Here is a 111,862-nt window from a genome sequence, read left to right as displayed (position 1 = left end):
AGGCGCAGGCCTATCGCGTCGAACATGGCCTCGATAAGCCGCTGCCCATCCAGTACCTCAACTGGATTGGCGGCATCGTCACCCGCGGCGATTTCGGCTACAGCCTCTATTACAACAAGCCGGTGGCCGACGTGGTCGGCGAGAGGTTGCCGCGCACGCTGCTCTTGGCGCTGGTCTGCCACCTGCTTGCCTCGGTGCTGGGCATCACCTTCGGCATATGGGCGGCAACGCGACAGTATTCCTGGATCGACTCCACACTGTCGGCCATCTCTTTCCTGGGCATGACGGTACCGCGCTTCCTGATGGCGCTGATCATCGTCTATCTGCTGGTCTTCCAGTTCAACGTCTCGGAAATCGGCTCGTTCTTCTCGCCGCAATATGGCGGCGCGCCATGGTCGTGGGCGAAGTTCGTCGACCTGGTCAAGCACGTCTGGCCGGTGGTGGCGATCGCGACGTTCGGCGGGCTCGCCTACAACATGCGCGTCATGCGCGGCAACCTGCTCGATACGCTCAACGCGCAGTATGTCGAGACGGCGAAAGCCAAGGGGCTGACCGGCGGCGCCGTGGTCATGCGCCACGCCGTGCCCAACGCGCTGCATCCGCTGGTGATGTATCAGGGCGTGGTGCTGCCCTACATGCTGACCGGCGAGATCGAGACGGCGATCATCTTCGCGCTGCCCACCGTCGGCCCGGCGATCGTCGGTTCCATGGCAGTCGGCGACGTCTATGTCACGGCCACCTTCATGATGGTGCTGTCGGCGACGCTGATCGTGGGCAACATCATCGCCGATATGCTGCTCGTCCTGCTCGACCCGCGCATCCGCCAGTTCGGAGAGCGCTAGATGCTGGCCCGCGATCCGTCCCCGCCCCCTCTGCCGGCCGAAGGCGTAACGATAGCCGAACCCGCGCATGGCAACGAGAGCTATTTGGCGCTGGTCTGGCGCCGGCTGAAGCGTTCCTGGACCGGCATGGCCGGCCTTTGCCTGGTGGTGCTGCTGCTGCTCATGGCGATGTTCGCCGAATTCCTGGCGCCGATGGACCCCAAGGCGACCGACGTCGCCTTCGCCCCGCCGCAGGTGCCTGTCTTTCACGACAAGGACGGCAATTTCGTCGCCCGGCCACGGGTCTACGCGCTGGCCGATTCGGCCGATCTCGACCCGGTCACCTTCCAGCCGATCGTCGGGCCGGACTACGACCATCCCAGACTGCTCGGCTTCTTCGTCGCGGGCGCGCCCTACAAGCTCTTCGGGCTCATCCCTGCGGACCGGCATTTGTTCGCCTCGATGGACGGCCAGCCGGTGCATTTCCTCGGCACCGACAAGTTCGGCCGCGATGTGCTGTCGCGCGCGATCCATGGCTCACGCGTGTCGCTGATGATCGCGCTGACGGTCGTGTTCATCATCACCGTCATCGGCACCAGCGTCGGCATGGTGTCCGGCTATTTCGGCGGCAAATTCGATGTCTGGATGCAGCGCTTCGTCGAGCTTGTGCTCGCCTTTCCGCAACTGCCGCTCTATCTCGCGCTGACGACGCTGATCCCGGTCACCGCGCCGACCAACGTCTTCCTCGCCTTTGTCATCATCGTCATGTCGGCGCTGGGCTGGGCGCAGATGTCGCGCGAGGTACGCGGCAAGACGCTGGCGCTGGCGCGCATCGATTATGTCCGCGCCGCCATGGCCGTCGGCGCCACCGACCGGCGCATCATCCTGCAGCACATCCTCCCCAATGTGATGAGCCACGTGATCGTCGCGGTAACGCTGGCGATCCCCACGGTGGTGCTGCTGGAATCCTTCCTCGGTTTCCTCGGCTTCGCGGTGAAGCCGCCGCTGATTTCCTGGGGCCTGATGCTGCAGGACACCGCGACCTATTCGGTCATCGGCACCTATCCGTGGATCCTGTCGCCGGTCGGCTTCGTGCTGATCACCGTGTTTGCCTTCAACGCGCTGGGCGACGGCCTGCGCGATGCCGTCGATCCTTATTGAGGTGGCTGGATGACGACCGTCGCGCTTGCAGAAACCTTCGCACCCGCCGTCAGGCTCGACCATGATGGCCGCCACGATCAGCCTGTGATCGACGCCCGCAACATCGAGGTCGCCTTCAAGGTCGAACACGGCACCGTCGAGGCGGTGAAGGACATCTCGTTCCAGCTCTATCGCGGCGAGACGATCGCGATCGTCGGCGAGTCCGGCTCAGGCAAGTCGGTGACGGCGCGCACGGTGATGGGGCTGCTGTCGCGGCGTGCCACCGTGTCGCCGCGGTCGAGCGTGGACTATCTCGGCCAGAACATCCTGAAATTCCCCGAAAGCGCCCGGCGCAAGCTGCGCGGCAACCGCATCTCGATGATCTTCCAGGAGCCGATGAGCTCGCTCAACCCGATCTACACGGTCGGCAGCCAGATCGTCGAGGCGATCAGGGTGCACCGCAAGGTCAGCCGGAGGGAAGCCTGGGCGCGCGCGCTCGAGCTTCTGCGGCACGTCCAGATCCCTGAACCGGAAGCGCGGCTCAAGCAGTATCCGCATCAGCTGTCGGGCGGCCAGCGCCAGCGCGTGATGATCGCGATGGCTTTGGCCAACGAGCCAGACGTGCTGATCGCCGACGAGCCGACCACCGCGCTCGACGTCACGGTGCAGGCGCAGATCCTGAACCTGATCCGCAACCTGCAGAAAGAGCTGCGGATGGCGGTGATCCTGATCACCCACGATCTCACCGTGGTGCGCAAATTCTCCGACTATGTCTACGTCATGCAGCACGGCGCGATGTGCGAGCACAACGTCACCGAACGGCTGTTTGCGGACCCACAGCATCCCTACACGCAGCGGCTGCTCGCCGCGGAGCCGCGCGGGCGTCCGCAATCGCTTCCTGAGGGCAGCGGCACCATCCTCGAGGCGAATGATGTGCGCGTCTGCTTCATGCTGCGCCACGGTTCCTTCCTGAGGCCGGACTGGCGCGAGCTGATCGCCGTCGACGATCTCGGCCTCAAGCTTTGCCGCCATGAGACGCTGGGGCTGGTCGGCGAATCCGGTTCCGGCAAGACCACCTTCGGCCAGGCGCTGCTGAGATTGATTGACACCAAGCGCGGCGAGATCCGTTTCGACGGCCAACCGATCCAGGGCCTGTCGCGCAACGAGATGCGGCCGCTGCGCTCGCGCATGCAGATCGTCTTCCAGGATCCGTTCTCCTCGCTCAACCCGCGCATGACGATCGGCCAGATCATCGAGGAAGGGCTGGTCGTCAACAGGCTGGGCGCGACGCGGCGCGAGCGGGTCGAGCGGGTGCGCGAGGCGCTGGTCAGCGCCGGCATGCCGGGCGATATCCTGTCGCGGTTCCCGCATGAATTCTCCGGCGGCCAGCGGCAGCGCATCGCCATCGCGCGGGCCATCGCGCTGGAGCCCGAACTCATCCTGCTCGACGAGCCGACCTCGGCGCTCGACCTTTCGGTGCAGGCGCAGATCATCGACCTGTTGCGCAAGCTGCAGGACGAGCGGGGTCTGAGCTACCTGTTCATCTCGCACGACCTCAAGGTGGTGCGCGCGCTATGTCACCGCGTCATCGTCATGCAGCACGGCAAGATCGTCGAGCAGGGACCCGTTGACGAGGTCCTCACCAATCCCAAGACCGCCTACACCGAACGGCTCGTCAGGGCCGCGTTCGACGTGGCTTAGAAAAGTGCCGGAGGCTTACAGTGGCAAGAAACCCCAAGATCGCTTTCATTGGCGCCGGCTCCACGGTGTTCATGAAGAACATTGTCGGCGACGTGCTGCAGCGGCCGGCGCTGTCGGGCGCGACGATCGCGCTGATGGACATCAATCCGCAGCGGCTGGAAGAAAGCGCCGTCGTCGTCAACAAGCTGATCGCGACGCTTGGCGTGAAGGCGAAGGCCGAGACCTATTCCGAACAGCGCCAGGCGCTCTCCGGCGCCGACTTCGTCGTCGTCGCTTTCCAGATCGGCGGCTATGAGCCCTGCACCGTCACCGATTTCGAGGTGCCCAAGAAATACGGCCTGCGCCAGACGATCGCCGACACACTCGGCGTCGGCGGCATCATGCGCGGCTTGAGGACCGTGCCGCATCTGTGGAAGATCTGCGAGGACATGCTGGCCGTCTGCCCAGAGGCGATCATGCTGCAGTATGTCAACCCGATGGCGATCAACACCTGGGCGATCGCCGAAAAATATCCGCAAATCAAACAGGTCGGACTCTGTCATTCGGTCCAAGGCACGGCGATGGAACTGGCGCACGACCTCGACCTTCCCTATGAGGAAATTCGCTACCGCTCGGCTGGCATCAACCACATGGCCTTCTACCTGAAGTTCGAGCATCGCCAGCCGGACGGCTCCTACCGCAACCTCTATCCCGATCTCGTGCGCGCCTATCGTGAGGGGCGTGCGCCAAAATCCGGCTGGAACCCGCGCTGCCCGAACAAGGTGCGCTACGAGATGCTGACCCGGCTCGGCTATTTCGTCACCGAAAGCTCGGAGCATTTCGCCGAATACACGCCCTATTTCATCAAGGACGGCCGGCCGGACCTGATCGAGAAATACGGCATCCCGCTCGACGAATATCCCAAGCGCTGCATCGAGCAGATCGAACGCTGGAAGGGCCAGGCGGAGGCCTACCGCTCGGCGGATCGGATCGAGGTCGAGCAGTCCAGGGAATACGCCTCCTCGATCATGAATTCGGTGTGGACCGGCGAGCCGTCGGTGATCTACGGCAATGTCCGCAACAATGGCTGCATCACCTCGCTGCCCGTCGATTGCGCGGCGGAAGTGCCGTGCCTTGTCGATGCGTCCGGCATCCAACCCACTTACATCGGTGACCTGCCGCCGCAACTGACGGCGCTGATCCGCACCAACATCAACGTGCAGGAGCTGACGGTGCGGGCGCTGATCAGCGAGAACCGCGAACACATCTATCACGCCGCGATGATGGACCCGCATACGGCGGCCGAACTCGATCTCGACCAGATCTGGTCATTGGTCGACGACCTGCTTGCCGCGCATGGCGATTGGCTGCCGGCCTGGGTGCGAGGCGGGAGAAAGAGCGCGGCTGCGTGACTATCCGCTGCGCAGAGTTCAGATAGCTTAATCTCAGGCTAACTGACGGTGCGATAGAACATCCGGATGAATTGGTGGATCGGATCGTTCTGGATATTTGTCAGCCTGGGTGTTGCGGCGGTCGACTATCGCGTCCAAAAACTGGCCGCGAAACGATGGCTTGCGGACTGGCCCTGGCGCTTTGCAATGTACTTTGCGCTCGGCGGAATCGTCACGGGCATACCGATCTTCCTTTACCGGTTCGGCGAAGCAATCACAGGTCTCTACAGCCGTCCGCCCACGGCGAGGATGCTCGTGGCGCTCCTTCCTTTGGCGGTTGCGGTGATTGTTGCCATTCAAATTCTCAAGATGGCTATGCGAACAATCCGCGGAGCGGATAGTCCGCATCTGGGCCGCCGTTCAATGCCGGCTGCTTATTGGATTACTAGTGGGCTGTTTTTATTCGCAGTGGCGGGAGGTATTTTCGGCCTAGGCTTCTTTGGCAGCTTCTACCTTTTGAGAAACCACTAACCAAACCGCTGTGCGCGCCGCCGATCGCAAACAGCTCGCCGCCAGGGCCGTGCCTTCCCTTGGAATAGTCGCAGGAATTAGTTTCCAGTCTTCTCGCGCTCGACGGCGCGCCAGCCGATGTCGTGGCGATAAAAGCCCTGCGGCCAGTCGATATGCTCGATTGCCGCGTAGGCCTTGGCCTGCGCCTCGCCGACGGTCTTGCCCAGCGCGGTGACGTTGAGGACGCGGCCACCATTGGCGACCAGCGCGCCCCCATTGATGGCGGTGCCGGCATGGAAGACCTGTACGCCCTCGCCTTCCGCCTTGTCGAGGCCGCGGATGACCGAGCCCTTCTCCGGCGTGCCGGGATAGCCCCTTGCCGCCATCACCACGGTCAGCGCCGTCTCGTCGCTCCAGCGGATCGACATATGCGCGAGCTGGCCGTCGACGGCGGCGTTGAGCAGGACGAGCAGATCGTCCTTCAGCCGCATCATCAGCACCTGGCATTCGGGATCGCCGAAACGGGTGTTGTATTCGATGAGCTTCGGCCCTTGGTCGGTGATCATCAGGCCGGCGAAGAGGATGCCGGCGAAGGGCGCGCCGAGACTGGCCATGCCGCGCATGGTCGGCTCGATGATCTCGCGCATGGTGCGCTCGGTCATTTCCGGCGTCATCACCGGCGCCGGCGAATAGGCGCCCATGCCACCGGTGTTCGGCCCGGTATCGCCGTCGCCGACGCGCTTGTGGTCCTGCGCGGTGCCGAAGGGCAGCGCCGTGGCGCCGTCGCAAAGGCAGAAGAAGCTCGCCTCCTCGCCGGTCAGATATTCCTCGACCACCACCTCGGCGCCGGCCGCCCCAAAGGCGCCTTCGAAACAGGCATCCAGCGCGGCGTTCGCCTCGTCCAAGGTCATGGCGATGGTGACGCCCTTGCCGGCAGCGAGCCCGTCGGCCTTGATGACGATCGGCGCGCCGGCCTTCTCGACATAGGCTTTCGCCGAGGCAATGTCGCTGAAGCGACCATAGACGGCGGTCGGGATGTCAAATTTGGTGCAGAGATCCTTGGTGAAGCCCTTCGAGCCCTCGAGCCGGGCCGCCGCCTTGGAGGGACCGAAGACGCGGAAGCCCCAGGCGCGCAGATCATCGGCGATCCCTGCCACTAGCGGCCCCTCCGGACCTACGACGACCAGGTCGATCTTTTTCTCCTGGCAGAAGGCGGCGACAGCGGAGTGATCGGCGACATCGAGCTTGACCAGGTCGGCGACACGGCCGATGCCCGGATTGCCGGGCGAGGCGTAGAGCCTGGTCAGCAGGGGCGAGGCGGACATCTTCCAGGCGAGCGCATGTTCGCGGCCACCCGAGCCGAGAAGAAGAACATTCATGGCCACCTCTTGCTGCCGATCGTCTCCGTCGAGAGAACCCGCTATTGGTCCGCGGGCGGCGGGTCAAGGCGTCTTGGCATTTTGGCGGCAATTGCGCACGGGATCCTGGCCCTGACCAAGCCCGACGAAGGCGGTCAGGCCGACTGGAACAAGCCTCAACTCTGGTAGATGACCGGGAACCAGTCCTCGCGCAGTTTTTGGCCGGGTTTCATGTCGTGGCCGGGATAAGGCGGCGAGGTGCGGCCGGGCCGCTCGACATAATGCGCGTCGTCGCCGACCCAGCGCAGCGACAGCGCCCGGCGCCGCGCAGAGGTCAGGTTGCCGCGCGCGCCATGCGCGGTGCGGAAGTCGAACAGGATGGCGTCGCCCGGCTCCATCTCCCATTCGAGCACCTTCATCGAAGGGTCGTTGTCGGGGTCGGGCACCGGCCGGTAGTCGCCCTCGCCGGCATAGAAACTGGCGTCGTTCAGCCAGCGCACCGGCAGGACCATCTTTTCCCATTTGTGCGAGCCGGCGATCAGCCTCAGCGTCGCCTCCTTCACCGGATCGATCGGGATCCAGAAGCTTACCGTCTGGCTGCCGTCGACGAAGTAATATGGAATATCCTGGTGCCAGGGCGTCGGCTTCTGCGTACCGGGCTCCTGGACCAGAACGTGATCGTGGAAGAACTGCGCGCTGCGCGACTGCATGACCGTGGCCGCCAGTTCGGCGGCCGGCGATTCCCTGACGATCCTGACGAATTCGGGGATGCGCTGCCAGTTGCAGTAGTCGTCGAAGAAGCTGCCATTGCCGCCGGCGATGTCGGACGCCGCGGCGCTGCGGTCCCGCATGTTGCGTTCGATGCCGTCGGCGATGACATCGACCCAGTCCTTGAAGGCGCCACGGATGCAGACAGCGCCGTCCCGCTGGTAATCGGAAATCGTCGAAGCATCAATCTTTGGGCTGGCCATGGCGCACGATCTCTTTCTTTGACGCAATTCCGGACGGAAAACCGCTACACACTTTTCTTGGAATTGCTCGGTTGGCAACCGACTATCGCAAGCGGCAGACATCGCGTAAAATAATAACTTGTCATCTAGTTTATAGTTTTTGCCTATGAGACCGACCCTCGCTCAATTGCGCTATGTCGTTGCCGTCGCCCGCTATGGCAGCGTGACCGCCGCGGCGGCTGCTCTCAACGTTTCGCAGCCGTCGATCTCGGTGGCGATCGACAATGTCGAGGACGCGCTCGGCCAGAAACTGTTCGTGCGCCAGCGCGGCAGCGGCGTTGCGCTGACGTCGTTCGGTCGCAAGGCTGTCGCCAAGGCAAGGCAGGTGCTGGGCGAGGCGGATGAACTGGCGGCGCTCGGATCGCGCGACGCCGACGTCGGCGGCGAACTGGTGCTCGGCTGCTTCGAGGATCTGGCGCCCTATTTCGCGCCGGCGCTGATGCGCTCCTTCGCCGAGCGCTGCCCGGCCGTTACGGTCATCATAGGCGACGAAACGTTCGATACGCTGGGGCGGCGGCTCGCCGACAGCGCCGTCGATCTCGGCCTCACCTACGATCTCGGCCTGCCCGGGCATTTCAAGCGCATCCTTCTGCATGAACTGCGGCCGCATGCGCTTTTGCCCGCCGGCCACGTGCTGGCGGACAAGCATGCCGTCAGCCTGGCGGAGCTCGCAGCCCATCCGCTGATCACCACCGATCAGCCGCACAGCTGGCAGCACATGCTGGATCTCTTCCTCAGCCGCGGCCTGTCGCCGGTTGCCCGGGCGACGACGAGCTCGTTCGAGATGCAGCGCTCCATGGTGGCCAACGGCTTCGGCGTCGCGGTCAGCTACACCAGGCCGCATGGCGACCTGAGCTATGACGGCCTGCCGCTGGTCTACAAGCCGCTCTCCGACCCGCTGCCGATGCAGCGCATCATCCTGACCCATGACACGCGCCAGCGCCTGTCGAAGGCGGCCTTGGCCTTCATCGACGTCGCCAAGGCATGGTTTGCCGGTCGCGATGTTTTCACCGCCTGAGTTTTCACCCCTTGAGCGACAACGCGGCCGCTTGACGGCGCCCCTTGCTGCTGCCACTCCAACGGCATGGAACCCGTCCAGTCGAAAGCTATCCAGGGCCGTGTCGCCGATGCGCCGAGCGGCCATTGGGTCTACCGGGTGCTGCCGCGATGGCTGTGGCCCTACGCGCAGCTTGCGCGCTGGGATCGGCCGATCGGGTGGCAGCTGCTGTTGTGGCCCTGCTGGTGGTCGGCCGCCCTTGCCGCGAGCGCCTATCCGCGCCCGACCGACCCGCTGCTGACGCTTTTGCCGGCGCCCTGGTATCTCTTGCTGTTCTTTATCGGCGCCGTCGCCATGCGCGGCGCCGGCTGCACCTATAACGACCTTACCGACGAGGACATCGACAACCAGGTCGAGCGCACCCGCTCGCGGCCGCTGCCGGCAGGCAAGGTGACACGCCGCCAGGCCTGGATATTCGTCATCATCCAGGCGCTCATCGGGCTCGCCGTGCTGTTGCAGTTCAACAGCTTCGCCATCCCGCTCGGCATCGCCTCGCTGGCCATCGTCGCCGTCTATCCGTTCATGAAGCGCATCACCAACTGGCCGCAATTCGTGCTTGGGCTCGCCTTCTCCTGGGGCGCGCTGATGGGTTGGGCGGTCGAGTTCGGCGACATCGACGACCCGGCCATCATGCTCTATATCGGCTCGATCCTGTGGGTCATCGGCTACGATACGATCTATGCGCATCAGGACAAGGAAGACGACGCCATCGTCGGCGTGCGCTCGACCGCGCGCCTCTTCGGCGACAACACCAAGACCTGGCTGGTCGGGCTCTATGGCGGCGCGCTGATCTGCTTCGCCATCGCCTTCGCCTCGGCGCAGGTCCCGGTGGTGGCGTTGGCCGGGGTGATCGCAGCCGGCGCGCATATGGCGCGCCAGATCATCCGGCTCGACATCAACAATCCGGACCAGTGCCTGAGACTGTTCAAGTCGAACAACCAGGTCGGCTGGCTGATCTTCCTGGGCCTGATCGGCGGGTCGGTGTGGATATGGCTTAAGCCGCTGGTGTAGTCTTCCTTCTCCCCGTCACTATACGGGGGAAGGTGGCGGCAGCCGGATGAGGGGCGGCGCCAACCTTGGAAGCAAGGTGAATTTGCGGCTGTGATATCGCGCATGCGACGCATGAAGTTTGAGGCGGCCAGACACTTATGTTGGCGCCGCCCCTCGTCGCCCTGCCGGGCACTTCTCCCCGTATAGTGACGGGGAGAAGAAACCTATTCCCGCGCAATTATCTCCTGGCCGTCGATGACAAGCCTCAAACCGAGGTTGCCGGTCCTGCGGCGGGCCAGGAAGCGCGGCCGGCGCATATGGGACACGCGGCCCTTGCGGCGCTCCTGGGGCGGCAACGCCTTGATGGCGGCGCCGAGCGATTCCTCCAGCGTGCGGGCGATGCCGTCGGCCTCGATCAGAAGCATCGGCAAGCGATAGGCATCGGCCCAGGCGCGCCAGTCGGCGGCGACGTCCTCGAGGTCGTCGGCGACCAGCAGCGGCACCGACAGCATCGGGTCATTGTGCAGGAGTTCCAACGTCACCGTGACGTTGCCGTCCGGATCTTCCATGGCGCGCGCGGCGACGCCGCGGAACGCCTTGGCGGGCAGCGCGATGATCGCCGGCACGCCGCTCATCTCCAGCATGCGGCGGATGACGGCGCCGCGCTGATCGATGGTGAAGGTGACATCGCCATAGTCGTCGCGGGTGGCATAGCTTACCATCTGCGGCAGGCGAAACGGGTCGAGGCGCATGTTGCGTCCGGCCCAGACTGGCTTCAATCCAGTGTTCATCGAATGCCTTCCCTGTTACTCCTGAGGGCCGTTTTCCGGTTCTCTCAGGGCCGGTTTTTCCGGCCTCGTTATGGGAAGAAACATTAGCGCTCGCTTCTTACCGGCGCGCTTAAGAAAGTCGGTTAAATTTTGCTGATCTGAGCCGATGGTTATCGGAATGCGACCGGCCACCAGATTTAGGAAGGATCAGATAACCTTACCGGGATTCATGATGCCGGCCGGATCGAAGGCCGCTTTCACCCGGCGCATCAGGTCGATCGCCATCGGCGGCGCCGTGGCCAGGAGCTCGTCACGCTTCAACTGACCGATGCCGTGCTCGGCCGAGATCGAACCGTGGAACGACCGCACGACATCGTGCACGGCCTTGTTCATGGGATGATACAGGTCGAGGAACGCCTCGTCTTGCCAATCCACGGGACGCGAGATGTTGTAGTGAAGATTGCCGTCGCCCATATGGCCGAAGCAGACCACGCGCGCGCCGGGACAGACGGTCTCGACCACGCCCGCCGCAGCTTCGATGAATTGCGGGATCGAGGCGATCGGCACGGAGATGTCATGCTTGATCGAGGCGCCTTCGGGCTTCTGGCACTCGGGCAGGGTCTCGCGGAAATTCCAGAAGGCGTCACCCTGGGCAAGGCTTGCCGCGACCACCGCGTCGCCGACGATGCCTTGCTCGAGGCCGGCGGAAAGGATCTCCTCGATCAGCGCCCGGCCGTCTTGTTCGGAGCGGCCGGAAGAGACCTGCATCAAAACATACCATGGCCAGTCGCCGGCCAGCGGCCGTGTGATGCCTTGCCCGTGCCTGAGCGTGAAGTCGTAAGGCCTTTTGCCGATCAGCTCGAAAGCGGTCAGCGATGCGCCGCCCCTGTCCATCGCCAGGCTGAACAGCGACAGCGCCGCTTCAGCCGTCGGCAGGCCGGCGAAGGCGACCTCCCTGCCCTTCGGCTTCGGGAACAGTTTCAACACCGCGGCGGTGATGACGCCGAGCGTGCCTTCGGCGCCGACGAAAAGGTCCTTCAGATCGTAGCCGGTGTTGTCCTTCTTCAGCTTGCGCAGGTCGTCGAATACCTCGCCGGTCGGCAGCACGACCTCGACGCCGAGGCAGAGCTCGCGCGCATTGCCATAGGCAAGCACGCCGGTGCCGCCGGCATTGGAGGAAAGATTGCCGCCGATCTGGCAGGATCCCTGAGCGGCAAGAGAGAGCGGAAACAGCCGGTCGGCCGCGTCGGCCGCATCCTGCAGCGTCTGCAGGATGACGCCGGCCTCGACCGTCGCCGTATTCGACAAGACATCGATCTCGCGGATGCGGTTGAGCCGCGACAGCGACAGCACAATGTCATGCCCGGATTTGTCCGGCACCTGGGCGCCGACCAGCCCGGTGTTGCCGCTTTGCGGCACGATCGGCGTTCCGGTCTCGGTCGCCAATCGCATGATGCGGCTCACCTCCTCGACGCTGCCCGGACGCAGCACCAGCGATGTGCGGCCGTGCCAAAGGCCACGCCGTTCGGTGATGTAAGGCGCGATGTCGGCCTGATCGCGCAGTGCATATTTGTCGCCGACAATGGCCGCGAAGCGGTCGATGACGGCGGGATCGAGGTCGAAGGGCTGGTCGTTCATGAGCCGAACCTAGAGCATGATGCCGAAAAGTGTGAAGCGGTTTCGGACGCCATCATGCTCCTCTTCATTGACTTAGCGGCGCTCAGGCGAGCTGTCACGCGGCGCGGCGGCGCGCGCAAGCCGGTCGTTGATCGCCTCCCCCAAGCCCGCGGACGGGATCGGCTCGACGGCGATGGTCGCGGCGCCGCTGCGGTCAAGCGCCTGCATGAAGGCGAACAGATTGCTGGCTGCCTCGCGCAGGTCGCCCGCCTCGGAGAGATTGCGCAGTGCGACGGCCCGTTCCCAGCCCTTGGCGCGGTTGCGGCCGAAAGCAAGAAGCGCCTCACCTCCGGCGACGCTGCCGACATTCAGCCGCATCGCGGCGCCCGGCGCGTAATGCGAGGCAAGCATGCCCGGCGCCTCGATGCCGGCAGCGCCGCGCGACAGTTTCGCGCCGGCAACCGCCTCGATCTCCTCGGCGCCGATCCCGCCCGGCCGCAGCAGCCGCAGCTTGCCCTGCTCGACCTTGACGATGGTCGATTCCAGCCCGACGGGGGTCGCGCCGCCATCGACGACCAGCCTGATCCTGTCGCCGAGATCGGCGGCGACTGCCTGTGCCGTCGTGCCGCTGATCTTCCCGGAAGAATTGGCGCTGGGGGCGGCCAGCGGACGGCCGAACCTCGCGATCAGTTCGCCGCCGAACCCGCGCGGCATGCGCAACGCGATCGTATCCAGCCCGGCGCTGACCAGCGGATGGATGCCATTGTCCGCGCGTTGCGGCAGCACCAGCGTCAGCGGACCGGGCCAGAAGGCTTCGGCCAGCTTTGACGACAGCGGATCGAAGCCGGCGATGCGGTCCGCCATCGCGCGATCGGCGACATGGGCGATCAGCGGGTTGAAACGCGGCCGGCCCTTGGCCTCGAAAATACGCGCCACCGCGACGCCATTGGTCGCATCGCCAGCCAGGCCGTAAACCGTCTCGGTCGGGATGGCGACGACGTCGCCGCCTTCGAGCAACGCCAATGCCGGCTCCAGCGCCTCGCCGACCGCCAATATCTCAGCCAAATCCGCCACCAGTCTTGAACATGCCGGTCCCGTAATACGGCCGCTTGCGTCGGGCAAGTACGGGCATTGGCGATTTATCAATCCCTAAAATGTTAAGTTTCCGCGCAAGCCGGCTTCAATGTGCCGGCTCTAAGGTGCGGGTTTGATGTGGTTGCGGCCTGGGGAGTTTTTATGATGCGCTTGCTCGGAGCGTTCGGTATCGGCCTTTTGGCGATGAGCGGCGCGGCACATGCTTCGTCGATCGTCGTGCTTGGCGTCTCGACCTCGACGCCTTCGGTCATCAGGCTGAAAGCGATCGAGCCGGCCAAGCTGTCCGCGGCCGCGACGCCATCGGTGATAGCGCTAGGCGATCCAGCGCCCGCCGTCACCGACGAAAAGGTTGCGGCAATTCCCGAAAAGTCCGGGCACCAGCAGGCGCCGATGATCATTCGCGGCGGCATTGTCGGCGGCGCCTTCGCAACGCCCGCGGCGACCGCATCGGCCAAGCCCGAGACATCGACAACCACGCCGGCAACCACGCCGGCGGCGGCGACAAAAGCGAATGGCACCGCGGCGGCGAGCCCCGCCAACGGCACCACCGCGGCTTCGAACGGCAACGGCAAGACCGGTAGCCAGCGGGCCGCGACGGCCAACGCGTCGGCCGGCGCGCAGCCACAAGCGCAAAATGCCCCGTCGCTGCCCCGCGTCGGCAAGGCGATGTAGATCACATTGAACCCCGCCTCGATATGCTAGGCGGCTGTGACCTTAAGCATGTCTTCGTCCCGAAATCGCTGCACACTGTCGCGAGACATGCCGTGGCCCTGTCCGATTTCCGTCATCCGGATCGGGGCAACGTTTTGGCGTTTAGAGAGGGGGGTTCCATGACTGTTTCGAAAACAATCGCCGTTGCCGGACTGCTGGCGGCAACAGCGCTGGGTGCGGGCACGGCGCAGGCCGACGATATGCTGGGTTCTTACGTCGCGCGCATTTCCGATCGCGACCACCGCGCCAGCGACGGCTACGCGCTAGTCAGCGCAGCGCAGATGGTGCGGCAGGACCGCGCCAACTGGCACAAGTTCCACCGGCGCGACAGCGATGACCAGGGCGATCCATGGTTCCGCACCGACGGTTCGCGCGCCGACCTGCAGCGCATGCTGGAACGCGGCGCCGCCATGAGCAACGCCACCCGGCGCGCCATCGTCAATGGCGAGCCGCTGATCGAGGTCGATGTCTATCAGGACGGCGTGCGGGTCAGCGTCGTGGAAGATTGACGCATCAATTTCCCGGAAGTTGAGGCAACAGGACGAAAAAGGGCGACGCCTGTCGCGCCGCCCCTCACCTTTCAGCCGACAGGAAACGGCTCAGGCCGCATTCTCCTTGTCGTCATCGTCGGACTCATCGGCGTCGTCTTCATCATCGTCCTCGGACTCATCGTCGCCCGGGGCTTTGGCATTTTCGCCGGCGTCATCTTCATCGTCTTCGTCGTCGCCATCTTCATCATCTTCCGACTCGTCATCGAATGGATCGGCCGCTTCGATCGCCGCGGCGGCGGCCTGGTCGAGGACGTTGTCGGAAGCGGATTCGACGGCCTCGGCGGCGGCCGGGGTTTCTTCAATCAAGTCGATATCGTCAACGGAATTCATGGCATGCCTCCGTGGTTGGGGAACCTCTTGGTTCTCCCACGTGGAGGTCATCGTCATATGACTGTAAGCCGGCTCCGGCGCATTAAATTTCGGCCGCCAAATTGTTGAAGCATGTCAGCATGCTCGAGCATGCGGGCAGCTTCGGATCGGGCGATTTTCGAGCCCTCAGCCGACGATTTTCGAAAAATCCGCGACCTGGTCGGTGGCGGCGCGGATGCGGGCGAGCAGCGCCAGGCGGTTGGCGCGCACGGCCTGGTCTTCATCATTCACGAGAACGCCTTCGAAAAATGAATCAACGGGTTCGCGCAACACGCTAAGCGCCAGCATGGCGGCGGAAAAATCTTCGTTTTGAATCGCTTGGCCGGCTTCCTTCTCGGCCTGATTCACCGCGGCGGACAGCTTCTTTTCCGCCTCCTCGAGGAACAATGCCGGCTCAACGGTCCCGGCGATGACGGTTTTCTTCTTCTCCTCGGCTGCCAGGATGTTCGCGGCGCGCTTGGTGCCGGCGAGCAGATTCTTACCCTCGTCGGTATCGAGCAAGGAACCCAGCGCCTCGACGCGGCGCACGATCTGCAAGAGGTCGTCGGACTGTGGCGTGATGACGGCATCGATGAGATCGTACCGCGCGCCCTGGTCGCGGAGATAGACTTTCAGACGGTCGTGGAAGAAGGCGAGGAGGTCGGACGACGGATCCGCGGCGCCTTTGAAATTCGCGAAGGCCATGGCGAAAACAGACGTCAGCGCCAGACGTATACGGTTCTCGATGAGGATCCTGACCACGCCCAGCGCCGCGCGCCGCAGTGCAAACGGGTCCTTGCTGCCGGTCGGCTTTTCGTCGATCGCCCAGAAACCGGTGAGCGTGTCGAGCTTGTCGGCAAGTGCCACGGCGACCGACACCGGATCGGTCGGCACACGGTCTGACGGACCCTGCGGCTTGTAATGCTCTTCCGCGGCCGCCGCGACCGATGGATGCTCGCCTTGCAGCAGCGCGTATTTGCGGCCCATCGCGCCCTGCAATTCAGGGAATTCGCCAACCACTTCGGTCTGCAGGTCGGCCTTGGCCAGCACCGCCGCGCGGGCGACGAGCGCGGTAATCTCCCCCCTCGAGGGGGAGATGTCGCTGAAGGCGACAGAGGGGGTCGTCTCGCGTGGAGAGCCGACTTTCTCCAGCTCCGAATGGCCGGATCGGGTCGCGCCAGCCGAAGCGACCCCCTCTAGCCTGCCGGCCATCTCCCCCTCAAGGGGGGAGATCGACTTCGCCACGACCGGCGCCAGCTCTTCCGCCAGGCGCTTGATGCGCGCGACCCTTGCGCCCTGCGTGCCAAGCTTGGCGTGGAAGGTGACGTTGAGATGATCGAGGCGCGCCATGCGCTGGTCGAGCGGCTTGGTCAGATCCAGGTCGAACTTCGCCGCGGACTCCGCCAGCGTGCCGAGATCCGGCAGATCACCCTGGTCGGTCTTCCAGAAATAAAGCGCGTCGGACAGGCGCGCGCGCACCACCTTGCCGTTGCCGCGCGCGATCTCCCTGCCGCCGTCGTTCGCCTCGATGTTGGCGATCAGGATGAAGCGGTTGGAGAGCGGCGATTGGCCAACCTCGCCCGCAAGCGCAGAGACCGGCCGCGACGTTACGAAACACTTCTGGTTGGCGCGGATGGTGAGCCGGATGACCTCGCTAGGAATGGCGAGGAAGTCCCGCTCGAAGTCGCCCATCAGCACGACCGGCCATTCAACCAGGCCGGAGACTTCCTCCAGCAAGCCCTCGTCCTCGACAAGGTCGAGCCCGTTGGCGAAGGCGATGTTGCGGGCGTCGGCGAGGATGATCTCCTTGCGCCGGTCGGCATCGAGCACGACCTTGGCCAGTTCCAGCTTGCTCACGTAATCTTCGAAGCGGCGCACCGTGATCGGACCCGGCGCGTGGAAGCGGTGGCCATAGGTGACGTTGCCGGAGCGGATGCCGTCGATCTCGAAATCGACGACGACCGGCTCCTCGGTTTCCGGGCCGAAGGTGCAGACGATCGATTGCAGCGGCCGCACCCAGCGCAGCGAGCCGGGTTTGGCCGAGGCCGGGCCCCAGCGCATCGATTTCGGCCAGGGAAAGTTTCCGACGATGCCCGGCACCAGCTCGGCAATGATTTCTTGCGCCGCCCGCCCCGGCTTCGAGATGTGGGCGACGTAGAAGTCGCCTTTCTTCGGGTCGGAATGGACGTGCGCCTCGGCGATCGATGCAAGCCCGGCCTTGCGCAGGAAACCCTGCACCGCCTGCTCGGTTGCCGTGGTCGAAGGGCCCTTGATCTCCTCGCGGATGTCCTTCGAACGCGCCGTCAGGCCCCGGATGTCGAGCGTCAGGCGCCGCGGCGTCCAATATTCGCGCGCCGCCTCATAGGTCAGACCCGCGTCGACCAGACCGTCGGTCAGCATCTTCCTGAGGTCGCCGGCTGCCTTGCGCTGCATGCGGGCGGGAATCTCTTCCGAGCGGAGTTCGAGCAATAGATCAGGCATAGTTAAGCTCCCACCCTCCCCTTGATGGGGAGGGTCGGCGCGTAGCGCCGGGGCGGGGTGGCGGCCTCTCAGCCGCCATTACCTTCGGCACCATCGCGCAGATGCAGGTGTGATTTCCGTTCTTCCACCGCCGCATAAATTGTATCGAGCACGGAATCCAGTTCGTTTTTTATCTCATGGTTCCAGAAACGGACGACGCGATAGCCTTGGCTTTCAAACCACCGTGTTCGAACTTCATCATGGTGCCGTTGCGCATCGACACTGTGGTGGGAACCATCCACCTCGATAATCAGCTTCAGCCGATGGGACATGAAGTCGGGACAATAGGCACCGACTGACGCCTGTCGGCGCAAGTGCGTCCCTTCGACCGGGATGCGCCAGAGGTGCCGCCACAGCAGCCGTTCTTCATCCGTCATCGAGGCGCGAAGCCGACGCGCGGATTGCAGCTTGAAACGGTCAAGTTTTGGCATAGGGAAGCGCCAGTCACCCCCACCCGCCGCTTCGCGGCGACCTCCCCCATCAAGGGGGAGGTAGGAGCGCATAGCAACTCGGCCGGCCGCTGTCACCCCGCAAGCAGATTGTCTCTTGGATCGGTTCCGCGGAATTTTTCCAGCCGGCTGTCGGGACCGGGCGAACGCGCTCGTCCTTGGAGCAGAATTTCCCATGAACCGAACGCGGCGCTGAAGCGACACACGCTCAGGCAGAGAACTATTGGCTGAACGACGATGAAGACGGCATCGAGAACCCTGCAGATCCTGGCGCTCAGCGCCTGCTTCGCCGCCCAGGTGCATGGCTCGATCACGATGCCGGGGGTAAGGCAGGCGATGCGCATGATCGACGGGGCAACGGCCCAGATCGCGTTGCCGGCCAGCGCGGCCATCGAGACCGAGAAAGCCGTAGCGGCTTAAGCCGCCGCCAGCCCGCCAGCCCGCGTCTTGAGGAACGCCTCGCCGCACGCCTTGGCCAGATTGCGCACGCGCATGATGTAGCTTTGCCGCTCGGTGACCGAGATCACGCCGCGCGCGTCGAGCAGATTGAAGACATGGCTTGCCTTGATGCACTGGTCGTAGGCGGGAAAGACCATGCGGTGCATGGCCAGATTGTCACCTGGCTTGGGCGTGCCGGCATCGAGCAGCGCCTTGCACTCGGCCTCGGCGTCCTCGAAATGCCGAAGCAGCATCGAGGTGTTGGCGAATTCGAAATTGTGGCGGGAATATTCCTGCTCGGCCTGCAGGAAGACATCGCCGTAAGTAACCTTTTCAGCGCCTTCGCGGCCGTTGAAGTTCAGGTCGTAGACATTGTCGACGCCCTGCACATACATCGCCAGCCGCTCAAGCCCGTAGGTGAGCTCGCCCGCCACCGGCGCGCATTCGATGCCGCAGACCTGCTGGAAATAGGTGAACTGCGAGACTTCCATGCCGTCGCACCAACACTCCCAGCCTAGTCCCCAGGCGCCCAGCGTCGGGCTTTCCCAGTCGTCCTCGACGAAGCGGATGTCATGCAGCAGCGGATCGACGCCGATCGCCTCTAGCGAGCCGAGATAGAGTTCCTGCAGGTTCGGCGGATTGGGCTTCAGGATCACCTGGTACTGGTAATAGTGCTGCAGCCGGTTCGGGTTCTCGCCATAGCGGCCGTCCTTCGGCCGGCGCGAGGGCTGGACGTAAGCCGCGTTCCAGCGCAACGGGCCCAGCGCGCGCAAGGTGGTTGCCGGGTGGAAGGTGCCGGCGCCGACCTCCATGTCGTAGGGCTGCAGGATGAGGCAACCATAATCCGCCCAGTAATTGTGCAAAGTCAGGATCAGCCCCTGGAAAGAGCGGCTGGGATGCATATGGGCGGGAATCTCGATGGTCACTGCGGCCTCGGAAAGCTCGGAACGACGCTTCCCTAGTTGCCGGGCCGGCGAGCGTCAAGGCGGCGCCCCACATCGGGCGAGGTTGAACGCTTTGCGGCCGGCTGGCCCATTGCCGGCGAGCGGCGGTCCCGGTCTGCTCCGCCGAGCTCAACAACGAAGGTTCCGTCATGTCCGGTGAACTCGCCGTCAGACCCGTCATCCGACAGGATTACGAGCAATGGCTGCCGCTGTGGGACGGCTACAACGCGTTCTACCGGCGCTCCGGCCCCACGGCGCTTGCCGGCGAGATCACGCAGAGGACCTGGTCGCGCTTCTTCGACGCCTATGAGCCGGTGCATGCGCTGGTGGCCGAGCGCGAGGGCAATCTTCTCGGCCTCGTGCATTATCTCTATCACCGCTCGACGACGGCGATCGCGCCGAGCTGCTACCTGCAGGATCTCTTCACCGCGCAGGCCGCGCGCGGCCAGGGCGTCGGCCGGGCGCTGATCGAAGGCGTCTATGAACGCGCCGGGCAAGCCGGTGCGAACCGCGTCTACTGGCTGACGCACGAGACGAACCATACCGCAATGCAGCTCTACGACGGGATCGGCGAGCGGTCCGGCTTCGTCGTTTATCGCAGGATGTTCTAGTTCCTCGATACAGGGGTTGAAAGGCCGCTGTTTGTCGAGCGGCAAGACTTTCATCGTTTATTTCCGCGAGATCAGCGCAAACGCTGGGGATTGGCTGAAGCCTTCCAGACCTCGTCATTCCAAGGGCGGAGCAGGAGCGAAGCTCCGTCGCGGAGACCCCTGGAATCCATTCCGTGACCTGAGCCGTGGAATGCAGCGGAGCAGAATTCTGCACCGTTGCAACGCCTTAAGGTCACGGCATGGATTCTATGGTCTGCGCCGCGTCGCTTCGCTCCTTGCTCCGCCATAGAATGATGATCGCGATGGGCGTTTCGGCTAAGAAGCCAAGCCGAAACGAAAACGGGGCTCGACGAGCCCCGCATTCTTGAATGTCGACGAAAGTCGCTCAGCCTTTCGGCGCGGGCGCCGGCACCGGCTTGACCTTCGGGGTTTCCTGGGCGGTGTTGGATTCGATCGGCGGCAGACCCTTGAGCAGCTTCTGCTGCAAGCTTGCAAGCACATCCGGATCCGGCTTCAGGTCGCGCGCCTGGGTCCACTGATAGGTGGCCTCGAGCTTACGGCCGACGCGCCAGTAGGCGTCGCCGAGATGGTCGTTGAGGACCGGGTCCTCCGGCTTCAGCGACACGGCGCGCTCCATCTCGCGCACGGCGTCGTCGAAACGGCCCATGCGAAAATAGGCCCAGCCCAGCGAATCGACGATGTAGCCGTCGTTCGGCCGCAGATCGACGGCCTTCTGGATCATCGCCAGGCCTTCCTTGAGGTTCATGTTCATGTCGACCCAGGAATAGCCGAGATAGTTCATGACCTGCGGCTGGTCGGGCTGCAGTTCCAGCGCCTTGCGGAAATTGGGTTCCGCCTTCGGCCATTCCTTCAGCCGCTCATAGGCGATGCCGCGCTGGTAGAAGATGTTCCAGTTGGCGGCGGTCGGCGTCTTCAGCTGCTCGACGGCCTTGTCGTAGAGATTGGCCGCGGAGCGGAAATCCTCCTTCGAGCCATAGACGCCACCCAGCGCCAGATAGGCACGCATGTCGTCCGGATGCTTGTCGATATAGGCCTTGAGGTGGGCGATCGCCTCGTCGTGCTTGTCGAGATCGGCAAGGTTGAGGCCGAGTTGCAGGTCGGAGAGCTCCTTCAGCGGCGAGGATGCCGGTATGCGGCGGTAAAGCGCGATGGCGCCCTCGCCGTCCTTCAGCTGCTCGGCAACGCCGGCAAGCTGCACAAGTGCTGCGTCGTTGTCCGGCTTCAGCGCCAGGGCGTATTGCAGGTAAAGCCGCACGAAAGGCTCGCCGCCGCCACGGTTGAGCGCGGTGGCAAGGTCGAGCAGGATCTCGGACGCCCCGTCGGCCGGACCGGCGACGAGCGGTCCGATCTTGTCACCCTTGCTGATGCGGTCGCGCAGCGTGGTGATCTCGAGCTTGCCAGGGGCGAAGGCCTCGGCCTGGTTAAGCACCGCGAGCGCCTTCGACTTGTCGCCCTTGCGGGCGAGGAACGAGGCATAGGCCTGGGCGTTGCGCATCCAGGTCTCGGGCGCCGAGCCGCCGGAAGCCGTGTCGGCCATGGTCGCGGCGTAAATCTCGTCGGCCTTGTCGTTGAGGCCAGCGACATCGGCGATCAGCGCGCGGTGGAAGGACTTGAACAGACCGAACCAGTCCGGGCCCTTCAGCTTATCGATGGACTCCATCGCCTCGGAGGCGTTGCCGGCGCCCTCCTTGGCCCAACCGTCCATGACGCCGGAGAGCAACCGGTCGAGATCGGATTCGAGCGAGAGCTTCAGCCAGTACTGCGCCTTGGTGTAATCCTTCTTGTGGAAGGAATCGACCGCCAGCGCCAGGCGCGAGAAGCGCTCGACATCGGGCACTTCCTTGAGCTTGTCGGCATAGACCAGCGATTCCTCGAAACGGCCTTGCGCGACCAGCGCCAGCATCAGGCTCTGCTGCAGTTCCTTGTCGTCCGGCGCAAAGGCCAGAGCCTGCTTGTAATAGGCGATCGCGTCGTCGAGATCGTTGTCGCTTTCGGCGATATGGGCCGCAAGATAAGCGCCCGAGAAAGACGTGATCTGGAGCGGTTGGCCTTCCTTGGCCTGGACCGGCAGTACCCAAAGCGCCACGCCGGTCAAAAATGCCAGCCTCGTCAGCCAGCGCGCACGTCCTTGCGGCATCGTATCCCTTTCAGCCAGACGCGATCCCGCCCTTGGCGGACCGCCCACAGACTCGAACTTTTCCGGTCAAAGCATGGCCTTTTTGCGGTCAGGCTTCAATGCAGAAGCGAATCACAATCCGATCATCCCGCTTAACAAACGATGGCAAGCAGGAAAAATATGCGTTTAACGGCTGAAAAATCGACCTCAGCCGAGCAGCACGGCTAAAGGCGCGTTCCGTGAAATCCGCCCGCCGCGACCGCGCCGCATAACTCAAACCACTCGCAGCCTGGACAAGCTTTGCGCGTCAGGCCCAAAGAAAACGCCTTGCGCATCCGCGCCAGGGTCGAAGCATCCAATTCAATCCGGGCACCGGCCTGAAGCGGCCGGGCCAGAAGATCGGCGACATCTTGCGCCGCAAGCTCGTCCCGTCCGGCGGCGCCTTCGCCCAGGCAGTGCGCGTCGGGCTCGTCCAGCAGCGGGGTGCAGATGTCGTCCGGACCGGAAACGATCTGGATATCCTCGCCCCCGGCCAGGCGCTCCACCACAACGTCATAGTTGGCGGTGAAGGCCGGCGAGTAGCCTTTGCCGACATAGGTCAGCAGGCAAAGCAGGTGATGGGCGCGCAGCCTGACGGTCATCTGTCAACGGGCAACGTTACCGGGGATCGGCGGGCCGATTGCCCGATACCAGCTTCAGCGTCGCCGCGCCCAGCGCCGACTTGAGCAGGCCGCCGACGATGAACGGCAGGAAGCCGAAGGTGATGGCCTGCTCGGCGCCAATCATGACGGCAAGCCAGGCCGTGCCGAGAACCAGGCAAAGCAGGTTGCCGATGAGCATGGCGGCGAAGGCAAGCATGACGCGGCTGCCGTTCCAGCCGCGTTCAGCCAGCCAGCCGACAACCGCGCCGACCACCGGGAAGGCAAAGAGGTAGCCGCCGGTCGGGCCGACGAAATGCTGCAGGCCAGCCGCCCCGCCGGCCAGCACCGGAAACCCTGCCGCGCCCTCAACCAGCCAGGCGGCAATAGTGAGCGCGCCGAAGCGCCAGCCGTAGAGCGCGCCGACCAGCGTGACGGCGAAGGTCTGCATGGTCACCGGGACCGGCACCATGGGGACCTCGATGTAGGAGGACAAGGCGAGGAACAGCGAGCCGAGAACGACCGCGCCTGTGCGCCAGGCGAGGGAGCGGCTGTGCAGCCGGAGCGGGCTGAAGGAGGGGTCGTCGGTCGAAGCGGCTGCGTTGGTCACGGTGTCTTCCCTGGTTGGTAGAAATTATAGATAATCTTTGTATTCGATCTATTATCGAATCCATATTTTCGAGAAGATGGCAAGCCCGCGGGGTCGTCATCCTAGGCGAAGCAGGAGTGGAACTCCGTCGCGGAGACCCTGGAATCATGCCGTGACCTGGCGGCAGCACTCCAGCGGTCGAGAATGGCCGGCGCCGGCGTCGATCAGCGTAACTTCTTGATCCGTTTGTTTTTCGATCGGCGTCACGGCATGGATTCTGGGGTCTGCGCGCGTCGCTTCGCTCCTTGCTCCGCCCTAGATGACGAAGTGGAAAGCCCAGCCCGCTACCCGACGATGGCGAAGGCGTCGCGGGTCCTGCCGGAGGCGGTCTTGACCGGCTTCTGACCAATCCATTGCACGTGCCGGCCGAGCGTGGCGGCAGCCGATTCGGTGTTGCCTTGCCGGAGCGCGCTCAGGATCGCGCGGTGATCCTGGTCGGTGCGGATTTCCCATTCGGAGCGCCAGGCCGCGAACAGGAAGCGGGCACTGGCCGCGTGCAGGTCGTCGATGGTGGAGAGCAGGCGCGGCATGTTGCAGGGCGCAAGGATCAGCCGGTGGAAGGTGCGATTGGCTTCTTCCCAGGAGCGCACGTCGCGGGATTTGTCGCCGGCCTTGGTCGCCTCCTCGGCCTGGTCGAGGATCGACGCCGTCAGATGCGGCGCGGCATGGCGCAACGCAAGCACCTCGAGCGCGGCCCGCATCTCGGCGACTTCCCTGACCTCGCCGAGATCGAAGGAAGCGACGCGCACGCCGCGGCGCGGCTCGCTGATCGCCAACCCTTGAGCTTCCAGGCGGCGGAAGGCCTCGCGCACCGGGACGTGGCTGGTGTTGAATTCCTCGGCGACATGGTCCTGGCGCAGCCGCGAGCCCGGCTCGATGGCGCCCGAAATGATGCGGTCCGCCAGTTCCTTGCTGATGCGGACGGCGATCGTGTCTTCGGTGCTGGCCATATTTTATAGATAATTTGCAGAGCCGCCCTTTGTCGAGACCGCCAAAGCGGGATTCACAGGTGCCCTGTCCCAGTGAATGCCAGACAAGCGCCGGGAAGACCGGCAGGCTCAGTTGACGCGGCTGATGCAGAAATCGATGACGTCGACCAAAGCCGACTTCTGCGGCGTCGCCTCCAGCGGCGCCAGAGCGTCGCGGGCGATCTCGCCGAAATGGCGGGCGCGGCCGATCGTGTCGGCAATCGCGCCGTGGCGGGCCATCAGCCCGATCGCCTTTTCGAGCCCGGCATCGTCGGTGACGTTGTCCTCGATGGCGCGCTTCCAGAAGGTGCGCTCGGCCTTGGTGCCGCGCCGGTAGGCGAGGATCACCGGCAGCGTCACCTTGCCCTCGCGGAAATCGTCGCCGACATTCTTGCCGAGATCCTTGCTCGAGCCGCCATAATCCAACGCGTCGTCGATGAGCTGGAAGGCAAGGCCGAGATTCATGCCGTAGGAGCGAAGTGCGGCGCGATCGGTGCGCGAGGCCTGGGCAATGACCGGCCCGACTTCGGCGGCGGCCGAGAACAGCGCCGCGGTCTTGGCCTTGATCACGGCGAAATGCTCGTCCTCGGTGGTTTCGAGGTTCTTGGCCGCGGCAAGCTGCATGACCTCGCCTTCGGCGATGATGGAGGCCGCAGCCGACAGGATGTCCAACGCTTCCAGTGAACCGACCTCGACCATCATGCGGAAGGCCTGGCCAAGCAGGAAATCGCCGACCAGCACGCTTGCCTGGTTGCCCCAGATCATGCGCGCCGTCTTCTTGCCGCGGCGCAGCGCGCTCTCGTCGACGACGTCGTCATGGAGAAGCGTGGCGGTGTGCATGAACTCGACCGCCGTGGCGAGCTTGACGTGGCCTTCGCCGGAATAGCCGAACATCTGCGCGGCGGCGAGCGTGAGCATGGGCCTCAGCCGCTTGCCTCCGGAAGAGATCAGGTGGTTGGCGATCTCCGGGATCATCTCGACGTCGGAACCGGCCTTGGACAGAATCAGCTCGTTGACGCGGCCCATGTCGGTTGCCGTCAGATCGATGAGATCCTTGATGGAAGCGGGTTCCCGCTTGCCTTCGATGTTGAGAACGACACCCACCACGACAACTCCCGTCTCATTGACGCGCACGACGGCACCCTTAGTCCCGAGCCGACTCTAGGGCGGTACAACCAGGCACGGCAAGAGGCGAATTGGCGCGGCTATAGCGGTGCGGGCTCGCCCCGACGTTTACAGGAACGCCGCAACCTGCGATTTTCTTTCCATGATCGAGCTTGTCCGCACCAACGACGCCGTCGTGATCTCCTTTGTCGAATCGCTGATGCGCGACGCCGGCATCGCCTGTTTCGTCGCCGACCAGAATATGAGCGTGCTCGACGGCTCGCTCGGCATCCTGCCCCGGCGCGTGATGGTCGATGCCGAGAAAGTCGATGCGGCGCGCCGCATCCTCAAGGATGCCGGCATCGGAAACGAGATCCGCAGAAAATAATGACAGCGACGACCGCCCCCGTCCCGGATGCGCCGGCGCACACGGTCGATGCCTTCCACCGCGGACGCTTCTGGCTGGTGCAGCCGAGCCGCAGCGGACATCGCGCCGGCATGGACGCCATGATGCTGGCGGCAGCCGTGCCGTCCGGCTTTGCCGGCCGCCTCGCCGATTTCGGCGCCGGCGCCGGTGCAGCCGGCCTTGCCGTGCTGTCGCGCTGTCCCGCGGCAAAGGCCGTGCTCATCGAGCGCTCCGCCGAAATGGCGGCATTCGCCGTCGCCACGCTTTCGCATCCGGGCAATGCGCATCTCGGCGACCGCGCTTCGGTGCTGACGGCCGACGTCACGCTGACCGGCCGCGCGCGAGCTGGGGCCGGGCTTGCCGACAATTCCTTCGATTTCGTGATCATGAACCCGCCGTTCAACGCCGCCGAAGATCGCTCGACGCCTGACGCCCTGCGCAGGCAAGCACATGTGACGGAGGACGGGCTGTTCGAACGCTGGATCAGGAGCGCTGCCGCCGTCGTCAAGCCGCGCGGCGGGCTGGCCGTCATTGCGCGGCCCGAGCAGCTGGTCGCCATTCTCGATGCGATGGAGGGACGCTTCGGCGATGCCGAGATGCTGTGCGTCCATCCGCGACCCGACGCGGCGGCGATCCGCATCGTGGTCAGGGCGGCGCTCGGTGCGCGCGGAAAATTGTCGATCCGCCCGCCGCTCACCTTGCACGGGCCACACGGCAACGAGCCGGGCGAGCGGACGGAAATGATCAATAACGGCCTGGCGTCGCTGTTCAGCGATTGATCCGGGGCTGGCGATGCGCCATTGCCGTGGGCAGGCGAGTTCCTTACATGCCAAAGCAGGATGATGCCTGGCCCTGGGAACAAAACCGACTAGCCTGAGCTCATCTTGCTCCTTTGCATTTTGTCCGGAGACACTGTTCGTGAAACGCCTCTTCAACCGCCTGCTGCCGAAATCCTGGCGCTCGACAGTCGTCACCATTCCGGTCATCCGGCTGCAAGGCGCCATCATGCCGGGTGGCGGCCAGTTCCGGCCGAGCCTGTCGCTCGCCTCGACGGCGGGCCTGATCGAAAAGGCGTTCGGCTTCGATGCGCCGGCGGTTGCCATCTCGATCAATTCGCCGGGCGGCTCCCCGGTGCAGTCGCGCCTGATCTTCAAGCGCATCCGCGACCTGGCGGTGGAAAAGAACAAGAAGGTGCTCGTCTTCGTCGAGGACGTGGCGGCCTCGGGCGGCTACATGATCGCGGTCGCCGGCGACGAGATCTTCGCCGATCCGTCTTCGATCGTCGGCTCGATCGGCGTGGTCTCCGCCTCCTTCGGCTTTCCGGAACTGATGAAGAAGATCGGCGTCGAGCGGCGCGTCCACACTGCCGGGCAGAACAAGGCCGTGCTCGATCCGTTCAAGCCCGAGAAGAAGGAAGACGTCGAGCGGCTGAAGGCGCTGCAGCTCGACGTGCACGAGACCTTCATCGACCTCGTCAAGGAGCGGCGCGGCAGCAAGCTGAAGGACGACCCGGACCTGTTCACCGGCCTGTTCTGGACCGCCAAGAGAGGCCTCGAGCTCGGCCTCGTCGATGCTCTGGGCGACATGCGCAGCGTCCTCAGGACCCGTTTCGGCGACAAGACGCAGCTCAAGCTGATCACCGCGCCGCGCGGTCTGTTCGGCCGTTTCGGCCTGTTCGGCTCACGCTTTTCGGCGCCCGATATCGCCGCGGCCGCGGCCAGCGGCGTCCTCGATGCGGCGGAAGAGCGCGCGCTGTGGGCGCGCTTCGGGCTTTGAAAAAGCCATGAATGCGGCTAGCATGGAAGTTGACCGACCCATTCGGCCGGCCTTGCCGCGCGAAGAGCGGGAGGAGTTTTTGAGATGCCGCAGATCATTTTCTTCGCCGTTGTCGGCGCCGCCGCTTACTTTGGCTACCGCGCTTTCGTGCGCGAGGCTGAGCGCGTGACGGCCAAGATCCGGCGCACCGAGAAACAGGCTGCGAACGGCACGATGGGCACGCTGGTCAAGGATCCGAAGACCGGCGAATATCGTCTCGCCAAGGACTGATCCCATCTCGCCAACAGCCGACACTCTGGAGCCCGGCATAGAGATCCGGACGTGGCTTGCGCCCGCCAAGATCAATCTGGCGCTGCATGTCACCGGACGGCGCGCCGACGGCTACCATCTCATCGACAGCCTTGCGGTTTTCACCCGCTTCGGCGACCGGCTGGAAATCGCGCCGGCGGCGCACGATGAATTCTCGGTATCGGGCCGCTATGCCGCGAGCCTGCCGCTCGACGAGGGCAACCTGGTGGTCAAGGCGCGCGACGCCTTGCGCCGGGAGGCCGGCGCCCGGCACACGCCGCCGGTTGCCATCAGGCTGGAGAAGAACCTGCCGATCGCCTCCGGCGTCGGCGGCGGCTCGAGCGACGCGGCGGCAGCGCTCAGCGGTCTGACGCGGCTCTGGAAGCTCGATGTCGACGACAAGGCGCTGGCGCGGGTCGGGCTCACGCTGGGCGCCGATCTGCCAATGTGCCTCGAGGCTAGGCCGCTGGTCGCGCGCGGCATTGGCGATGAAGTGTCGCCGCTCTCCGCGTTTCCGGCGCTCGGCCTGGTCCTGGTCAATCCGGGCGTCTCAGTCTCGACGCCGGAGGTGTTCGAGGCGCTGTCCAGGCGCGACAACGAGGCGCTGCCGCCGCTGCCGAAGCGCCTTGACTTCCATGCCGTCCGCAACTGGCTGGGGACGACGCGCAACGATCTCGAGGCTGCGGCCCGTTCGATCGAACCGGCGATCGGCGAGGCGCTCAAGGCGCTCAAGCGCGCCGACGCCGCGTTCGCGCGCATGTCCGGCTCCGGTGCCACATGTTTCGGCCTTTTCGAAACGGGCAACGTCGCCAAGCGCGCGGCAATCGAGATCCGCGCCCGCCATCCCGACTGGTTCGTCGCCGCGACGCGCAGCATGGAAGTGACCGATGCCCGGGATTGACGAGAGCCGGCCCTTCGTCCCGGTGCGCATCGCGGTGCTTACCGTGTCCGATACGCGCAGCCTCGCCGACGACAAATCCGGCCAGACGCTGGCCGACCGCATCACCGAAGCCGGCCATACCCTTGCCGCGCGCGATATCGTGACCGACGACCGCGAAAAGATCCGCGACAAGGTTCTCGGCTGGTCGAAGGACGAAAATATCGACGTGGTGATCACCACCGGAGGCACCGGCTTCACCGGCCGCGACGTGACGCCGGAGGCGCTGGAGCCGATCTTCGAAAAGCGCATGGACGGCTTTTCCGAAGTCTTCCACCGCATTTCCTACGACAAGATCGGCACCTCGACGATCCAGAGCCGGGCGACCGGCGGCGTCGTCAACGCCACCTTCGTCTTCGTGCTGCCGGGCTCGCCCGGCGCCTGCAAGGACGCCTGGGACGGCATCATCAAGGCGCAGCTCGACTACCGGCACCTGCCCTGCAACTTCGTCGAGATCATGCCGCGGCTGGACGAGCATCTCAGGCGCGGCGGCAAGGCCTCCTCGTAAACGAAGGCAACGCGCCCAGGCGGCAGCCCGTTTGCCAGGCAGAACGGCGCTTGTTGCCTTCGAGGCGCCATTCCAGGGCCGACGCCGGCGAAGTAGCTTGCGCGGACAAGCAAGGGAGCGAGCCATGCCGGTCCACAGCGGCGGATGCCATTGCGGCGCCATCCGCCTCCGTTTCGAAACCGAACTCGATCCCGCCCGGATCGAAATCCGCGCCTGCCAGTGCTCGTTCTGCGTTCGTCACGGTTCGCGTGCCGCCGCCGATCCGGGCGGACGCCTGACCATCCTGGTCGAAGACGGAGCAAAGCTTCAGGTCTATCGCTTCGGCCTGCGCACCGCCGATTATATCCTTTGCCGTGAATGCGGGGTCTATGTCGCCGCGATCTGCGGCGACGGCGAGCACGCAAGGGCGATCGTCATCGTCAACGCGCTGGACGAGCGCGAAAGGTTTTCCCGGGAAGCTGTTCCGGTACGCTACGATGCCGAGACGCGCGAGCAACGTCTGGCCAGACGTCGCGGCGCCTGGATGCCGGTTGAAATTCAGGGACGGTGAACCGGCCTGCCTGCTGCACGGACAACGGCCGGTCTGCCCGCATGGCGGTTCATCACTTCGGCGGCGCGACCCAGATCGCGGCATTCAGCCTTCTGGTGGCGAGGCCGCGCGCCAGCGCTTCCGCACTGCGCGCGCTTTTGGTGAGCGCGGCGGCCTGGCGCTTGCTGATGACAAGCCCCTCGGCCAGCGCGCGGTTGCCCGAGAACACGCGCGCCAGGAACGGCGAACGGTTACCCCTGGCGCGTGAGAAACGCGCCGGCATGGTCTGTCTTGCCGTGTGCGCGACGACTTCGTCGATCCAGCCTTCGGCGAGCCGGGCGCCGGGCTCCAGAAGCAGCAGCCAGTCGCCCTTGGCCTGGCCGACACCGGCGCCGATGCCGCCCGTCACATAGTGGCAGCCGGCATGCTCGGCCACCCGATGCGTCTGGTCGGTCGAGCCGGCGTCGCAGACGATGACGTCGCGCACGACGCCTTCGACCGCGCCGCCGACCAGCGAGGCCAGCGTGCGGGCAAGAGCCTCTTCGTCGTTGCGGGTTTCGATGAGGACGCTGAGCATTCCTAGCCGAATAGCGGAAAGCGCGGCGCCGCGCCAGTTGAGCGTCGCAAGCGAAAAAGTTCTTGCTTTGTTCTCGTCGACAAAATAGGAATAGTTTCATGAACAGAGCGATTCGACAGCCTGCCGACAGTCCCTGGGAGAGGGCGAAAATGGAACAGATCGTGCGTGCCGATATTGCCGCTTTCGGAGCAGGCAGAGCCGAAATGGCAAATGCGATGATCGAGCAGAGCGGCATGCGCGTGCGGCCCGACCGCAATCGCGGCCGCTCGGCCGGCATCAATCCGTCCGGCCGGTTCGAGCCGGTCAGCCGGCATGTCTTCGATGACGGCTGGAACTCGCTGGAGGAGCTGCCGCCGTTCAAGACCGAAGTGCAGGTGGAAAAGCCACGCACCATAATCACCCGTAACGAGTCGCCGGACATTTCCTTCGACCGCTCGATCAACCCCTACCGCGGCTGCGAGCATGGCTGCGTCTACTGCTTTGCCAGGCCGACGCATGCCTTTATGGGACTGTCGCCGGGGCTGGATTTCGAATCGAAGCTGTTCGCCAAGCCGGATGCGGCGCGCATGCTGGACAGGGAATTGTCGAAGCCGGGCTATCAGCCGCGCACGATCGCCATCGGCACCAACACCGATCCCTATCAGCCGATCGAGAAGCAGTACCGGATCATGCGCGAGATCCTGGAGGTGCTGGAGGCGCGCGGCCATCCGGTCGGCATCGTCACCAAGTCGGCGCTGGTGACGCGCGACATCGACATCCTGTCGCGCATGGCCGAGCGCGGCCTTGCCAAGGTGGCGCTGTCGGTGACGACGCTGGACCGCATGCTGGCCCGCACCATGGAGCCGCGCGCGTCGACGCCGACGAAACGGCTCGAAGCGATCCGGCAGTTGTCCGATGCCGGCATCCCGGCCTCGGTGATGGTGGCGCCGATCATCCCCGGGCTGACCGATCCGGAGATGGAACGCATCCTCGATTCGGCGCGTGCCGCCGGCGCGCGGGAGGCCGGATACGTCATCCTGCGCCTGCCCCTCGAGGTGGCGCCGATCTTCAAGGACTGGCTCTTGCGCCACTATCCGGATCGCTACCGGCATGTGATGTCGCTGATCCGGTCGATGCGCGACGGCAAGGATTACGATTCCGAATGGGGCAAGCGCATGAAGGGCGCCGGTCCCTATGCCTGGCAGATCGGCCGGCGCTTCGAGATTGCCGCCAAGCGGCTCGGCCTCAACGTCGAGCGGCGGCAGCTTCGCACCGACCAATTCGTCGCAGGCTCCGGTGCCGGCGACCAGTTGATGCTGCTCTGAGACTTGTGCCGGCCATGGCGGGCCGGCGCCAGGCAATTCCAGACAAAGCGATTTTCCGTCTGGAATTGCAGTCATTTCAAGGATCCCGTCCGGCCCCTGTCCCCGGCCGTGAGACGGTACCTTCCCGGTCCGACGCCCCATCCGACCCGGAAGGACTTGCGGAGAATCGGAGCCGATGCGAACCTTGCCGCACCATGGCTCGCGCGCGTTCCGATTCTCCGCTTCTCTTTGAAATGGTCGAGAAGCCCGACTTCTCGATCGAGACGAAGGCGATGGCCGACGGGCTGTGGCCAGTCGCGGGCATGGACGAGGCAGGCCGCGGTCCGCTTGCCGGGCCGGTGGTAGCCGCGGCCGTGGTGCTCGACCCCGCCAATATTCCGGACGGCCTCGACGATTCCAAACGTCTCACCCATTTGCAGCGCGAGGCGCTGTTTCTCAAGATTCTCGGCTCCGCGCTGAGCGTCTCGATGGCCTCGATCAGCGCCGAGGGCATCGACAACAGCAACATCCTGAAGGCCAGCCTCGAAGCAATGCGTCGCGCCGCCGCCGGCCTCTCGCTGCAGCCGAAGCTCGCCTTGGCCGATGGCCGCGACGTCCCGCCCGGCCTCGCCTGCGAAGGCCGGGCGCTCATCAAGGGCGACCAGCGCTCGCAGTCGATCGCCGCCGCCTCGATCGTCGCTAAGGTGATGCGCGACCGCATGATGTGCGGCTGCGGCGGACATCACGAGCGCTACGGTTTCGAGGTGCATATGGGCTATGCGACGGTCCGGCACCGTACCGCGATCGAGATGCATGGCCCCGTGGCAAGGCTGCACCGGGCATCGTTCGCGCCGTTCCGGTTGGGTGGGGCCGAGGTGGAAGAGGAAGAGATTCTCGTCGGACTCGAGTGAGGCGACGCTGGTGACGGCGGATCTCCCTCCTTGTGGGGGAGATTAGCAGCGTCGCCGCCCCGCCTCCCCCAAACAAAAAAGCCGCCGGGTTGCCCAGGCGGCCTTTGATCTCGAAACTTATGAACCCAGCTCAGTTCAGCTTGGCCTTCACGTCATTGAGCGCCGACTTGAACAGATCCGCGCCGGCCTTGGCGTCGACCTTGGCGGCAAGCAGCGCGCGGGCGGCCTCGACGGCGATGTCGACGGCGCTGGCGCGCACTTCGCTGACCGCTTCGCGCTCGGCCTGGCTGATCTTCTGCTCGGCAAGCGCGGTGCGGCGCGCGACATAGTCCTCTGTCTTCTTGGCTGCCTCGGAAGCAAGCAGCTCAGCCTCGCGCTTGGCCGCGGCGACGATGTCGGCAGCCTCCTTCTCGGCTTCCTTGCGCTTCTGCTGATACTGAGCGAGCAGTTGCTGGGCCTCTTCACGAAGCTTGCGCGCCTCCTCGAGCTCGCCGCTGATCTTGGCAGCACGGGCGTCGAGCGACTTGGTGAGCATGCGCGGCACCTTCAGATAGATGATGGCGCCGAGGAAGATGATCAGGGCGATGGTAGCCCAGAGTGTCGCGAGTGATGTGGCGTCCATGATCCCGCTCCTCACCGGCTCGCGGATTTGACCGCGGCCGCGATCTCAGACTTGTCGGTCTTGCCGCCGACAAGCGCCTCAACGATGGCCGAGGTGGTGTCCTCGGCGATTGTGCCGACTTCCTTCATCGCCTTGGCCTTGATCGAGGCGATGCTCGCCTCGGCCTCGCCAAGCTTCTTCTCAAGTTCGGCCTCGAGCTTCTTGCGCGTGCTCTCGGCGTCCGCCTTGGCTGCATCGTTCGCCTGCTGGCCGATCTTGTTGGCGTTAGCCTTGGCCTCCGCCAGTTCCTGCTCATAGGCAGCGACAGCTGCATCGGCCTCGCCCTTCAGCCTTGCGGCATGGTCGAGATCCTGGGTGATGCGATCGATGCGGACATCGATGATGGCGCCAAGACGCGGCATCACAACCCGCTTCAGAAACAGGTAGAAGAGCCCGAAGGTGATGACCAGCCACAGGATCTGCGACGGGAAGGTCTTGGCATCGAACGGCGGGAACGCTTCATGCTCCGCGGCAGGCATGGCAGTGCCGGCATGTGTATCGCCCTCGGCCGCGGCCGGCGCTGTTTCTTGCGCAAAGGCAGATGTCACGAACATCTCATTCCCCTGTCCATACGGCGGGGCCGCACCATGCGGCCCCTTTCGTCAGCGCTGGCTCTTACTTGAAGACCAGGAGCAGCGCGATCAGGAGCGAGAAGATGCCCAGAGCTTCGGTAACGGCGAAGCCGAAGATCAGGCGGCCGAACTGGCCATCTGCAGCCGACGGGTTGCGGAGCGCGCCCGAGAGGTAGCTGCCGAAGATGTTGCCGAGGCCGATGCCCGCGCCGCCCATGCCGAGGCAGGCGATGCCAGCGCCGATAGCAGCTGCTGCAGTTGCGTCCATTTCAAAACTCCTGTGGTTTGCGTGTTCGTTGCAGTTGGTACGTTGGGTATGCTGGCGCCGGGGCGCCGGTGAAAAGCGATCAGTGGCTCGGGTGCAGGGCGTCGTTCAGGTACATGCAGGTCAGCACCGCGAAGACGTAGGCCTGCAGGAAGGCGACCAGCAGCTCGAGCGCGGTCAGCGCGACCGCCATCGCAAGCGGCAGCACCGAACCGGCGACGCCCAAGGCGCCGAACGCGCTCAAGCTTACGACGAAGCCCGAGAACACTTTCAGCGTGATGTGGCCAGCCAGCATGTTGGCGAAAAGACGAACCGAGAGGCTGACCGGGCGCGAGACGAAGGAAATGACTTCGATCGCCACCACCAGCGGCAGAAGGAGGGCAGGAACGCCATGCGGCACGAACAGCTTGAGGAAACCGAAACCGTGCTTGGCGAAGCCATAGGCGACGACCGTGCCGATGACCAGGATCGCCAGAGTGAAGGTGACGATGATGTGGCTGGTGACGGTGAAGAAATAGGGGAACAGGCCGATCAGGTTGGCGACCAGCACGAACATGAACAGCGAGAACACCAACGGGAAGAACTGCATGCCCTGCTTGCCGGCGGCATCGCGCAGCATGTTGCCGACGAATTCATAGGCCATCTCGGACACTGACTGCAGCCGGCCCGGAATAAGCGCGCGGCCGGCCGTGCTCATGTAGAGGAAGGCGGACGCAAGGACGATCGTCACGACCATGAACAGAGAGGAGTTGGTGAAGGAGACGTCGTAGCCGCCGATGTGAATCGGGATGAGCGGATGGATCTGGAACTGGTGGATCGGATCGACCTTGTCAGCAGCCACTTTAAATCCCCGTCAAAGCCACGACCGGCTTCTTAAATTCAATTTAGCGCCTTGCGGCGGCTCATTCATTCTCTCGGCTCGCGCGGCTTGCCGCCCTGGCCGAATTCCGATGCCAGTCCCGCCGAACGCAGGACATTGAGTATACCCGCGCCAAAACCAAGCAACAGGCCGATGATCAGACCGAAAGGCGCTGTCCCCGCCAGGCGGTCGATGATCCAGCCCAAGCCGACACCGACCACCACCCCGGCGATGAACTCGCTGGACAGTTTCAGCGCCTGACCGTAACCGGTCGCAGCTTTCGCTTCGTCTTTCCCCTCGAGCCGTTCCGTGCGTCTCGTCGCAAGCGATGCTTCGAGATCGCGCCGGCGGCGCTCAAGTTCGTCGTCGCGGATGGTAGCTTCTGGCTGCCTGCCGCGGCCGGTTTCTCCGGTTCCGTCTGGCCCGTTCTTGTCGGCCATCGCAACCCCCCTGCCCGGGCAGACGATTGCCGTCCGTCCGCTTCTAAAGTCGCCGGCAACATAGTTAGAGGGTCCGCGCCCGTCAAGCCACGGGCCGAACTTCGAAGCGATGTATTTTTAGTAGTTAAATCAACGATTTATCGAGGTGCGACATCGTGCCCTTCACGCCCGCGTGAGGACTCGGCGCGAATCTGCGCGACAAGTCGCGCCGATCGACATGAACGGCGAGCTGTAAGGAGCATGGCCGGAACGGTCGTTCAAGCGGCCTGGCCCCGGTCGCCCAGACGACTCAGCTCCAGCCGCCGCCATAGGTGCGATAGAAGATATGCAAGCCGATCCTGGTCATTCGCTGCATGGCGCGCGCCCAGCCCGGATGGACATAGTTGGCGTAATAATGCGTCGAGGAACCAACCTCGGGAATGAAGATCTTGCCGGCGGTCACCGCCATGGCGACGTCCTGCGCGGTCTTGTAAGAGGCCGGGTCGGTGATGCTCTTCTTCCTGCCGTCGCAGGCGAAGGAGAACTGGCAGCGGTTGAACCAGTTGTCGTTCTGGTAGACGACGCCGCAGATCGTCTTCGGATAGGCCGGGTTGCGGACGCGGTTGAGGATGACCTGCGCCACCGCCGCCTGACCGCGAACCGGCTCGCTGCGGGCCTCGAAATAGATGCCCTTGGCGAGGCAGGCCTGCTCGGGCTTGGAAAAGACGCTCGCCGGCAGCGGGTTCTGCAGCCAGGCATGGTCGCCCTTGCCCATCGGCGGGATGAAGCGGCCATCGTTCGGATCGTCCTGCAGCAGCGCCTCGAAGGGCGAGGCCTTGGCGTAGTCCGGGGTGGCCTGGGCATAGGCCGTGGCAAGGATATCCGGCTTGTCGTTGTTGACTAGCGCGACAAGCGCTGCCGGCACATCGGGGTCCGGCTTCTTGTTCTCGCGCAGATGGAAGGCCTGGGCGATCTGGACTTCCTTGCCCTTGATGCCGGGCTTGGCGAAGGTGAGCTTCAGACCGCTGTCCATGCTCGGGCGAAGCAGCGAGGAGGCGCGCTCGAAAATGGAGCCGGCGCTGAAATTCTTTGGCGGCGCCACCGGCGAGACCTGAACGAGGCGTCCCTTCTTGTCGGCGCGCACGACGCGATCCTCGTCGGGCGTTGCGCCCGCGGCGCTGCCCTTGCCGCGGAAGGCGACGGTGCCCACGCCTGGCAAATTCACGCCGGAGCCGGAGATCGAGCCTGTGGTGGTGGAATCGAGGAAAGGCATTTCGGCGGCATGCACCGAGCCGGCGGCGGATTTCTCGATATAGGCGTTCCAGCGGGCGTTGGGCGACTCCAGGCCGGAAATCAGGCTTGTCATATCCTGAAAGGCGACGACCGACGGAAAGCCGATCCAAATGCCGAGCCCGAGCACCAAAGGAGGAAGGAAGGAACGTCTTTTCGCAACGGCGGCGGCGGCGGCAAGCCGCATTGAAACGCGTCGATGCACGGAACTCTCCAGAACGCTACTGACCCCGGAGAGCCAAAATGAAGCATTAACCTTGATGCGGGGTTAACGACATCGATCATGTTCTTTTCATGTTTGAGGGAAAGTCGGCTTGCCGTTTTCAAAGCAAGCCGGCGAAGAATCAGGCTGGGTAAGTCAGTCAGGCTGGGCGCAGGAAGATCGGCCAGGCGATCGCCGCGCAAACCGCGGCCGCCAGCCACACGCCCGGCCACGCGAAGAACACCAACAGCCACGGAATGGCGATCGGCACCAGGCAGAAGCCGATGAAGACGAAGCTGTTGGCAAGGCTGAGCGCGGTGCCGACATGCCCGGCGCCGGCAAGCGTGGCAAGCTCGGTATAGGCAACGCCGTGCCAGGCAGAGACGGATATGCCGGCGACGACGACCAGCAATGGCAGCAGCGGCATCAGCGCCGGGACCGCAGCGGCACCGATCACCAGCAGGCAAAGCACCAGGAAGGCCAGCGCGCTCGACGCGCTGCAGAATTTCAGGAACGGACGGCGGTTGCCGTAACGGTCGGTGAAGCGCCCGCTCCAGACACGCATCACCATGGCGCCGGTCTGCACGGCGGCAAGGCTGGCGCTGGTCACCCAGGTGCCCATGCCGGCAAAGTCATGCAGGAAGACCGAGGCGAAGGTCAGCACCGCGACCTGCGGAAAGCAGAGCAGGCCGATGGCGATCGAGATGCGCCATACCTCGATGTTGCGCAAGGGCGCCGGGCCGCTTGTCGTCTTGGCGGTGTCACCGCGACTTTCAGCCGGCGGCTCATGCAGCCAGCGCCAGGCAAAATAGGCCGAGAGGGCAGAGACGGCCGCAAGCAGGCCGAAGACCGCGGTAAAGCCCAAAGCCACCGCCAGCGAAGGCAGGACGAGCGCGCCAAGCCCGCCGCCGAGCGGCACCGCCGTCTGCCGGATGCTCATGGCGAAGCCGCGCTCGCCCTCGCCGAACCAGCCCATGATGGCGCGGCCGCTGGAGCCGTTGACGCTGCCGCCGAGCAGGCCGGCGACGAGCAGGCTTGCCGACAGCAGCGTGACGCCGGGAATGACTGTTTTCGTCGGCACGACGAGCATTGCCATGAGGAACAGCCATGCCGCCGTCGCGCCGAGTCCGGTCAACAGCACGCGACGGTCGCCCCAGCGGTCGGTAAGCACGCCCCAGGGCAGTTCGCTCAACGCCACGCCGAGACCGAGAAGCCCGAGCGCCAGACCGAGCGAGACGTTGTCGAGGTGATAGCCCTGGCGCATCACCACCGCGGTTGCGGGAATGCCGGAGAAAGTGGCGGAGAAGCCGGCATTGGCGGCGACGCCGATGCCCAGCACCTTCCAGCGATGGTTGGGTGCAAAGACGCGGCGAGAAGAATTGCCGACTCCCGCGGACGGCTGGCAGTCGCTGCGTGTGGCGATGGCAGACATGTTTCCATTCCCGTGACGGATGCTGACTCTTGACGAACGGGATGTAGCGCCATAGCTTCATCCATAAAATCAGGAAGTTTTTGACCAACAGTACTGAAAATCTGGACGATAACGATGCGCCGAGTCACATTCGACCTCGATGTTCTCCGAACCTTCGTCACCGGAATGGAGTTGGGCAGCTTCGCTAAGGCGGCCGAACGGCTAGGACGCTCGACTTCGGCGGTCAGCGCGCAGTTGAAGAAGCTGGAGGAGCAGGCGGCGACGCCGGTCTTCCGCAAGGCCGGACGCGGCCTGGCGCTGACCGAGACCGGCGAGACGATGCTGGGCTACGCGCGGCGGCTGATCGAGCTCAACGACGAAGCCGCCGCCGCGATCCGCGACGTCGAGCTGGAAGGCTGGGTGCGACTGGGCCTGCAGGAGGATTTCGGCGAGGCCGTGCTGCCCGACGTGCTCGGCCGCTTCGCCCGCGCGCATCCCAAGGTCCGTATCGAGGCGCGGATCGGACGCAGCCACGATCTCGCCGAGCGTGTCCTTTCCGGCAATCTCGACATCGCGCTCGCCTGGCATGACGGCATGACCTTGCCCTACAGCCGGCATATCGCCGACGTGCAGGCGCGCTGGATCGGCCCGGCCAAGCCGATCGAGGCAGGTCCGCGCAACGGCGAGGCGCTGCCGCTGGTGGTGTTCGAGGCGCCGTGCCTGCTTAGAACCGTGGCCACCGAAACGCTCGACCGTGCCGGCCTCGCCTGGCGCATGGCGTTCTCGAGCCCGAGCCTCGGCGGCATCTGGGCGGCGGTGGCGGCCGGGCTTGGCCTGACGATCCGTACCGATATCGGCCTACCCGCCAATGTGCGGGCGATCGCGCCCGAAACGCTCGGCTTGCCGGCGCTGCCCAAGATGGCGCTGCATCTGCACCAGAAGGACGCCGAGCTCGATCCGGTGGCGGCGCGGCTGGCGGAGATACTGCTGCAAGCGGCGCTGGAGACGCTGCCGGAGGGAGCGGTGACGAAAGAGAAGCTGGCGAAAGTGGCTTAGTTTCTCGGCCGACGCCCCGCGACTTTCGTCATTCTATGACGGAGCAAGGAGCGAAGCGACGCGCGCAGACCATAGAATCCATGCCGTTACCTCGAACGTCGGGCGCGGCGGAGCAGAATTCTGAACCGTCGCGGCGCTTCGAAGTCACGGAATGGATCCTCGGGTCTGCGCGCGTCGCTTCGCTCCTTGCTTCACCCGTGGATGACGAGGCATCAGCGTCGGCGCTTATCCGCAGAAGTCAGCGCTTTTTCGCCCTGCCCGCGAACGGATTGTCCGAGGTGCGCAGGGCCATGCGGATCGGCACGCCCGGCATGTCGAAGGCCTCGCGAAGGCTGTTCGACAAATAGCGGACATAGGATTGCGGCATAGCGTCCGGCCGTGAGCAGGAGACGACGAAGCCCGGCGGGCGGGTCTTGGCCTGGGTGATATATTTGATCTTCAGCCGGCGGCCGGCGACGGCGGGCGGCGGATGGTGCGCGAGGATGCCTTCCAGCCAGCGGTTGAGCTTACCGGTGGAGACCCGGCTGTTCCAGACCTTGTGCGTCTTGATGACAGCGTCCATCAGCTTGTCGAGGCCACGCCCGGTCTCGGCCGAGACGGTCACCGCCTGGATGCCGCGAACCTGCGGCAGCAGGCGTTCGGTCTTCTCGCGCAGCTCGGCCAGCAGTTCCTGCGGATTGTCGATCAGGTCCCATTTGTTGAAGGCAATCACCGGCGCCCTGCCCTCGCGGATGATGAGGTCGGCGATCTGCAGATCCTGCTTCTCGAACGGGATGGTGGCATCGAGCATGATGATGACGATCTCGGCGAAGCGGATGGCGCGCAAGCCGTCCTGAACCGAGAGCTTTTCGAGCTTTTCCTGCACCTTCGCCTTGCGCCGCATGCCGGCGGTGTCGAACAGCTTGATGCGACGGCCGCGCCAGTCCCAGTCGACCGAGATGGAATCGCGGGTGATGCCGGCTTCAGGGCCGGTGAGCAGGCGCTCCTCGCCGATCAGCGCGTTGATCAGCGTCGACTTGCCGGCGTTCGGGCGGCCAACGACGGCGATGCGCAGCGGCTTGGTGTCGTCATAGGATGCTTCAGCGTCCGGGTCGGCGATGTCCTCGCCGATCAGCACTTCGCTGGCGGCGATCTCGGCGCCGTCGTCTTCGTCGTCCTCGCCGAAGGCGCGTTCCTCGCCGAGCGCCGCGATCACCGCGTCGCGCAGGTCGGGCATGCCCTGGCCGTGTTCGGCCGAAACCGGGATCGGCTCGCCGAGGCCGAGCTCCCAGGCTTCCAGCATCCCCCCTTGAGCGCCGCGCGCTTCGGCCTTGTTGGCGACGAGCACCACCGGCTTGCCGGATTTGCGCACCACCTCGGCGAAGGTGCGGTCGTCCGGCATCAGGCCGGATTTGGCATCGACGGTGAAGAAAATGAGATCGGCCTCGCGGATGGCGATCTCGGTCTGCTGGCGCATGCGGCCGGGCAGCGTCGAAGCCGCCGCATCCTCGAAGCCGGCGGTGTCGATGACATCGAAATAGAGATCGTAGAGCTTGGCGGGGTGGACGCGACGGTCACGCGTGACGCCCGGCGTGTCGTCGACGAGCGCCAGCTTCCTTCCCACCAGCCGATTGAAAAGGGTCGATTTGCCGACGTTAGGACGGCCGATGATGGCGACTTTGAACGACATCCGAGGTCACGACGCGTTGCCCGACCCGCGGATCAGTTCGGCCATCAACTGCGCCCGCTGGCGCACATTGCGCGGGGCGCCGTCATCCGAAGCGATCTGGTCGAACAGTTTCAACGCATCCGCCGATTTGCCTTCCTTCCAGGCGGCAAGGCCGAGCGCCTCGCGCGCCGAGTGGCGCAGCGGATTGGTGTCGGCGGTGAGCGCCTCGACCCGGCTGGAGACGTCGGCGAAGGAGCCATGGTCGACGAGCAGCAGCGCTGCCCTGAGCCGCGCCATGTCGCGGATGCTGGCGGGAATGGCGTTATCGGCCGCGACGTCGTCGAAATCCTTGACCGCGCCGTCTACGTCGCCCTTGTCGGCCTTGACGGTCGCGGCGCGCATGCGGGCAAGCAGCGGATAGGCGCCGTAGCCGTCCTTTTCCAGCTGATCGAGCGCGGCGATCGCCTCGTCGTTCTTGCCGTCATTGGCGAGCTTGAGGGCGGCCGAGAAAGCGTCGCCCGAGCGGTTGGCGCGGGTCTCGTCCCAATAGCGGTAGCCAACGACGGCGGCGGTGCCCAGCACGACCAGGATCGCCAAACCGAGCAGCGCGGGGCCGAAACGGTCCCACAGCTTCTGCGCCTGCTCGCGGCGCATCTCTTCGTTGACTTCGCGGATAAAACTGTCGTCTGACATCAATCAAAACCATTGCGGCCCCGGTTGGGGCGCTTCTTGAGCCCGCGTTTTAGCGAAATTTCGTCGGCATGGAAGGGGGCCGGCCGGAAAATCGGTGCAGAGCCCCCGGGTACTCCGCGCGGCTTGCCGGAACGCACCGGTGCCACATTTGGGCGATAGCCGGCTTTGCATCGGCCGGAAAGGTCCCGCGATAGGTTGCCAATGCTTCGTTCGTACCGCGTCCTTGCGTTCAGTCTCGCCTCGCTTGCCTCAGCCAGCGCGGCCTTCGCCGATCCGCCGAAATCGTCAAGCGTTCCGCCCGCCAGACCCAGGCAGGTCGTGTTGATCTCGTTCGATGCCGCCCGCGAGATCTCGCAGTGGGAACGCAGCCGGGCGCTTGCAAGGCGCGCGGGCGCGCATTTCACCTATTTCGTGTCCTGCGTCTTCCTGCTCTCGCCCGAGACGCGGCAGGACTATGCCGGCCCCGGCAAGGCCGCCGGCAAATCCAATGTCGGCTTCGGCGCGTCGAAACAAGACGTCGCCGAGCGGCTGGAACAGATCAGGCTTGCGGCTGCCGAGGGCCACGACATCGGCAGCCATGCCTGCGGCCATTTCGACGGCAAGGATTGGAGCAAGGCCGACTGGCTGGCCGAATTCAGCTCCGTCCGGCGCATTTTCGAGAATGCCTATGCGATCAACGGAATCCCGGAGCCGGCCGACTGGCACGATTTGGCGCATCATGCTCTGGTCGGGTTTCGCGCGCCCTATCTTTCGACCGACAAGGCGCTTTACGAAGCGCTGCCCGAGTCCGGCTTCCTCTATGACGCCAGCGGCGTCTCGAACGGCCCCGCCCTGCCACCAACCAGGAACGGCGTAACCCGCTTCGCCCTACCGCTCATCCCGGAGGGACCGAAAGCGAAGCCGGTGGTCGCCATGGACTACAATCTCTATGTCCGCCACTCGAGCGGCACCGAGCAGCCGGCCATGGCGGACGCATTCACCGAGCGCGCCTACCAGGCGTTCCGCGCCGCTTTCGAGTCCCAGTACAACGGCAAGCGCCTGCCGCTGGAGATCGGCTTCCACTTCACGCTGATGAACGACGGCGCCTACTGGAACGCGCTGGAACGCTTCGCCGGGGAAGTCTGCGTAAAAGCCGACGTCGAGTGCATCAGTTTTCGCGACTATGTCGAGCGGCAACGCGCCGGCGAGAGGCAGGCGACGGTGGGCGGCTGACTGGACGTAGCCGCCCCCTAGAGCTTTTCACCGTTTCACGGAAACGGCGGAAAGCTCTATCTCTTTGTTTCGACGCAATTCCTGACGGAAAACCGTGTCACACTTTTCCTGGAATTGCTTCTAACTTGCCGGCTGATCTTCGGGACGCATGCCAGCTTGCTCGCGTTCCAGATAATGCTGATCGATAACCGGCAGTTGCTCGCCCTGCAGCGTCGCCTCGAAGGCACGCAAACGTTTGTGCACCGACTGCAGTTCGACAATCGTCGACCAGGAATTCAACAGGAATTGCAGCGAATTCGTCACCTTGCCGAACGCGTTCGATATCTGGTTCAGGGCGCCGAACGTGATCTTATGCGCAACCAACGAGGGCCCCAGGATGAGCAGTGAGAAGATGTTGTCGGCCTGCAGGTAGGTGTAACGAACAACGTTGAAATAGATATAGTGAAAATATAGCTTGAAATAATTGCGGCGGACATTGGCGAACAATTGTGTCGTCGTCGCCGGCTGAGCCCGGTCGGCATGATCTTCGCCGTAGACGAGTTCCTTGCGATAGGCTGCCTCGACACGCTGGTTGCGAAATTGCAGGCCCGGCAGCTTGAGACCCGCCGCCATGACGGAGATCGTCCCGAACAAACACCAACCCAATGCGGCAACGACCAAGGGCTGCGGGACCGCGCCGACGATCGGCAGCTCGGTAATATGGGCCTGCAATTGAATCAGAACCGGCAGAAAGGCGATGAGGGTCATGATCGACTGAACGAAGGTCGAGCCAAGGTCCTCCATGATCTGCGAAAAGCGCATCGTGTCTTCCTGGATGCGCTGCGAGGCGCCCTCGATGTGGCGCAGCCGGCCCCAGTTCGCCATGAAGTAATCGTTCATCGCGGTGCGCCAGCGGAAGATCCAGTGGCTGACGATGAAGGCATTCACCACCTGCACGTTCATGCCGACCAACGCCAGCCAGGAAAAATCGGCTAATCCTATGTAAAATTCCGAGTCAGTCGATTTCGTCGTGCCCGACATCAGGCCCTGCACGTAGTCGAAGAACGGACCATACCAATTGTTGACGGCGACGGAGACCTGCACGTTGAAATAGATGAAGAACAGGATGACGGCGGTCATCAGGATCGACCAGTTCTGCCACGGGTGCGGCGCATACCAGCTCCAGAACGCATAGAAGACCGCCACACAGGCCGCGAAGTAGATGTAGAACCACAGGAAAGGCTTCGACCACAGCACCGCGATGCCGATGATGGGCGGAGTACCGGCCGCTACCGGAGGCAGGCCGAAGACGGCGCCCAGTTGCTCACCACCGAAGAACCAGAACAGGATTGCCGCAAGGCTCCAGACGGCGGCCGAGGTGAAAAAGAGCTTCGGCTGCGGGAAGAAAGATACGAACACTGTGGCGGATTTCCTTGGTCTGACCGCAAATCAGCGGCGTTGCTGTTTTGGCGGGCATAAGGTCACACATTAGTGGGAAAGAAAATGCCCTGCCCGATGTCCGGCATCGAACAAGGCCGAAAATCATGGCGATTTTGGCGCAGCCGACCAGGCAATGACGCCGGAGGCCAGCAGCGCGGCCGCAGCCATGATCGAGGCAAGCACGTAATTGCCCGAGGCCTGGGCAAGCAGGCCGGCGGCGATCGGGCCGACGATCTGGCCGAGGCCGAAGGCTGCCGTCATCCCGGCGAAGATGCGGCGCGGCGCCTGCGGCGCGAGCTGTCTGCCCATCTGTATGCCCAATGCCGTGATGGCGATGAAGGTGCCGCCGAGCAGCAGGCCGGCAACCAGCGGCCCGGCAGCGCCTTTGACGACAACGCTGGCGGTGACGCCGACCACCTCGATCAGGCAGGTCACGGCGTAAGCGGCATGGAGCCCGATCCGGCCGGCGAGCTTCTGCCAGAACCAGGTCGAGGGAAGGCCGGCAAGGCCGGCGACCATCCAGACGGTGGCCTCGAAGACGCGCCCGCCGCCGCCCTGGCGAACGATGGCGACCAGGAAAGTGGCGGTCACCACATAGCCGAAGCCGAACAGTCCGTAGGCGAAGATCACCTTCATCAACGACCCGTCCTTCGGCAACTCCGGCTCAGGTCCGCCGACGCCATTTACCGGGGTAGCTGATCCCGCGAGCAGCGCGACGGCGAGCAGGCCGACCGCCGAAAGCGCGCCGGACCAGAGCCAGCCTGCGGCCCAACCTGCGTGTTCGGCAACGAGAACGGCCAGCAGCGCTGAGGACGCGGCTATGCCAAGGCCGACGCCGCCGAAGTGCAACGCCTGCAAATCACCGCGGCCAGCCACTGCCAGATGACTGAAGACGATCGACGACATGAATACCATGACGAAGGCGCTGGCGAGACCGGCGAGGAAGCGGATGACGAGGAAGGCGGCCATCGTCTCGTTGAGCCCCATGAGGCCTGCCAGCACGGCGCTGGCGGCGAGGCCGGCGAACATCAGCATGCGCTCGCGGCCATGCGCCCAGCCGCCGGCGGCAGCGAGCGCGCCGATGAGGTAGCCGAGATAGTTGGCGGAGGCGATCCAGCCGGCATCGGCAGGGCTCAGGTGCAGCTCTTCCATCATGCCGGGCAGGATCGGCGTATAGACGAAACGGCCGATGCCCATGGCGACGGCGAGCGCGACCATGCCGGCAACAGCGAGGCGCAAGGGAGATGGCGAGGCGTTCATTGCGGCGCACAATAAATTCGCGCGTGGGCGAAACAATGTGCTTGCGTTGGGCCAGTGCGGCCGCAACTGCGTAGAGTGACCTCAGAGACAGGTCGAGCCAACAGTCTCGTAGGCGGTGCGGCCGGCGGTCAGCCGGAACGGCATGTCTGCAAGCTCGCGCTCCGACATGGTGTCGAGCACAGGATGCGACAGCGGATCGGCGACCCAGCGGGCGATCTCGACGTCGTCGCGCAGCCTCGCCTCGGCGCTGGAAAGCCCATTCAGCAAAGATAAAATCTTCATTGGGACCACCTCCTGGCTCAAGGCTATCGCGATAAATTCCGCCTTTTCCGGTCGAGTTTCAATTGAGATTTGGGGCCGCGTACTTTAGAAAAACTGAATGGCTATACTGAACCGCGTCCATTTGAACGGCCTGCGCGCCGTGGAAACAGTTGCCCGGCTGGGATCTCTTGCCGCGGCGGCGGCCGAGCTCAACGTCTCGGTCAGCGCCGTCAGCCAGCAAGTCAAGCGCACGGAAAAGCAATTGGGACAGGCGCTGTTCGAACGCACGCCGGGCGGGCTCGTGCCGACGGAATTCGGCGCTGCGTTCACGACGCGGTTGAGCATCGGCTTCCGTGAGCTCGCGCAAGCGGTGGCGCTGGCCGACGAGGCCAACGAGTGCACGCTGGTCGTCTCGGTGGCGCCGGCCTTCGCCTCGAAATGGCTGCTGCCGAGGCTGTCGCGGCATTTCGCCCGCCACCCGAACGTGCTGCTGCGCATCGATGCCTCGGCCAGGATCGCCGATCTCGACCGCTCCGACATCGATATCGCCATTCGCCTCGGCGACGGCAAATGGCCGGGCGGGCGCGCCGAGCTTCTGCTTGCCCAGGAAGTATTTCCGGTCTGCGCACCCTCGATCGCGGCCAGGCTGAAGTCGATCGGCGATCTGGCGCAGACCTGCGCCATCACTGACGAACGGGCGATGTTCAGCTGGGACGGCTGGTTCGAGGCGGCCGGCGTCGAGCCGGTCACCTTCCAGAAGGGCGCGCGTTTCACCGACCCGATGCTTTGCCTGGAATCGGCGATCGCCGGCCATGGCGTGATGCTGGCCTGGCAGTTGCTCACCGCCGACGCGCTCGCCGACGGCCGGCTGGTCGCGCCCTTCGGCGTGCGGGCGCAGAGCGGGCTGGGTTATTGGCTGGTGACCTCGGCCAGCAAGAGCGAAAGCCGCAAGGTGCGCGACTTCAAGGCCTGGATCCGCGAGGAGATCGAGGCGACCATGGCGCAGTTCAGGGCATTGGACAGCGCCGCCTAAGCCTGCTTGGGCATGATCTCTGGCGGACCGCCGTGCCCCTTTCGACAACGCGGTTCTGCGGTTCGGGATCATGCTCCCGAGACCAGACCATGTCGATCGCGGTGGAAAGGCAAAGCTCGCCAGTCTATGTAAGAGCCGGACCCCAACATAATGGCAGGCAGGATCATGACCACACATTCGCGCGGCGTCTCGGCAACCATCGACCCGGTGAAGCTCGACAGGCTGGCCGAAGTCGCCATCAAGGTCGGGTTGCAGCTGCAGCCCGGACAGGACCTGGTGGTGACCTCCTCGATCGCGGCGCTGCCTTTGACCCGCCGTATCGTCGAGCATGCCTACAAGGCGGGCGCCGGGCTGGTGACGCCGATCTTCAACGACGACGAGATCACACTGGCGCGTTTCCGCTATGGCGCCGACGCCGGCTTCGACCGCGCCGCCGGCTGGCTCTATGAAGGCATGGCCAAGGCCTTCGCCAACAATGCGGCCAGACTTGCGGTGCGCGGCGAGGATCCATCGCTATTGTCAGCGCAGGACCCGGCCAAGGTGGCACGCGCCAACAAAGCGAATTCGATGGCCTACCAGCCTGCATTGGAGAAGATCACCGGCTTCGACATCAACTGGAACATCGTCGCCTATCCCGACCTGGCCTGGGCAAAACAGGTGTTTCCGGGCGAGCCGGACGACGTCGCGGTGGCGAAGCTCGCCGATGCCATCTTCTCGGCCTCGCGGGTCGACGTCGAGGATCCGATCGGCAACTGGAAGGCGCACAACGCGGCGCTGGCCGAGCGCACGAAATGGCTGAACGCGCACAATTTCCATTCCCTCCACTTCACCGGGCCGGGCACCGACCTGACCGTCGGACTGGCGGAAGGCCATGAATGGATGGGCGGCGCCTCGACGGCCAAGAACGGCGTCACCTGCAATCCGAACATCCCGACCGAGGAAGTCTTCACCACGCCGCATGCCTGGCGCGTCGAAGGCCACGTCTCTTCGACCAAGCCGCTGTCCTACCAGGGCACGCTGATCGACGAGATTTCCGTCCGCTTCGAGGGTGGGCGGATCGTCGAGGCGAAGGCGTCCAAGGGCGAGGACGTCTTGAAGAAGGTGCTCGACACCGACGAGGGCGCGCGACGTCTCGGCGAAGTGGCGCTGGTGCCGCATTCCTCGCCGATCTCGAAGAGCGGGCTGTTGTTCTTCAACACGCTGTTCGACGAGAACGCCGCCTGCCACATCGCGCTGGGACAATGCTATTCGAAGTGTTTCGTCAACGGTGCTTCGCTCAGCCAGGACGAGATTGCGCAGCGCGGCGGCAACAAGAGTTTCATCCACATCGACTGGATGATCGGTTCGGACAAGATCGACATCGACGGCGTGGCCAAGGACGGCAGCCGGGTGCCGGTGATGCGCAAGGGCGAGTGGGCCTAATAAACCCTGACCGAGGAGGCGTGATGGCCTTCGACATAGCGGTGAAGCGCGTCTACGAAGCGCCTGAGAAGGCGGACGGTCAGCGCGTGCTGGTCGACCGCATCTGGCCGCGCGGCGTCGCCAAGAAGGACGCAGCGCTGACGGTCTGGCTGAAGGAGATCGCCCCGAGCGACGAGTTGCGCAGATGGTTCGGACATGAGCCAGAGCGCTGGGCGGAATTTCAGAAGCGGTATCGGGCCGAGCTCGATGCAAACAAGGAAGCCATGGCGCAACTGCGCGCGCTGCTGCGTGAAGGCAAGGTGACGCTGCTCTACGGCGCGCATGACGAGGCACATAACAACGCGGTGGCGCTGGCTACGTATCTAAAGGCGTAAACGTTGAGATGCTGGCGGGACAGCGCCCCCCTCTGTCCTGCCGGACATCTCCCCCACTTGGGGGGAGATCAGCTGTCGCGCCGGCTTTCGCCAAATCAGCAACGTCGAAGGAATGAGCGGGGCGCCGAAACCGCCAATCTCCCCCCTCGTGGGGGAGATGTCCGGCAGGACAGAGGGGGGCGCGAAGGAACGCGGCGTATGATGGAGGGTTCTTGGCGACTAGTTCGCGCCCACGGCCTCTTCGTAAACCTCCGCCCTGAACCCCACCAGAAGCCGCTCACCCACCTCCAGCACCGGCCGCTTGATCATCGTCGGCCTGGCGAGCATCAACGCCTTCGCTTTCTTCTCGTCGAGCGCCTGCTTGTCCGCTTCCGGCAATTCCCGAAACGTCGTGCTGCCCTTGTTGAGCAGCTTTTCCCAGCCGACCTTGCCGACCCAGCCATTCAGTTTGTCAGCCTCGATCCCCTCGGCCCGGTAGTCATGAAAACGATAGGACACGTCATGGCTTTCCAGCCAGACGCGCGCCTTCTTGATCGTGTCGCAGGTGGTGATGCCGTACATGGTGATGGTCAAGGCAGGCCTCGGTCGGTTGCGAATCTGAGCGAAACCTAAGCCCGCCGGAACGGCTTTGCCAGCGCTTCGCGGCGGCCCATTTTTGGCTCTTGCCAACACTAAGGTTTTTTCCTAAGTATTATTTCAAGATGGCCGCGATATGTGGCGGCGCCTGGAAAGGAACAGCCATGAACCTTGAAACCGTCAGCCAAAGCGCGCTGCCGATCGACGGCATTTTTCGCGCGCTTGCCGACCCGACGCGCCGGCGTGTCGTGGAGCGGCTGAACAGAAGCCCGGCCTCGGTCAGCGAACTGGCCGAGCCGTTCAGCATGGCGCTGCCGTCTTTCGTCGAGCACCTCAAGGTGCTGGAAGGCTGCGGGCTGGTGCAGTCGCAAAAGGCCGGCCGCGTCAGGACTTACAGTCTCTCGCCGGAGCCGCTGAAGCTTGCGGAAAACTGGCTCGCCGAACAGCGCGCGCTATGGGAGCGCCGCCTCGATCAGTTCGACGCCTATGTGATGAGCCTCAAGGAGAGTGAAAAATGAGCTATCCGTTCAAGCCGAACCCGAAACTGGACCTCACGCTGGAGCGCTTCCTCGACGCGCCGCGTGAGTTGTTGTGGCATGCCGTGACGACGCCGGAGCATGTCAAGCAGTGGTTCACGCCGAAGCCCTGGATCGTCACCGACTGCGAGATCGATCTCAGGCCCGGCGGCCTGTTCCGGACACGCATGCAGTCGCCCGACGGCAAGGAGGTGAGCGACCGCCATTGCTGCTATCTCGAGATCGCGCCGAACGAGCGGCTGGTGTGGACCGATGCGCTGCTGCCGGGCTACCGGCCGTCCGGCGAGCCCTTCATCACTGCGGTGATCTCGCTGACGCCCGAGGGCAAAGGCACACGCTACACCGCCACCGCCATCCACCGCGACGAGGCAACGCGCAACAATCATGAAGAGATGGGTTTCTTCGACGGCTGGGGCACGGTGGCGGACCAACTGGCTCAGTATGTGAAGACGATTTGAGAAGCTGGCATGGCGGCCGGAATATCATCCCGGTCGCCATCTGCTGTCTACAAATCATGCGGCGAAGAAGCGAAGTGCCACGAGCCAGGCGAGCCTCAATAATAGAAGCGCTCTTCGCTGATCTTGCCGTTCTTGACCGTGTAGAGGCCGACCTCGTCCATGGTGACGCGCTTGCCGGTCGATTTGGGCGTTATGTCGAAGGTGAAGCGCAAGGCGAACTGGTCGCCATTGACATAGGGGCCCTCGATCGAGCCGCCGTGAACCTCATGGTTCGCTTCCCACCATTCTCCCTTCTGCTTGACGGCTTCCTTGCCGCTGCAGACGGCCATCGGCCCCTCCATGGCTTCGTAGCTGACGATGTCGTCGGCATTGTATTTCGCGGCAGCGCCGTGGCTGTCGCCCTGCTTGAGGAGCTCGGTGAAATCCTTGGCAATTTCGGCAGTGCTCATTTGTGTTCCTCCCTGTTTGAACGGATTTCAGGTAGGGCGCCGCCTCGCGGCCTGCCACCGGTGGCCCGCTCGACAGGTGACAATTCATGTCAGGATCAGCGACTTGTCGCGAGCGGATGCTCACATAACGGCTACCGCGTCGGACTGACCGCTCTACAGCGGAGAATAGCACCCGCGCTCGACGGCCAGCCGCCGCACCAGCGCCAGCACGTTGTCGATGGTCGGTGTCGGCTTGCCGGTCAGGCGGCCGAGTTCCTGCACCGCCGTGACCAGCGCGTCGATCTCCATCGGGCGGCCGCGCTCCAGGTCCTGCAGCATGGACGTCTTGTGCTCGCCGACATCGCCGGCGCCCTTGATGCGCCGGTCGACGGCAACGGGAAAGCGAACGCCGAGGCCTTCGCCGATCGCCTGCGCCTCCAGCATCATGGCGCGGGCAAGTGCGCGCGTGCCCTCGTCGGCAACGATCGCCGCAAGCGTGCTGCCGGTGAGCGCCGAAATCGGGTTGAACGACAGATTGCCCCACAGCTTCACCCAGATCTCCGAGCGGATGTCCTCGCGGACCGGCGCCTGCAGGCCGGCCTTGACCATTTCACGGGCAAGCGCGGTCACCCGCTCGCTCTTCTCACCCGACGGCTCGCCCAGCGAAAAGCGCGTGCCCTCGACATGGCGGATGAGGCCGGGTTCATCCACCTCGACGGCCGGATAGACGACGGAACCGATGACGCGCTCCGGCCCTATGCGCTGCCAGATCGTTCCGCCGGGATCGACCGCGTCAAGCCGCGTGCCTTCGAGCACGCCGCCCGCCTTGTAGAAATACCACCAGGGCACGCCGTTCTGCATGGTGACGACGGCTGTCCCCTCGCCCAGCAGCGGCGCGATCTCGCCCAGCGCCGGCGCCAGCGAATGCGCCTTCAGCGCCAGCACGACATAATCCTGGGTGCCAAGTTCCTCGGTTCGCGCCGCCGCCTTCACGCCCGCAACCGTTTCCTTGCCGTCCTCGATCAGGCGAAGGCCGCCGGCCTTGATCGCCTCCAGATGCGCGCCACGCGCCACGACCGACAGCTCGACGCGGCCGGCGAGCGCCAGCTTTGCCGCGAGATAACCGCCGATCGCGCCGGCGCCGAAAACAGCAACGCGCATCAGCCGAGCCCGAGTTTCGCCGCGAGGCCGATGCGCTGCAATTTGCCGGTCGCGCCCTTCGGGATCTCGTCGAGGATCAGAACCTTGCGCGGCACCTTGAAGTCGGCGAGCTTCGTCGCGGCAAAGCCGCGAATGTCCGCCTCGCTGGCGTTCTGGCCTTCGCGCAACACGACGGCAGCGGCGACCTCCTCGCCGAGCTTGTCATGCGGCATGGCGAAGGTGACGACCTGCGCCACCGCCGGATGGTCCATCAGCACGCCGTCGACCTCGAGCGGCGAGATCTTCTCGCCGCCGCGGTTGATGATCTCCTTCAGCCGGCCGGTGACGCGCAGATAGTTGTCCTCATCGAGCACGCCCTGGTCGCCGGTGTGGAACCAGCCATGGGCGAAGGCGCTGGCGTTGGCGTCCGGGTTCTTCTCATAACCGGTGGTGACGTTGGGACCGCGGATGACGATCTCGCCGGTTTCGCCGGCTTTGAGCAGCCGTCCGTCCGGTGCCATGACGGCCACTTCCGGTCCAGCCGCCGCGCCGACGCTGCCCGGCTTGCGCTGGCCGGGCGGCAGGCGGTTGGACGCCATCTGGTGCGCCGCTTCAGTCATGCCGTAGGATTCGATCACCGGGCAGCCGAAGGTCGCTTCCAGCTCGGCCATCACCTGCGCCGGCAAGGAGGCCGAAGACGAGCGGATGAAGCGCAGCGGCGCAGCGGCCAGCTGTTCGGCGTTGCGCGCGGCGCGCGGCAGGATCGCTTGATGCATGGTCGGCACGGCGGTGTACCAGCTTGGCTTTGCTTCGCCGAGCCACTGGAAGAAGCGCAGCGCGTTGAAACCCGGCGTGCAGAAGACGCTGCCGCCGCCAGCAAGCGAGGACAGCACCGCCGCAATCAGCCCGTGGATATGGAACAAAGGCATGATGTTGAGGCAGCGATCGGCCGGAGTCAGGCCCAGCGTGGCGCCGATATGCGTTGCCGACGCAGCAAGATTGGCGTGGTTGAGCGGCACCAGTTTCGGACGCGAGGTTGTGCCGGAGGTGTGCAGAAGGAGTGCAATATCGCTATCGCCGGCCAGTCCGGATGCAACCGGCGGCCCGACCGGATCGCCCTCGATCGTGAAGACACCCGCTGGCGCGCCTTCCGGCACCACCAGCCGCAGCACGCGGATGCCCAGGCGGTCGGCGACTTCGACCGAAGGCCCCTGCTCGTCCTTGCCGACAAGGATCGCCTTGACGCCGATATCGCTCAGATAGAAATCGAGCTCGTCGGCCCGGTATGCCGGATTGAGCGGCGCGGTGGAAGCGGCGGCTGCCACGGCGATGAAGGCCGTCGCCATCTCAGGGCCGTTCGGCAGCACGATGGCGACGCGGTCGCCACGGCCGATGCCGAGCGCGTTGAGTCGCGACACGGTCTCGCCAATCAGCCGGCGCAGCCCGCCATGCGAGAGGGCTGTCCGCTCAGGCGCCGTGATGGCCGGCGCGTCTTCGGTGCCGGGGGCGAGACGATGGGCGAGATCAGTGGAATTTGCGCTTCTTGTCATGGTTCCGGACTATGTTTCGAACGATCGGCCGATGTCCAGCGCTGCTCAATATCCGAGCGCCAGGCCGTCCTTGCGCGGATCGGAAGCGCCGGTCAGCGTGCCCCTTTCCCAGTCGATCAGCACCGCCTGCCCGCCGCCCAGCGGATGGTCGGGCTCCACGACGCGATGGCCGCGGCGACGTAGGCCCTCGACGGCATCGGGACGCACGCTTCGCTCCGCCTCCACGACATCGTGGTTGTAGAACACCCGCGCAGCATCGATCGCCTGCTGCGGGTCCATGCCGAAGTCGATCATGTTGGTCAAAAGATGCACATGGCCGAAGGGCTGGTAGCCGCCGCCCATGACGCCGAACGGCATCATCGCGCGGCCGTTCCTCGTCATCATGCCCGGCATGATCGTGTGCATCGGCCGCTTGCCGGGCGCGATGGCGTTCGGGTGCTTCGCATCGAGGCGGAAACTGGAACCACGGTTCTGCAGCACGACCCCCGTCTTCGGGCCGACGACGCCGCTGCCGAAGGAATAATAGGTCGAGTTGATGAAGCTGACCGCGTTGCGGTCGCGGTCGACGACCGAGATGTAGACCGTGTCGCTGCCGGGCAGGTCGAGGCGCGGCAGATCGGTCATGGCGCGCCCGGGATCGATCGCGGAACGCAGCCGGTCGGCATAGGCGCCGGACAGCAGAGCCTTCACAGGAACATCGACATGGTCCTGGTCGCCGAAAAAGGCATCGCGGTCTTGATAGGCCAGCCGCCCTGCCTCGATCTCCAGATGCAAACGCGCGGCGCCGTTCGGGTCAAGCGCGCCAAGGTCGAAACCGGAGAGCAGGTTCAGCATCAGGAGCGCGGTCAGGCCCTGGTTGTTGGGCGGCATCTGGTGGATGTCGTAACCGCGATAGGACGTGCCGACCGCGGTCCGGTAATCGCCTTTCGTGGCGGCGAAATCGTCGAGCGTGTGCAGCCCGCCGAGTTGCCTCAGCCGCCCGACGAGATCGTCCGCAACTTCGCCTTCGTAGAAACCGGCCCGGCCTTTTTTGGCGATGATGCGCAGCGTCTCCGCCAGCTCCGGCTGCCGATGCACATCGCCAGCCTTGGGCGGCTTGCCGCCGGGCAGGAAGATGCGCGTTGCCACCTCGTCGGCCGACAGGTCGGTTTCAGGGTCCCGCCAGTCGAAGGCGACGCGATCGTGCACGACATAGCCGCCTTCCGCATAGCGGATGGCCGGAGCGAGCGCGTCGGCGATGCCTCTGCGGCCATGATCTTCCAGCAGACGGCACCAGGCATCGACGGCGCCCGGAATGGTGACCGCGTGCGGTCCCTGTTTGGGCAGTTCGCCGAAACCCTTGTCGAGGTACCAATCGACCGTAGCCGCCTTGGGCGCGCGGCCGGAGCCGTTGAAGGCAAGCACGTTCCCATCGCCCTTCGGGCAATAGAGGACGAAGCAATCGCCGCCGATGCCGGTCGACTGCGGCTCGACCACGGCCTGCACGGCCGCCGCGCAGACGGCGGCGTCCATGGCGTTGCCACCGGAGCGCAGCATCTCGATCGCGGCCAGCGTGGCGAGCGGATGCGAAGTGGCGGCCATCGCCTCGGTAGCACGGACCGGCGAGCGGCCTGGGAACTGGAAATCACGCATGCGGTTGTCGGTATCCCTATATTTCAACGTCCTATTTCAACGTTCGCGGCCGAAAAGCTGGGCGGCGGACAACAAGACGATCGATAGCACGATCAGGCAAGTCGAAATGGCGGCGATCGTCGGATCGATCTGGTCGCGCAGCGCATTGAACATGCGGCGCGTCAGCGTCGTGGTCTCGCCGCCCGAGATGAACAGCGACACCACCACCTCGTCGAAGGAGGTGATGAAGGCAAATAGTGCACCCGACACGATCGAGAAGCTTATCTGCGGCATCGTTACCTGGAAGAAGGCGGAGAAGCGGCCGGCGCCGAGGTTGCGGGCAACCTTCTCCTGGTTCATGTCATAGGAGCGCAGGCCCGAAAGCACGGTCAGCACCACCAGCGGCAGCGCCTGCACCGTGTGCGCGATGACGAGGCCGGTCAGCGTGTTGTTGAGGCCGATGCGGGCATAGAGGAAGAAGGTGCCGATGCCGATCAGGATGACCGGAATGATCAGCGATGCTGTGAGCAGCGCGTTGATGGCGCCGGTCAGCCTCAGCGTTCCAACGTTGATCGCATAGGCGGCGGCGGTGCCGAGCGGCGTCGCCACGATCGCCGTCATCACCGCCACCTTGACCGAGACGATGGTGGCGTCGCGCCATTCGACGGATCCGAAGTAGCTTTCGTACCAGCGCAGCGACCACTCCTGCGGCGGGAACTCTAGGAGTGTCGAGCCGGAAAAGGACATGATGACGATGATCACCGACGGGGCGATCAGGAACAGCATGACGAGCCCGCCGAGCGCATAGAGCCAGAGGCGTTGCCGATGCGAGATGGGCAGGCTGTTTTCCATGCTCATCGCTGGCTCCAGACCCCGGTCGCGCGGGCGCCGAGCAGCCGCTGGAAGAGGCCAAGCAGCGCCAGCGTGACGCCGAGCAGCACGACGCCGAGCGCCGCGCCCGCGCCCCAGTTGGAATAGAGGCTGGTGGTCTGTTCCATGCGCATGGCCCACATGATGACCTTGCCGCCGCCCATCAGCGCCGGTGTGACGAAAAAGCCGAGGCAAAGCACGAAGACGATGACCACGCCCGAAGCGAGGCCTGGCAGCGACAGCGGGAAGAAAATCTGCCGGAAGGTGGCCGCCGGGCTGGCGCCGAGATTCATGCCGGCGCGCAGGCAGTCGACGTCGATCGTCTTCATCGAGGCGTAGAGCGGCAGAACCAGGAAGGGCAGCATGATGTGGGTCATGCCGATGACGACGCCGGCGAAATTGTTGGCGAGCGGCAGCGGCTGGGAAATCACGCCGAGATCGATCAGCCAGCTGTTGATCAGGCCCTTGCGCTGCAGGATGACCAGCCAGGCATAGGTGCGCACCAGCACCGAGGTCCAGAATGGCAGGATGACGAAGATCAGGCAGATCGAGGCGGCGCGGCGCGGCAATTGCGACAGCATGCAGGCGAGCGGATAGCCGAACAGCACGCAGGCGCCGGTGACGACGAAGGCCACCTTGAAGGTGGTGACGAAGGTCTTGATGTAGGACGCCTGCTCGAAGAAGCGCGCGTAGTTGGCGGCACTGAGCTGGCCGGCTTCGTCGAACAGCGAGAGCCAGAACAGCCAGCCGATCGGCACGATAATCACGGCGAAGACCAGAACCAACCCGGGCGAAAGCAGCGCCAGCAGGCCGAGCGACTCGCGCTGCGCATCGGCGCGCAGCGCATGGACGTTCAGCGCGCTCTTCCGTCCGTCATTATCGCGAAGGCCGGCGATGCTCATTGATCGGCCACCAGCACGACATCCTGCGCATCGATGCCGAGCGTTATCGGCTCGCCCGGCGCCGGCAGTTTCGCCAGCACGTCGGAGCGGCAATAGTCGCGCAAAGTCACCTGCCGTCCATCCTTGAGTGTCGCGTAGCAGACGAAGCTGTCGCCCTGATAGATGACGTCGCCGACAATTGCCGGCAGGGCGTTGACGTCGCCCGCCTGCTCCACGCCGTCGATCACACGCAGCTTCTCAGGCCGCACCACCATCAGATGCCGGCCGGCGGATGGGGCTGCTGCCGCCATGCGGAGCTTCCTGTCCTCGTACCAGACGCTGTCATTACGGCATTCGACCGGGATGAAGCTGGACTCACCGATGAACCCGGCAACGAACTTCGTCGTCGGCCTGGCGTAGAGCGCCTCGGGCTGATCGATCTGCTCGATGCGCCCGGCATTCATGACGGCAACGCGGTCAGACATAGTGATCGCCTCGCGCTGGTCGTGCGTGACGTAGACCGTCGTCATGCCGAGCCTGCGATGCAAGTTGCGCAGCTCGATCTGCATGTGCTCGCGCAGGCTTTTGTCGAGCGCCGACAGCGGCTCGTCCATCAAAACGATGCGCGGCTCGAAGACGATGACGCGGGCGAGCGCCACGCGCTGGCGCTGGCCGCCGGAGAGCTGGTCGACACGCCGCTCGCCGAGGCCCTTCAGCTGCACCAGGTCTAGAGCCCTCTCGACACGTTCAGCTGTTTCAGCGGCTGATACCCGCCGCTGCTTCAGCGGAAAGGCGATGTTGTGGAAGACGTTCATGTGCGGGAACAGCGCATAGTTCTGGAACACCATGCCGATGTTGCGCTTGTGCGGTGGCATGGTGATGATCTCCTCGCCGCCGACCTTGATGGAGCCGGCATTGGCCCGCACGAAACCGGCGAGGATCATCAAGAGGGTCGTCTTTCCCGAGCCGGACGGCCCGAGCAGCGTCAGGAATTCGCCGGCGGCGACATCGAGGCTGAGATCGTGCAGGACCGATACGCCGCCGAAGCGCTTCTCGACGCCGCTGATGCCGATGGGAAGCGCGGACTGCGCAAGAGACAAGAGCATCTCCTTCAACTCCGGATCATTGTCGGCGAACGATGAGGAGCGGCGCCTCGCGGACGCCGCTCCGACACGGTCGCTATTGCTGGATCAGGTTGTTGAACTTCTCGGTCGCCTCGACGAGATTGTCGCGCCAGAATTCAGGATCCTGCAGAACCTGCTTCTTGACGTTCTCGGGGGCGGAGTTGATGTCCTTGATGCGTTCGGGCGGAATCTTGCCGGTCTCGAACGCCTTCTCGTTGGCCGGGCCGTTGTCGACATAGAGCGGCAGGTTGGCCTGGAGATCGGGGCTGACGAATTTCGCCAGCGCCTTCATGGCGAGGTCCTTGTTCTTCGAGCCCTTCGGGATGACCATGCAGTCGGCGGTCAGCACGCCCTGGTCGAAGGAGAAGCTCACGGGAGCGCCTTGCTTCTTCAGCGTACCGGCGCGGCCGTTCCAGATGCTGGCCATATCGACTTCGCCGTCCTTGACGAGCTGCATGGCTTGCGCGCCGGAAGTCCACCAGGCATCAATATTGCCGCGGACCTTGTCGACCGATTGCAGCGCGCCGTCGACGTCGACCGGATAGACCTTGTCGATCGGAGTGCCCTTGGCGAGCGCGGCGACGCTCAGCGTCTCCGTCGCCTGGCTGCCGGAGAGTGCACGACGGCCCGGGAATTTCTCCACGTTCCAGAAATCGGCCCAGGTCTTCGGACCCTTGTCGCCGAAAACATCGGTACGGTAGATCAGCACGACGGAGGTGTAGGAGATGCCGACCCAGTCGTCATGCACGAGCTTCGGGTTGATGCCGCTCTTGTCGATGACGCTGTAGTCGAGCTTCTCGAACAGGCCTTCCTTGGAGCCGCGCGCGCATTCGTCGGCGCCAAGCTCGGTGATGTCCCATTTGACGGCGTTGCCGGCGACCTGCAGGCGTACGTCGTCGAGACCGTTGGTGGTGTCCTGCCTGATGGTGATGCCGAGGTCCTTGGCCGTCGGATCGAAGAAGGCCTTGGTCTGCGCCTCCTGATAGGTGCCGCCCCACGAGGCGACGGTGATGGTGTCGGCGGCCGACGCCGGAACGGCGACCGAGGCGAGCAGGCCGGCGACGGCCATGCCGTGAATACAAAGTCTCTTTGTCATTTTCGCTTCTCCAACCGGTGTTCCCGTTATCGTTGATTTGGTATGCGAATTTGTATACAATTTTGAGTGTAATTCGCTCGGAGCCGATGTCAACACGGGTCATGAGTTTTTTGGCGACGGAGACCGACGCGTTAGTTGGGAGCGCTTGCTCTTCGCGAAACGGCTCTGTTTCAGACATGGACCAAAAGGCTCTAGATTGCGATTCTGCGACGGGCCCGTTGGAGGCGGGAAGCTTTGAAAAAGGAACGGAAAAACACGCTGCGCGACTCCGTCTTCGAGGCGCTGAAGGCGATGATCATCACCGGCCAGATCCCGCCGGGCGGCCGCGTGACGGAAAACGAGATCGCCGAGCGCCTGAAGGTGAGCCGCACGCCGGTGCGCGAAGCCTTCAACCGGCTGGAGCGGGACGGGCTGGTGATCGGCCGCCCGCGCCAGGGCTATGTGGTGACCGAATTCAACCTGACCATGTTCCGCGAGGCCTTCGACATCCGCGAATTGCTCGATGGACGCGCGACCGAGCTGGCGGCAACCAACGCGACCGCCGCCGACAAGGCGAGGCTACGCGAGATGCTCGCCGAATGCGAGCGGCTGGCCGCGATCCCCGACCGCAGCACCAGGGAGAAATTCGAGGAGCTGCAGGTAGGCATCGACCTGCACCGAGTGATCGCCGAAATCAGCGGCAATGAGATGCTCCACGGCATGCTTAGCGGCATCCTCGACAAATGCCAGCAATATGTCTGGACCGAACTCCTGTGGCTGGACGAGTGGAAGCTCACCCGCGAGGAGCACACCGGCATCGTCGACGCGATCTGCGCTGGCGATGTGGCTTTGGCAGGCGAACGCGCCCGCGCGCATGTGCGCGGCTCGCGCGAGAACATCCTGCGCCTGCTGCAGGCCAAGTCGGACTATCAGGGATTTTTCGCCAAGGCGTCGTAGGGCGAACCTGTCAGATCAGCTTGAAAGCATGGGACAGCTGGCGCCGCGCCGCAGGCTTATATGCGCCACGTCGCCGACGTTGAATTGAAAACCGTCGGCGCGGCGCGGGGCGTCGATGACGATCGAAATCCCCTGTCCCAGCTCGGCATGAAGGCGCACCGTGCGCCCGTGGAAGACGACGCCGCTGACCCGCGCCGGCGCGGTTCCTTCGGCGGCTTGGCTCGCGGCCAGAAGATCTTCCGGGCGCACGCCGATGGTGCGTATATCGCCGGCGGCCGGCGTCTCGCCACTGTCGGAGGTGGCCTCCAGCGGTAGTTCGCCGGCGGCAAAGCGCAGGCGCTCGCGGTCGCGGCCGACAAAGCGCGACTGCAGGAGGTTCATGGTGCCGATGAAAGAGGCGACAAATTTCGTGGCGGGCCGGTCATAGAGCGTCGCCGGCGGCGCGATCTGCTCGATGCGGCCCTTGTTCATGACGACGATGCGGTCGGAGATCGACAGCGCCTCGGTCTGGTCGTGAGTGACCATGACGAAGGTCGTGCCAAGCCGCGCCTGCAGCCGCTTCAGCTCGACCTGCATCTGCTCGCGCAGATGCGCGTCGAGCGCCGACAGCGGCTCGTCGAGCAGCAGCACACGCGGCTCGCAGACGATGGCGCGGGCGAGCGCGACACGCTGGCGCTGGCCGCCGGAAAGTTCGGAGACGCGGGCGCGCAGTTTGTCGGCCAATCCGACCATGTCGAGCGCCTCACGGACGCGCCTGGCCTGATCGGCGCCGGACAGCTTTCGCAACGACAGGCCGAAGCCGACATTCTCCGCGACGTCCATATGCGGAAACAGTGCATAGTCCTGGAAGACAGTGTTGACGGGGCGTTCGAAGGGTCGCAGGCCGGTGATGTCGCGGCCGTCGAGCAGCACCTTGCCGCTGGTCGGACTTTCGAAGCCGGCGATGACGCGCAGGCTCGTCGTCTTGCCGCAGCCGGAAGGGCCGAGCAGGGTCAGGAACTCGCCGGCGGCAATGTCGAGATCGACGGCATCAAGACCAACAATGCCGCCCGGAAAGATTTTTGAGACATTCTCCAGCCGCACCAATGCATCCTGCAATTCCGGACGCAAAACCACTTCGCACTTTTCCTGGAATTGCTCTGTGGCATCAGGCGCCATCGCGCACCTCGGACGGCTTCGTCGTGTTGACCCAGAGGATCTGGCAGCGGTCGGCGCCAGGATTGCGGAAGGCGTGCAGCAGTGTGCTCTTGAAGGCAAAACTGTCGCCGGCTTTGAGCACATAGGTCGTAGCGTCGACCACAAGTTCAACCTCGCCCGTCATCACGAAGCCGAATTCGTGGCCGGCATGGGCGTAGGCCTCCGCGGTGCCGCCGCCGGCCTCGACCGTGACCAGCATGCCGGTGAGCGTCGCGGCAGGCGGTGACAAAAGCGCCTTGGCGATGCCTTCCGACTTGACCGGAATCTGTCGACGCTTGTCGGCGCGCACGCAATAGAGGTCGTTGACTGCTTCATTGCCGTCGGCGATCAGCGCCGACGGTTCGATGTCCAATGCCGCCGCCAGCGGCCAGATCACCTTGACGCGCAACGAGGACATGCCGCGTTCGATCTGGCTGAGGGCGCCGATGGAGATGCCGGCCTTTGCCGCCAGTTCTGCCAATGAGAGGTTGCGCTCGAGCCTTAGCGCACGCACGCGTCGGCCGACGCGGACGTCGGCATCGTCCTTCGGTTTTGCGGCCGCTTCGTCCAGAATGTCCATGCAATGGTCCTCGTTGTCTTTCCCTTCTCCCCTTGTGGGGTGAGAAGCGGTCCGCGTTAGCGGACGAAAAGCCAATTGCTTGGCTTTTCGAGCTTCGAACGCCCTGAGCCTGCGAAGGGCCGGGCGGTGGCCGCGAAGCGGCAGGATGAGGGGTGTTTAAGGGGAGAGCCAACGTCTCACTCCGCTGGAACACCCCTCATCCGTCTCGGCGCTAGCGCGCCGATCCACCTTCTCCCGCAAGGGGAGAAGGCAACGGCGCTCACCCGCCGGCCTTCACCTTCTCGAACATCTTTGCCATATCGTCATTCTGCTTCATCGGGCCGGTGAAGATCGTGCTCTTCAGCATCACCTCCGGGTCCGCCGGCAGCTGCAGCTTGTCCAGCTCATCCTTCGACACGCTGGCGAAAGCGGTCGAAAGCGAGCTGCCATAGCCGTAGGACTGGATCAGGAACTTGCCCGAATCGGCATCGAGCCGGCTGTTGATGAAGTCATAGGCGAGGTCGACGTTCTTGGCGTCCTTGAGCATGACGAAGCCGCAGGCCCAGGTCAGCATGCCTTCCTTCGGCTTCATGAACTCGACCGGCACGCCTTGCTTCTTCAGCGAGGTGGCGGACGCGTTCCAGGTCATGGCGGCGACCAGCTGGCCGCTGGCCAGCGCCTGCTCGACCGAAGTCATGTCGGTGGTGTAGCTCGACAGCAGCGGCCGCTGCTCGCGCAGCTTTTCGGCCACCTTGTCCATCTGGTCCGGCGTCATGTCGAACGGATTGACCCCGGCCAGAAGGGCGGCGACGATCGGCGTGTCATGGACTGCGTCGATGGTCGCCATGCGGCCGGCATACTGCTTGTCCCACAGAAGGTTCCAGCTCGCCTCGGGATTCTTCACCAGATCGGTGCGGTAGAGAATCGAGGTGTTGCCCCAGTCCCATGGCACCATCCAGACCTTGCCGTCGCCGGCCTGCAGGTCGGGCAGGTTCTTGAAGACCGGGAAGATCGAATCCCAGTTCTTGATGCGCTTGGTGTCGATCGGCTGCAGCAGGCCTTCCTTGTTCCAGCGCGCCACCTTGTCGTAGCAGGGATGCGCGATGTCGGGCCTGAAGCCGGCCTTGACTTTGGTGAAGGCGTCGTCGTCGTCGCCGAAGATCGTCGCTTCGACGCCGTCGGGATGGGCGGCGAGGAAGCTCTTGTTGAAATCGGGCAGCTCGTAGCCCGACCAGGTGAAGTATTGCAGCTTGTCGGCGGCCAGCGCGACCGTCGACGACAGCGCGAGCGCCAGTGCGGCAAGGCCGGCCCGGGCCTTGTGTCCGGTGATCGATTTCAGGTGGAAGGTCATGTTCGTTCTCCTCTTCTTTGTTGTGGTTCAGGCTGGATTGCGGCGCGCGGCGCCGAGGCCGCGATGGCGCAGGATCTCGGCGGAAGCGGCGATGATGAAGGATACGGTGAGGATCACGGTTCCCAGCGCCATCACCGTCGGCAGCGAGCGCGGAAAGCGCAGCTGGCTCCAGATGTAGAGCGGCAGCGTCGACTCAGTGCCGGCGAGGAAGAAGACGACGATGAACTCGTCGAAGGAAATCAGGAAAGAGAGCATGAAGGCCGAGAGCACGGCCGGCAGGCTGAGCGGCAGCATGACGCGCCGGAACGTGGTCCAGTCCGAGGCGCCGAGGTCGAGCGCCGCCTCGCGAATGGTTTTTGGAATGGCAGCGAAGCGGCTGCGCATCACAACGACCGTCGTCGGCAGCGCGACCAGGATATGGCCAAGCACGATGGAAATGCGTGAGGGTCCGAGGCCGATGAGGTTGACCAGGATCAAGAGCGAAATGCCGACGATAACGCCCGGGATCAGGATCGGCAGCCGTGCGATGGCGCTGATCGTGGCCGCCAGCGGCGAGCGGCCGTAGAGATCCATGTAGGAAACAGTGATGCCGCAGAGCGTCGCGCCACAGGCGGCGATCACGCCGATGACCAGGCTGTTGGCCAAGGCGCCGGACAGCGCTGGGTTGCCATAGAGCGTCCGATACCATTCTGTCGTGAAGCCCTGCAGCGGAAACGCCGCCTGGATGGAGTCGTTGAAGGAAAACAGCGGGATCAGCAGGACCGGTAGATAAAGGAAGACCAGATAGCCAAGCACATAGAGGCCAAGCCAGCGGCCGCCTGCGTTGGCGTCGGTCCGAACGCTGCTCATCTGCGGCTGCCAAATCTGCGGTCGGCGCCGCGCGCGACCAGGACGACGCACAGGATGACCAGCATGACGCAGACCGAGAGCGCCGCGCCGAACGGCCAGTCATTGGCCTTGCCGAATTGCGACTGGATCAGCGTGCCGATCATGGTGCTGGCCGGGCCGCCGACCATGGCCGGGGTGACATAATCGCCGACCGTCGGCACGAAGACGACCAGCGCCGCAGCCAGGACGCCGGGCATCGAATTGGGCAGCACGACGCGGCGGAAGCTGGTGAAGGGCCGCGCGCCGAGATCGGAAGCGGCTTCGAGCAGCGATTTCGGAATCGTGTCCAGCGCCACATAGATCGGCAGGATGGCGAAAGGCGCGTAGGCGTGGGCCAGCGTGACGACCACCGCGGCCGGGGTGTTCAAGAAAGCGAGCGTCGGCTCCGACCAGAGGCCGGTCTCGATGAAGGCCGAGTTCAGCACGCCGTTGTAGGCAAGCACGATCTTCCAGGCGAAGACGCGCAAGAGATAACTGGTCCAAAACGGCAGCGTGACCAGGAAGAGCAACAGGTTGCGCCGGCGGCCGGCATGGAAGGCGAGATAGTAGGCGACCGGATAGGCGGTGACGACGGTCGCGAGCGTGACCAGGCCGGCAATGACCAGCGAGCGCAGCGTCACCGTCCAGTAGAGCGGGTCGGTTGCAACCGTGACGAAATTCTCCGCCGTCAGCCCGACGCCAAGCAGCGAGCCGTCATTGCCCCTGAAGGCGAGGAACACCACCAGGCCAAGCGCGAACAGGATCAGGAAGAACGTGACCAGCCCGCCCGGCAGCAGCATGGCGAAGCGGAACACCGGCGAGATGCGGTTTTCCGGCAATGGCCGTGTTGCGGCGACGGTCGACATTTGATTTTGCCTATTTTGGCGGCTGCCCATCGGATTTTTGAAATCGACTAATGTTTTTTCATATTGATGAAACAGTCAAGCTGAATCGCTTGTGCGCTGCACGCATCGCGTCAACGCTCGAATGCGTCGAGCATCCGATACCAGGCGATCGCGGCGGCCACGCCGACCTGGCGGAAAGCATGGAACGGAATCGGCTTGATCGGCGACAGCGGGAACGGCAATTGCCTGACGTCTCCACTCGCAAGGTAGGTCGCCATGCGTTTGCCCAGCGCGCTCATCAGGCCGACGCCCCTGCCCTGGCAACCGACGACGGCGAGCAGTCCCTTTTCCGGCTCGTGCAGATGCGGCAGATGGTCTGGCGTCAGCGCGACGCGGCCGAACCAGCGCTTTTCGATGGCGATGCCGGCAAGGGCCGGATAGAGGCGGATGAGCGCGCGTTCGCAATGCGCCCAGTCCGCGGCGCTTGAAGGCAGCGCCATGCGGCCGCGCCCGCCCAGCACCATCCGGCCGTCGGGCCCCTTGCGGTAATAAACCAGGATGCGACGCGAATCGGAAACAGCTTGCCCGCCGGGCAGGACGCTTGCGGCAAGGTCGGCCGGCAGCGGCGCGGTGGCGATCTGGAAGGAATGCAGCGGCACGATCGTCTGCGCGAGGCCGGGCAGCAGGCCGTCCGTGTAGGCGTTAGTGGCGAGCACGACCGATTTGGCGCGCAACTCGATGCCGCCTTGCGTCGAAATCCGCCAGACGCCAGGCTCCCTGGCGAGCTTCACCACTCTTTGCTGCTCGGCGACGCGGGCGCCTGCGGCCGAGGCGACGCGGGCGAGCTCGAGCGTGTATGATAGCGGATCGATGACCCCGGCGCGGCGATCGAGCCAGCCGCCGAGATAGCCGCTGGCGCCGGTCATCGCCGCGATCCCGGACTGGTCGAGCAGCTCGACATCGGCGCCGCGCGCGCGCCATTGGCGATTCCGGTTCGCCGCCGCCGTCAAAGCGGTCTCCGTGTGCGCGGCCTGGATCCAGCCATTGCGCGTGAACGGCACCACCAGCTTCTCGTCGCGGATCACGTCGAACACGACGTCGGCGGTCGAGGCGGCGAACGCGACCAGGGCCTCGCCGCGTTCGTTGCCAAAATGCCTGATCAGCCATTCCGGATCGTATTTGAGCCCAGGGATGACCTGACCGCCATTCAAGCCGGACGCGCCCTGCCCGATCGCGCCGGCATCCAGCACCTGAACGGAAAGACCGGCGCGGGCCGCATGCAAGGCGGTCGACAGCCCCATGATGCCGCCACCGACGATGACCGTGTCCAGCAGGCCAAACGGTGTTTCGAACTGGAAGGCCGATGCCGTTTGGGGCTTTCGCCAGATCGGATCGGAGAAGGCTGCGGGCACGGATCACCTAAGGTTTGACCACTCGTGAAAATCCTATTGTCGATTTCATAAATTTGAAAGAGCGCATCGATGGGCCAGCGCTGCGCGAATTATGGCGACAGGCCGCGCTTGTGCGGACGAGGGATAGACGTCGGGAAAAAATCCGGGGAAAGTGCCACGCGTCAATCAGAGGACCAACGCCATGACCGACCCGACCCGCCTGCCCGCCGACGGCCTTTTCGTCGGCCGCGCCAGGGCCAGCCAAGCCCCCCATCCGCTGGTGGTCACGGTGCGCGGCGGCGAGGTGATCGACATCACGTCGCGCGCGGCGCCGACGGTGCGCGATCTTTGCGAGTTGAAGGATCCGGCCGACTATCTGCGTTCGGCCAAGGGCAAGGCGATCGGCCCGCTGGCCGACATCGCAGCGAACAGCTTCGAGGCCAAGGGCGATTCCAAGAGGCCCATTCTTTTGTCGCCCGTCGATCTGCAAGCGGTGAAGGCATCGGGCGTCACCTTCGTCGTCAGCCTGCTCGAGCGCGTCATCGAGGAGCAGGCGCGCGGCTCGGCGGAAAAGGCCGACGCCATCCGAGCCGACATTGCCGGACTGATCGGCCACGACCTGTCGAAGCTTAAGCCCGGCTCGCCGGAAGCGATGGAGATCAAGGCCAAGCTGATTTCGCGCGGCGCCTGGTCGCAATATCTGGAAGTCGGCATCGGGCCGGATGCCGAGATATTCACCAAATGCCAGCCGATGGCCTCCGTCGGCTTCGGCGCCGATGTCGGCCTGCACCCCGTCTCCACCTGGAACAACCCGGAGCCGGAGATCGCCATGATCGCCGACAGCTCGGGCCGCATCGTCGGCGCCACGCTCGGCAACGACGTCAATCTGCGCGATGTCGAGGGGCGCTCGGCCTTGCTGCTGGGCAAAGCCAAGGACAACAACGCCTCGGCCGCGCTCGGGCCGTTCATCCGGCTGTTCGACGAGACTTTCTCCATCGCGGACGTCAAGCGCGCCACGGTGCGGCTCAGCGTCGAGGGCGAGGACGGCTTCTCGTTGGATGGCGCGAGCTCGATGGCGGAAATCAGCCGCTCGCCGGAGGAACTGGTCAAGGCCGCGATGGGGCCGCACCACCAATATCCTGATGGCCTGGCGCTCTATCTCGGCACGATGTTCGTGCCCTCGAAGGATCGCGGCGAGAAGGGCAAGGGCTTTACCCACAAGGTGGGCGACATCGTCACCATCTCGTCGGAGAAGCTCGGCGCCTTGGTCAACCGCGTGCGGCTGTCGCCCGATTGTCCGCACTGGACCTACGGCGCCAGCCATCTGATGCGCGACCTCGCCAGGGCCGATCTTATCTAGCAGCGGACAACAGCGGCGATATGCTGGCGCTCATCGCAGGCTGATGGAGCGCAACGACGTCGTTTGCCCGCAAAATATCACCCCAGCTGATGCAATCTGATGGGATTGCTGATGGCGTGCGCGTCTGTGCCAACATCCATTGGCGATGGAGGCTTGCCACCGCCCGAAAAAGGGAATGCTCTAGACGTTCTGGTCGGCGCTGGCAGGAGATGCGGTCCAAGGCCGCATCGCGCTTGAACCAGGAGGAGAGTTTCAACATGGGAGGAAATCGAATGCTTTCGCGGCTAAGACTGCTCGTGCTTGGCTTGATCGCCGCCATCGCCATTCCGGCGATGGCCGAGGCCAAGACGTTCTACTGGATTTCGCATGGCGGGCCGGCCGATCCGGTCTGGACCTATTTCCTCGCCGGTGCCAAGCAATGGGCGACCGACACCGGCAACAAGGTGAACACCTCGTTCCACAATGGCGACGTCGCCTCGCAGCAGGAAGCTGTGCGCGCCGCCATCTCGGCCAAGGCCGACGGCATCGTGACCACCAGCCCCGATCCGGGCAGCCTTGTCGAGATCGTCAAGGAAGCGCGCGCGGCCAACATCCCGATCATCAACTTCAACACGCCCGACCCGAAGGCCAACTTCAACGCCTATGTCGGCGGCGACAACGTCACCTTCGGCAAGCACTGGGCGCAGTATCTGGTCGACAAGGGCCTGGTGAAGAAGGGCGACTTCGTGTGGATGCCCGTCGAGGTGCCCGGCGCCACCTATGGCGTCCAGGAAGAGGAAGGCATCAAGAGCGTGTTCGGGCCGCTCGGCATCACCTATGAGGTGACCGAAGCGACCCTCGATCAGGCCGAAGTGATCAACCGCATGGTCGACTACCTCACCGCCCACAAGGGCAAGGTGAAGGCCATGATCGGCCTCGGCGACCTCGTCACCGGCTCGGTCAAGCGCGTGTTCGACCAGGTCGGCGTCAAGCCGGGCGAAATCCCGGTCGTCGGCTGGGGCAACTCGCTCGACACAACCCAGGAAGTGCTGAACGGCTATGTCAACGCCGCGCAGTGGCAGGACCCGCAGGCTACCAGCTATGTCGCGCTGTCGCTTGCCGCGATGGCCTCGGCCGGCATTCCTCCGGGCTTCAACGTGATAACCGGCGCGCTCTATGAGAAGGACACTGCCGGCGTCTACGACAAGATCCTGTCCGGCAAATAACTCGCGACCGAGGGCCGTGACCGCCTTTGCGGTTACGGCCGTCCCTTTCGCCGAGCCTGCCACCGCGCGGGCTTCCGCCAAGTTCACTCACGTCGCGGGCTCAATGGAAAACCGTTCCTTCATCCAAAATATCATCGCGCGGGCAGAATTCGGGCCGCTGGTGCTGCTCGTTGTCGAGCTCGTCGTCTTCTGGGGCATCAATCCGGACTTCCTGTCACCGCAGAATATCTCCAACATCCTGGCCTTCACCGTCGAGCTCGGCCTGATCGCGCTGGCGATGACGCTGCTGATGACATCGGGCGAATTCGACCTTTCGGTCGGCTCGCTGTTCGGCTTCTCGCCAGTGCTGATGTGGACGCTCTACAACAGCGGCGTCACATCGCTGGAGATGGGCCTTGTTATCGCACTGGTCGTCGCTGCCTTCATCGGCCTGGTCAATGGGTGGTTCGTCACCCGGCTCAAGATCCCGTCCTTCCTGGTAACGCTTGGCATGCTTTTGGTGGTGCGCGGCACCGCGCTTTTCGTCACCAGCGGCTTTCCACAACGCACGTGGAGCGCCGAAGGCAGCTGGCTGGCGGACATACTGGTCGGCGATTTCTACATCGGGCCGTTCCGCATCTACGCGTCGCTGTTCTGGTTCATCGGCGCCGCGATCGTGCTCGGCTATGTGCTGACGCAGAGCCGCATCGGCAACTGGATTCAGGCCGCCGGCGGCAACCCCAATGCGGCGCGTGCGCGCGGCGTCAACGTCGACCGCGTCAAGGTCGGCCTGTTCATTCTCTCAGCAGTGATGGCTTCGCTTGCCGGCGTCATCTCCTCGCTGCGGACGTCGGCCGCCAATCCCAACAGCGGCACCGGCTACGAACTCGAAGTCATCGCCATGGTGGTGATCGGCGGCACGGCGCTGACGGGCGGGCGCGGCACCATCATCGGCACGGTGCTCGGCATCCTGATCCTGCGCGTCATGCGCAACGGCATCGTGCTGATCGGCGTGCCGGGGCTCGCCTACAACATCTTCATCGGCGCGATCATCCTCGGCATGATGGCGCTGCATTCATGGCTCGAGCGCCGTCACCAGGCAGGGACGTGAACCATGGCCGAACCGCTGATCCGCATGGAAAATATCCGCAAGTCCTATGGGCGCGTGCAGGCGCTGGTGGACGCTAATTTCCACGTCAACGAAAGGGAGATCGTCGGCCTGCTCGGCGACAACGGCGCCGGCAAGTCGACATTGATCAAGGTGCTGTCGGGCGCCGTGCCGCTGACCAGCGGCGACATCTACATCCGCGGCAAGAAGGTCGCGCTGCGCAACACCAGCGACGCGATCGCGCAAGGCATCGAGACCATCTACCAGGACTCGGCCCTGGTGACGCAGCTGTCGATCGCGCGCAACCTGTTCCTCGGGCGCGAGCCGATCAAGTCGCCGCGTTTCCTCAACCGCATGGACCAGGAGGCGATGAACGCGGTGGCGCGCGACCTGCTGCGCCAAGTCGGCATCACCAAGAACATCCCGCCGACGACGCCGATCGGCTCGCTGTCGGGCGGCGAGCGGCAAGCCGTGGCGATCGCGCGCGCCATGCATTTCGACAGCGATCTGATCATCCTCGACGAGCCGACCAACAATCTCGGCGTCGCCGAGACGCAGGGCGTCTTAAGCTTCGTGCGCAGCGCCCGTGATTCCGGCCATTCCTGCATCTTCATCGCGCACAACATCCACCACGTCTTCCAGGTCGTCGATCGCATCGTGGTGATGCGGCGCGGCAAGGTGGTGGCCGACGACATCGACCCGAAAAAGACCACGGTCGCCGAGGTCGAGCGCGTCATCACCGGCATGTCGGACAAGGAGATCCGTGAGGCGATTGCCGCCGGGCGGCAGCATGGCTGATTGCTGACCGCGGATTGCGGCGGCGGCCGAGCGCAGTCGCGCCTTTCGCTAGCACGGGATTGCATCAACGCCTATGACTGGACCCATGAAAGCCACCGTAGCCGACATCGCCAGAAACTGCGGCCTGTCGACCGCGACCGTCGACCGGGTCCTCAACAACCGCCCGGGCGCAAGTGCGGCCAACCGTCAGCGCGTGATGGAGGCCGCCAAGCAGCTCGGCTACCTGCCGACGCTCGACCAGGTCGTGCTGCCATCGAAGCCGGCGCATCTCGAATTCTTCCTGCCCATCGGCTCCAACCCCTTCATGGCCGATCTCGCCAATCACATCGAGGACTATGCCCAGCGCCTGCCCCTGGTCGCTTCCTGCCGCATCCACAATCTTGCCGGCATTTCGCCAGGTGCGCTGCAGAGCGCGGTGGAGAACCTGTCGCTCAAGGCGAACGGCGTCGGCGTCATCGCCGTCGACCACCCGCGCACGCGCAACATCCTGCGCGAGCTGGTCGATGCCGGGATCAGGCTGGTGACGCTGATCTCGGACGTGCCGGCGGCGCCCCGTTCGGCCTATGTCGGTATCGACAACCGGGTAGCGGGTCGCACGGCGGCGCTGCTGATGGGCCGCTTCCTCGGCGGCCGCACCGGGCATCTGGCGATGGTGGTCGGTTCGCGCTCCTATCGCGGCCACGAGGAGCGCGAAATGGGCTTTCGCTCGGTGCTGAACGAAGAGTTTCCCAACCTCACCGTCTCGAGTGCCGCCGAGAGCAATGACGACCCGGACGCCAGCTACCGCGCAACGATAAAGGCGCTGCACAACGAACCGGAGCTGCTCGGCATATACTGCGTCGGCGCGGGACGCTCCGGCGTGGCCAAGGCTCTGCTCGAGGTCAGGCCGCGCAAGAAGCCGGTCTTCATCTGTCATGACCTGACCAAGGAAACGCGCCGCTATCTCGTCGACGATCTCGCCGACGTGGTCATCGACCAGAACGCACGGCTGATCGCCGAACAGTCGGTGATCCGCCTGCTCGGCTCGATCGCCTCGTCGGCGCCCTATCTGACGAAGAAGTTCATCGAGCCACGTCTGATCTTCAAGGAAAACGTGCCGGTGCGGTGAGCCCACGCCGCCCGGACAGAGCGCTTCTGCCCGATTTGTCTGACGATTGATCCCGCAATTCTGCACAGCAGCTATGCACGTTTCGCAATTGCCGAATCGTTAGGCAACCCGTATTTCTCTGGGTGTCGGCCGTCTCCTCCTCCCAGATGTGATGCCGACGATGAGTACGGTACACCTCCTCCCGTGCCGTATTCGAAATCAAGCCCGCTGCCACCTCCTCCCGGCAGCGGGCTTTTTCTTTGCCTGCATAGAAGTTATGCGGAGGCGATGCCAGCCCCATGCAGTAAGCGTCCCTCTGATGCTGGCCAAGGCACGCGCCTAGCCTTTAGCTGTCGCCAGATTGGTGCTGAGTTCGAAAGTAACTCCCGATACATCGGAGTGGGACTGCAGCACGGGCGCGCTCTCGCTCACGATATCCTCCACAACGCGCTCGCGTTCCTGAGCGGCCATTGCCTTGCCGGCAGCACTCATGCCGACCAGCGCTATCGTATTCAATCGCAGGAGGGACGCGCCGTCCTGAAAACGCATGGTGCGCGATATTGTCCTTGATCGAACGTCGTGGAAGCCGGCGTCCCGGAGCAGCGCCTCAAGCGGCGCCGCATTCGCAAAGCTGTGGCGCAGGTCCGCGACTGGGCCGAGGTGTCGCTCGGCGACGCGGCGCAGTTCTCGAAAGAAGCGGATCTCCTCGTCGGAGCGCCAAGTGGTAACTGCCAACCGGCCGCCCTGCGCCAGCGCGCGCCGCATCTCTGCCGTCGCAGCGGGCTTGTCGGGAAAGAACTGCAGCCCCTGCTGGCAGACGATCACGTCGAACTGCTCTCCGCCGCGGAGCGGCAGCGCACTCGCAGTGCCCACGCGCCAGTCGATGTCCGGCGCCACTGTGCGCGCGACGGCAAGCATATCTGGGTTGATGTCAATTCCGACAACATACCCGTCGGCCCCGAGCCGTTCCCTGGCAACGCGCGCGACTATTCCCGTGCCGCAGGCGATGTCCAAGACACGATGGCCTGGAGACGGCTTTACCTCTTCGAACGTCACTTCCGCCCAAGGCCGAAACAGAGGACCCACGAGCCAGCGTTCGTACATCTCCGGAAAACTTGCCTGACCCATCGCATAGCCAGGCGCCTGATTTTGAGACATCAGCGCGCTCGGAACGAGGCGATCAGGCTCTCGGCCATGCGCACGAATTGCGCGCTCGGACCTTCGGCGCCGACGCTCTGCATCGAGACGCGTGCGCCTTCGAGCAGCAGCGACAGCGTGTCGGCGAGAAGTTCCGCCTGACCGATGCCGGCGTCGCGGCAAAGCGCAACCAGCTTCTCGCGCTGGGCTTCCTTCAATTCCTTGATGACGCGCCTTGCCGGGTGATCGCTCTCACTGAGCTCGACGGCGGCATTGGCCATATCGCAGCCGCGACTGTCGGCGCTCAGCAGCTGCGAAGCCTTGCGAACCCAGGCATGCAGCTGCGCGAGCTTGTCGCCGGGATGCTCGGCCTCGAACTCGTCCCATATCCTTGAAGCCTTCGCCGCCGTGGCGCGCAGGCATTCGATGATCAGCTCGTCCTTGGACTCGAAATGACGGTAAAGCGTCATCTTGTTCGTGCCGGCAGCTTCGGTGATGGCGTCGACGCCCACACCCTTGATGCCGTGCTTGTGGAACATGTCCTGCGCCGTCTCCAAGATCCGGTCCCGGGGGCGGGAACGCTCCGCGACGCCGTCAGTCATCATGCTCTCCTTTCGTCGTTTCCAAAAAAACCCGGGCCACCTCTTGACTAGGGTGTTACCGGTCTGTAACTTCTAGATGTTACTTACTGGTAACACCTATATCACTCTCCGTCAAACGACAAGGCCCCACCGATAGCCCTGCCAGAGTGAGATAGGACAGAAAACCTGCCTGTCATGCGGCTTCGGCCGGTGAAATCGAAAAAAAGCGGCCCGTGATCAATCGATGCGAGCCGCAGCAAGGAGCCGCTCCTATGCAAAAGCGCAAGGACCTGACGATCGACGAAGCCATCCGGGATCCGATGATCCGGCTGGTGATGAAGGCGGACGGGATCGACCCCAAAGCCTTCGAACGGATGCTGCGCTCACGCGCGGCGGAACGGGCGGCGGGCGACGTCCCGCCATCCTTCCTGGAGGATTCCGGCTCCGGCCGGGCCCGGCGCATGCGCCACTTCGCAAGGCCGTTCGGAGAGGCATCCGCATCATGGTAAACTTCTTCATCCACCGCCCGATCTTCGCGTCGGCGATCGCCATCATCATGGTGCTCGCCGGTGCGATCGCGTATTTCCTGCTGCCGGTCTCGCAGTTTCCCGACATCACCCCGCCCCAGGTCGTGGTCAGCGCGCATTACCCTGGCGCCAGCGCGCAGGTCGTCGCCGACACGGTCACGACGCCGCTCGAGCAGCAGATCAACGGCGTGCAGGGCATGACCTACATGTCGTCGACGAGCTCGAATGACGGCTCCTCGACCATCACCATCACCTTCGATGTCGGTTATCCGCTGAGCACCGCGGCGGTCGACGTGCAGAACCGCGTCTCGCAAGCGGCATCCTCGCTGCCCGCGATCGTCAACCAGGGCGGCGTCACGATCAAGAAGCAGAACCCCAATTTCGTGCTGATCGTCGACCTCACGTCGCCGGACGGCTCGGTCGATCCGGTGGCGCTGAGCAACCTCGCCTACCTGCAGGTGGTCGATCCGCTGAAGCGGCTGCCCGGCGTCGGCGACGTGCAGATCTTCGGCGAGCGGCGCTATTCGATGCGCGTCTGGCTCGACCCCGACAAGCTGGCCAATCTGGGCATCACCGCCGTCGACGTGCAGAACGCCATCGCCGAGCAGAACGTGCAGGTCGCCGCCGGCAAGATCGGCCAGTCGCCGGCGCCTGCCGGCACCGCCTTCGAAATGCAGGTCAACGCCGTCGGTCGCCTGAGCGACCCGAAGGAATTCGGCGACATCGTCGTGCGCGCCAATTCCGCAAACGGCTCGCTGGTGCGGCTGCGCGACGTCGCGCGCATCGAGCTCGGCGCGCTGCAATATTCGTCCTCCGCTTTCTTCGGCAAGGACCCGACCGTGGTGCTCGCCGTCTACCAGATGCCCGGCTCCAACGCGCTCGACCTGCAGCAGCGGGTCAAGGACAAGATGCAGGAGCTGTCGCAGCGCTTCCCGAAGGGCGTCAACTACGCCATGCACTACGACACGACGCGCTTCGTGTCGGCCTCGATGCATGACGTGCTGATCACGCTCGGCGAAGCGCTGGTGCTGGTCGTGGCGGTGGTGTTCATCTTCCTGCAGAGCTGGCGCACCACCATCATCCCGACCATCGCCATTCCCGTGTCGCTGATCGCGACGCTGGCGGTCATGTACATGCTGGGCTTCTCGCTCAACATGCTCTCCCTGCTCGGCATGGTGCTGGCGATCGGCCTCGTCGTCGACGACGCGATCGTGGTGGTCGAGAATGTCGAGCGACAATTGGAAGCCGGCCTCAAGCCGCTTGCCGCGACACGCGCGGCGATGGCCGAGGTGACGGGGCCGATCATCGCCACCACCGCGGTGCTGATGGCGGTGTTCATTCCGGTTGCCTTCATCCCCGGCGTCTCGGGACGCCTCTACAACCAGTTTGCGCTGACGGTGGCGATTTCGGTCGGCATCTCGGCCTTCAACTCGCTGACGCTCTCCCCCGCGCTGAGCGCGGCGTTCCTGCGCCATCGCGGCGAGACGCAGTTCATCTTGTTCCGCTGGTTCAACGCCGGCTTCGACTGGCTGTCGCATGCATATGCCCATGGCGTGCGCATCTTGATCAAGCTGCGCTGGGCGATGCTTGCCCTGTTCGCGGCCGGCCTCGTCGCCACCTATTTCGTCTGGCAGAAACTGCCCTCGACCTTCCTCCCCGTGGAGGACCAGGGCTATTTCTTCGTCGTCATCCAGTTGCCGGACGGCGCTTCGCTGGAGCGCACGGACGCGGTGGCGCAGAGGGCGCGCGACATCCTGCAGAACACGCCCGGCGTCGACATCGTCGGCTCGATCAGCGGCCTCAACTTCCTGACCAGCGCCGCGCAATCGAACTCGGCGGTGGAGTTCGCGATCCTCAAGCCATGGGACGAACGCGGCCCCGAGCAGAGCGCTTCGAAGCTCGTCGCCGAGGTGCGCAACAAGCTGTTGCAGATGCCGGACGCGTTCGCGCTCTCCTTCGATCCGCCGTCGATCCCAGGCATCGGCACCACCGGCGGCTTCGAGTTCCAGGTCGAGGACCTGTCGGGCCGCGGCAGCGCTGCGCTGAACGAGGTCACCCAGGCGCTGATCGCCGAGGCGCGCAAGCAGCCCGAGCTCAATCCGCAGCAGCTGTTCTCGTCCTTCTCGACCTCGACGCCGCAGTTCAACTACGACCTCGACCGCAGCAAGGCGAAGCTGCTCGGCCTCAACCTGCCGGACGTGTTCAACACGTTGCAGATCTATCTCGGCTCGCTCTACGTCAACGACTTCAACCTGTTCGGCCGCACCTTCCGCGTGACGATCCAGGCCGACAAGGACGCGCGCGCCGACGCGACCGACATCTCGCGGCTCTATGTGCGCAACGCTTCCGGAGGCATGGTGCCGCTGAGCACGCTGGGCAAACTGGTGCCGATCGTCGGACCCGAGACCGTGCCGCATTACAACAACAACGCCTCGGCCCTGATCAATGGCGGCGCCGCCCCCGGCTTCTCGTCCGGACAGGCGGTGGCGGCGATGGAACGGGCGGCGGCGAACGTGCTGCCGCGGGACTTCGGTTACGAGTGGACCGGCATCACCTTTCAGGAGCTCAAGGCCGGATCGATCGCCTCGGTCGTGTTCGGGCTGGCGATCGTCTTCGTCTTCCTGATCCTGGCGGCGCAGTATGAAAGCTGGGCGATGCCCTTCATGGTGCTGCTTGCCGTGCCGCTCGCCCTGTTCGGCGCCTTCGCGGTACTTCTGCTGCGCGGCATGCAGATCGACGTCTACTCGCAGATCGGTTTCGTCATGCTGATCGGCCTGGCGGCGAAGAACGCGATCCTGATCGTCGAGTTCGCCCGACGCCGGCGCGAGGAGGGTCTGACCATCGTCGAGGCGGCAATGGAAGCCGCACGGCTCAGGCTGCGACCGATCCTGATGACGGCCTTCGCCTTCATCCTCGGCGTGCTGCCGCTGATGTTCGCGACCGGCGCGGGCGCCGCCAGCCGGCAGTCGATCGGCACCACCGTCTTCGGCGGCATGGTGGCGGCGACCATCCTGTCGCTGGTCTTCGTGCCCGTCTTCTACGCGGTGATCGAACAGCTGCGCGAGCGCGGCGAGAAAGAACCCGCCACGGGGCATCACGACGCCCCTCGGCAGGAGGAAGAAATTGAACCGACCGCCGAGCCGGCGCTTCAGCCGCTCGCCGAGGCGGCCGAATAGGATTGGAGACCAACATGCGTAAATGGAAAATCGCTTTGGGAACGGCCATTGCGCTCGGCGCGATCTCGGTGGCCAGTGTGCATTTGCTCGACATGGGCAATCTTAGCGGCGGCTCGGCGGGCGCGGCGCCCGCGCCAGCGGCCTTCGTCATGCCGGTGCCGGTGGTGAATGTCGTGAAAAAGACGCTGCCGATCTATCTCGACTACGCGGCACGGGTGGAGTCGATCCGCAGCATCACGCTGCAGGCGCGCGTGCCGGGCTACCTGCAGGAGCAGACGGCCGCCGACGGCAGCGACGTCAAGCAGGGCGACCTGCTCTACCGGATCGCGCCCGAGGACTATCAGGCCGCGCTCGACCAGGCGAAGGCGCAGGTGCAGCGCGACGCCGCCACGCTCGACTATGCAAAATCCAACCTCGGCCGCGGCTCCGACCTCGCCAAGGCCGGCTATCTCGACAAGGACAGCTTCGACCAGCGCACCAGCAATCTGCGCACGGCGCAAGCCGCGCTTGCCGTCGACCAGGCGGCGGTGCGAACGGCCGAGCTCAATCTGGGCTATGCCGAAATCAAGGCGCCGTTCCCGGGGCGCATCGGCCGCAACCAGGCCTCCGTGGGCACGCTGGTCAGCGTCGCAGGCACGGTGCTCAACACGCTGGTGCAGCTCGACCCGATCTACGTCACCTTCAATCCGAGCGAGACCGACCTCGTGCAGATCGAGCAGGCCAAGGCCGCCGGCCCGATCGCCGTCGACGTGCTGCTGCCGGGCGAGACCCAGCCCAGCCAGAAAGGCCAGCTCACCTTCATCGACAACACGATCGACCATTCGACCGGCACGATCACCGCGCGGGCGACGATCGGCAATGCGAAGTTCACTCTGCTGCCTGGACAGTATGTACGGGTGCGGCTGCATGTGAAGGAACAGCCGAACACGCTGATGGTGCCGCAGGTGGCGCTGGGTTCCAGCCAGCTCGGCAAATATCTTTATGTGCTGGGCAAAGGCAACACCGTCGACCAGAAGCTGGTCTCGCTCGGCCCGACCGACGGCGACCTGATTTCCGTGACCTCCGGCATCTCCGAGACCGATCAGGTGATCACGGGCAACTTGCAGAAGATCGGACCCGGAATGCCGGTTTCTCCCTTGCCGCAACCGAAACCGGCCAGCTGATAACCCCCATCAGTTTCCGGTCCGACGGCGCCCCCGACACCCACGTCGAGGGCGCCGTTTTGTTATGCGTCGCCAAGTCCCGCAACACCGACCTTGGAAATGGCGCGGCTTGAGGCTGCCGGTCTAAAAATCCGGCGTCGCGCAAAACCTCTTGTTAGATTGTCGACAATCTGCTTGTCTTGCAGAATTCCTCCCGGAGTCGACATATGGCAAAGCTGGATTTCAGTCCGATCCCGGATACGACGCGCAGGGCGGAGATCGTCGCCCTGCTCAGGCGCGCCATCCTGACCGGGCAGCTCGAGCCCGGACAGAAGCTCAACGAGCTCAGGATTTCCGAACAGATGCGGGTGAGCCGCGCGCCGTTGCGCGAGGCGATGCGCGAACTGGTGCAGGAAGGCATCCTGACCAGCATTCCCTACGCCGGGACCTTCGTCATCGATGTCACCGCCAAGGACATCATCGACGCCTATTCGCTCAACAAGGTGCTCGATGAATTCGCCATCGAACTCGCATGGCCGCAGCGCGACCGGCGCTTCTTCGACGAACTGGACCGCCGGCACGAGGCGGTGAAACAGGCGACGCGGGCGATTGACACCACGCGCCAGATCGAAACCGCGCTGCAGCTGCACGGGCTGATCTACGAATGGGCCGACAATTCGGTCCTGCTCGAGACCTGGCAGCGGCTGACCAGCCGGCTGCAGATGTATTTCGCCCTGCACCAGCGCGCGCGCAACGAGCCGGTTCCGGCCGAGAACGTGCATGAAACCTATGTGGCGCTGATGAAGGGCTCGGAAATGCGTGCTGCCCAACGCCACGCGCGCGAACATATCGACCTCGATTTCGAAGAGCTTCTTGGCTATGCGCGCGGCCTCGAGAAGCGCGCGACGAAGAACTGACACAACAAGCGTACGACGGACGGCAAAGTGAAGATCAAGAGCATCAAGGCCTATCATGTCGTGCAGCCCTTCGTGGATGGGCCCTACCGCATGTCCAAGGGGCGGGTCGCCGACTGCTTCGACGCGGTGATCGTCGCCATTACGGCGGATAGCGGCGTCACCGGCTGGGGCGAGATGGCGCCGCTCGGCAATTTCTATTCCGCCGCCTTCCCGGCCGGCACTCGCGCGGGCGTGCCGGAAATCGCGCCGCATCTGATCGGCCAGGATCCGCGCGGCCTTGCCGGCATCGGCAGGCTGATGGACACGGTGTTCAAGGGCCATCCTTACATCAAAGCCCCGCTCGACATGGCGTGCTGGGATCTCGCGGCGCGCGCGGCCGAGGTGCCGCTGGTGACGATGCTCGGCGGCCGCGAAAGCGAGACGGCTGAGCTCTACCGGGTCGTCACCCACGGCACGGTGGATCAGATGGCGGTTTTGGCCAAGCGCATCGTCGCCGACGGCTACCATCGGCTGCAGGTCAAGGTCGGCGGCAATGTGGGCGACGACATCGAGCGGGTCACGGCGGTCGCCGCCGCCGTACCGAAAGGCACGGTTATCTTCTGCGACGCCAATGCCGGTTGGACGCCCTACCAGGCGCGCCAGTTCGCCGACGCCACGCGCGGCATCGACTATACGTTCGAGCAGCCCTGCACGACGATCGAGGAGAACATGTCGGTGCGGCGCATGCTCGACAAGCCGATGGTGCTCGACGAATCCGTCACTTCGCTGGGCGAGATGCTGGAGATCCACCGCCGCGGCGCGGCTGACGGGCTGACGCTGAAGATCTCGCGTTTGGGCGGAGTGACGCAGACCCGCCTGATCCGTGACGTCGCCGTCGATCTCGGCTTCATGATCACGGTCGAGGACACCGGCGGCGCCGAGATCGATACGGCCGCGATGGCGCATCTGTCGCTGTCGACGCCGCAAGAGCGCCGGCTGCATGCGATTGCCTTCCACGAATGGGTGACGGTGCGCACGGCCACCAACAAGCCGCCGGTGACCGGCAGCCGCATGGGCATTCCCGATGGCTCCGGCCTTGGCATAGACGTAGATCCCAGCCTGCTCGGCGAGCCCTTCTTCGAGATCGGCGCAAGATGAAGATCAGGCGCATCAAGGCGACACCGATCAACTACCGGCTGGAGGCGCCTTACGTCTGGGTCTTCGGCGAGCTCGACGGCTTCTCGCCGACCATCATCGAGGTCGAGACCGAGGACGGGCTTGTCGGCATCGGCGAGGCGCCGACGCCGGCTGCGGCGGCCGTCATCAACGATGTGCTCGCGCCACGGCTCGCCGGCCGCGATGCCTTCGACATCGCCGGTGCGGAGGAAGTTTGCCTGCCCTTCTGGAGCGGCGTGCAATCGATCAACGACCGCACCCGCATCATGGCTTTCGGCGCCATCGAGATGGCGCTGTGGGATCTGCGCGGCAAGGCCTGGAAGCAGCCGCTCTACCAGCTGCTCGGTGGCGCGGTGCGCAAGGAGATCCCTTTCACCGACTATTTCTCGCTGCGCTGCGACGGCGCCAGGGTGAAGGGCGAGAAGACGCCTGAGGCAGTCGCCGACTATTGCGTCGAACTCAACGAGCGGCACGGCACCACCTTCTTCGAAGGCAAGTTCTCGACACAGGACCCGAAGATCTCGATGAAGATGGTCGAGCTGATCCGCAAAAAGCTCGGCGATGAGGCGATGATCCGCATCGATTCCAACCAGGCCTATTCGCTGGCGACCGCCAGGCAGCTGGCGCGGCCGCTGGAAGAACTCGGCGTGCGCAACTGGGAAGATCCGGTGGCGACAGTCGAGGAAATGCGGGAACTGCGGCGCCACACCTCGATCCCGTTCTCGACCCACAACATCGACATCGCCCGCGCCATGCAACTCAAGGTGCCGGACGCCTTCGTCGGCAACCCGACGGCGCATGGCGGCATCGGCCGGATGCTGCGCTTCGTCGGCGCCTGCGAGCATTCCGGCATCGACTACTGGTGCTACAGCGGCGACACCGGCATCGGCAGCGCCTGCTACCTGCATCTGTGCGCGGCCCTTGGCTGGATCAGGGAGCCCAACCAGTCGCTGTTTCGCATGCAGCCGATGGACATCATCGAGGAAGGCCCGTTCGCACCCAAGAACAACGTCGTACGGGTCCCGGAAGGGCACGGCCTCGGGGTCAAGCTGTCGCAGGAAAAGCTCGGCGCATGCCATCGCGATTTCGCCGAGCATGGCCCCTGCAACAAATATCACGACCCGGAAAAACCCGGGACTTACCGCAGACTGCCGCTGAACTAGGAGGGTGCCGAAAAGCAAGCAGGACATTTCGAAAAAACGCGGCCACGAGTTCGATCGGGTCGCCCGGCCGACGGACAATGCATCAAGAAAATCTGACTTTTCCGCTTCGACCGGCGGATGGATTGGTCGGGACCGCGTGCTACAGTCCATCGACCGATATTTATGGGTGCCGGGGGCAGGAGAACTCCACGGAACTCAGCTACTGGAATGCACTCGCCAACCACAACAACTGGGGAAAGGGCTTAGACCCATGAGCAAGAACTATCGCATTCTCGATCTCATCCGGCGCAGCCGCACGCCGCTCGAAAACCACCTCATCGATGGCCTGATCGACGGCCGCGTCAGCCGCCGCGAATTCGTGCGCCACGGCAGCCTGCTCGGCCTGTCGCTGCCGCTGCTCGGCCGCATCGGCATGGCGGCCGGCTTCGGCGCAGCGCCCTCGCTCGCTCGCGCCCAGGGTGCGCCCGGCGCTACCATCCGCGTCGGCAGCAACGTGCCGTCCGCTGCGATCGACCCGGTCACCATCGCCGACGCTGGGGGTCTGCTGGTGCTGCAGCAGGTCGCTGAATTCCTCTGCATCGACGGTCCGGACCTGGTGCTGAAGCCGGCACTGGCCGAAAGCTGGAAGCCGAACACCGACGGAACGGTGTGGACCTTCAAGCTGCGCAAGGGCGTCAAGTTCCACAGCGGCGGCGAGATGAAAGCCGACGACGTGGTGGCCAGCATCGACCGGCTCGCCGACCCGGCGAACTCATCCAATGCGCTGTCGGTGTTCAACGGCATTCTGCAAAAGGGCGCTACCAAGAAGGTCGACGACTATACCGTCGAGTTCCACCTCGATGCGCCTAACGGCAACTTCCCCTACATGGTGTCGTCCGACAACTACAACGCCGTCATCATCCCGGCGAGCTACAAGGGCGGCTACGAACAGAGTTTCGACGGCACCGGTCCGTTCAAACTCGAAAAATACACGGCCAAGGTCGGCGCGTCCTTCGTGCGCAACGAGGACTATTGGGGCGAGAAGGCTTTGCCGGAACGCACAGAGTTCACCTTCTTCTCCGACATGCAAGCCCAGATCCTCGCCTTGCAGGGCGGCCAGATCGACATCATCAACCAGATGCCGGTGCTGGCCGGCGTGGGTCTGCTCAACGATCCGAACGTCAGCGTCATCAGCCTGAAGTCGTCCGCGCACCAGCAGCTTCACCTGCGCTGCGACGACGGCCCAATGAAGGACCCGCGCGTGCGCCGTGCGATCGCGCTATCAATCGACCGCGACAAGCTGGTCGCGGGCCTGATGAAGGGGCGCGCCTCGCCGGGCAATGACAGCCCGTTCGCTCCGGTCTACCCATCGACCGATCAAAGCGTAGCGCAGCGCAAGCAGGACGTCGCGCAGGCCAAGCAGTTGATGGAAGCGGCCGGCGCTGGCAAGGGCTTCAAGGTGACGCTGACCACCGAGCGCTATCTGGAAATCCCGGAATACGCGCAGCTTATCCAGAACTGGGTCAAGGAAATCGGCATCGAGCTCGAGCTCAACATCCTCGACCAGGGCGCCTATTACGGCGATGCGGTGTTCGGCAAGTCGAACTGGCTGGATTCGGTGATGGGCATCACCGACTATGGCCACCGCGGCGTGCCGAACGTCTACCTTGCGGCTCCGCTGAAGAGCGACGGCACCTGGAATGCCGCGCACTTCAAGAACAAGGACTATGACCAACTGGCGACGAGCTATATCGCGGCCCTCGACCTCGAGGCGCAGAAGGCCACCGCCGGCAAGATCCAGAAGCTGCTGCTCGAGGAAACGCCGGTCGTCTTCGGCTATTTCTACGACTACCTGACGGCGACGGCGAAAGGCGTGGCGGGCGTGCAGCCCACGGCTATGTCGCAGCTGTTCCTCGAGAAGGCCTCGAAGGCCTGACGCGAGCGAACAAGCTTATCCCTAAATAGCCGGCTCTCCACGGAGAGCCGGCTCCAATAGGAGTATTCGCCATCCTCGCCTTCCTCGTCCGGCGCCTAGCTCTGTCGCTCGTCACGCTGTTCCTGCTCAGCGTCATGGTGTTTCTCGGCGGCCAGGTGCTGCCCGGCAATGTTGGGCGCGCCATCCTGGGACCGTTTGCCGACCAGCGCGCGGTCGATGCGCTCAACCATTCGCTCGGTGTCGACCGGCCGCTGCTCGTCCAGTACGGCACCTGGATCTGGAATTTCCTGCATGGCGACATGGGCACGTCCTACATTTTTCGCGCCCCGGTCGCGCCTTTTGTGATCGAGGCGCTCGGCCATTCGATGAAGCTGGCGCTCGTCGCCTTCGTGTTGGTGGTGCCGATCGGCATCCTCGGCGGCGTCATCGCGGCGCTCAACCTCAACCGGCCGCTCGATCGCATCATCAGCCTCGGAGGGCTGTCGGTGACGGTGCTGCCGGAATTCGTCACCGGCATCATCCTGATCCTGATCTTCGGCGTCTGGCTGCGCTGGCTGCCGATCGCGGCCGCCTGGCCGAAAGGCGCCGGCTTCTTCACCCAGCTCTATTACCTGATCCTGCCCTCGCTGCCGCTGTTTTTGGTGCTGTTCGGCTATATCGCGCGCATGGCGCGCTCCGGCATGATCGAGGCGCTCGATTCCGACTATACGCGCACCGCCGTGCTCAAGGGCCTGCCGTGGCGCACGGTGATCTGGCGCCATGTGCTGCGCAACGCGCTGCTGCCAACCATCACCGTGATTGCCACCCAGACCGGCTATCTCATCGGCGGCCTGGTCGTGATCGAGACGCTGTTCCGCTACCAGGGCATCGGCTCGCTGATCTTCACCGCGGCGCGCGGCAAGGACTTTCCGATGCTCGAGGCCGGCATCCTGACCATCGGCATCGTCTATGCGGTGGCAACATTGATCGCCGACTTCCTCTATTCCGTGCTCAATCCGCGTATCCGGCTGGGAGCAGAGCAATGAGCGCAACAGACACGCCTGCCGGCATGCCCTCCGCGCCCGACACCGCAGCGCGGCGCAGCCCCTGGGGCGAGGTTCTGCACTCGCTGCTCAGGTCCGGCACCTTCCTGACCGGACTTGCCATCGTGCTGTTCTGGATCGCCTGCGCGCTGTTCGGCGAGCATTTCGTGCCTTACGATCCGCTTGCCGACGACATCATCAATGCACTCTCGCCGCCATCGGCCGAGCATTGGTTCGGCACCGACCAGATCGGCCGCGACGTCTTCTCGCGCGTCATCGTCGGCTCGCGCGACATCCTGACCGTGGCGCCGCTGGCGACGCTCCTGGCGACGATTGCCGGCACCGCGCTCGGCCTCATCATCGGCTATTTCCGCGGCATCGTCGACGACGTCGTGAGCCGTGTCCTCGAAGCCTTCATGGCGATCCCCGTCGTCATCGTCGCGCTGCTTGCCATCGTCGCGCTCGGCACCTCGAAGGCGACCGTCATCGTCGTCATCGGCTTGAGCTTCGCGCCGATCATTGCGCGCACAGTCCGCTCGGCAGTGCTGGCCGAGCGCGAGCTCGACTATGTCGCGGCGGCAAAACTGCGCCATGAAGGCGCGATGCATACGATGTTCGTCGAGATCCTGCCCAACGTCATTCCGCCGATCCTGGTCGAGACGACAGTGCGGCTGGGCTACGCTATCTTCGCCGTCGCCACGCTTTCCTTCATGGGCTTCGGCATCCAGCCGCCGTCGCCCGACTGGGGGCTCTCGATCTCCAGCAATTACGGCATGATCGGCGGCGGCTTCTGGTGGACAGTGCTGTTCGATGCCCTGGCGATCGCCTCGCTGGTGATCGGCGTCAACCTGGTGGCCGACGGCGTGCATGGAGCGTTCAATGATTGAGCCCAAGCAAGCCGCCAACGCGCTCGAACTGAAGGACCTTTCCGTCGCCTATCGCGTCGGTGGCCGCAACCGCGCGGTATTGCGCAACGTCAACCTGACCATCAAGGCCGGCGAGGCTTACGGGCTGGTCGGCGAATCCGGCTGCGGCAAGTCGACCGTGGCGCTGTCGGTGGTGCGCTATTTGCCGCGCAACGGCTCGATCACCGGCGGTTCGATCGCCCTCGACGGCAGGGATGTGATGAAGCTCGACGCCGAAGCGCTGCGGCGCGCCCGCGCCGACAGCGTGTCGATGGTCTATCAGGATCCCGGCAAGGCGCTGAACCCGTCGCTGCGCATCGGCAGGCAGCTGACCGAGATCTTCGAACTCGCCGGCGTCACCGGACAAGCCGCGACCGACAAGGCGACCGCCATGCTGAACCGCGTGCGCATCTCCGATCCGGTCAGCGTCATGCAGCGCTTTCCGCACCAGCTTTCCGGCGGCATGCAGCAGCGCGTGGCGATCGCCATGGCCTTGGCCAACGATCCCTCGATGCTGATCCTCGACGAGCCGACGACCGGCCTCGACGCGACGGTGGAAGCCGAGGTGCTCGACCTGATCGGGCAATTGCGGCGGGAACTGTCGGCCTCGATCCTGTTCATCAGCCACAACCTCGCCGTCGTCTCCAACATGTGCGACCGCGTCGGCGTGCTCTATGCCGGCATGCTGGTCGAGGAAGGCTCGACCAAGGACGTCTTCAACGATCCGCGCCATCCCTACACGGTGGCGCTGTTGCGCTGCCTGCCGCGCGGCGGCCAGCGCAAGGACCAGGGCCGCCTCGACACCATCCCCGGCTTCCTGCCCGGCATCGGCGCCGCCATAGCCGGCTGCGCCTTCGCCGACCGCTGCGCGCTGGCGACCGAGCGCTGCCGCGCCGAGCCGCCGCCGCTCTATGATCTCGGCGATGGCCGTCTGTCGCGCTGCCACTATCACGACAAGGCGCAGTCGCTTCCGCGCGCCACGCCCGCCGACGTTCCCGCCGGCGCTCCCAAGCACGCGCCGCCGGTGCTCAAGGTCGAAGGACTGAACAAGACCTATGCCAGCCATGGTCATCCGCTGCGCGCGGTCAAGGATGTCTCGGTCAGTTTGCGGCCCGGCGAGACGCTCGGCCTTGTCGGCGAATCCGGCAGCGGCAAGACCACGTTCGCCAGGCTGTTGCTTGGCCTCGTTCCGCCGGACGACGGCGGCAGCATCGAGCTCGAAGGCAAGAAGCTCGCGCCACGGCTTGCCAGTCGCTCGGAAGACCAGGTCAAGGCAGTGCAGATCGTCTTCCAGAATCCGGACTCCGCGCTCAACCGCTCGCATTCGATCCGGCATATCCTCAGCCGCGCCTTGAAGCGGCTGGGCGGGCTCACCGGCAAGAGACTTGACACGCGCCTCGAAGAACTCGTGCGCTCGGTGCGGCTCACCGACCGGCATCTGGCGGTCAAGCCGCGCCAGCTCTCGGGTGGGCTGAAGCAGCGCGTGGCGATCGCGCGCGCCTTTGCCGGCGACCCGCGCATCGTCGTCTGCGACGAGCCCACCTCGGCGCTCGACGTGTCGGTGCAGGCGGCGATCCTCAACTTGTTGGCCGACCTGCAGTCGAAGCAGGACGTCAGCTACATCTTCATCTCGCATGACCTCGGCGTGGTGCGCTACCTCTCCGACAAGATCGCCGTGCTCTATCTCGGCCGCATCATGGAGTTCGGCCCCTCGGAAGCGGTCTTTTCCGGCCCGCACCACCCCTACACCGAAGCGCTGCTGTCGGCCGTGCCAAAACTCGACCGGACGGAGAGCTCGCGCATCCGCCTCGACGGCGAAATCCCGAGTGCCGCCAACCCGCCGACGGGCTGCGTCTTCCACACGCGCTGCCCGCGCAAGATCGGCGCGATCTGCGAGACGCAGGAGCCGGAATTGATCGAGGCCCAGCCCGGCCACACCATCCGCTGCCATATCCCCTATGCGGAGCTGGCGCGGCTGCAGAAGCCGAAGGTCGTGGAGCCGGCGTGAGCGCAATCAGGGCATGGGCGCATCCGCCATGCTGAGGGCGCGATCGGCCTCGGCAAAGCCACTGGCACCCGACCAGTCCCTGACCAGCGTCCGCAAGCCCTTGAGCGCAATGTCGAGAGCATCGGACGAGGCCGGGTTCGCAGGATAGGCGAGATAGATCGGACGCTGGAACACGGGCGTGCCCTCGATGCGCTTCAGCTCGCCGCGCTCGACATGCGAGCTCACCGCGCTGAGCGGCAAGTAGGCCGCCGCCTTCTGCGACAGGACGTGCTGCAGCCCGATGAACACCAACCCGGCCGAGATCGCAGGCTTTACCACGCCGGCAAAGGCACGGTCGTGCTCGATGCGGAACTCCAGCCCCCAATCCATCAGGATGTAGTTGTCGGTCCACGATCCAGGCTGCTCGGCGTGCTGGACGAGAACCACCTGATCGACGGCAAGCGTCTCGTAGACGATGCCCGGATGCGGTTTGGGCAGATAGAGGATGCAGATATCGAGCAGGCCTTCCGCTATCTGGTCGATCGCAAGGTCCGGGAAACTGCCTTCGAGGCGCAGCGCCACGTTTGGCCGCCGCTGCCGCATCCAGCTGATCCAGGGCGAGGTTATGCTGTCCCAAAGATAGGCCGGCGCGGTAAGCCGCAGCAGCGTTTCGTAGCCATCGGGAACGGCGATATCCTGCCGCGACTGCTCCCAGGTGCGGGTGATCGTCGAGGCATGCGGCAGGAATTGCCGGCCCGCCGGCGTCAGCGTGACGCCGTCGCTGTCGCGGACGAACAGCTTGCGGCCCAGTTGCTCTTCCAGACCGCGAATGCGCGCGCTCACGGTCGACTGGGCAAGGTTCAGCCGATTGGCCGCGACGGTGAAGCTGCCATGCGCCGCGACCTCCAGGAAACTGCGCAGATTCTCGGTGTCCATGACTTCCCGCCTTTCAGTGGCCCGCCATCGAAAATTCCGATGACTGCAATCAAAAAATATCGCTTTCCGGTCGCGGTCAACAGTGACCTAAATGACGGCATACCCACACGAAGCGAGGAATGCAGCCATGCCGAAGCATTTCAGGATCATCGACGCCACTCGCAAGCAACTCTGCGCAATCGAAAATTCCGCTATCGACGAATTGCTTGCCGGCAAGATCGGCAGGCGCGAATTCCTGCGCCATGGCAGCGTGCTCGGCCTGTCGCTGCCTTTCCTCGGCGGCATCGCTTCGGCGGTCGGCCTCGGCACTCCGGAGGCACGCGCCGAAGGCAAACCGGGCGGTACCGTTCGCGCCGGCGTCGCAGTGCCTGGCGGCGCAATCGACCCGGTGACCTTCTATGACAGCGGCAGCTACCAGCTTGTCTTCCAGACCGCGGAATTTCTCTGCATCACGCAGCCGGACCTCACACTAAAACCGGTGCTGGCGGAAAGCTGGTCGCCCAACGCCGACGGCAGCGTCTGGACCTTCAAGCTGCGCAAGGGCGTGAAATTCCACAATGGCGAGGCCTTCAAGGCCGACGACGTCGTGGCGACCTTCGATCGCCTCGCCGATCCGACGGGCGCTTCCAACGCGCTGTCGGTGTTCAAGGGCCTTCTGTCAAAGGGTGGCACGCGCAAGGTCGACGACCACACCGTCGAATTCCATCTCGACGCGCCGAACGGCAGCTTCCCCTATTCGGTGTCGATCGACAATTACAACGCCGTCATCCTGCCGGCGAGCTACAAGGGCGATTACGAGAAGACATTTGAAGGCACCGGTCCGTTCCGGCTCGAAAGCTACACGCCCAAGGTCGGCGCGAGCTTCGTGCGCAACCCCGACTACTGGGGCGAGAAGGCCCTGCCCGACCGGCTCGAGTTCAAATTCTACGGCGACGTGCAGCCGCGCATCCTGGCGCTGCAGGCGGGCGAGGTCGACGTACTCGACGCCATCCCGCTCGACGTCAGCCAGGTGGTGCTGGGCAATCCCGACATCACCGTGCTGCGCGTGGCGTCCACCGCGCATCGCCAGCTCCATATGCGCTGCGACATGGCACCCTTCACCGACAAGCGCGTGCGCCAGGCGCTTGCCTTGTGCATCGACCGCTCCAAGCTGGTCGACGGCTTGTGCCGTGGCATGGCGGCTACCGGCAATGACAGTCCTTTCGCGCCGGCCTTTCCGGTCACCGACAAGTCGGTGGCGCAGCGCACTCAGGATATCGCCAAGGCCAAGCAGTTGATGGAGGCGGCGGGGCTTGGGAGCGGCTTCGACATGACGCTGACGACGCTGCGCTATTCCGACATTCCGGGCTATGCGCAGCTCTTCCAGAACTTCGCCAAGGAGATCGGCGCCCGCATCTCGCTCAACATCGAGGACCAGGACAAATATTACGGCAAGGCGGTGTTCGGCCAGTCGGACTGGCTGGACAGCCCGCTCGGCATCACCGACTACGCGCATCGCAGCGTGCCGAACGTTTTCCTGAAAAGTCCCCTGGTCAGCGACGGCCCATGGAACGCCGCGCATTTCAAGAACACGACCTATGACGGGATGGTCGCCGGCTATCTCAAGGCGCTCGACCTCGACGCCCAGCGCAAGGCCGCATCCGACATCCAGAAGCTGCTGCTCGACGAGACGCCGGTGATCTTCAGCTATTTCCCGGACCTTTTGGTGCCGGTGCGCAAGAACGTCAGCGGCGTGCCGCCGATCGCCGCCGGCCTGCTGCTCGATCGGGTGTCGGTGGCATGATGACCATGACCGCCCGCAAGAACCCGGCGGCAAACGACGAGAAGAGGACAAGTACCATTCGCAAGCCCCATCTGCGCGGCCGCGGGCCGCATTTCCCTGTCCTCGACTCGATCGTGCAATATGAGTTCGAGCCGGGCTATGTCGCCTTCACCATGCCCTCGCCCAAGCGGATCAGGGTGCAGGTCGGGCCGATGATCGTCGCCGACACCACGAAGGCGCTGGTGTTCCAGGAAAGCGACCATCTGCCGGTCTATTACTTCCCGATGAGCGACGTGCGCGAGGAGTTCCTGCTGCCGAGCCGGACGACGACGGAAGACCCGTTCAAGGGCGTTGCCACGCATTATTCGCTCAACACCGGCATCACGCTGGTCGAGGACGGCGCGTGGCGCTACCTCAACCCCGTCAAGGGCTGTCCGCCGATCGGCGACTACATCTCCTTCTATTGGCCGAAGATGACCCATTGGTATGAGGAGGACGAGGAGATCTTCGTCCACGCCCGCGACCCGTTCCGGCGCGTCGACTGCCTGCCCTCCTCGCGGCGCGTGCAAGTGATCCTCGATGGCGAGCAGGTGGCGGATTCACGGCGCGGCGTGTTCCTGTTCGAGACCGGGCATCCTGTGCGCCACTATCTGCCGATCTCGGATACGCGGCTCGATATGTTTTCACCCAGCCGCTACATCTCGCGCTGCCCCTACAAGGGCATCTCCAACTATTACCACGTGACGACGCCCAAGAAGCGGCACGAGAACCTGGTCTGGTATTATCCCGAGCCGGTGCATGAGGCCGAGCGCATCAAGGGTCTCGTCTGCTTCCACCACGAACTGGTCGACACGATCCTGGTCGACGGGGTCGAGATCCCGAAGGAAGCGACGGCGGCGTCGGAAGGCTATTTCTAAGGTTGCACCGAGCCCACTGGCGCCGGCGCCACTTGATCGAGGCGCGGTTCAGCGCATACCCTGCCCAAAACAAAGGGAGGGCGAGCGATGGATCTTTTCAGGCTCGATGGCGGCGTCGCGCTGGTCACCGGCGCCGGCAGCGGCATCGGCCGGGCAATCGCGATCGGACTGGCCGAAGCTGGCGCCAACGTCGCTTGTTTCGGCCATGCGTCCAAGGGCGGGCTTGAGGAAACCGCGCAAAGGATCACGGAGCTTGGCAAGAAAGCGTTGGTGCTGATTGGCAGCGTCACTTCCGAAAGCGATCTCGCAACTGCGATCGATCGCGTTGGAGCCGAACTCGGCGCGCTGACTGTCGCCGTCAACAATGCCGGCATCGCCGGCTCGGAAGCGGCCGAGACCATGTCGCTGGAAAAATGGCGCAAGGTGCACGAGGTCAATGTAGCGGGTGTATTTTTATCCTGTCAGGCCGAAGCGCGCGTCATGCTTCCTCGACGCGCCGGCTCGATCATCAACATAGCTTCGATGTCGGGCACCATCGTGAACAGGGGGCTGACGCAGGCGCATTACAACTCCTCCAAGGCCGCCGTCATCCACATGTCGAAAAGCCTCGCCATGGAATGGGCCGACCGCGGCTTGCGCGTCAATGTTGTCAGCCCGGGCTACACGCTGACGCCGATGAACAAGCGGCCCGAGGTGGCGGAGGAAATAAAAATCTTCAAACGCGACACGCCGATGGGGCGCATGGCGGAACCGGAGGAAATGGTCGGACCGACTGTATTCCTGGCCAGCCGCGCGTCGAGCTTCGTCACCGGCCTCGACCTGATCGTCGATGGCGGCTACGTCTGCTGGTAGCACGAGGCGACGACTGACCCAGCGTCTCCACAGAAATCTCGGCGTAACAGCGCCCCCTACTCGGCCGCCACGCCCTTCACCTCGAGATAGCTCTCCATGGAATCGTCCAGCGCCTGCAGCCAGGGCGTATGGTGGACCGGCGCCATCGTGCCGGTCATCAGCGAGCGATAGGCGTTGTCGCGGAAAGTCATGATGTTTTCCATCTTGTGGTGCTCCCACTCCATGAAGGTGCGGTTGACCGCCTCGACATCGAAGCCCGGATAGTCGGTCTGGTCCATCAGTTCCTTGGTGTAGTCGCCCTGGAACCAGATCATCTGCTCGGCGTCTTCAAGCGTCTCCTCGCGGGCACGCCACTTGGCGCTGTGCTCGGCCATCGCCTCGGCGGAGGGCAGCTTGATGCGACCCATGATGACATCGCGCGCGTACCACGCCTGCGCGTCGAACATGTTGAAGGTGTAGAACTGGTCCTGCATGCCGATGTAGAACAGTTTTGGATTCTTCTCCCAGACGACGCCCTCATAGAGATCGAGCGGCCACATGCGGTTGGCGGTCTTGAGCTTGAGATCGTCGGTCAGGAAAGGGAAGGAATGCAGGTAGCCGGTGCACAGGATGATGGCATCGACGTCCTTGGTGGTAGCGTCCTTGAAGTGCGCCGTCTTGCCGACGACCTTCTGCAAGAGCGGCACTTCCTTCCAGTTCTCCGGCCATTTGAAGCCCATCGGCTTGGAGCGGTAGCTGGAGGTGATCGATTTCGCGCCGTATTTGTAGCACTGCGAACCGATGTCCTCGGCCGAGTAGGAGCGGCCGATGATAAGGATGTCCTTGCCCTTGAACTCCATGGCATCGCGGAAATCGTGGCTGTGCAGGATGCGGCCGTTGAAGGTCGCGAAGCCTTCGAAGAAGGGCACGTTGGGCACCGAGAAATGCCCCGACGCGACGACGACGTTGTCGAACTCTTCCGAATAGGTCACGTCGTTGGTGCGGTCATGCGCGGTGACGGTGAATGTCTTCGTCTCGTCGGAATAGGTCACCATGCGCACCGGGCTGTTGAAGCGCACCCATTCGCGCAGGCCCGATTTCTCGACGCGGCCCTTGATGTAGTCCCACAGCACGGCGCGCGGCGGATAGGAGGCGATCGGCCGGCCGAAATGTTCCTCGAACGTGTAGTCGGCGAATTCGAGGCATTCCTTCGGGCCGTTCGACCAAAGGTAGCGGTACATCGAGCCATGCACCGGGTCGCCATGCTCGTCGAGGCCGGTGCGCCAGGTGTAGTTCCACAGGCCGCCCCAGTCGCTCTGCTTTTCGAAGCAGACGATTTCCGGAATCTCGGCGCCCTTGTCGGCCGCCGATTTAAAGGCCCTTAGCTGCGCCAGGCCCGACGGTCCGGCTCCGATCACGGCAACACGAGATTTCATTGCGGGCCTCCTCTTTTTGATTTCCCCGACGAAACAAATTTCACTGACAGTGACAGTAATTGGGTCTTCGGTGCTGTCAACAAACATCTGCGGCAACGCGCTTTGCCCGAAACGGTTATTCTGCGCAGAGCGACTGCGTTGGTGTGGACAGCGGGCGATCGTCTGCGCATCCGATGGCTTGTCGTCGCGGTTGCGCTCCTGTACCGCCACCGAATATGTTCACCTTGAGTGAAATAAATCCGCAGGGAATCGGGGCAACATGGCGAACAAGACTTCTGGCACGAGGCCGCGCGATTCGGCCGCCAAGGACAAGGCGACGCCGAAGCGCGTTTCGGCCGACGGGCGCACGATCCGCACGCCGCTGACCCAGGATCCGCACGCCATCCGCGACACGCGCGAAAAGGTGCTCGAAGTGGCGATCGGCCATGAGGTGCGCGCCTTCCGCAAGAAGCTCGGCATCACCGTCGCCGATCTCGCCGCCGCCACCGACATTTCGCTCGGCATGCTGTCGAAGATCGAGAATGGCATCACCTCGCCGTCGCTGACGACGCTGCAGGCGCTGTCGCGCGCGTTGGGCGTTCCGGTGACCGCCTTCTTCCGCCGCTTCGAGGAAGAGCACAGCGCCGTTTTCGTCAAGGCCGGCGAAGGCGTCGATGTCGAGCGGCGCGGAACGCGCGCCGGCCATCAGTACAATCTGCTTGGCCATATCGGCGCCAACACCAGCGGCGTTATCGTCGAGCCCTATCTCATCACGCTGACCGAGAATTCGGACGTGTTCCCGACCTTCCAGCATGCGGGCATGGAGTTCCTCTACATGCTCGAAGGCGAGGTCGTTTACCGCCACGCCAACAACCTCTATCCGATGAAGCCCGGCGACAGCCTGTTCTTCGATGCCGACGCGCCGCATGGACCGGAAGAGCTGACGAAATTGCCGATGCGCTATCTGTCGATCATCTGCTATCCGCAGAACAGCGCGGGCTGACCGGCTAATCTCCTCCTTACCGCGCTTCTTCATTCTAGGGCGAAGCAAGGAGCGAAGCGACGCGCGCAGACCCTAGAATCCATGCTGTGATGCTAAGGCGTTGCAACGATTACGGAATTCCGCGCCGTCGCGCACCGGGACAGCGGTCACGGCATGGATACTCGGGTCAAGGCCGAGTATGACGACGTCACGGGGATTTCGGCCAATCTCCAATGTCGGCGCCGGGTCGTCCAAGGGGGAGATCAGCAGTTTCAATCCGGCCCGAACCCCGGGCTCGTCGGACTGCCGTCGTCGAGCTTGGACAGCCACTCGACCAGCGTCGGGCGGTAACGGGTCAGGCCCTTGTAGGTAGCAAGCTCTTCCGGCAGGTCGCGGATGACGCGATGCAGGCGCCGCGCCCATTTCGGCTGCGTGACCAGTTCGTCCATCTTGATCAGGTAGCAGCGGATCGGGAAGACGATGCCGTTAGAGCGCGGCAGCCGCCAGAAGCTTTGCAGTTCGACACGCAGATGCACCTTCTGGCCGACATTCTCGGGCGTGACGGTGGCGCGGTCCGGACCCCATTTGTGATAGTTCTCGGGACTGGTGTCGAGACGCGGATTGATGGTCATCGTCCAGTTGAGGCGGCGCGCCGGCTTGCCCTGCTGGATGTTGGTGAGGAATTTCAGCGCGCGCGTGAAAATACCTTTCTCATGCGCCAGCGGCACCGGCGCGTGCCATTCGAAGAAATTCATGCCGATGTCGAAGTCGAGCGACCAGTCGGCCTGGGTGGTGACCATGCCGGCATCCATCCACAGATTGCCGTCGCGCTGGTCGAGGATGCAGAAATCGCCCTGGCTCTGCCGGGTGATGTACTCCATCGGGCCATAGGGCAGCGTCGAGGTGTCACCGAAGGTGAAGGTGTCGTCGATGCCGAGCGGCCGGTTGATCCAGCGCCAGCGGTCGCCGTCGCGGCTCAGCGTGAAATGCTCGGGATAGCCGAGCGCCTGCTGTTCCATGAGAAGTTCCAACAGGTCCCAGCCCGCGAGGGTCATATGCGGCAGCGACTGGCAGCGCAGCGGATCTTCCGCCAGCACCAGCGCTCGATCCTGCATCTCGGCGACATAGTGCTCGTCGACGTCGATCAGGTTCTCAAGCACGCTGCCCTTCGGCCCGACGACATGCGGCTCGATGTTGACCGCATACATGTAGGCGTCTTCGTTGAACGGAAAGGGAAAGCGCCTGACGTGTTCAGGGCTGTTCCTGAAGGTGTAGTCGTCGCGAAACGTTTCCTTGCGAAAGGTGATGCCCATGCTCGCCTCCTATCTTTCCAGGACCAGCGACTTGCCCTCGAAGCGCGAGACGCAAGGCATGATCTTGCAGCCGGAACGGTGATCTTCCTCGCTCAGCCAGTGGTCGTTGTGGATGAACTTGCCGTCGCAAGAGATGACATTGGTCTCGCACTGGCCGCAGACGCCGCCGCGGCACAGATAGGGCGGGTCGACGCCGGCCGCTTCGATGGCTTCGAGCAGGCTCTGCTGTGAGCCGACGCGGATCGTCTTGCCGCTGACGGCCAGCGTCACGTCGAACGGCGCGCCGGGCTGGGGCGCCGCGAAATGCTCGAAATGCACGGTCTCGGGCGGCCAACCGAGCGCGGCCGCGCGATCGCGCACCCAATTGATCATGCCGGCCGGGCCGCAGACATAGAGATGCGTGCCGAGCGGCTGCGAGGACAACAGCCGCTCGAGATCGATGCGCTCTTCGCGGTCGTCGTGATAGAGCCTGACCCGATTGCCGTAGCGCTGCTGGAGCACGTCGGCATAGGTGCCGAGCGAGGCGGTGCGGCAGGTATAGTGCAATTCGAAATTGCCGCCGGCGCCTGCCAGCTGCGCGGTCTGCGCCATGAACGGCGTGATGCCGATGCCGCCGGCCAGCATCAGATGTTTCCTGGCGCGCAGATCGAGCGAGAACAGGTTGACCGGATAGCTGATCACCATGTCCAGGCCGGGCTCGACCTGCCGATGCATGAACAGCGAACCGCCGCGGCCGACATCGTCGCGCCGCACCGAGATGGTGTATTCGCGCGTGTCGAGCGGCGAGCCCATCAGCGAATAGGGATTGAGCCTGGTGCGGTCGCCGTCACGCATCTCGACCACGACATGGGCGCCGCCGGAAAAGGTCGGCAACAGCTCACCGTCGCGACGACGAAAGTGAAAACGGGTGACCAGTTCGTTGACCGGGACGACGTCGCTGACGACGACATCGAGCTTGGTGGTGCCGGTGCTCATGGGAAAGCCTCCTCCATCGGAGGAATCTCCGAGCGATCCTCGGCGTTGATGCACACGCCCTGGAAGGCGGCCAGCCGGCGCGAATAATGATCGCGAACCAGCAGCAGCAGACCGCAATGCGCGCAGAGCGCCGGCTGTGTCGTCACATTCTCGGTGATGCCCTTGCAGTGCACGCATTGCATGCGCCGCGCCAGCGAGCCGCGATGCTCGGTCTGCATGGAGGTGTGGTCGATGCCGGCTTCGAGCGCGGCCTGCATGGCCTGGCCGATCAGGCCCTCGGTCCCGGCAAGATAGAGGCGCAGGCCCATATGCGCGTTGGTCAGCGTCTGCTTCAGCCGCGGCAACAGGCTGGCAAAGGACGGCGCGACATGAAGCTGCACCGGCTGCAAGGCTTCGAGGGCCGCGACGTGCTTGCCCTCGCGGCCGGGAACGAAGACGATTTCGGCGCCGTCGAAAAAGCCGGCCGGAGCCTTGCCGGCCATGTCCGTTATCGCGAGCGCGCCTTCCGCGTCGGCGATGAAAAGATGATGCTTGCCGGGCTGTGGAGACAAGGTTCCGTAAACCGGCCGGCTGATGATCGTCTTGGCTGCCATTCTCTCTTAGAGCAGTTCGCCGTTTCAGGAAACGTCGGCCCGCTCCAACTCCTTGTTTTGACGCAATTCCGGACGGAAAACCGTTTCACACCGTTTCCTGGAATTGCTCTTCGTGCCTCGCAACCCCTCCCCGTTGATGATGCCTCAACCCTTGGCGGTGCGCTTGGTCTTCTTCGGATCATCGAACGGCAATGGCTGGGCCGTCGCCTTGATGGAACCGCTCCTGTTGCCGATCTCGAGGCTGGTGTCCTTGACCGCGCAGTCGACGTCGAGGCGGGCGATGCCCATCGACTTCTCGACCAGCGGTGAATACATGGCGCAGGTCACCACGCCGACCTTTTTGCCGTCGCGGTACACGGGCGCGCCTTCATCGGCCGGCACCTTGCCGTCGAGCAGCACGCCATAGATCTTGAAGCGCTCCTTGCCCTTCAGCCGGTAATGCTCCTCGGCGCCGCGAAAGCCGGTCTTGCCGGGGCTGACGGTGAAGTCGAGGCCGAGCTCCCACAGCGTGTCGCCTGGGCCTTCATTCTCGAACGGATATTTTTGCGAATTGTCGTAGGGGTAAAACAGCAGGTAGCTCTCGACGCGCAGCATGTCGAGGGTGGTGAAGCGGCACGGGATGATGCCGGCGCTCTTGCCTTCGTCGAGGATCCTGTCCCAGATCGTGCCGGCATCCTGGCCGCGGCAGAAAATCTCGTAGCCGCGCTCGCCGGTGTAGCCGGTGCGCGAGATCATGACGGGCAAGCCGAAGAGCTGGGTGTGCATGTGATGGAAGTAGTTGAGGTCGCGGATGCCGGGCACATGCCTGGCCAGATAGTCGACCGCGGTCGGCCCTTGCAGCGACAGGTCATGCAGATTGTCGTCGAAGCGCAGCGAGACGTCGCGGCCCATCGCTGCCCGCTGCAACTCCTCATGGCCGGTGCCGGAGCCGTGCACGACCATCCAGGAATTCGGGCTGATGCGGTAGAGGATGCAATCGTCGGTGAATTTTCCGGCTTCGTTCAGCATGCAGGCATAGGCCGATTTGCCGGGATAGATCTTTTCCACGTCGCGCGTCGTGGCAAGGTCGATGAGATGCGAGGCGTGCGGCCCGGTGATGTGAACCTTCTTCAGGCCGGAGACGTCCATCAGGCCGGCCCTGGTGCGGATGGCGATATATTCCTCGTCGGCGTCCTTGTCGTAGGTCCAGGCGGTGCCCATTCCGCTCCAGTCCTCGAGTTTCGAGCCGAGCGCGCGATGGCGATCCGCCAGGGTCGAGAATCTCCAGGATGCCGTCATCCGATCGTCCTCCGTGCGATTTAAAGGTCGTTGCTGTTCCCTGCTCCTGCTTGGCGGCGGAGCTTGATCGAATATTGACCGCAAACGTCGAAGCGCTGCAATCCCCTTGAAGCAAATAATTTCATTGTCAGGCAAATTTCTTGACCTGGAACAAGCGGTTTACGAAGCGTAAATCCGGCTTGACAATTGCGAAATTCAAGCGGAATTTATGAAAAAAATTTCACTCTGCAGAAAGAGTGGACGCCCGGTCGCATTTCGGGGCCGGACGTCGCCAGAAGGGGAAAACCGATGTCCGACCTGCAGCAGCGCATCGAAGCGCTGTACCGTTCCGACCTGCGCGGATCCGTGCTCCTGATCGTCTGCCTGTGGGCGACGATCCTCTTCGTCCTCCTGATGACATGGCCATACATCCCCGACAGCGGAATCAAGGTCGTGGTGGCGATTGCGGCCGCCGCGGTGCTTGTCTTCAACACCGCCGCCATCCTCGCCATGCTCAACCACTACAAGGAAGACAAGGACTTCATCTACGGGCTCGACATCAAGAACGCCGACGCTGCCCGCAACCGTCAATCCTGAAGAGGGAAATCATGGCTCGCTATATCCCGCCGGAGCAGAACAAGGCCGGGCAGATCTTCGACATCGCGGTCGTGGTGGTCGCTATTTTCGTCGCGCTTTGGCTGCCGCTGAAGCTCGGTCTCGCCGGGGCGGCGAAGTCAATCGATCCGCTCGACGCCAAGACCTGGGACGCGCTCGGCCAGAATGCGACCATGGCCTCGATCTGGGAAAAGCTGGGCTACACGCCGGAGATGGCGCACGACATCATCCAGAACCGCTTCCATTACATCATCGACTGGCCGACGCTGGTCATCATGGCGGTCGTCCTGATCGCCTATTTCGTCTTCCTGTTCCGCGCCTCCGATCGCGAATATCGCGAGGTCATCAACGAGAAGTTCGACGACAAATAGACCTTCGACCAATAGTCCGGGGAAAACACGATGTGGATAGGACTGTCTTATGCTTGCTGGGGCATCTCGGTCGTGCTCGCGCTGTGGATGCTCTACGACTGGTTCAAGGTCGACACGACCTATTCCGAGGCCATGCTGACCTCTTCTCGCGAAGGCGAGCTTGAAGCCGTTTCCGAAAAACACCGGATCTGAGTGGGGACTGACGATGACGGCTGCGGTTGAAACGGCACAAACCACGACAATCCACGGCGACAGGGTCTCGCTGCTTCGGGTGCTCGGCCCCGCGCATGTCTGGGCGCTCGGCGTCGGCATCGTGCTGGTGGGCGAGTTCACCGGCTGGAATTTCTCCGCCGACAAGGGCGGCGCGCTGGCCGCGCTGATCGTCTGCTGGATCGTCGGGCTGCTCTACACCTCGGTCGCGATGATCGATTCCGAGGTGACGTCGACGGTCGCCGCCGCCGGCGGCCAGTACGCGCAGGCCAAGCACATCGTCGGGCCGCTGATGGCATTCAACGTCGCGCTGTTCCTGGTGTTTGCCTACACCATGCTCGAAGTGTCGGACGCCATCCTGCTCGGCGACACGATCGTCGCCAAGGCCGGTGTCGAGGGACTGACGCACAATTCCTTCATCGCCGCCACCATCGTGGTGCTCGCCTGGCTCAACTATCGCGGCGTGCTGATGACGCTCAACGTCAACTTCGTCATCACCGCGATCGCCTATGTCTCGATCGTCATCCTGTTCTTCTCGGTCAGCCCGTGGACGCAAGGGGCGGTGCTGAAGCTCAACGAACTGGTCACCCCCGGCAATGCGCTGCCCTATGGCTGGATCGGTGTGATCGCCGCCTTCCAGTTCGGCATCTGGTATTACCTCGGCATCGAGGGCACGACCCAGGCCGCCGAGGAGGTGCGCTCGCCGGCGCGCTCCCTGCCCTACGGTACGATGGCCGGCATGATCACGCTTCTCATCGCCGCCGCCATGACCTGGTATGTCTGCGCCTCGCTGATGCCCTGGGAATATCTCGGCATCACTTATTATCCGCTGTGGGACGCCGGCAAATTGACCGGCAGCCCGCTGCTGGAAAACCTCTTGTTCATCGCGACGCTGCTGGCAGCACTGGCCTCGGCCAACGGCTGCATCAACGATGCGGCGCGCGCCTGGTTCTCGCTCGGCCGCGACCGCTATCTGCCGAGCTGGTTCTCGGCGGTGCATCCGAAGTATCGCACGCCGTATCGCTCGATCCTGTTCCTGCTGCCGATCGCGCTTGCCTTCGCCTTCATCGCCGACCTCAACCAGGCGATCACCTTCTCGATCCTGTCGGGTGTGCTGCAATACACTTTCATGAGCATCAACATCATGATGTTCCGCAAGAAGTGGCCGCTGGGCTCGATCCGCCGCGGCTACACCCACCCCTTCCATCCGCTGCCGGCGATCGTCTTGTTCTGCCTGTGCATGGTGACTTTCTTCGCCATCTTCCTCGGCTTCGGCTCGCAGCTGATCGCGATGACCGTCTTCTATTTCCTGATTTCGCTTTGGTTTCACTTCTACCGCTACAAATTCGTTCGGCGCGGCGACCAGTTCTCCATGCCATGGCCGAAGCCGCAGGGCTATTGAGTGGAGTAAAGGCCCGCCTGTCGATGGCGGCCGTGGCGTACCGAAATGGCCGAGCTGACGTCAGTATTGCTTGCCGGAGCGATCGCATTGGGCGTCGTCGCCCATATCGCTTGGCTCGCGCGCGCCAGCCGCAACAGGGCAAGGGCCGCTTTGGCCGCCGACACGGCCAGCGTTCGCACTGTCCTTGCGGACGCCGCCGACATTTCCGACGGCACGGCCGGCGTCGTCACCTTCGCCGGCTCCTGGAACGGTCAGCGCGTTCAGCTGCGCACCATCGTCGACACGCTGGCGACGCGAAAGCTGCCGACGCGCTGGCTGAGCGTCTCGATCACCGAGCCGGTCGCGGTGCCGGGCACGTTCGACATGATGATGCGGCCAAACTCGGCGACGACATTTTCAAATTTCGACCATCTTGCGCACACGCTGCCGAAAGTGCTCGGCTTTCCCGCCGAAGCGGTGCTGCGCACGGATCGAAAGGGCGTCGCCTTCCCGCAGGATTTGATCGCCTCGCATACCGACATTTTTGCCGAAAGCCGCGCCAAGGAATTGCTGATCACGCCCAAGGGCGTGCGCATCGTGTGGCTGCTGGCCGAGGCCGAGCGCGCACGCTACGGCGTGTTCCGGCAGGCCGCATTCGGCGACACAAGGATCGATCCCGCTTTGATCGAACGATTGCTCGAGGTGGCGTCGAGGCTCCGCGACGCCATCAACCGGCGCGAAAGGCAAGCAGCATGACCGATGGCGTCGCTTCCTCCGCTCCGGCCAATCCTTATCTCGTGCTCGGCGCGGCGATCGTCTTGCCGGCAAGCGGTCATGTTATGCTTGGTGTGCCCGTGCGCGGCCTGCAGTTCCTGTTCTTCATGGTGATCCTTGGCTGGGTGACGGCCAAGGTGGCGCCCGCCGACGCCAGCTTCATCGGCCGCCATGCCGGCGGCTTCCTGATCTACGCGCTGTCGGTCCTCGACGCCTACAGGATCGCCCGCATCCGGCATGCGATCTGGGTTCACAAGGCGCGCCCGGGCGGCGATAGCGCCGACGGCAATGAGGCGTCCGAAATATAACTACAGGAAAATTTCTTTCATACCAATTGAATTCGGCTTAGTCATTGGGTACACCATCTGAGAGCCAAAAACGTCGGAGGCTGGCATGTGCGGAATCGTCGGACTTTTCTTGAAGGACAAGGCGCTTGAGCCGAAGCTCGGCGCCATGCTGTCGGAGATGCTGGTGTCGCTCAGCGACCGCGGCCCGGACAGCGCCGGCATCGCGATCTACGGCGCAGCAAGCGGCAATGAAGCCAAGATCACCGTGCAGTCGCCGAAGCCCGAGCGCGATTTCCGCGGCCTCGACATCGAACTCGCCAAGGCGATCGGCGCGCCGGTGGGCGTTGCCGTGAAATCGACGCATGCGGTGATCAGGACCACGCCGGACAAGGTCGACGCGGCGCGCGAGGCGCTGCAGTCGCTGCGGCCCGACATCCGCATCATGGGCGCCGGCGAAGCGGTGGAAATCTACAAGGAAGTCGGCCTGCCCGAAGCCGTCGTCGATCGCTTCGACGTGCGCTCCATGACCGGCACGCATGGCATCGGCCACACCCGCATGGCGACGGAATCGGCGGTCACCAGGATGGGCGCCCACCCCTTCTCGACCGGCGCCGACCAATGCCTGGTGCACAACGGCTCGCTCTCCAACCACAACAATGTGCGCCGCGAACTGATCCGCGACGGCATGACCTTCGAGACCGAGAACGACACCGAAGTGGCCGCCGCCTACCTCTCCAACCGGATGGCGCATGGCAAGAATCTCGGCGAGGCGCTGGAAGGCACGCTCTCCGACCTCGACGGCTTCTTCACCTTCGTCGTCGGCACCAAGAACGGCTTCGGCGTGGTGCGCGATCCGATCGCCTGCAAGCCCGCGGTCATGGCCGAGACCGACCAATATGTCGCCTTCGGCTCGGAATATCGCGCGCTGACCAAGCTGCCCGGCATCGACAATGCGCGGGTCTGGGAGCCTGAGCCCGCAACCGTTTATTTCTGGGAGCACTGAGCTGATGCCGGCAACCACAATGTCGAAGGCTGAGCGCGAGCAAGGCCATGCGAGGGTCTTCGACCTCTCCGAGCACTCGCTGCGCGAATTGAACCAGGCGCTGCACAAGCTCGCTCCCGGCTCGAACGAGACCGCCTGGGAAGTGCTCAACCCGAAGGGCAGCCACTCGGTCGCCGTCGGTGTCGACCAGCCGGTCACCATCGATGTTCGCGGCAGCGTCGGCTATTACTGCGCCGGCATGAACGACGGCGCTGCGATCACCGTGCACGGGTCGGCCGGCCCCGGCGTCGGCGAGAACATGATGTCGGGCTCGATCGTCATCAAGGGCGACGCCAGCCAATATGCCGGCGCCACCGGCCGCGGCGGTCTGCTGGTCATCGAGGGCAACGCCTCGTCGCGCTGCGGCATCTCGATGAAGGGCATCGACATCGTCGTGCACGGCAATATCGGCCACATGTCGGCCTTCATGGCGCAGTCGGGCAACCTGGTGGTGCTGGGCGATGCCGGCGACGCACTGGGCGATTCCATCTACGAAGCGCGGCTCTTCGTGCGCGGCAAGGTGGAAAGCCTCGGCGCCGACTGTATCGCCAAGGAGATGCGGCCCGAGCACATCGAGTTGCTGCAGGGCCTTCTCGACAAGGCCGGCGTCACCGGCGTCAAGGCGTCGGAGTTCAAGCGCTACGGCTCTGCCCGCAAACTCTACAATTTCAATATCGACAACGCCGACGCGTATTGAGGCAAGATGACCTACCGCAACCCGCCGACGACGCCGCGCAAATCCGCGACCTTCGACGACTACACGCTTTCGGAAATCCGCCGCGCCGCGGCGACAGGCATCTATGACATCCGCGGCGCCGGCGCCAAGCGCAAGCTGCCGCATTTCGACGATTTGCTGTTCCTCGGCGCGTCGATCTCGCGCTATCCGCTCGAAGGCTATCGCGAGCGCTGCGACACCTCGGTGGTGCTCGGTTCGCGCCATGCCAGGAAGCCGATCGAGCTGAAGATTCCGATCACCATTGCCGGCATGAGCTTCGGCTCGCTCTCCGGTCCGGCCAAGGAAGCGCTCGGCCGCGGCGCCACGCTCTCCGGCACCTCGACCACGACCGGCGACGGCGGCATGACCGAGGAGGAACGCGGCCATTCGAAGACGCTGGTGTACCAGTATCTGCCGTCGCGCTACGGCATGAACCCGCGCGACCTGCGCCGCGCCGACGCCATCGAGGTGGTGGTCGGCCAGGGCGCCAAGCCCGGTGGCGGCGGCATGCTTTTGGGACAGAAGATCTCCGACCGCGTCGCCGAGATGCGTACGCTGCCCAAGGGCATCGACCAGCGCTCGGCCTCGCGCCATCCCGACTGGACAGGCCCCGACGATCTCGAGATCAAGATCCTCGAGTTGCGCGAGATCACCGACTGGGAAAAGCCGATCTACGTCAAGGTCGGCGGGGCGCGGCCCTATTACGACACCGCGCTCGCGGTGAAGGCCGGCGCCGACGTCGTCGTGGTCGACGGCATGCAGGGCGGCACGGCGGCGACCCAGGAGGTGTTCATCGAGAATGTCGGCCAGCCGACGCTTGCCTGCATCAGGCCGGCGGTGCAGGCGCTGCAGGACCTCGGCATGCACCGCAAGGTGCAGCTCATCGTCTCCGGCGGCATCCGCAACGGCGCCGATGTCGCCAAGGCGCTGGCGCTCGGCGTCGACGCGGTGTCGATCGGCACGGCCGCGCTCGTCGCGCTCGGCGACAACGATCCACGCTGGGAAGCAGAATACAATGCGCTCGGCACCACCGCCGGCGCTTATGACGACTGGCATGAGGGCCGCGACCCGGCCGGCATCACCACGCAGGACCCCGAGCTGATGAAGCGGGTCGACCCGATCGCGGCCGGACGGCGGCTCGCGAACTATCTCAAGGTGATGACGCTGGAAGCACAGACCATCGCCCGCGCCTGCGGCAAGAACAGCCTGCACAATCTCGAGCCCGAGGATCTCGTCGCGCTCTCGATCGAGGCTGCCGCCATGGCCGGCGTGCCGCTCGCCGGCACCAACTGGATACCAGGGAAAACCGGCTTCTAGAACACCAACCAGCATCCAATTTCGCGAGGGAACTACATAAATGGGGAACGATCTCGCCGCATTCGCCAAGGAGAACGGCGTCAAATATTTCATGATCTCCTATACCGACCTGTTCAGCGGCCAGCGCGCCAAGCTGGTGCCGGCACAGGCGATCGCCGATATGCAAAAGGACGGCGCGGGCTTTGCCGGTTTCGCCACATGGCTCGATCTGACGCCGGCGCATCCCGACATGCTGGCGGTGCCGGATCCGGACTCGGTGATCCAATTGCCGTGGAAGCCCGACGTCGCCTGGGTGGCCGCCAACTGCATCATGGACGACAAGGAGGTCGACCAGGCGCCGCGCAACACGCTGAAGCGGTTGATCGCCGAAGCCGCGCGCGACGGCATGCATGTCAAGACCGGCGTCGAGGCCGAGTTCTTCCTGGTGTCGCCGGACGGCAGCGCGATCTCCGATCAATACGACACCGCCTCGAAGCCCTGCTACGACCAGCAGGCGGTCATGCGCCGCTATGACGTGATCGCCGAGATCTGTGACCACATGCTGGCGCTCGGCTGGGGCCCGTACCAGAACGACCATGAGGACGCCAACGGCCAGTTCGAGATGAACTGGTCCTTCGACCACGCGCTGGCGACCGCCGACAAGCATTCCTTCTTCAAGTTCATGGTCAAGTCGATCGCGGAGAAACATGGCCTGCGCGCGACCTTCATGCCCAAGCCGTTCCAGGGCCTGACCGGCAACGGCTGCCATGCGCACATCTCGGTTTGGGACGAGACCGGCAAGACCAATGTGTTTGCCGACAACACAATGGAGCTCGGCCTCTCGACCAAGGGCAAGAACTTCCTCGGTGGCATCATGAAACATGCCTCGGCGCTCGCCGCGATCACCAATCCGACGGTGAATTCCTACAAGCGCATCAATGCGCCGCGCACCATTTCGGGCGCGACCTGGGCGCCGAACACGGTGACCTGGACCGGCAACAATCGCACCCACATGGTGCGCGTGCCAGGCCCCGGCCGTTTCGAACTGCGTCTGCCGGACGGTGCCGCCAACCCGTATTTGCTGCAGGCCGTGATCATCGCCGCCGGTCTCGACGGCATCCGCTCAAAGGCCGATCCCGGCAAGCGCTACGACATCGATATGTATCAGCTCGGCCACACCGTCACGGACGCTCCGAAACTGCCGCTCAACCTGCTCGACGCGCTGCGCGAGTTCGACAACGACAAATCGCTCAAGGCGGCGCTGGGTGAGGAATTTTCGTCGGCATATCTAAAGCTGAAGCAACAGGAATGGAATTCCTATGCTTCGCACTTCACGCAGTGGGAGCGCGACCACACGCTGGATATCTAGAGCATCGGACCGAAAAGTGCGAAGCGGTTTCGGACAGATCCGATGCGTCGAGAAAGGTCCGGAGTGGGGCGAGCGGCCTTGGAATGATTTCATGAAATATTCGATCTTCTCGCTCGCCCGCGCCGCTCTTTCCGGCCACAAGAATTGGAAGCCGACCTGGCGCGACGCCACGCCCAAGGACCGCTACGACGTGGTGATCATCGGTGGCGGCGGCCATGGGCTGGCGACAGCCTGGTTCCTCGCCAGCGAGTTCGGCATCCGCAACGTCGCGGTGCTGGAAAAAGGTTGGATCGGCTCCGGCAATGCCGGCCGCAACACCACAATCATCCGCTCCAATTACGGACTCCCCGGCAACACCGGCTTCTACGAATTGTCGATGAAGCTGTGGGAGAGGATGGAGCAGGACCTCAACTACAACGCGATGGTCAGCCAGCGCGGCGTGCTCAACCTCTACCATTCCGACGCGCAGCGTGACGCCTTCGCGCGGCGCGGCAACACGATGCGCATCAAAGGCATCGATGCAGAGCTGCTCGACCGGGCGGCGCTGAGGAAGATGCTGCCTTTCCTGAATTTCGACAATGCGCGCTTCCCAGTGCAAGGCGGGCTCCTGCAGCGGCGCGGCGGCACGGCGCGGCACGACGCCGTGGTCTGGGGCTATGCGCATGCGGCGAGCGAACTCGGCGTCGACATCATCCAGAACTGCGAAGTCACCGGCTTTACCCGCGACGCCAACGGCAAGGTGACCGGCGTGGAGACCTCGCGCGGCAAGATCGGCGCCGGCAAGGTCGGCATGGCGGTCGCAGGCTCCTCGTCGCGGGTCGCGGCGATGGCCGGGCTGCGGTTGCCGATCGAAAGCCACGTGCTGCAGGCCTTCGTCTCGGAGGCGATCAAGCCGCTCTTGCCCAACGTCATGACCTTCGGCGCCGGGCACTTCTATGTCAGCCAGTCCGACAAGGGCGGACTGGTCTTCGGCGGCGATATCGACGGCTACAATTCCTACGCCCAGCGCGGCAACCTGCCAGTGGTCGAGGATGTCTGCGAAGGCGGCATGGCGCTGATCCCGATGATCGGCCGCGTGCGGCTGTTGCGCCAGTGGGGCGGCATCATGGACATGTCGATGGACGGCTCGCCGATCATCGACAAGAGCCCGGTCGACGGCCTTTATATCAATGCCGGCTGGTGCTATGGCGGCTTCAAGGCGACGCCCGGCTCGGGCTTGGTTTTTGCCCATCTCATCGCCCGCGATCAATCGCACAAGGAAGCCGCGCTTTTCGGCCTCGACCGCTTCCAGCGCGGCGCCATGATCGACGAGAAGGGCCAGGGCGCCCAACCGAACCTGCACTGATGACAGTCGGAAAACCATGCGCATAACCTGTCCCTTCTGCGGCGAACGCGAACTCGGCGAGTTCACCTATCTGGGTGACGCCAAGCCGCAACGCCCCGCGGCCGATGCCGGCGAGGACGCCGTCTACGACTACGTCTATCTGCGCGACAACATCGCCGGCTTGATGAGCGAGCACTGGTACCATGGCGGCGGATGCCGGGCCTGGCTGAAGGTCACGCGCAACACGCTGACGCATGAGATTTCGGCCGTTGAGCCGGCGGCGGGCGCCGGCGCCGCCAAGGTTGGTGCGTGATGCGCGGCAATCAGGCAAACCGGCTGACCAATGGCGGCCTCATCGACCGTTCGGCACCGTTGAACTTCCGTTTCGACGGCAAGACATTCTCCGGGTTCAAGGGCGACACGCTGGCGTCCGCGCTGGTCGCCAACGGCGTCAAGCTCGTCGGCCGCTCGTTCAAGTATCACCGTCCTCGCGGCATCCTGACCGCCGGATCGGAAGAGCCGAACGCCCTGGTCGAACTGCGTAGCGGCGCCAGGCGCGAGCCGAACACCAAGGCGACGACGGCCGAGCTTTATGAGGGCCTGGAAGCCGCCAGCCAGAACCGCTGGCCATCACTCAATTTCGACGTGATGGCGGTCAACCAGCTGTTTGCGCCGATCTTCGTCGCCGGCTTCTACTACAAGACCTTCATGTGGCCGGCGAAGTTCTGGGAATCAATCTACGAGCCGGCGATCCGCCGTGCTGCGGGCCTCGGTCGCGCCGCCCAGGTTCCCGACCCCGACCATTATGACAAGGCCTGGGCGCATTGCGACGTGGTGATCGCGGGCTCCGGCCCGGCCGGTCTCGCCGCTGCCCTTGCCGCAGGTCGCAGCGGCGCGCGCGTCATCCTTTGCGAAGAGGATTTTGTCCTTGGCGGGCGGCTGCTCGCCGATGGCGGCACGATCGATGGGCTGCCCGCGACCGAATGGGTTGCGCGCGCGCTTGCCGAACTGACAGCGATGCCGGATGTGCGCATCATGACCCGCACGACGCTGTTCGGCGTCTATGACGGCGGCACTTATGGCGCGATCGAGCGCGTCAACGACCATCTGCCGGTGCCGCCGGAGCATCAAGTGCGCCAGCGGCTGTGGCGCATCGTGGCGAAACGCTGCGTGGTCGCCGCCGGCGCGATCGAACGTCCCATCGTCTTTGCCGGCAACGACACGCCGGGCGTGATGATGGCGTCGGCGATGCGCAGCTACATCAATCGTTACGCGGCAACGCCAGCACGGCGTGTCGCGCTGTTCACCAACAATGAGGACGGCTGGCGCACGGTGGAAACCGCGCTCGGCGCCGGACTGCAGATCGCGGCGGTGATCGATGCGCGGGCGGAGGTCTCGCCCGCTCACCGTTCGCTTGCCTCCAAGAACGGATTCACCGTGCTCAACGGTTCGGTCAACGGCGTCGATGGCGGCAAGAACGGCATGCGCAAGATTTCCGTCTCGCTGACCGGCGGCGCGCGCGCCGAGGTCGAGGCCGACGGACTTGCGGTCTCCGGCGGATGGAACCCGGCGGTCGGCCTCACCTCCTACCATCGCGGCCGGCCGAAATGGCGCGATGACATCGCCGCCTTCGTGCCGGATGGCGCGCCACCCGGCGTGGCGGCGGCGGGCGCGGCGAACGCCGCCTTCGGTCTTGGCGCCTGCCTGCGCGAAGGTTTCGAGGCTGGCGCTGCCGCGGCGCGCGATGCCGGGCGCAGCGGCAGCACGGGCTTGATGCCGGTCGCCGACGACGAGGCGTTTTCGCTGACGCCGCTCTGGCATGTCACCGGCGAGGGCAAGGCCTTCGTCGACCAGCAGCATGACGTCACCGCTTCCGATGTCGAGCTGGCCCAGCGCGAGGGTTTTCAATCGGTCGAGCATCTCAAGCGCTACACGACGCTCGGCATGGCGACCGACCAGGGCAAGACCTCGAACGTCGCCGGCCTCGCCATCATGGCGGCGGTGAGCGGCAAGTCCATTCCGGAGACGGGCACGACCATCTACCGGCCGCCTTACGTGCCGGTCGCCATCGGCGCTTTCGCCGGCCGCCATCGCGACGAGAATTTCCACGCGACGCGGCTGACGCCGTCGCATCACTGGGCGGCCGAACAGGGCGCCGTCTTCGTCGACACCGGCTTATGGAAACGCGCACAGTGGTACCCCCGCGCGGGCGAGAAGGACTGGCTGGAATCGGTCACACGCGAGGTCAAGGCGGTGCGCGGCGGCGTCGGCTTCTGCGATGTCTCGACGCTCGGCAAGATCGACGTGCACGGCCCCGACGCCGGCGCCTTCCTCGACCGCGTCTACATCAATGCGTTCTCCAGTCTTGCCGTCGGCAAGGCGCGCTACGGGCTGATGCTGCGCGAGGACGGTATCGTCTATGACGACGGCACGACCTCGCGACTGGCCGAAGATCATTATTTCCTCACCACCACCACGGCGAAAGCCGGACTGGTGATGCAGCATCTGGAGTTCTGCCGGCAGGTGCTGTTCCCCGACCTGGACGTGCAGTTGACCTCGGTCTCCGACCAATGGGCGCAGTTCTCGATCGCCGGACCGAAGACGCGCGACCTGCTGAGGGAGATCGTCGATCCCGCGGAAGACCTTTCGAATGAAGGTTTTCCCTTCATGGGCGCGCGCGAGGTCAAGCTGCGCGGTGGCATGAAGGCCAGGCTGTTCCGCATCTCCTTCTCCGGCGAGATGGCGTTCGAAATTTCGGTGCCGGCCCGTTACGGCGAAGCGCTGGTTCGCAATCTGATGATCGCCGGCAAGCCATTCGGCGTGACGCCCTACGGCACCGAGGCGCTCGGCGTGATGCGCATCGAGAAGGGCCATGTCGCAGGGCCGGAGCTCAATGGCACGACCACAGCGGCCGATCTCGGGCTCGGCAAGATGATGTCGACCAAGAAGGATTTCATCGGCCGCGTCATGGCCGGCCGCGAGGCGCTGGTGGCGCCGAACCGGCAGGTCGTCGTCGGCATCAAGCCGACCGACAAGGCCCGACGCCTGCGCTCAGGCGCGCACATCATTCCCAAGGGCGAGACGCCTGGCCCCGACAACGACCGGGGCTATGTCACCTCGGTCTGTTTCTCGCCGGTGCTCGACCAGTGGATCGGGCTCGGCCTCGTCGAGCGCGGGCGTGAGCGCATCGGCGAGATCGTGCGCGCGCATGATCCGCTGCGCGGCGAAGACTATGATGTCGAGCTCTGCAATTCCGTCTTCTACGATCCGGATGGAGGGCGCCAGCGTGGCTGATTTTTCCTGGGACGTCCGCAGCCCGCTCGACCGCGCGCTGGTCGCCGGCCCTTATGGCGCGCCGGGCGAAGCCGGCGTGTCGCTGACGGAGATCCGCAATTTCGACCTCGTCCAGGTGATGGCGCGGCGCGGCAAGGCCGGCGAGATGGGGAAGGCCGCGAAAGCGCGCTTCGGTATCGCCGCGCCGGAGACGCCGAAGGCGGTCGGCACCGCCGACGCGACGCTGATCTGGTCTGGACCCGACCAGTTCTTCGTTTTGTCGAAAGGCGGCAGGCACTCGATCGAAGCACTTGCACCCGGCTTTGCCGGCTCGGCCTCGCTTTCCGACCAATCGCATGCGCGGGCGCTGATCAGCGTCTCCGGCGACAAGGCACGCGCGATGCTCGCCAAGCTGTCGTCGATCGACCTGCACCCCGATGTGTTCGGCGTAGGCGCAGCAGCGGCAACGTCGATGGATCACACCAGCATCACGCTGTGGCGCGGCAAGGATCGGGCCGACGGACACGCGGTGTTCAATCTGCTGGTGTTTGCGACCTTTGCCGAGAGCCTGTCGCATACGATGCTGGACTCGGCCGCCGAGTACGGCCTGACGATCGGCCACTCCGAGCAGCTGGCGTAGCGGTGCGCCCTCTCCTTCTCCCCTTGTTGTGGGAGAAGGTGGATCGGCGCGATAGCGCCGAGACGGATGAGGGGTGTTCCAGCGGAGTGAGACGCTGGCTTTTCCTGGAGCACCCCTCATCCGGCCGCTACGCGGCCACCTTCTCCCACAGGGGTGTTTGGACCGGGGACATCGCGAACAGGTGTGCGAGGACATCGCGAACAGTTTTGCGCGTTTTGCGCGAGGGGGTTCGGGATGCCATTCGAG

At 64.4% G+C, this 111,862-nt stretch carries 111 protein-coding genes (1 of these 111 cut by a window edge); 60 read left to right on the top strand and 51 right to left on the bottom strand.

Features of this window, described 5'->3' with window-relative positions; all coding sequences use genetic code 11:
- The 5 genes from F3H96_RS17455 to F3H96_RS17435 form a co-directional block, all read left to right on the top strand.
- On the top strand, positions 1 to 842 hold the 3' portion of the coding sequence (locus F3H96_RS17455; RefSeq protein ID WP_149802969.1) for an ABC transporter permease. The gene continues 166 nt to the left of window position 1, outside the view; 842 of the gene's 1,008 nt are visible here — the last part of the coding sequence; its start codon lies beyond the left edge, outside the window; its stop codon occupies positions 840 to 842.
- Positions 843 to 1,982 (top strand): ABC transporter permease, encoded by a 1,140-nt coding sequence (locus F3H96_RS17450; protein WP_149802968.1) that lies wholly within the window; start codon positions 843 to 845, stop codon positions 1,980 to 1,982.
- A gap of 9 nt (positions 1,983 to 1,991) precedes the next feature.
- Positions 1,992 to 3,662, top strand: coding sequence for an ABC transporter ATP-binding protein (locus F3H96_RS17445; protein ID WP_149802967.1), 1,671 nt, complete (start codon positions 1,992 to 1,994; stop codon positions 3,660 to 3,662).
- Between the two features lie 20 nt (positions 3,663 to 3,682).
- A complete protein-coding gene (locus tag F3H96_RS17440; protein ID WP_149802966.1) occupies positions 3,683 to 5,053 on the top strand; it encodes an alpha-glucosidase/alpha-galactosidase in 1,371 nt (456 codons plus the stop codon).
- Positions 5,054 to 5,119: 66 nt separating this feature from the next.
- A complete protein-coding gene (locus F3H96_RS17435; RefSeq protein ID WP_149802965.1) occupies positions 5,120 to 5,563 on the top strand; it encodes a hypothetical protein in 444 nt (147 codons plus the stop codon).
- A gap of 77 nt (positions 5,564 to 5,640) precedes the next feature.
- Here the strand turns inward: F3H96_RS17435 and purD are convergent, their stop codons facing one another.
- The gene (gene purD, locus F3H96_RS17430) at positions 5,641 to 6,921 is read right to left on the bottom strand and encodes a phosphoribosylamine--glycine ligase (protein WP_149802964.1); all 1,281 of its coding nucleotides are present in this window, start codon (positions 6,919 to 6,921) and stop codon (positions 5,641 to 5,643) included.
- 155 nt (positions 6,922 to 7,076) lie between these two features.
- Positions 7,077 to 7,871, bottom strand: a complete 795-nt coding sequence (locus F3H96_RS17425) for a phytanoyl-CoA dioxygenase family protein (protein WP_149802963.1) — start codon at positions 7,869 to 7,871, stop codon at positions 7,077 to 7,079.
- Positions 7,872 to 8,016: 145 nt separating this feature from the next.
- Between F3H96_RS17425 and F3H96_RS17420 the strand changes: the two genes are divergently transcribed.
- The gene (locus F3H96_RS17420; protein WP_149802962.1) at positions 8,017 to 8,928 is read left to right on the top strand and encodes a LysR family transcriptional regulator; all 912 of its coding nucleotides are present in this window, start codon (positions 8,017 to 8,019) and stop codon (positions 8,926 to 8,928) included.
- A 66-nt stretch (positions 8,929 to 8,994) separates the two neighbouring features.
- A complete protein-coding gene (gene ubiA / locus F3H96_RS17415) occupies positions 8,995 to 9,978 on the top strand; it encodes a 4-hydroxybenzoate octaprenyltransferase (RefSeq protein WP_149802961.1) in 984 nt (327 codons plus the stop codon).
- A gap of 203 nt (positions 9,979 to 10,181) precedes the next feature.
- Here ubiA and F3H96_RS17410 read toward each other — a convergent pair whose 3' ends face one another.
- From F3H96_RS17410 to F3H96_RS17400, 3 genes are all read right to left on the bottom strand, one after another.
- Positions 10,182 to 10,748 carry a DUF6101 family protein gene (locus tag F3H96_RS17410; RefSeq protein ID WP_149802960.1) on the bottom strand — a complete coding sequence of 189 codons (567 nt, stop codon included), beginning with the start codon at positions 10,746 to 10,748 and terminating at the stop codon, positions 10,182 to 10,184.
- Positions 10,749 to 10,934: 186 nt separating this feature from the next.
- The gene (locus tag F3H96_RS17405; protein ID WP_149802959.1) at positions 10,935 to 12,365 is read right to left on the bottom strand and encodes an FAD-binding oxidoreductase; all 1,431 of its coding nucleotides are present in this window, start codon (positions 12,363 to 12,365) and stop codon (positions 10,935 to 10,937) included.
- 72 nt (positions 12,366 to 12,437) lie between these two features.
- The gene (locus tag F3H96_RS17400; RefSeq protein ID WP_188131438.1) at positions 12,438 to 13,409 is read right to left on the bottom strand and encodes an L-threonylcarbamoyladenylate synthase; all 972 of its coding nucleotides are present in this window, start codon (positions 13,407 to 13,409) and stop codon (positions 12,438 to 12,440) included.
- A gap of 171 nt (positions 13,410 to 13,580) precedes the next feature.
- Here F3H96_RS17400 and F3H96_RS17395 point away from each other — a divergent pair, with 171 nt between their 5' ends.
- Positions 13,581 to 14,111: a hypothetical protein gene (locus F3H96_RS17395; RefSeq protein WP_188131437.1), complete on the top strand. Its 531-nt coding sequence runs from the start codon at positions 13,581 to 13,583 to the stop codon at positions 14,109 to 14,111.
- Between the two features lie 158 nt (positions 14,112 to 14,269).
- Positions 14,270 to 14,659, top strand: a complete 390-nt coding sequence (locus tag F3H96_RS17390) for a hypothetical protein (RefSeq protein ID WP_149802957.1) — start codon at positions 14,270 to 14,272, stop codon at positions 14,657 to 14,659.
- 90 nt (positions 14,660 to 14,749) lie between these two features.
- Here F3H96_RS17390 and F3H96_RS17385 read toward each other — a convergent pair whose 3' ends face one another.
- The 5 genes from F3H96_RS17385 to F3H96_RS17365 form a co-directional block, all read right to left on the bottom strand.
- Entirely contained in the window at positions 14,750 to 15,031 is a 282-nt protein-coding gene (locus F3H96_RS17385) for an ATPase (RefSeq protein ID WP_149802956.1), read from the bottom strand.
- Positions 15,032 to 15,196: 165 nt separating this feature from the next.
- Positions 15,197 to 17,530 (bottom strand): glycine--tRNA ligase subunit beta, encoded by a 2,334-nt coding sequence (gene glyS / locus F3H96_RS17380; protein WP_149802955.1) that lies wholly within the window; start codon positions 17,528 to 17,530, stop codon positions 15,197 to 15,199.
- A gap of 68 nt (positions 17,531 to 17,598) precedes the next feature.
- Entirely contained in the window at positions 17,599 to 18,000 is a 402-nt protein-coding gene (locus F3H96_RS17375) for a DUF559 domain-containing protein (protein ID WP_149802954.1), read from the bottom strand.
- Between the two features lie 92 nt (positions 18,001 to 18,092).
- Entirely contained in the window at positions 18,093 to 18,410 is a 318-nt protein-coding gene (locus F3H96_RS30590) for a hypothetical protein (RefSeq protein ID WP_188131436.1), read from the bottom strand.
- Between the two features lie 24 nt (positions 18,411 to 18,434).
- Positions 18,435 to 19,358 carry a glycine--tRNA ligase subunit alpha gene (locus F3H96_RS17365; RefSeq protein ID WP_188131443.1) on the bottom strand — a complete coding sequence of 308 codons (924 nt, stop codon included), beginning with the start codon at positions 19,356 to 19,358 and terminating at the stop codon, positions 18,435 to 18,437.
- Between the two features lie 191 nt (positions 19,359 to 19,549).
- On the opposite strand from F3H96_RS17365, the gene F3H96_RS17360 reads away from it, so the two are divergent.
- Positions 19,550 to 20,011 carry a GNAT family N-acetyltransferase gene (locus F3H96_RS17360; RefSeq protein ID WP_149802951.1) on the top strand — a complete coding sequence of 154 codons (462 nt, stop codon included), beginning with the start codon at positions 19,550 to 19,552 and terminating at the stop codon, positions 20,009 to 20,011.
- 385 nt (positions 20,012 to 20,396) lie between these two features.
- On the opposite strand, the gene F3H96_RS17355 is transcribed toward F3H96_RS17360, so the two are convergent.
- The 5 genes from F3H96_RS17355 to F3H96_RS17335 all read right to left on the bottom strand — a co-directional run bounded on the left by F3H96_RS17355 (position 20,397) and on the right by F3H96_RS17335 (position 25,507).
- The gene (locus tag F3H96_RS17355) at positions 20,397 to 22,169 is read right to left on the bottom strand and encodes a tetratricopeptide repeat protein (RefSeq protein ID WP_149802950.1); all 1,773 of its coding nucleotides are present in this window, start codon (positions 22,167 to 22,169) and stop codon (positions 20,397 to 20,399) included.
- 203 nt (positions 22,170 to 22,372) lie between these two features.
- Positions 22,373 to 22,789: a DUF1284 domain-containing protein gene (locus tag F3H96_RS17350; protein ID WP_149802949.1), complete on the bottom strand. Its 417-nt coding sequence runs from the start codon at positions 22,787 to 22,789 to the stop codon at positions 22,373 to 22,375.
- A 16-nt stretch (positions 22,790 to 22,805) separates the two neighbouring features.
- Positions 22,806 to 23,396, bottom strand: coding sequence for a biotin transporter BioY (locus F3H96_RS17345; RefSeq protein ID WP_149802948.1), 591 nt, complete (start codon positions 23,394 to 23,396; stop codon positions 22,806 to 22,808).
- A gap of 323 nt (positions 23,397 to 23,719) precedes the next feature.
- Entirely contained in the window at positions 23,720 to 24,385 is a 666-nt protein-coding gene (locus F3H96_RS17340) for a GntR family transcriptional regulator (RefSeq protein ID WP_127229569.1), read from the bottom strand.
- Positions 24,386 to 24,493: 108 nt separating this feature from the next.
- A complete protein-coding gene (locus F3H96_RS17335) occupies positions 24,494 to 25,507 on the bottom strand; it encodes a polyprenyl synthetase family protein (RefSeq protein WP_149803075.1) in 1,014 nt (337 codons plus the stop codon).
- 163 nt (positions 25,508 to 25,670) lie between these two features.
- On the opposite strand from F3H96_RS17335, the gene F3H96_RS17330 reads away from it, so the two are divergent.
- The 7 genes from F3H96_RS17330 (at position 25,671) to F3H96_RS17300 (ending at position 29,972) form a co-directional block, all read left to right on the top strand.
- A complete protein-coding gene (locus F3H96_RS17330) occupies positions 25,671 to 25,895 on the top strand; it encodes a DUF2007 domain-containing protein (protein WP_149802947.1) in 225 nt (74 codons plus the stop codon).
- Positions 25,895 to 26,692 carry a methyltransferase gene (locus F3H96_RS17325; RefSeq protein ID WP_149802946.1) on the top strand — a complete coding sequence of 266 codons (798 nt, stop codon included), beginning with the start codon at positions 25,895 to 25,897 and terminating at the stop codon, positions 26,690 to 26,692. The genes F3H96_RS17330 and F3H96_RS17325 overlap by 1 nt, the downstream gene beginning before the upstream one ends.
- 139 nt (positions 26,693 to 26,831) lie before the next feature.
- Positions 26,832 to 27,689, top strand: a complete 858-nt coding sequence (locus F3H96_RS17320; RefSeq protein WP_149802945.1) for a S49 family peptidase — start codon at positions 26,832 to 26,834, stop codon at positions 27,687 to 27,689.
- Between the two features lie 84 nt (positions 27,690 to 27,773).
- On the top strand, positions 27,774 to 27,959 hold the full coding sequence (locus tag F3H96_RS17315; protein ID WP_027164591.1) for a membrane protein: 186 nt from the start codon (positions 27,774 to 27,776) through the stop codon (positions 27,957 to 27,959).
- A gap of 25 nt (positions 27,960 to 27,984) precedes the next feature.
- Complete coding sequence (locus F3H96_RS17310; RefSeq protein WP_149802944.1) at positions 27,985 to 28,878, top strand: 4-(cytidine 5'-diphospho)-2-C-methyl-D-erythritol kinase; 894 nt, start codon at positions 27,985 to 27,987, stop codon at positions 28,876 to 28,878.
- On the top strand, positions 28,865 to 29,422 hold the full coding sequence (moaB, locus tag F3H96_RS17305; RefSeq protein ID WP_149802943.1) for a molybdenum cofactor biosynthesis protein B: 558 nt from the start codon (positions 28,865 to 28,867) through the stop codon (positions 29,420 to 29,422). Before F3H96_RS17310 ends, moaB begins: the two co-directional genes overlap by 14 nt.
- Positions 29,423 to 29,546: 124 nt before the next feature.
- Complete coding sequence (locus tag F3H96_RS17300; protein WP_149802942.1) at positions 29,547 to 29,972, top strand: aldehyde-activating protein; 426 nt, start codon at positions 29,547 to 29,549, stop codon at positions 29,970 to 29,972.
- A 52-nt stretch (positions 29,973 to 30,024) separates the two neighbouring features.
- Here F3H96_RS17300 and F3H96_RS17295 read toward each other — a convergent pair whose 3' ends face one another.
- The gene (locus F3H96_RS17295; RefSeq protein ID WP_149802941.1) at positions 30,025 to 30,528 is read right to left on the bottom strand and encodes a glycosyltransferase; all 504 of its coding nucleotides are present in this window, start codon (positions 30,526 to 30,528) and stop codon (positions 30,025 to 30,027) included.
- A gap of 149 nt (positions 30,529 to 30,677) precedes the next feature.
- Between F3H96_RS17295 and F3H96_RS17290 the strand changes: the two genes are divergently transcribed.
- Positions 30,678 to 31,832 carry a PA0069 family radical SAM protein gene (locus F3H96_RS17290; RefSeq protein ID WP_149802940.1) on the top strand — a complete coding sequence of 385 codons (1,155 nt, stop codon included), beginning with the start codon at positions 30,678 to 30,680 and terminating at the stop codon, positions 31,830 to 31,832.
- A 194-nt stretch (positions 31,833 to 32,026) separates the two neighbouring features.
- Positions 32,027 to 32,722 (top strand): ribonuclease HII, encoded by a 696-nt coding sequence (locus F3H96_RS17285; RefSeq protein WP_149802939.1) that lies wholly within the window; start codon positions 32,027 to 32,029, stop codon positions 32,720 to 32,722.
- Positions 32,723 to 32,852: 130 nt separating this feature from the next.
- On the opposite strand, the gene F3H96_RS17280 is transcribed toward F3H96_RS17285, so the two are convergent.
- The 7 genes from F3H96_RS17280 to F3H96_RS17250 form a co-directional block, all read right to left on the bottom strand.
- Positions 32,853 to 33,344: a F0F1 ATP synthase subunit B gene (locus F3H96_RS17280; RefSeq protein ID WP_149802938.1), complete on the bottom strand. Its 492-nt coding sequence runs from the start codon at positions 33,342 to 33,344 to the stop codon at positions 32,853 to 32,855.
- Between the two features lie 11 nt (positions 33,345 to 33,355).
- Complete coding sequence (locus F3H96_RS17275; protein ID WP_149802937.1) at positions 33,356 to 33,937, bottom strand: F0F1 ATP synthase subunit B; 582 nt, start codon at positions 33,935 to 33,937, stop codon at positions 33,356 to 33,358.
- A gap of 61 nt (positions 33,938 to 33,998) precedes the next feature.
- Positions 33,999 to 34,223, bottom strand: a complete 225-nt coding sequence (locus tag F3H96_RS17270) for a F0F1 ATP synthase subunit C (protein ID WP_149802936.1) — start codon at positions 34,221 to 34,223, stop codon at positions 33,999 to 34,001.
- Positions 34,224 to 34,302: 79 nt separating this feature from the next.
- Entirely contained in the window at positions 34,303 to 35,061 is a 759-nt protein-coding gene (locus F3H96_RS17265) for a F0F1 ATP synthase subunit A (protein WP_149802935.1), read from the bottom strand.
- A 65-nt stretch (positions 35,062 to 35,126) separates the two neighbouring features.
- On the bottom strand, positions 35,127 to 35,519 hold the full coding sequence (locus F3H96_RS17260; RefSeq protein WP_149802934.1) for an AtpZ/AtpI family protein: 393 nt from the start codon (positions 35,517 to 35,519) through the stop codon (positions 35,127 to 35,129).
- Positions 35,520 to 35,808: 289 nt separating this feature from the next.
- Positions 35,809 to 36,993, bottom strand: a complete 1,185-nt coding sequence (locus F3H96_RS17255) for a cell wall hydrolase (RefSeq protein ID WP_149802933.1) — start codon at positions 36,991 to 36,993, stop codon at positions 35,809 to 35,811.
- Positions 36,994 to 37,150: 157 nt separating this feature from the next.
- Positions 37,151 to 38,422 carry an MFS transporter gene (locus F3H96_RS17250; RefSeq protein ID WP_149802932.1) on the bottom strand — a complete coding sequence of 424 codons (1,272 nt, stop codon included), beginning with the start codon at positions 38,420 to 38,422 and terminating at the stop codon, positions 37,151 to 37,153.
- A gap of 114 nt (positions 38,423 to 38,536) precedes the next feature.
- Between F3H96_RS17250 and F3H96_RS17245 the strand changes: the two genes are divergently transcribed.
- Positions 38,537 to 39,457: a LysR substrate-binding domain-containing protein gene (locus tag F3H96_RS17245; protein WP_149802931.1), complete on the top strand. Its 921-nt coding sequence runs from the start codon at positions 38,537 to 38,539 to the stop codon at positions 39,455 to 39,457.
- A gap of 238 nt (positions 39,458 to 39,695) precedes the next feature.
- Here F3H96_RS17245 and der read toward each other — a convergent pair whose 3' ends face one another.
- Positions 39,696 to 41,126, bottom strand: a complete 1,431-nt coding sequence (der, locus tag F3H96_RS17240; protein WP_149802930.1) for a ribosome biogenesis GTPase Der — start codon at positions 41,124 to 41,126, stop codon at positions 39,696 to 39,698.
- Positions 41,127 to 41,132: 6 nt separating this feature from the next.
- On the bottom strand, positions 41,133 to 41,798 hold the full coding sequence (locus F3H96_RS17235; protein WP_149802929.1) for a tetratricopeptide repeat protein: 666 nt from the start codon (positions 41,796 to 41,798) through the stop codon (positions 41,133 to 41,135).
- Positions 41,799 to 41,999: 201 nt separating this feature from the next.
- Here F3H96_RS17235 and F3H96_RS17230 point away from each other — a divergent pair, with 201 nt between their 5' ends.
- Entirely contained in the window at positions 42,000 to 43,010 is a 1,011-nt protein-coding gene (locus F3H96_RS17230) for a polysaccharide deacetylase family protein (RefSeq protein ID WP_149802928.1), read from the top strand.
- A 120-nt stretch (positions 43,011 to 43,130) separates the two neighbouring features.
- On the opposite strand, the gene sbmA is transcribed toward F3H96_RS17230, so the two are convergent.
- The 3 genes from sbmA to F3H96_RS17215 all read right to left on the bottom strand — a co-directional run bounded on the left by sbmA (position 43,131) and on the right by F3H96_RS17215 (position 45,971).
- Positions 43,131 to 44,408 carry a peptide antibiotic transporter SbmA gene (sbmA, locus tag F3H96_RS17225; RefSeq protein ID WP_149802927.1) on the bottom strand — a complete coding sequence of 426 codons (1,278 nt, stop codon included), beginning with the start codon at positions 44,406 to 44,408 and terminating at the stop codon, positions 43,131 to 43,133.
- A gap of 123 nt (positions 44,409 to 44,531) precedes the next feature.
- On the bottom strand, positions 44,532 to 45,689 hold the full coding sequence (locus tag F3H96_RS17220; RefSeq protein WP_244620052.1) for a YbfB/YjiJ family MFS transporter: 1,158 nt from the start codon (positions 45,687 to 45,689) through the stop codon (positions 44,532 to 44,534).
- Between the two features lie 81 nt (positions 45,690 to 45,770).
- Positions 45,771 to 45,971, bottom strand: coding sequence for a hypothetical protein (locus F3H96_RS17215; RefSeq protein ID WP_149802926.1), 201 nt, complete (start codon positions 45,969 to 45,971; stop codon positions 45,771 to 45,773).
- Positions 45,972 to 46,068: 97 nt separating this feature from the next.
- Between F3H96_RS17215 and F3H96_RS17210 the strand changes: the two genes are divergently transcribed.
- The 3 genes from F3H96_RS17210 to F3H96_RS17200 all read left to right on the top strand — a co-directional run bounded on the left by F3H96_RS17210 (position 46,069) and on the right by F3H96_RS17200 (position 48,779).
- Positions 46,069 to 46,983, top strand: a complete 915-nt coding sequence (locus tag F3H96_RS17210) for a LysR substrate-binding domain-containing protein (protein WP_149802925.1) — start codon at positions 46,069 to 46,071, stop codon at positions 46,981 to 46,983.
- Positions 46,984 to 47,148: 165 nt separating this feature from the next.
- Positions 47,149 to 48,405, top strand: a complete 1,257-nt coding sequence (locus F3H96_RS17205; protein ID WP_149802924.1) for an aminopeptidase — start codon at positions 47,149 to 47,151, stop codon at positions 48,403 to 48,405.
- A gap of 23 nt (positions 48,406 to 48,428) precedes the next feature.
- Entirely contained in the window at positions 48,429 to 48,779 is a 351-nt protein-coding gene (locus F3H96_RS17200; RefSeq protein WP_149802923.1) for a DUF488 domain-containing protein, read from the top strand.
- 219 nt (positions 48,780 to 48,998) lie between these two features.
- Here the strand turns inward: F3H96_RS17200 and F3H96_RS17195 are convergent, their stop codons facing one another.
- Positions 48,999 to 49,340 carry an ArsC family reductase gene (locus F3H96_RS17195; RefSeq protein ID WP_188131435.1) on the bottom strand — a complete coding sequence of 114 codons (342 nt, stop codon included), beginning with the start codon at positions 49,338 to 49,340 and terminating at the stop codon, positions 48,999 to 49,001.
- 179 nt (positions 49,341 to 49,519) lie between these two features.
- On the opposite strand from F3H96_RS17195, the gene F3H96_RS17190 reads away from it, so the two are divergent.
- Positions 49,520 to 49,873, top strand: a complete 354-nt coding sequence (locus F3H96_RS17190; protein WP_149802921.1) for a metalloregulator ArsR/SmtB family transcription factor — start codon at positions 49,520 to 49,522, stop codon at positions 49,871 to 49,873.
- A complete protein-coding gene (locus tag F3H96_RS17185; protein ID WP_149802920.1) occupies positions 49,870 to 50,349 on the top strand; it encodes an SRPBCC family protein in 480 nt (159 codons plus the stop codon). Before F3H96_RS17190 ends, F3H96_RS17185 begins: the two co-directional genes overlap by 4 nt.
- Before the next feature lie 95 nt (positions 50,350 to 50,444).
- Here the strand turns inward: F3H96_RS17185 and F3H96_RS17180 are convergent, their stop codons facing one another.
- The 8 genes from F3H96_RS17180 to F3H96_RS17145 all read right to left on the bottom strand — a co-directional run bounded on the left by F3H96_RS17180 (position 50,445) and on the right by F3H96_RS17145 (position 59,049).
- Positions 50,445 to 50,798, bottom strand: coding sequence for a nuclear transport factor 2 family protein (locus F3H96_RS17180; RefSeq protein WP_149802919.1), 354 nt, complete (start codon positions 50,796 to 50,798; stop codon positions 50,445 to 50,447).
- Positions 50,799 to 50,951: 153 nt separating this feature from the next.
- Positions 50,952 to 51,938: a 2-dehydropantoate 2-reductase gene (locus F3H96_RS17175; protein WP_149802918.1), complete on the bottom strand. Its 987-nt coding sequence runs from the start codon at positions 51,936 to 51,938 to the stop codon at positions 50,952 to 50,954.
- On the bottom strand, positions 51,938 to 53,467 hold the full coding sequence (locus tag F3H96_RS17170) for an acyl--CoA ligase (protein ID WP_149802917.1): 1,530 nt from the start codon (positions 53,465 to 53,467) through the stop codon (positions 51,938 to 51,940). The genes F3H96_RS17175 and F3H96_RS17170 overlap by 1 nt, the downstream gene beginning before the upstream one ends.
- Positions 53,468 to 53,512: 45 nt before the next feature.
- The gene (gene ggt, locus F3H96_RS17165) at positions 53,513 to 55,099 is read right to left on the bottom strand and encodes a gamma-glutamyltransferase (RefSeq protein WP_149802916.1); all 1,587 of its coding nucleotides are present in this window, start codon (positions 55,097 to 55,099) and stop codon (positions 53,513 to 53,515) included.
- Between the two features lie 36 nt (positions 55,100 to 55,135).
- Positions 55,136 to 55,936: an ABC transporter permease gene (locus F3H96_RS17160; RefSeq protein WP_149802915.1), complete on the bottom strand. Its 801-nt coding sequence runs from the start codon at positions 55,934 to 55,936 to the stop codon at positions 55,136 to 55,138.
- The gene (locus F3H96_RS17155) at positions 55,933 to 56,850 is read right to left on the bottom strand and encodes an ABC transporter permease (RefSeq protein WP_149802914.1); all 918 of its coding nucleotides are present in this window, start codon (positions 56,848 to 56,850) and stop codon (positions 55,933 to 55,935) included. The genes F3H96_RS17160 and F3H96_RS17155 overlap by 4 nt, the downstream gene beginning before the upstream one ends.
- Complete coding sequence (locus F3H96_RS17150) at positions 56,847 to 57,929, bottom strand: ABC transporter ATP-binding protein (protein ID WP_149802913.1); 1,083 nt, start codon at positions 57,927 to 57,929, stop codon at positions 56,847 to 56,849. The genes F3H96_RS17155 and F3H96_RS17150 overlap by 4 nt, the downstream gene beginning before the upstream one ends.
- A 79-nt stretch (positions 57,930 to 58,008) precedes the next feature.
- On the bottom strand, positions 58,009 to 59,049 hold the full coding sequence (locus tag F3H96_RS17145) for an ABC transporter substrate-binding protein (RefSeq protein ID WP_149802912.1): 1,041 nt from the start codon (positions 59,047 to 59,049) through the stop codon (positions 58,009 to 58,011).
- Positions 59,050 to 59,283: 234 nt separating this feature from the next.
- Between F3H96_RS17145 and F3H96_RS17140 the strand changes: the two genes are divergently transcribed.
- Positions 59,284 to 59,985 carry a GntR family transcriptional regulator gene (locus F3H96_RS17140; protein ID WP_188131434.1) on the top strand — a complete coding sequence of 234 codons (702 nt, stop codon included), beginning with the start codon at positions 59,284 to 59,286 and terminating at the stop codon, positions 59,983 to 59,985.
- A 15-nt stretch (positions 59,986 to 60,000) separates the two neighbouring features.
- On the opposite strand, the gene F3H96_RS17135 is transcribed toward F3H96_RS17140, so the two are convergent.
- The 6 genes from F3H96_RS17135 to F3H96_RS17110 form a co-directional block, all read right to left on the bottom strand.
- Positions 60,001 to 61,101, bottom strand: coding sequence for an ABC transporter ATP-binding protein (locus F3H96_RS17135; RefSeq protein ID WP_244620051.1), 1,101 nt, complete (start codon positions 61,099 to 61,101; stop codon positions 60,001 to 60,003).
- A gap of 31 nt (positions 61,102 to 61,132) precedes the next feature.
- The gene (locus F3H96_RS17130) at positions 61,133 to 61,741 is read right to left on the bottom strand and encodes a cupin domain-containing protein (RefSeq protein WP_149802909.1); all 609 of its coding nucleotides are present in this window, start codon (positions 61,739 to 61,741) and stop codon (positions 61,133 to 61,135) included.
- A 259-nt stretch (positions 61,742 to 62,000) separates the two neighbouring features.
- On the bottom strand, positions 62,001 to 63,071 hold the full coding sequence (locus tag F3H96_RS17125; protein WP_149802908.1) for an ABC transporter substrate-binding protein: 1,071 nt from the start codon (positions 63,069 to 63,071) through the stop codon (positions 62,001 to 62,003).
- A gap of 27 nt (positions 63,072 to 63,098) precedes the next feature.
- Entirely contained in the window at positions 63,099 to 63,920 is an 822-nt protein-coding gene (locus F3H96_RS17120) for an ABC transporter permease (RefSeq protein ID WP_149802907.1), read from the bottom strand.
- Positions 63,917 to 64,804, bottom strand: coding sequence for an ABC transporter permease (locus F3H96_RS17115; protein WP_149802906.1), 888 nt, complete (start codon positions 64,802 to 64,804; stop codon positions 63,917 to 63,919). The genes F3H96_RS17120 and F3H96_RS17115 overlap by 4 nt, the downstream gene beginning before the upstream one ends.
- 110 nt (positions 64,805 to 64,914) lie before the next feature.
- A complete protein-coding gene (locus tag F3H96_RS17110; RefSeq protein ID WP_149802905.1) occupies positions 64,915 to 66,195 on the bottom strand; it encodes an FAD-dependent oxidoreductase in 1,281 nt (426 codons plus the stop codon).
- Between the two features lie 181 nt (positions 66,196 to 66,376).
- Between F3H96_RS17110 and F3H96_RS17105 the strand changes: the two genes are divergently transcribed.
- From F3H96_RS17105 to F3H96_RS17085, 5 genes are all read left to right on the top strand, one after another.
- Complete coding sequence (locus F3H96_RS17105; RefSeq protein ID WP_149802904.1) at positions 66,377 to 67,534, top strand: fumarylacetoacetate hydrolase family protein; 1,158 nt, start codon at positions 66,377 to 66,379, stop codon at positions 67,532 to 67,534.
- Between the two features lie 272 nt (positions 67,535 to 67,806).
- Entirely contained in the window at positions 67,807 to 68,739 is a 933-nt protein-coding gene (locus F3H96_RS17100) for a substrate-binding domain-containing protein (RefSeq protein ID WP_149802903.1), read from the top strand.
- 103 nt (positions 68,740 to 68,842) lie between these two features.
- Positions 68,843 to 69,829, top strand: a complete 987-nt coding sequence (locus tag F3H96_RS17095) for an ABC transporter permease (protein ID WP_149802902.1) — start codon at positions 68,843 to 68,845, stop codon at positions 69,827 to 69,829.
- Between the two features lie 3 nt (positions 69,830 to 69,832).
- Positions 69,833 to 70,624: an ATP-binding cassette domain-containing protein gene (locus tag F3H96_RS17090; RefSeq protein WP_149802901.1), complete on the top strand. Its 792-nt coding sequence runs from the start codon at positions 69,833 to 69,835 to the stop codon at positions 70,622 to 70,624.
- A gap of 85 nt (positions 70,625 to 70,709) precedes the next feature.
- Positions 70,710 to 71,732 carry a LacI family DNA-binding transcriptional regulator gene (locus tag F3H96_RS17085; RefSeq protein WP_149802900.1) on the top strand — a complete coding sequence of 341 codons (1,023 nt, stop codon included), beginning with the start codon at positions 70,710 to 70,712 and terminating at the stop codon, positions 71,730 to 71,732.
- A 318-nt stretch (positions 71,733 to 72,050) separates the two neighbouring features.
- On the opposite strand, the gene F3H96_RS17075 is transcribed toward F3H96_RS17085, so the two are convergent.
- Positions 72,051 to 72,869, bottom strand: coding sequence for a methyltransferase domain-containing protein (locus F3H96_RS17075; protein ID WP_149802899.1), 819 nt, complete (start codon positions 72,867 to 72,869; stop codon positions 72,051 to 72,053).
- On the bottom strand, positions 72,869 to 73,450 hold the full coding sequence (locus F3H96_RS17070) for a TetR/AcrR family transcriptional regulator (protein WP_149802898.1): 582 nt from the start codon (positions 73,448 to 73,450) through the stop codon (positions 72,869 to 72,871). The genes F3H96_RS17075 and F3H96_RS17070 overlap by 1 nt, the downstream gene beginning before the upstream one ends.
- Before the next feature lie 251 nt (positions 73,451 to 73,701).
- Between F3H96_RS17070 and F3H96_RS17065 the strand changes: the two genes are divergently transcribed.
- From F3H96_RS17065 to F3H96_RS17020, 10 genes are all read left to right on the top strand, one after another.
- On the top strand, positions 73,702 to 73,938 hold the full coding sequence (locus F3H96_RS17065) for a hypothetical protein (RefSeq protein WP_149802897.1): 237 nt from the start codon (positions 73,702 to 73,704) through the stop codon (positions 73,936 to 73,938).
- Positions 73,932 to 77,132: a multidrug efflux RND transporter permease subunit gene (locus F3H96_RS17060; protein ID WP_149802896.1), complete on the top strand. Its 3,201-nt coding sequence runs from the start codon at positions 73,932 to 73,934 to the stop codon at positions 77,130 to 77,132. Before F3H96_RS17065 ends, F3H96_RS17060 begins: the two co-directional genes overlap by 7 nt.
- A gap of 14 nt (positions 77,133 to 77,146) precedes the next feature.
- Entirely contained in the window at positions 77,147 to 78,295 is a 1,149-nt protein-coding gene (locus F3H96_RS17055) for an efflux RND transporter periplasmic adaptor subunit (RefSeq protein WP_149802895.1), read from the top strand.
- A 206-nt stretch (positions 78,296 to 78,501) separates the two neighbouring features.
- A complete protein-coding gene (locus F3H96_RS17050) occupies positions 78,502 to 79,191 on the top strand; it encodes a GntR family transcriptional regulator (protein ID WP_149802894.1) in 690 nt (229 codons plus the stop codon).
- A 27-nt stretch (positions 79,192 to 79,218) separates the two neighbouring features.
- A complete protein-coding gene (locus F3H96_RS17045; RefSeq protein ID WP_149802893.1) occupies positions 79,219 to 80,328 on the top strand; it encodes a mandelate racemase/muconate lactonizing enzyme family protein in 1,110 nt (369 codons plus the stop codon).
- Positions 80,325 to 81,509 carry a mandelate racemase/muconate lactonizing enzyme family protein gene (locus F3H96_RS17040; protein ID WP_149802892.1) on the top strand — a complete coding sequence of 395 codons (1,185 nt, stop codon included), beginning with the start codon at positions 80,325 to 80,327 and terminating at the stop codon, positions 81,507 to 81,509. The genes F3H96_RS17045 and F3H96_RS17040 overlap by 4 nt, the downstream gene beginning before the upstream one ends.
- 250 nt (positions 81,510 to 81,759) lie before the next feature.
- Entirely contained in the window at positions 81,760 to 83,424 is a 1,665-nt protein-coding gene (locus tag F3H96_RS17035; RefSeq protein WP_149802891.1) for an ABC transporter substrate-binding protein, read from the top strand.
- Between the two features lie 71 nt (positions 83,425 to 83,495).
- On the top strand, positions 83,496 to 84,449 hold the full coding sequence (locus F3H96_RS17030) for an ABC transporter permease (RefSeq protein ID WP_149802890.1): 954 nt from the start codon (positions 83,496 to 83,498) through the stop codon (positions 84,447 to 84,449).
- Positions 84,446 to 85,333, top strand: coding sequence for an ABC transporter permease (locus F3H96_RS17025; RefSeq protein ID WP_188131432.1), 888 nt, complete (start codon positions 84,446 to 84,448; stop codon positions 85,331 to 85,333). The genes F3H96_RS17030 and F3H96_RS17025 overlap by 4 nt, the downstream gene beginning before the upstream one ends.
- Complete coding sequence (locus F3H96_RS17020; protein WP_149802889.1) at positions 85,326 to 87,359, top strand: ABC transporter ATP-binding protein; 2,034 nt, start codon at positions 85,326 to 85,328, stop codon at positions 87,357 to 87,359. The genes F3H96_RS17025 and F3H96_RS17020 overlap by 8 nt, the downstream gene beginning before the upstream one ends.
- 6 nt (positions 87,360 to 87,365) lie before the next feature.
- On the opposite strand, the gene F3H96_RS17015 is transcribed toward F3H96_RS17020, so the two are convergent.
- Positions 87,366 to 88,274, bottom strand: a complete 909-nt coding sequence (locus tag F3H96_RS17015) for a LysR family transcriptional regulator (protein WP_149802888.1) — start codon at positions 88,272 to 88,274, stop codon at positions 87,366 to 87,368.
- 127 nt (positions 88,275 to 88,401) lie between these two features.
- On the opposite strand from F3H96_RS17015, the gene F3H96_RS17010 reads away from it, so the two are divergent.
- The 3 genes from F3H96_RS17010 to F3H96_RS17000 all read left to right on the top strand — a co-directional run bounded on the left by F3H96_RS17010 (position 88,402) and on the right by F3H96_RS17000 (position 91,805).
- A complete protein-coding gene (locus F3H96_RS17010) occupies positions 88,402 to 90,057 on the top strand; it encodes an ABC transporter substrate-binding protein (protein WP_149802887.1) in 1,656 nt (551 codons plus the stop codon).
- Between the two features lie 5 nt (positions 90,058 to 90,062).
- A complete protein-coding gene (locus tag F3H96_RS17005) occupies positions 90,063 to 90,953 on the top strand; it encodes a DUF427 domain-containing protein (RefSeq protein WP_149803072.1) in 891 nt (296 codons plus the stop codon).
- A gap of 87 nt (positions 90,954 to 91,040) precedes the next feature.
- Positions 91,041 to 91,805: an SDR family oxidoreductase gene (locus tag F3H96_RS17000; protein ID WP_149802886.1), complete on the top strand. Its 765-nt coding sequence runs from the start codon at positions 91,041 to 91,043 to the stop codon at positions 91,803 to 91,805.
- A gap of 56 nt (positions 91,806 to 91,861) precedes the next feature.
- Here the strand turns inward: F3H96_RS17000 and F3H96_RS16995 are convergent, their stop codons facing one another.
- On the bottom strand, positions 91,862 to 93,220 hold the full coding sequence (locus F3H96_RS16995; protein ID WP_149802885.1) for an NAD(P)/FAD-dependent oxidoreductase: 1,359 nt from the start codon (positions 93,218 to 93,220) through the stop codon (positions 91,862 to 91,864).
- Positions 93,221 to 93,479: 259 nt separating this feature from the next.
- Here F3H96_RS16995 and F3H96_RS16990 point away from each other — a divergent pair, with 259 nt between their 5' ends.
- Complete coding sequence (locus F3H96_RS16990) at positions 93,480 to 94,202, top strand: XRE family transcriptional regulator (protein WP_149802884.1); 723 nt, start codon at positions 93,480 to 93,482, stop codon at positions 94,200 to 94,202.
- Positions 94,203 to 94,453: 251 nt separating this feature from the next.
- On the opposite strand, the gene F3H96_RS16985 is transcribed toward F3H96_RS16990, so the two are convergent.
- From F3H96_RS16985 to F3H96_RS16970, 4 genes are all read right to left on the bottom strand, one after another.
- A complete protein-coding gene (locus tag F3H96_RS16985) occupies positions 94,454 to 95,494 on the bottom strand; it encodes a DUF3445 domain-containing protein (RefSeq protein WP_149802883.1) in 1,041 nt (346 codons plus the stop codon).
- Between the two features lie 9 nt (positions 95,495 to 95,503).
- Entirely contained in the window at positions 95,504 to 96,469 is a 966-nt protein-coding gene (locus F3H96_RS16980) for a PDR/VanB family oxidoreductase (RefSeq protein ID WP_149802882.1), read from the bottom strand.
- Positions 96,466 to 97,062, bottom strand: coding sequence for a dimethylamine monooxygenase subunit DmmA family protein (locus F3H96_RS16975; RefSeq protein WP_149802881.1), 597 nt, complete (start codon positions 97,060 to 97,062; stop codon positions 96,466 to 96,468). The genes F3H96_RS16980 and F3H96_RS16975 overlap by 4 nt, the downstream gene beginning before the upstream one ends.
- 144 nt (positions 97,063 to 97,206) lie before the next feature.
- A complete protein-coding gene (locus F3H96_RS16970; RefSeq protein ID WP_149802880.1) occupies positions 97,207 to 98,340 on the bottom strand; it encodes an aminomethyltransferase family protein in 1,134 nt (377 codons plus the stop codon).
- 288 nt (positions 98,341 to 98,628) lie between these two features.
- Here F3H96_RS16970 and F3H96_RS16965 point away from each other — a divergent pair, with 288 nt between their 5' ends.
- From F3H96_RS16965 to F3H96_RS16900, 14 genes are all read left to right on the top strand, one after another.
- Entirely contained in the window at positions 98,629 to 98,916 is a 288-nt protein-coding gene (locus tag F3H96_RS16965; RefSeq protein WP_149802879.1) for a hypothetical protein, read from the top strand.
- Positions 98,917 to 98,927: 11 nt separating this feature from the next.
- Complete coding sequence (locus tag F3H96_RS16960; protein WP_149802878.1) at positions 98,928 to 99,305, top strand: hypothetical protein; 378 nt, start codon at positions 98,928 to 98,930, stop codon at positions 99,303 to 99,305.
- Between the two features lie 30 nt (positions 99,306 to 99,335).
- Positions 99,336 to 99,497, top strand: a complete 162-nt coding sequence (locus F3H96_RS16955) for a hypothetical protein (RefSeq protein WP_149802877.1) — start codon at positions 99,336 to 99,338, stop codon at positions 99,495 to 99,497.
- 13 nt (positions 99,498 to 99,510) lie between these two features.
- A complete protein-coding gene (locus F3H96_RS16950; protein WP_149802876.1) occupies positions 99,511 to 100,917 on the top strand; it encodes an amino acid permease in 1,407 nt (468 codons plus the stop codon).
- Between the two features lie 45 nt (positions 100,918 to 100,962).
- A complete protein-coding gene (locus F3H96_RS16945) occupies positions 100,963 to 101,652 on the top strand; it encodes a hypothetical protein (RefSeq protein WP_188131431.1) in 690 nt (229 codons plus the stop codon).
- Entirely contained in the window at positions 101,649 to 101,978 is a 330-nt protein-coding gene (locus F3H96_RS16940; RefSeq protein ID WP_149802875.1) for a hypothetical protein, read from the top strand. Before F3H96_RS16945 ends, F3H96_RS16940 begins: the two co-directional genes overlap by 4 nt.
- Before the next feature lie 85 nt (positions 101,979 to 102,063).
- The gene (locus tag F3H96_RS16935; RefSeq protein WP_149802874.1) at positions 102,064 to 102,960 is read left to right on the top strand and encodes a glutamine amidotransferase family protein; all 897 of its coding nucleotides are present in this window, start codon (positions 102,064 to 102,066) and stop codon (positions 102,958 to 102,960) included.
- A 4-nt stretch (positions 102,961 to 102,964) separates the two neighbouring features.
- A complete protein-coding gene (locus F3H96_RS16930; RefSeq protein WP_149802873.1) occupies positions 102,965 to 103,696 on the top strand; it encodes a GXGXG domain-containing protein in 732 nt (243 codons plus the stop codon).
- Positions 103,697 to 103,702: 6 nt separating this feature from the next.
- Entirely contained in the window at positions 103,703 to 105,031 is a 1,329-nt protein-coding gene (locus F3H96_RS16925) for an FMN-binding glutamate synthase family protein (protein ID WP_149802872.1), read from the top strand.
- Between the two features lie 40 nt (positions 105,032 to 105,071).
- Positions 105,072 to 106,379 carry a type III glutamate--ammonia ligase gene (gene glnT / locus F3H96_RS16920; RefSeq protein ID WP_149802871.1) on the top strand — a complete coding sequence of 436 codons (1,308 nt, stop codon included), beginning with the start codon at positions 105,072 to 105,074 and terminating at the stop codon, positions 106,377 to 106,379.
- 91 nt (positions 106,380 to 106,470) lie between these two features.
- Positions 106,471 to 107,724, top strand: coding sequence for a sarcosine oxidase subunit beta family protein (locus F3H96_RS16915; protein WP_149802870.1), 1,254 nt, complete (start codon positions 106,471 to 106,473; stop codon positions 107,722 to 107,724).
- 16 nt (positions 107,725 to 107,740) lie between these two features.
- On the top strand, positions 107,741 to 108,016 hold the full coding sequence (locus F3H96_RS16910) for a sarcosine oxidase subunit delta (RefSeq protein WP_149802869.1): 276 nt from the start codon (positions 107,741 to 107,743) through the stop codon (positions 108,014 to 108,016).
- A complete protein-coding gene (locus F3H96_RS16905) occupies positions 108,016 to 110,997 on the top strand; it encodes a sarcosine oxidase subunit alpha (protein ID WP_149802868.1) in 2,982 nt (993 codons plus the stop codon). Before F3H96_RS16910 ends, F3H96_RS16905 begins: the two co-directional genes overlap by 1 nt.
- Entirely contained in the window at positions 110,990 to 111,616 is a 627-nt protein-coding gene (locus F3H96_RS16900) for a sarcosine oxidase subunit gamma family protein (protein ID WP_149802867.1), read from the top strand. The genes F3H96_RS16905 and F3H96_RS16900 overlap by 8 nt, the downstream gene beginning before the upstream one ends.
- Positions 111,617 to 111,862: the final 246 nt, after the last annotated feature.

This window comes from Mesorhizobium sp. NFR06, from assembly GCF_900115245.1.
Taxonomy (GTDB): Bacteria; Pseudomonadota; Alphaproteobacteria; order Rhizobiales; family Rhizobiaceae; genus Mesorhizobium.
This window is presented reverse-complemented; position numbering and strand designations above follow the sequence as displayed.

Coding starts and splice junctions, on each gene's coding strand:
- F3H96_RS17210 (WP_149802925.1), top strand. CDS start 46,069: ATGGCTATACTGAACCGCGTCCATTTGAACGGCCTGCGCGCCGTGGAA.
- F3H96_RS17385 (WP_149802956.1), bottom strand. CDS start 15,031: ATGAATTCCGTTGACGATATCGACTTGATTGAAGAAACCCCGGCCGCC.
- F3H96_RS17125 (WP_149802908.1), bottom strand. CDS start 63,071: ATGACCTTCCACCTGAAATCGATCACCGGACACAAGGCCCGGGCCGGC.
- F3H96_RS17290 (WP_149802940.1), top strand. CDS start 30,678: ATGGAACAGATCGTGCGTGCCGATATTGCCGCTTTCGGAGCAGGCAGA.
- F3H96_RS16940 (WP_149802875.1), top strand. CDS start 101,649: ATGACCGATGGCGTCGCTTCCTCCGCTCCGGCCAATCCTTATCTCGTG.
- F3H96_RS17035 (WP_149802891.1), top strand. CDS start 81,760: ATGAGCAAGAACTATCGCATTCTCGATCTCATCCGGCGCAGCCGCACG.
- F3H96_RS17100 (WP_149802903.1), top strand. CDS start 67,807: ATGCTTTCGCGGCTAAGACTGCTCGTGCTTGGCTTGATCGCCGCCATC.
- F3H96_RS16960 (WP_149802878.1), top strand. CDS start 98,928: ATGGCTCGCTATATCCCGCCGGAGCAGAACAAGGCCGGGCAGATCTTC.
- F3H96_RS17330 (WP_149802947.1), top strand. CDS start 25,671: ATGATCGAGCTTGTCCGCACCAACGACGCCGTCGTGATCTCCTTTGTC.
- F3H96_RS16955 (WP_149802877.1), top strand. CDS start 99,336: ATGTGGATAGGACTGTCTTATGCTTGCTGGGGCATCTCGGTCGTGCTC.
- F3H96_RS17170 (WP_149802917.1), bottom strand. CDS start 53,467: ATGACAAGAAGCGCAAATTCCACTGATCTCGCCCATCGTCTCGCCCCC.
- F3H96_RS16915 (WP_149802870.1), top strand. CDS start 106,471: ATGAAATATTCGATCTTCTCGCTCGCCCGCGCCGCTCTTTCCGGCCAC.
- F3H96_RS16995 (WP_149802885.1), bottom strand. CDS start 93,220: ATGAAATCTCGTGTTGCCGTGATCGGAGCCGGACCGTCGGGCCTGGCG.
- F3H96_RS17180 (WP_149802919.1), bottom strand. CDS start 50,798: ATGAGCACTGCCGAAATTGCCAAGGATTTCACCGAGCTCCTCAAGCAG.
- F3H96_RS17085 (WP_149802900.1), top strand. CDS start 70,710: ATGAAAGCCACCGTAGCCGACATCGCCAGAAACTGCGGCCTGTCGACC.
- F3H96_RS16965 (WP_149802879.1), top strand. CDS start 98,629: ATGTCCGACCTGCAGCAGCGCATCGAAGCGCTGTACCGTTCCGACCTG.
- F3H96_RS17445 (WP_149802967.1), top strand. CDS start 1,992: ATGACGACCGTCGCGCTTGCAGAAACCTTCGCACCCGCCGTCAGGCTC.
- F3H96_RS17020 (WP_149802889.1), top strand. CDS start 85,326: ATGATTGAGCCCAAGCAAGCCGCCAACGCGCTCGAACTGAAGGACCTT.
- F3H96_RS16935 (WP_149802874.1), top strand. CDS start 102,064: ATGTGCGGAATCGTCGGACTTTTCTTGAAGGACAAGGCGCTTGAGCCG.
- F3H96_RS17065 (WP_149802897.1), top strand. CDS start 73,702: ATGCAAAAGCGCAAGGACCTGACGATCGACGAAGCCATCCGGGATCCG.
- F3H96_RS17315 (WP_027164591.1), top strand. CDS start 27,774: ATGCCGCAGATCATTTTCTTCGCCGTTGTCGGCGCCGCCGCTTACTTT.
- F3H96_RS17260 (WP_149802934.1), bottom strand. CDS start 35,519: ATGGCCGACAAGAACGGGCCAGACGGAACCGGAGAAACCGGCCGCGGC.
- F3H96_RS17005 (WP_149803072.1), top strand. CDS start 90,063: ATGACCGCCCGCAAGAACCCGGCGGCAAACGACGAGAAGAGGACAAGT.
- F3H96_RS17010 (WP_149802887.1), top strand. CDS start 88,402: ATGCCGAAGCATTTCAGGATCATCGACGCCACTCGCAAGCAACTCTGC.
- F3H96_RS17350 (WP_149802949.1), bottom strand. CDS start 22,789: ATGACCGTCAGGCTGCGCGCCCATCACCTGCTTTGCCTGCTGACCTAT.
- F3H96_RS17375 (WP_149802954.1), bottom strand. CDS start 18,000: ATGCCAAAACTTGACCGTTTCAAGCTGCAATCCGCGCGTCGGCTTCGC.
- F3H96_RS17270 (WP_149802936.1), bottom strand. CDS start 34,223: ATGGACGCAACTGCAGCAGCTGCTATCGGCGCTGGCATCGCCTGCCTC.
- F3H96_RS17095 (WP_149802902.1), top strand. CDS start 68,843: ATGGAAAACCGTTCCTTCATCCAAAATATCATCGCGCGGGCAGAATTC.
- F3H96_RS30590 (WP_188131436.1), bottom strand. CDS start 18,410: ATGGCCGCGCTGGCCGGCAACGCGATCTGGGCCGTTGCCCCGTCGATC.
- F3H96_RS17220 (WP_244620052.1), bottom strand. CDS start 45,689: ATGAACGCCTCGCCATCTCCCTTGCGCCTCGCTGTTGCCGGCATGGTC.
- F3H96_RS16950 (WP_149802876.1), top strand. CDS start 99,511: ATGACGGCTGCGGTTGAAACGGCACAAACCACGACAATCCACGGCGAC.
- F3H96_RS17155 (WP_149802914.1), bottom strand. CDS start 56,850: ATGAGCATCGCCGGCCTTCGCGATAATGACGGACGGAAGAGCGCGCTG.
- F3H96_RS17355 (WP_149802950.1), bottom strand. CDS start 22,169: ATGCCGCAAGGACGTGCGCGCTGGCTGACGAGGCTGGCATTTTTGACC.
- F3H96_RS17120 (WP_149802907.1), bottom strand. CDS start 63,920: ATGAGCAGCGTTCGGACCGACGCCAACGCAGGCGGCCGCTGGCTTGGC.
- F3H96_RS17205 (WP_149802924.1), top strand. CDS start 47,149: ATGACCACACATTCGCGCGGCGTCTCGGCAACCATCGACCCGGTGAAG.
- F3H96_RS17055 (WP_149802895.1), top strand. CDS start 77,147: ATGCGTAAATGGAAAATCGCTTTGGGAACGGCCATTGCGCTCGGCGCG.
- F3H96_RS16925 (WP_149802872.1), top strand. CDS start 103,703: ATGACCTACCGCAACCCGCCGACGACGCCGCGCAAATCCGCGACCTTC.
- F3H96_RS17360 (WP_149802951.1), top strand. CDS start 19,550: ATGTCCGGTGAACTCGCCGTCAGACCCGTCATCCGACAGGATTACGAG.
- F3H96_RS17090 (WP_149802901.1), top strand. CDS start 69,833: ATGGCCGAACCGCTGATCCGCATGGAAAATATCCGCAAGTCCTATGGG.
- der (WP_149802930.1), bottom strand. CDS start 41,126: ATGTCGTTCAAAGTCGCCATCATCGGCCGTCCTAACGTCGGCAAATCG.
- F3H96_RS17200 (WP_149802923.1), top strand. CDS start 48,429: ATGGCCTTCGACATAGCGGTGAAGCGCGTCTACGAAGCGCCTGAGAAG.
- F3H96_RS17195 (WP_188131435.1), bottom strand. CDS start 49,340: ATGTACGGCATCACCACCTGCGACACGATCAAGAAGGCGCGCGTCTGG.
- F3H96_RS17275 (WP_149802937.1), bottom strand. CDS start 33,937: ATGTTCGTGACATCTGCCTTTGCGCAAGAAACAGCGCCGGCCGCGGCC.
- F3H96_RS16980 (WP_149802882.1), bottom strand. CDS start 96,469: ATGAGCACCGGCACCACCAAGCTCGATGTCGTCGTCAGCGACGTCGTC.
- F3H96_RS17070 (WP_149802898.1), bottom strand. CDS start 73,450: ATGACTGACGGCGTCGCGGAGCGTTCCCGCCCCCGGGACCGGATCTTG.
- moaB (WP_149802943.1), top strand. CDS start 28,865: ATGCCCGGGATTGACGAGAGCCGGCCCTTCGTCCCGGTGCGCATCGCG.
- F3H96_RS17425 (WP_149802963.1), bottom strand. CDS start 7,871: ATGGCCAGCCCAAAGATTGATGCTTCGACGATTTCCGATTACCAGCGG.
- F3H96_RS17215 (WP_149802926.1), bottom strand. CDS start 45,971: ATGAAGATTTTATCTTTGCTGAATGGGCTTTCCAGCGCCGAGGCGAGG.
- F3H96_RS17025 (WP_188131432.1), top strand. CDS start 84,446: ATGAGCGCAACAGACACGCCTGCCGGCATGCCCTCCGCGCCCGACACC.
- F3H96_RS16910 (WP_149802869.1), top strand. CDS start 107,741: ATGCGCATAACCTGTCCCTTCTGCGGCGAACGCGAACTCGGCGAGTTC.
- F3H96_RS17250 (WP_149802932.1), bottom strand. CDS start 38,422: ATGTCTGCCATCGCCACACGCAGCGACTGCCAGCCGTCCGCGGGAGTC.
- F3H96_RS16985 (WP_149802883.1), bottom strand. CDS start 95,494: ATGGGCATCACCTTTCGCAAGGAAACGTTTCGCGACGACTACACCTTC.
- F3H96_RS17015 (WP_149802888.1), bottom strand. CDS start 88,274: ATGGACACCGAGAATCTGCGCAGTTTCCTGGAGGTCGCGGCGCATGGC.
- F3H96_RS17145 (WP_149802912.1), bottom strand. CDS start 59,049: ATGACAAAGAGACTTTGTATTCACGGCATGGCCGTCGCCGGCCTGCTC.
- F3H96_RS17160 (WP_149802915.1), bottom strand. CDS start 55,936: ATGAGCATGGAAAACAGCCTGCCCATCTCGCATCGGCAACGCCTCTGG.
- F3H96_RS17295 (WP_149802941.1), bottom strand. CDS start 30,528: ATGCTCAGCGTCCTCATCGAAACCCGCAACGACGAAGAGGCTCTTGCC.
- F3H96_RS17230 (WP_149802928.1), top strand. CDS start 42,000: ATGCTTCGTTCGTACCGCGTCCTTGCGTTCAGTCTCGCCTCGCTTGCC.
- F3H96_RS17130 (WP_149802909.1), bottom strand. CDS start 61,741: ATGGACATTCTGGACGAAGCGGCCGCAAAACCGAAGGACGATGCCGAC.
- F3H96_RS17040 (WP_149802892.1), top strand. CDS start 80,325: ATGAAGATCAGGCGCATCAAGGCGACACCGATCAACTACCGGCTGGAG.
- F3H96_RS17285 (WP_149802939.1), top strand. CDS start 32,027: ATGGCTCGCGCGCGTTCCGATTCTCCGCTTCTCTTTGAAATGGTCGAG.
- F3H96_RS17300 (WP_149802942.1), top strand. CDS start 29,547: ATGCCGGTCCACAGCGGCGGATGCCATTGCGGCGCCATCCGCCTCCGT.
- F3H96_RS17435 (WP_149802965.1), top strand. CDS start 5,120: ATGAATTGGTGGATCGGATCGTTCTGGATATTTGTCAGCCTGGGTGTT.
- F3H96_RS17050 (WP_149802894.1), top strand. CDS start 78,502: ATGGCAAAGCTGGATTTCAGTCCGATCCCGGATACGACGCGCAGGGCG.
- F3H96_RS17325 (WP_149802946.1), top strand. CDS start 25,895: ATGACAGCGACGACCGCCCCCGTCCCGGATGCGCCGGCGCACACGGTC.
- F3H96_RS17235 (WP_149802929.1), bottom strand. CDS start 41,798: ATGTCAGACGACAGTTTTATCCGCGAAGTCAACGAAGAGATGCGCCGC.
- F3H96_RS17190 (WP_149802921.1), top strand. CDS start 49,520: ATGAACCTTGAAACCGTCAGCCAAAGCGCGCTGCCGATCGACGGCATT.
- purD (WP_149802964.1), bottom strand. CDS start 6,921: ATGAATGTTCTTCTTCTCGGCTCGGGTGGCCGCGAACATGCGCTCGCC.
- F3H96_RS17280 (WP_149802938.1), bottom strand. CDS start 33,344: ATGGACGCCACATCACTCGCGACACTCTGGGCTACCATCGCCCTGATC.
- ggt (WP_149802916.1), bottom strand. CDS start 55,099: ATGCGTGATTTCCAGTTCCCAGGCCGCTCGCCGGTCCGTGCTACCGAG.
- F3H96_RS17410 (WP_149802960.1), bottom strand. CDS start 10,748: ATGAACACTGGATTGAAGCCAGTCTGGGCCGGACGCAACATGCGCCTC.
- F3H96_RS17420 (WP_149802962.1), top strand. CDS start 8,017: ATGAGACCGACCCTCGCTCAATTGCGCTATGTCGTTGCCGTCGCCCGC.
- ubiA (WP_149802961.1), top strand. CDS start 8,995: ATGGAACCCGTCCAGTCGAAAGCTATCCAGGGCCGTGTCGCCGATGCG.
- F3H96_RS17245 (WP_149802931.1), top strand. CDS start 38,537: ATGCGCCGAGTCACATTCGACCTCGATGTTCTCCGAACCTTCGTCACC.
- F3H96_RS17075 (WP_149802899.1), bottom strand. CDS start 72,869: ATGTCTCAAAATCAGGCGCCTGGCTATGCGATGGGTCAGGCAAGTTTT.
- F3H96_RS17185 (WP_149802920.1), top strand. CDS start 49,870: ATGAGCTATCCGTTCAAGCCGAACCCGAAACTGGACCTCACGCTGGAG.
- F3H96_RS17000 (WP_149802886.1), top strand. CDS start 91,041: ATGGATCTTTTCAGGCTCGATGGCGGCGTCGCGCTGGTCACCGGCGCC.
- glyS (WP_149802955.1), bottom strand. CDS start 17,530: ATGCCTGATCTATTGCTCGAACTCCGCTCGGAAGAGATTCCCGCCCGC.
- F3H96_RS16905 (WP_149802868.1), top strand. CDS start 108,016: ATGCGCGGCAATCAGGCAAACCGGCTGACCAATGGCGGCCTCATCGAC.
- F3H96_RS17365 (WP_188131443.1), bottom strand. CDS start 19,358: ATGCATCCCAGCCGCTCTTTCCAGGGGCTGATCCTGACTTTGCACAAT.
- glnT (WP_149802871.1), top strand. CDS start 105,072: ATGGGGAACGATCTCGCCGCATTCGCCAAGGAGAACGGCGTCAAATAT.
- F3H96_RS16970 (WP_149802880.1), bottom strand. CDS start 98,340: ATGACGGCATCCTGGAGATTCTCGACCCTGGCGGATCGCCATCGCGCG.
- F3H96_RS17395 (WP_188131437.1), top strand. CDS start 13,581: ATGATGCGCTTGCTCGGAGCGTTCGGTATCGGCCTTTTGGCGATGAGC.
- F3H96_RS17175 (WP_149802918.1), bottom strand. CDS start 51,938: ATGCGCGTTGCTGTTTTCGGCGCCGGCGCGATCGGCGGTTATCTCGCG.
- F3H96_RS16945 (WP_188131431.1), top strand. CDS start 100,963: ATGGCCGAGCTGACGTCAGTATTGCTTGCCGGAGCGATCGCATTGGGC.
- F3H96_RS16975 (WP_149802881.1), bottom strand. CDS start 97,062: ATGGCAGCCAAGACGATCATCAGCCGGCCGGTTTACGGAACCTTGTCT.
- F3H96_RS17115 (WP_149802906.1), bottom strand. CDS start 64,804: ATGTCGACCGTCGCCGCAACACGGCCATTGCCGGAAAACCGCATCTCG.
- F3H96_RS17105 (WP_149802904.1), top strand. CDS start 66,377: ATGACCGACCCGACCCGCCTGCCCGCCGACGGCCTTTTCGTCGGCCGC.
- F3H96_RS16990 (WP_149802884.1), top strand. CDS start 93,480: ATGGCGAACAAGACTTCTGGCACGAGGCCGCGCGATTCGGCCGCCAAG.
- F3H96_RS17340 (WP_127229569.1), bottom strand. CDS start 24,385: ATGGCCAGCACCGAAGACACGATCGCCGTCCGCATCAGCAAGGAACTG.
- F3H96_RS17060 (WP_149802896.1), top strand. CDS start 73,932: ATGGTAAACTTCTTCATCCACCGCCCGATCTTCGCGTCGGCGATCGCC.
- F3H96_RS17405 (WP_149802959.1), bottom strand. CDS start 12,365: ATGAACGACCAGCCCTTCGACCTCGATCCCGCCGTCATCGACCGCTTC.
- F3H96_RS17450 (WP_149802968.1), top strand. CDS start 843: ATGCTGGCCCGCGATCCGTCCCCGCCCCCTCTGCCGGCCGAAGGCGTA.
- F3H96_RS17390 (WP_149802957.1), top strand. CDS start 14,270: ATGACTGTTTCGAAAACAATCGCCGTTGCCGGACTGCTGGCGGCAACA.
- F3H96_RS16930 (WP_149802873.1), top strand. CDS start 102,965: ATGCCGGCAACCACAATGTCGAAGGCTGAGCGCGAGCAAGGCCATGCG.